105 protein-coding genes, 1 tRNA gene and 3 pseudogenes (1 of these 109 running past the window's edge) are annotated in these 112,283 nt (G+C 61.0%); 54 read left to right on the forward strand and 55 right to left on the reverse strand.

Annotated features, from left to right (window positions below; translation table 11 throughout):
* Positions 1-171 precede the first annotated feature (171 nt).
* Complete coding sequence (locus ACZRN6_RS00005) at positions 172-1,068, reverse strand: LysR family transcriptional regulator (protein ID WP_322144190.1); 897 nt, start codon at positions 1,066-1,068, stop codon at positions 172-174.
* Positions 1,069-1,183: 115 nt separating this feature from the next.
* On the opposite strand from ACZRN6_RS00005, the gene ACZRN6_RS00010 reads away from it, so the two are divergent.
* The 3 genes and pseudogenes from ACZRN6_RS00010 to ACZRN6_RS00020 all read left to right on the forward strand — a co-directional run bounded on the left by ACZRN6_RS00010 (position 1,184) and on the right by ACZRN6_RS00020 (position 3,938).
* A complete protein-coding gene (locus tag ACZRN6_RS00010; protein WP_464006930.1) occupies positions 1,184-1,849 on the forward strand; it encodes an RraA family protein in 666 nt (221 codons plus the stop codon).
* 11 nt (positions 1,850-1,860) lie between these two features.
* Positions 1,861-3,069 carry a pyridoxal phosphate-dependent aminotransferase gene (locus tag ACZRN6_RS00015; RefSeq protein WP_464006931.1) on the forward strand — a complete coding sequence of 403 codons (1,209 nt, stop codon included), beginning with the start codon at positions 1,861-1,863 and terminating at the stop codon, positions 3,067-3,069.
* 91 nt (positions 3,070-3,160) lie between these two features.
* Positions 3,161-3,938, forward strand: a pseudogene (locus tag ACZRN6_RS00020) (cation:dicarboxylate symporter family transporter).
* Between the two features lie 99 nt (positions 3,939-4,037).
* Here the strand turns inward: ACZRN6_RS00020 and yghU are convergent.
* From yghU to ACZRN6_RS00040, 4 genes are all read right to left on the reverse strand, one after another.
* Entirely contained in the window at positions 4,038-4,871 is an 834-nt protein-coding gene (yghU, locus tag ACZRN6_RS00025) for a glutathione-dependent disulfide-bond oxidoreductase (protein WP_464006932.1), read from the reverse strand.
* Between the two features lie 145 nt (positions 4,872-5,016).
* Positions 5,017-6,444 (reverse strand): efflux transporter outer membrane subunit, encoded by a 1,428-nt coding sequence (locus ACZRN6_RS00030; protein WP_464006933.1) that lies wholly within the window; start codon positions 6,442-6,444, stop codon positions 5,017-5,019.
* Positions 6,437-7,618: an efflux RND transporter periplasmic adaptor subunit gene (locus tag ACZRN6_RS00035; protein ID WP_322144184.1), complete on the reverse strand. Its 1,182-nt coding sequence runs from the start codon at positions 7,616-7,618 to the stop codon at positions 6,437-6,439. Before ACZRN6_RS00035 ends, ACZRN6_RS00030 begins: the two co-directional genes overlap by 8 nt.
* Before the next feature lies 1 nt (position 7,619).
* Positions 7,620-10,808 carry an efflux RND transporter permease subunit gene (locus ACZRN6_RS00040; RefSeq protein ID WP_464006934.1) on the reverse strand — a complete coding sequence of 1,063 codons (3,189 nt, stop codon included), beginning with the start codon at positions 10,806-10,808 and terminating at the stop codon, positions 7,620-7,622.
* Positions 10,809-11,116: 308 nt separating this feature from the next.
* On the opposite strand from ACZRN6_RS00040, the gene ACZRN6_RS00045 reads away from it, so the two are divergent.
* A complete protein-coding gene (locus tag ACZRN6_RS00045) occupies positions 11,117-11,512 on the forward strand; it encodes a MarR family winged helix-turn-helix transcriptional regulator (RefSeq protein ID WP_464006935.1) in 396 nt (131 codons plus the stop codon).
* A gap of 367 nt (positions 11,513-11,879) precedes the next feature.
* Here the strand turns inward: ACZRN6_RS00045 and ACZRN6_RS00050 are convergent, their stop codons facing one another.
* From ACZRN6_RS00050 to ACZRN6_RS00060, 3 genes are read right to left on the reverse strand one after another with little or no spacing between them, the layout of a single operon-like run.
* Positions 11,880-13,259 (reverse strand): efflux transporter outer membrane subunit, encoded by a 1,380-nt coding sequence (locus ACZRN6_RS00050; RefSeq protein ID WP_464006936.1) that lies wholly within the window; start codon positions 13,257-13,259, stop codon positions 11,880-11,882.
* 17 nt (positions 13,260-13,276) lie between these two features.
* Positions 13,277-14,731, reverse strand: coding sequence for an MFS transporter (locus tag ACZRN6_RS00055; protein ID WP_464006937.1), 1,455 nt, complete (start codon positions 14,729-14,731; stop codon positions 13,277-13,279).
* A complete protein-coding gene (locus tag ACZRN6_RS00060; protein WP_464006938.1) occupies positions 14,728-15,759 on the reverse strand; it encodes an HlyD family secretion protein in 1,032 nt (343 codons plus the stop codon). The genes ACZRN6_RS00055 and ACZRN6_RS00060 overlap by 4 nt, the downstream gene beginning before the upstream one ends.
* A 104-nt stretch (positions 15,760-15,863) precedes the next feature.
* On the opposite strand from ACZRN6_RS00060, the gene ACZRN6_RS00065 reads away from it, so the two are divergent.
* The 5 genes from ACZRN6_RS00065 (at position 15,864) to ACZRN6_RS00085 (ending at position 21,318) form a co-directional block, all read left to right on the forward strand.
* Complete coding sequence (locus ACZRN6_RS00065) at positions 15,864-16,487, forward strand: TetR/AcrR family transcriptional regulator (protein ID WP_464006939.1); 624 nt, start codon at positions 15,864-15,866, stop codon at positions 16,485-16,487.
* The gene (mug, locus tag ACZRN6_RS00070) at positions 16,484-16,999 is read left to right on the forward strand and encodes a G/U mismatch-specific DNA glycosylase (RefSeq protein WP_464006940.1); all 516 of its coding nucleotides are present in this window, start codon (positions 16,484-16,486) and stop codon (positions 16,997-16,999) included. The genes ACZRN6_RS00065 and mug overlap by 4 nt, the downstream gene beginning before the upstream one ends.
* Positions 17,000-17,320: 321 nt before the next feature.
* A complete protein-coding gene (locus ACZRN6_RS00075) occupies positions 17,321-17,857 on the forward strand; it encodes a sigma-70 family RNA polymerase sigma factor (protein ID WP_322144176.1) in 537 nt (178 codons plus the stop codon).
* On the forward strand, positions 17,854-18,819 hold the full coding sequence (locus tag ACZRN6_RS00080; protein WP_322144175.1) for a FecR domain-containing protein: 966 nt from the start codon (positions 17,854-17,856) through the stop codon (positions 18,817-18,819). Before ACZRN6_RS00075 ends, ACZRN6_RS00080 begins: the two co-directional genes overlap by 4 nt.
* A gap of 90 nt (positions 18,820-18,909) precedes the next feature.
* Positions 18,910-21,318 carry a TonB-dependent siderophore receptor gene (locus ACZRN6_RS00085; RefSeq protein ID WP_464006941.1) on the forward strand — a complete coding sequence of 803 codons (2,409 nt, stop codon included), beginning with the start codon at positions 18,910-18,912 and terminating at the stop codon, positions 21,316-21,318.
* A 108-nt stretch (positions 21,319-21,426) separates the two neighbouring features.
* On the opposite strand, the pseudogene ACZRN6_RS00090 reads toward ACZRN6_RS00085, so the two are convergent.
* A pseudogene (locus ACZRN6_RS00090) lies at positions 21,427-21,513 on the reverse strand (integrase); the annotation flags it as partial.
* A gap of 113 nt (positions 21,514-21,626) precedes the next feature.
* Positions 21,627-21,702: transfer RNA gene (locus ACZRN6_RS00095), tRNA-Asn, on the reverse strand.
* A gap of 175 nt (positions 21,703-21,877) precedes the next feature.
* Between ACZRN6_RS00095 and ACZRN6_RS00100 the strand changes: the two genes are divergently transcribed.
* The gene (locus ACZRN6_RS00100; protein ID WP_464006942.1) at positions 21,878-23,260 is read left to right on the forward strand and encodes a glycerophosphodiester phosphodiesterase family protein; all 1,383 of its coding nucleotides are present in this window, start codon (positions 21,878-21,880) and stop codon (positions 23,258-23,260) included.
* A 35-nt stretch (positions 23,261-23,295) separates the two neighbouring features.
* Here the strand turns inward: ACZRN6_RS00100 and ACZRN6_RS00105 are convergent, their stop codons facing one another.
* The 3 genes from ACZRN6_RS00105 to ACZRN6_RS00115 are packed head-to-tail and all read right to left on the reverse strand — an operon-like array spanning position 23,296 to position 26,872.
* Positions 23,296-24,528, reverse strand: a complete 1,233-nt coding sequence (locus tag ACZRN6_RS00105; RefSeq protein ID WP_322144172.1) for a CaiB/BaiF CoA transferase family protein — start codon at positions 24,526-24,528, stop codon at positions 23,296-23,298.
* A 26-nt stretch (positions 24,529-24,554) separates the two neighbouring features.
* Positions 24,555-26,084 carry a 3-hydroxyacyl-CoA dehydrogenase gene (locus ACZRN6_RS00110; RefSeq protein ID WP_464006943.1) on the reverse strand — a complete coding sequence of 510 codons (1,530 nt, stop codon included), beginning with the start codon at positions 26,082-26,084 and terminating at the stop codon, positions 24,555-24,557.
* 2 nt (positions 26,085-26,086) lie between these two features.
* Entirely contained in the window at positions 26,087-26,872 is a 786-nt protein-coding gene (locus tag ACZRN6_RS00115) for an enoyl-CoA hydratase (protein ID WP_464006944.1), read from the reverse strand.
* Positions 26,873-27,135: 263 nt separating this feature from the next.
* Here ACZRN6_RS00115 and ACZRN6_RS00120 point away from each other — a divergent pair, with 263 nt between their 5' ends.
* The 4 genes from ACZRN6_RS00120 (at position 27,136) to ACZRN6_RS00135 (ending at position 31,770) form a co-directional block, all read left to right on the forward strand.
* A complete protein-coding gene (locus ACZRN6_RS00120; protein WP_464006945.1) occupies positions 27,136-27,993 on the forward strand; it encodes an IclR family transcriptional regulator in 858 nt (285 codons plus the stop codon).
* Positions 27,994-28,062: 69 nt separating this feature from the next.
* Positions 28,063-29,217 carry an acyl-CoA dehydrogenase family protein gene (locus ACZRN6_RS00125; RefSeq protein ID WP_322144168.1) on the forward strand — a complete coding sequence of 385 codons (1,155 nt, stop codon included), beginning with the start codon at positions 28,063-28,065 and terminating at the stop codon, positions 29,215-29,217.
* Between the two features lie 182 nt (positions 29,218-29,399).
* Positions 29,400-30,674 carry an MFS transporter gene (locus ACZRN6_RS00130; protein ID WP_464006946.1) on the forward strand — a complete coding sequence of 425 codons (1,275 nt, stop codon included), beginning with the start codon at positions 29,400-29,402 and terminating at the stop codon, positions 30,672-30,674.
* A 169-nt stretch (positions 30,675-30,843) separates the two neighbouring features.
* Positions 30,844-31,770: a GGDEF domain-containing protein gene (locus ACZRN6_RS00135; protein ID WP_322144166.1), complete on the forward strand. Its 927-nt coding sequence runs from the start codon at positions 30,844-30,846 to the stop codon at positions 31,768-31,770.
* Positions 31,771-31,791: 21 nt separating this feature from the next.
* Here ACZRN6_RS00135 and ACZRN6_RS00140 read toward each other — a convergent pair whose 3' ends face one another.
* From ACZRN6_RS00140 to ACZRN6_RS00170, 7 genes are all read right to left on the reverse strand, one after another.
* A complete protein-coding gene (locus ACZRN6_RS00140; protein WP_416152114.1) occupies positions 31,792-32,556 on the reverse strand; it encodes a TenA family transcriptional regulator in 765 nt (254 codons plus the stop codon).
* A 79-nt stretch (positions 32,557-32,635) separates the two neighbouring features.
* Positions 32,636-35,098, reverse strand: a complete 2,463-nt coding sequence (locus ACZRN6_RS00145; protein ID WP_464006947.1) for an EAL domain-containing protein — start codon at positions 35,096-35,098, stop codon at positions 32,636-32,638.
* Between the two features lie 75 nt (positions 35,099-35,173).
* Entirely contained in the window at positions 35,174-36,994 is a 1,821-nt protein-coding gene (locus ACZRN6_RS00150; protein ID WP_322144163.1) for an ABC transporter ATP-binding protein, read from the reverse strand.
* Positions 36,987-37,622 (reverse strand): DsbA family protein, encoded by a 636-nt coding sequence (locus tag ACZRN6_RS00155; RefSeq protein WP_322144162.1) that lies wholly within the window; start codon positions 37,620-37,622, stop codon positions 36,987-36,989. The genes ACZRN6_RS00150 and ACZRN6_RS00155 overlap by 8 nt, the downstream gene beginning before the upstream one ends.
* Positions 37,623-37,625: 3 nt before the next feature.
* Complete coding sequence (trhO, locus tag ACZRN6_RS00160; protein ID WP_464006948.1) at positions 37,626-38,570, reverse strand: oxygen-dependent tRNA uridine(34) hydroxylase TrhO; 945 nt, start codon at positions 38,568-38,570, stop codon at positions 37,626-37,628.
* 172 nt (positions 38,571-38,742) lie between these two features.
* On the reverse strand, positions 38,743-39,036 hold the full coding sequence (locus ACZRN6_RS00165) for a BolA family protein (RefSeq protein WP_003216739.1): 294 nt from the start codon (positions 39,034-39,036) through the stop codon (positions 38,743-38,745).
* Positions 39,037-39,042: 6 nt separating this feature from the next.
* Positions 39,043-39,561 carry a DUF2059 domain-containing protein gene (locus tag ACZRN6_RS00170; protein ID WP_322144160.1) on the reverse strand — a complete coding sequence of 173 codons (519 nt, stop codon included), beginning with the start codon at positions 39,559-39,561 and terminating at the stop codon, positions 39,043-39,045.
* 192 nt (positions 39,562-39,753) lie between these two features.
* Here ACZRN6_RS00170 and ACZRN6_RS00175 point away from each other — a divergent pair, with 192 nt between their 5' ends.
* On the forward strand, positions 39,754-41,142 hold the full coding sequence (locus tag ACZRN6_RS00175; RefSeq protein WP_464006949.1) for a class II fumarate hydratase: 1,389 nt from the start codon (positions 39,754-39,756) through the stop codon (positions 41,140-41,142).
* Here the strand turns inward: ACZRN6_RS00175 and ACZRN6_RS00180 are convergent.
* The 3 genes from ACZRN6_RS00180 to pap form a co-directional block, all read right to left on the reverse strand.
* Positions 41,139-42,095, reverse strand: a complete 957-nt coding sequence (locus tag ACZRN6_RS00180) for a DMT family transporter (RefSeq protein WP_322144158.1) — start codon at positions 42,093-42,095, stop codon at positions 41,139-41,141. The two genes, ACZRN6_RS00175 and ACZRN6_RS00180, sit on opposite strands and share 4 nt — an antisense overlap.
* Positions 42,096-42,665: 570 nt before the next feature.
* A complete protein-coding gene (locus ACZRN6_RS00185; RefSeq protein ID WP_322144157.1) occupies positions 42,666-43,850 on the reverse strand; it encodes a thiolase family protein in 1,185 nt (394 codons plus the stop codon).
* A gap of 102 nt (positions 43,851-43,952) precedes the next feature.
* Entirely contained in the window at positions 43,953-45,461 is a 1,509-nt protein-coding gene (pap, locus tag ACZRN6_RS00190) for a polyphosphate:AMP phosphotransferase (RefSeq protein WP_322144156.1), read from the reverse strand.
* A gap of 141 nt (positions 45,462-45,602) precedes the next feature.
* On the opposite strand from pap, the gene mnmC reads away from it, so the two are divergent.
* From mnmC to ACZRN6_RS00215, 5 genes are all read left to right on the forward strand, one after another.
* Positions 45,603-47,591 (forward strand): bifunctional tRNA (5-methylaminomethyl-2-thiouridine)(34)-methyltransferase MnmC2/FAD-dependent 5-carboxymethylaminomethyl-2-thiouridine(34) oxidoreductase MnmC1, encoded by a 1,989-nt coding sequence (gene mnmC, locus ACZRN6_RS00195; protein WP_464006950.1) that lies wholly within the window; start codon positions 45,603-45,605, stop codon positions 47,589-47,591.
* A gap of 153 nt (positions 47,592-47,744) precedes the next feature.
* Positions 47,745-49,517, forward strand: a complete 1,773-nt coding sequence (locus tag ACZRN6_RS00200; RefSeq protein WP_322144154.1) for an N-acetylglutaminylglutamine amidotransferase — start codon at positions 47,745-47,747, stop codon at positions 49,515-49,517.
* 3 nt (positions 49,518-49,520) lie between these two features.
* Positions 49,521-51,266, forward strand: a complete 1,746-nt coding sequence (ngg, locus tag ACZRN6_RS00205) for an N-acetylglutaminylglutamine synthetase (RefSeq protein WP_464006951.1) — start codon at positions 49,521-49,523, stop codon at positions 51,264-51,266.
* A 172-nt stretch (positions 51,267-51,438) separates the two neighbouring features.
* A complete protein-coding gene (locus tag ACZRN6_RS00210) occupies positions 51,439-52,623 on the forward strand; it encodes an osmoprotectant NAGGN system M42 family peptidase (protein ID WP_088427003.1) in 1,185 nt (394 codons plus the stop codon).
* Between the two features lie 59 nt (positions 52,624-52,682).
* On the forward strand, positions 52,683-52,910 hold the full coding sequence (locus ACZRN6_RS00215; RefSeq protein ID WP_003192759.1) for a YheU family protein: 228 nt from the start codon (positions 52,683-52,685) through the stop codon (positions 52,908-52,910).
* A gap of 3 nt (positions 52,911-52,913) precedes the next feature.
* Here ACZRN6_RS00215 and csrA read toward each other — a convergent pair whose 3' ends face one another.
* Positions 52,914-53,123 (reverse strand): carbon storage regulator CsrA, encoded by a 210-nt coding sequence (gene csrA / locus ACZRN6_RS00220; protein ID WP_322144152.1) that lies wholly within the window; start codon positions 53,121-53,123, stop codon positions 52,914-52,916.
* Between the two features lie 226 nt (positions 53,124-53,349).
* The gene (locus ACZRN6_RS00225; protein ID WP_322144151.1) at positions 53,350-54,165 is read right to left on the reverse strand and encodes an SDR family oxidoreductase; all 816 of its coding nucleotides are present in this window, start codon (positions 54,163-54,165) and stop codon (positions 53,350-53,352) included.
* A 329-nt stretch (positions 54,166-54,494) separates the two neighbouring features.
* Between ACZRN6_RS00225 and ACZRN6_RS00230 the strand changes: the two genes are divergently transcribed.
* The gene (locus ACZRN6_RS00230) at positions 54,495-54,647 is read left to right on the forward strand and encodes a DUF3309 family protein (RefSeq protein ID WP_003216767.1); all 153 of its coding nucleotides are present in this window, start codon (positions 54,495-54,497) and stop codon (positions 54,645-54,647) included.
* 58 nt (positions 54,648-54,705) lie between these two features.
* Here the strand turns inward: ACZRN6_RS00230 and ACZRN6_RS00235 are convergent, their stop codons facing one another.
* Positions 54,706-56,793 (reverse strand): LTA synthase family protein, encoded by a 2,088-nt coding sequence (locus ACZRN6_RS00235; RefSeq protein ID WP_322144150.1) that lies wholly within the window; start codon positions 56,791-56,793, stop codon positions 54,706-54,708.
* Positions 56,794-57,113: 320 nt separating this feature from the next.
* On the opposite strand from ACZRN6_RS00235, the gene ACZRN6_RS00240 reads away from it, so the two are divergent.
* Complete coding sequence (locus tag ACZRN6_RS00240) at positions 57,114-57,467, forward strand: methylated-DNA--[protein]-cysteine S-methyltransferase (RefSeq protein WP_464006952.1); 354 nt, start codon at positions 57,114-57,116, stop codon at positions 57,465-57,467.
* 105 nt (positions 57,468-57,572) lie between these two features.
* Here the strand turns inward: ACZRN6_RS00240 and ACZRN6_RS00245 are convergent, their stop codons facing one another.
* The 4 genes from ACZRN6_RS00245 to ACZRN6_RS00260 all read right to left on the reverse strand — a co-directional run bounded on the left by ACZRN6_RS00245 (position 57,573) and on the right by ACZRN6_RS00260 (position 60,843).
* Positions 57,573-57,764: a PLDc N-terminal domain-containing protein gene (locus tag ACZRN6_RS00245; protein ID WP_010176042.1), complete on the reverse strand. Its 192-nt coding sequence runs from the start codon at positions 57,762-57,764 to the stop codon at positions 57,573-57,575.
* Positions 57,765-57,832: 68 nt separating this feature from the next.
* Positions 57,833-58,363, reverse strand: coding sequence for a hypothetical protein (locus ACZRN6_RS00250; protein ID WP_464006953.1), 531 nt, complete (start codon positions 58,361-58,363; stop codon positions 57,833-57,835).
* A gap of 41 nt (positions 58,364-58,404) precedes the next feature.
* Complete coding sequence (locus ACZRN6_RS00255; protein ID WP_322144147.1) at positions 58,405-58,920, reverse strand: ankyrin repeat domain-containing protein; 516 nt, start codon at positions 58,918-58,920, stop codon at positions 58,405-58,407.
* Between the two features lie 96 nt (positions 58,921-59,016).
* Complete coding sequence (locus ACZRN6_RS00260; RefSeq protein WP_464006954.1) at positions 59,017-60,843, reverse strand: long-chain-acyl-CoA synthetase; 1,827 nt, start codon at positions 60,841-60,843, stop codon at positions 59,017-59,019.
* Between the two features lie 397 nt (positions 60,844-61,240).
* Between ACZRN6_RS00260 and ACZRN6_RS00265 the strand changes: the two genes are divergently transcribed.
* Positions 61,241-61,519 (forward strand): DUF3509 domain-containing protein, encoded by a 279-nt coding sequence (locus tag ACZRN6_RS00265; protein WP_322144145.1) that lies wholly within the window; start codon positions 61,241-61,243, stop codon positions 61,517-61,519.
* A 53-nt stretch (positions 61,520-61,572) separates the two neighbouring features.
* On the opposite strand, the gene ACZRN6_RS00270 is transcribed toward ACZRN6_RS00265, so the two are convergent.
* The 4 genes from ACZRN6_RS00270 to aroC form a co-directional block, all read right to left on the reverse strand.
* On the reverse strand, positions 61,573-61,857 hold the full coding sequence (locus ACZRN6_RS00270; RefSeq protein WP_322144144.1) for a response regulator transcription factor: 285 nt from the start codon (positions 61,855-61,857) through the stop codon (positions 61,573-61,575).
* A gap of 233 nt (positions 61,858-62,090) precedes the next feature.
* Complete coding sequence (locus ACZRN6_RS00275) at positions 62,091-62,636, reverse strand: 1,2-dihydroxy-3-keto-5-methylthiopentene dioxygenase (protein ID WP_464006955.1); 546 nt, start codon at positions 62,634-62,636, stop codon at positions 62,091-62,093.
* Between the two features lie 28 nt (positions 62,637-62,664).
* A complete protein-coding gene (locus tag ACZRN6_RS00280) occupies positions 62,665-63,816 on the reverse strand; it encodes an MFS transporter (protein ID WP_464007158.1) in 1,152 nt (383 codons plus the stop codon).
* 148 nt (positions 63,817-63,964) lie between these two features.
* Positions 63,965-65,056, reverse strand: coding sequence for a chorismate synthase (gene aroC / locus ACZRN6_RS00285; RefSeq protein WP_322144142.1), 1,092 nt, complete (start codon positions 65,054-65,056; stop codon positions 63,965-63,967).
* 143 nt (positions 65,057-65,199) lie between these two features.
* On the opposite strand from aroC, the gene ACZRN6_RS00290 reads away from it, so the two are divergent.
* Together ACZRN6_RS00290 and ACZRN6_RS00295 are read left to right on the forward strand one after the other, a co-directional pair.
* Positions 65,200-66,162 carry an alpha/beta hydrolase gene (locus tag ACZRN6_RS00290; protein WP_322144141.1) on the forward strand — a complete coding sequence of 321 codons (963 nt, stop codon included), beginning with the start codon at positions 65,200-65,202 and terminating at the stop codon, positions 66,160-66,162.
* A 100-nt stretch (positions 66,163-66,262) separates the two neighbouring features.
* Positions 66,263-67,066: a hypothetical protein gene (locus ACZRN6_RS00295; protein WP_322144140.1), complete on the forward strand. Its 804-nt coding sequence runs from the start codon at positions 66,263-66,265 to the stop codon at positions 67,064-67,066.
* A gap of 137 nt (positions 67,067-67,203) precedes the next feature.
* Here ACZRN6_RS00295 and prmB read toward each other — a convergent pair whose 3' ends face one another.
* On the reverse strand, positions 67,204-68,112 hold the full coding sequence (gene prmB, locus ACZRN6_RS00300) for a 50S ribosomal protein L3 N(5)-glutamine methyltransferase (protein ID WP_322144139.1): 909 nt from the start codon (positions 68,110-68,112) through the stop codon (positions 67,204-67,206).
* A gap of 240 nt (positions 68,113-68,352) precedes the next feature.
* Between prmB and ACZRN6_RS00305 the strand changes: the two genes are divergently transcribed.
* The 5 genes from ACZRN6_RS00305 (at position 68,353) to ACZRN6_RS00325 (ending at position 71,126) form a co-directional block, all read left to right on the forward strand.
* A complete protein-coding gene (locus tag ACZRN6_RS00305; protein WP_322144138.1) occupies positions 68,353-68,943 on the forward strand; it encodes a cysteine hydrolase family protein in 591 nt (196 codons plus the stop codon).
* A gap of 130 nt (positions 68,944-69,073) precedes the next feature.
* Entirely contained in the window at positions 69,074-69,394 is a 321-nt protein-coding gene (locus ACZRN6_RS00310) for a hypothetical protein (protein WP_464006956.1), read from the forward strand.
* Between the two features lie 75 nt (positions 69,395-69,469).
* Positions 69,470-70,027: a Smr/MutS family protein gene (locus tag ACZRN6_RS00315; RefSeq protein WP_010176067.1), complete on the forward strand. Its 558-nt coding sequence runs from the start codon at positions 69,470-69,472 to the stop codon at positions 70,025-70,027.
* A 79-nt stretch (positions 70,028-70,106) separates the two neighbouring features.
* Complete coding sequence (gene folE / locus ACZRN6_RS00320; protein ID WP_011062625.1) at positions 70,107-70,652, forward strand: GTP cyclohydrolase I FolE; 546 nt, start codon at positions 70,107-70,109, stop codon at positions 70,650-70,652.
* A 102-nt stretch (positions 70,653-70,754) separates the two neighbouring features.
* A complete protein-coding gene (locus ACZRN6_RS00325; protein ID WP_322144136.1) occupies positions 70,755-71,126 on the forward strand; it encodes a glutathione S-transferase N-terminal domain-containing protein in 372 nt (123 codons plus the stop codon).
* A gap of 95 nt (positions 71,127-71,221) precedes the next feature.
* Here ACZRN6_RS00325 and ACZRN6_RS00330 read toward each other — a convergent pair whose 3' ends face one another.
* Genes ACZRN6_RS00330 through ACZRN6_RS00340 form a run of 3 tightly spaced genes read right to left on the reverse strand, consistent with a single transcriptional unit; the run spans position 71,222 to position 74,158 of the window.
* Complete coding sequence (locus ACZRN6_RS00330) at positions 71,222-71,536, reverse strand: AtuA-related protein (protein ID WP_464006957.1); 315 nt, start codon at positions 71,534-71,536, stop codon at positions 71,222-71,224.
* A complete protein-coding gene (locus tag ACZRN6_RS00335) occupies positions 71,533-72,864 on the reverse strand; it encodes an acyclic terpene utilization AtuA family protein (RefSeq protein ID WP_464006958.1) in 1,332 nt (443 codons plus the stop codon). The genes ACZRN6_RS00330 and ACZRN6_RS00335 overlap by 4 nt, the downstream gene beginning before the upstream one ends.
* A gap of 1 nt (position 72,865) precedes the next feature.
* On the reverse strand, positions 72,866-74,158 hold the full coding sequence (locus tag ACZRN6_RS00340; RefSeq protein ID WP_322144133.1) for a CitMHS family transporter: 1,293 nt from the start codon (positions 74,156-74,158) through the stop codon (positions 72,866-72,868).
* A 132-nt stretch (positions 74,159-74,290) separates the two neighbouring features.
* Between ACZRN6_RS00340 and ACZRN6_RS00345 the strand changes: the two genes are divergently transcribed.
* Positions 74,291-75,178 (forward strand): LysR family transcriptional regulator, encoded by an 888-nt coding sequence (locus tag ACZRN6_RS00345; protein ID WP_464006959.1) that lies wholly within the window; start codon positions 74,291-74,293, stop codon positions 75,176-75,178.
* 75 nt (positions 75,179-75,253) lie between these two features.
* Here ACZRN6_RS00345 and ACZRN6_RS00350 read toward each other — a convergent pair whose 3' ends face one another.
* Both ACZRN6_RS00350 and ACZRN6_RS00355 read right to left on the reverse strand, forming a co-directional pair.
* The gene (locus tag ACZRN6_RS00350) at positions 75,254-75,856 is read right to left on the reverse strand and encodes a glutathione S-transferase family protein (RefSeq protein ID WP_322144131.1); all 603 of its coding nucleotides are present in this window, start codon (positions 75,854-75,856) and stop codon (positions 75,254-75,256) included.
* Between the two features lie 10 nt (positions 75,857-75,866).
* Positions 75,867-77,033: an aminotransferase-like domain-containing protein gene (locus ACZRN6_RS00355; protein ID WP_464006960.1), complete on the reverse strand. Its 1,167-nt coding sequence runs from the start codon at positions 77,031-77,033 to the stop codon at positions 75,867-75,869.
* 82 nt (positions 77,034-77,115) lie between these two features.
* On the opposite strand from ACZRN6_RS00355, the gene ACZRN6_RS00360 reads away from it, so the two are divergent.
* The 3 genes and pseudogenes from ACZRN6_RS00360 to ACZRN6_RS00370 form a co-directional block, all read left to right on the forward strand.
* Positions 77,116-77,550, forward strand: a complete 435-nt coding sequence (locus ACZRN6_RS00360; protein WP_322144129.1) for a MarR family winged helix-turn-helix transcriptional regulator — start codon at positions 77,116-77,118, stop codon at positions 77,548-77,550.
* Positions 77,551-77,740: 190 nt separating this feature from the next.
* On the forward strand, positions 77,741-79,087 hold the full coding sequence (locus tag ACZRN6_RS00365) for an NCS2 family permease (RefSeq protein ID WP_322144128.1): 1,347 nt from the start codon (positions 77,741-77,743) through the stop codon (positions 79,085-79,087).
* A gap of 63 nt (positions 79,088-79,150) precedes the next feature.
* Positions 79,151-79,339, forward strand: a pseudogene (locus ACZRN6_RS00370) (LysE family translocator); the annotation flags it as partial.
* Here the strand turns inward: ACZRN6_RS00370 and ACZRN6_RS00375 are convergent.
* Positions 79,249-80,346, reverse strand: coding sequence for a patatin-like phospholipase family protein (locus ACZRN6_RS00375; protein ID WP_464006961.1), 1,098 nt, complete (start codon positions 80,344-80,346; stop codon positions 79,249-79,251). The pseudogene ACZRN6_RS00370 and the gene ACZRN6_RS00375 sit on opposite strands and share 91 nt — an antisense overlap.
* Positions 80,347-80,378: 32 nt before the next feature.
* On the reverse strand, positions 80,379-81,314 hold the full coding sequence (locus ACZRN6_RS00380; protein ID WP_464006962.1) for a lipid A biosynthesis lauroyl acyltransferase: 936 nt from the start codon (positions 81,312-81,314) through the stop codon (positions 80,379-80,381).
* A gap of 118 nt (positions 81,315-81,432) precedes the next feature.
* On the opposite strand from ACZRN6_RS00380, the gene minC reads away from it, so the two are divergent.
* From minC to ACZRN6_RS00405, 5 genes are all read left to right on the forward strand, one after another.
* On the forward strand, positions 81,433-82,170 hold the full coding sequence (gene minC / locus ACZRN6_RS00385) for a septum site-determining protein MinC (protein WP_003209099.1): 738 nt from the start codon (positions 81,433-81,435) through the stop codon (positions 82,168-82,170).
* 199 nt (positions 82,171-82,369) lie between these two features.
* A complete protein-coding gene (gene minD, locus ACZRN6_RS00390) occupies positions 82,370-83,182 on the forward strand; it encodes a septum site-determining protein MinD (protein ID WP_010176105.1) in 813 nt (270 codons plus the stop codon).
* A gap of 3 nt (positions 83,183-83,185) precedes the next feature.
* Positions 83,186-83,440 (forward strand): cell division topological specificity factor MinE, encoded by a 255-nt coding sequence (minE, locus tag ACZRN6_RS00395; RefSeq protein ID WP_003175252.1) that lies wholly within the window; start codon positions 83,186-83,188, stop codon positions 83,438-83,440.
* Between the two features lie 96 nt (positions 83,441-83,536).
* Entirely contained in the window at positions 83,537-84,172 is a 636-nt protein-coding gene (locus tag ACZRN6_RS00400) for an RluA family pseudouridine synthase (RefSeq protein WP_464006963.1), read from the forward strand.
* A 195-nt stretch (positions 84,173-84,367) separates the two neighbouring features.
* Entirely contained in the window at positions 84,368-85,657 is a 1,290-nt protein-coding gene (locus ACZRN6_RS00405; protein WP_003209095.1) for a M18 family aminopeptidase, read from the forward strand.
* A gap of 142 nt (positions 85,658-85,799) precedes the next feature.
* Here the strand turns inward: ACZRN6_RS00405 and ACZRN6_RS00410 are convergent, their stop codons facing one another.
* Entirely contained in the window at positions 85,800-87,026 is a 1,227-nt protein-coding gene (locus ACZRN6_RS00410) for a molybdopterin molybdotransferase MoeA (RefSeq protein ID WP_464006964.1), read from the reverse strand.
* Positions 87,010-87,549: a molybdenum cofactor biosynthesis protein B gene (gene moaB, locus ACZRN6_RS00415; protein WP_003209092.1), complete on the reverse strand. Its 540-nt coding sequence runs from the start codon at positions 87,547-87,549 to the stop codon at positions 87,010-87,012. The genes ACZRN6_RS00410 and moaB overlap by 17 nt, the downstream gene beginning before the upstream one ends.
* Before the next feature lie 75 nt (positions 87,550-87,624).
* Here moaB and mobA point away from each other — a divergent pair, with 75 nt between their 5' ends.
* Entirely contained in the window at positions 87,625-88,227 is a 603-nt protein-coding gene (gene mobA / locus ACZRN6_RS00420) for a molybdenum cofactor guanylyltransferase MobA (RefSeq protein WP_464006965.1), read from the forward strand.
* A gap of 80 nt (positions 88,228-88,307) precedes the next feature.
* Positions 88,308-88,529 carry a YgdI/YgdR family lipoprotein gene (locus ACZRN6_RS00425; RefSeq protein WP_003209090.1) on the forward strand — a complete coding sequence of 74 codons (222 nt, stop codon included), beginning with the start codon at positions 88,308-88,310 and terminating at the stop codon, positions 88,527-88,529.
* A gap of 57 nt (positions 88,530-88,586) precedes the next feature.
* Here ACZRN6_RS00425 and ACZRN6_RS00430 read toward each other — a convergent pair whose 3' ends face one another.
* The 3 genes from ACZRN6_RS00430 to ACZRN6_RS00440 all read right to left on the reverse strand — a co-directional run bounded on the left by ACZRN6_RS00430 (position 88,587) and on the right by ACZRN6_RS00440 (position 90,189).
* Positions 88,587-89,477 (reverse strand): pseudouridine synthase, encoded by an 891-nt coding sequence (locus tag ACZRN6_RS00430; RefSeq protein ID WP_322148647.1) that lies wholly within the window; start codon positions 89,475-89,477, stop codon positions 88,587-88,589.
* Positions 89,478-89,542: 65 nt separating this feature from the next.
* Complete coding sequence (locus ACZRN6_RS00435; protein WP_322144113.1) at positions 89,543-89,878, reverse strand: transcriptional regulator; 336 nt, start codon at positions 89,876-89,878, stop codon at positions 89,543-89,545.
* A gap of 74 nt (positions 89,879-89,952) precedes the next feature.
* Positions 89,953-90,189, reverse strand: a complete 237-nt coding sequence (locus tag ACZRN6_RS00440) for a glutaredoxin family protein (RefSeq protein WP_464006966.1) — start codon at positions 90,187-90,189, stop codon at positions 89,953-89,955.
* A 141-nt stretch (positions 90,190-90,330) separates the two neighbouring features.
* Here ACZRN6_RS00440 and ACZRN6_RS00445 point away from each other — a divergent pair, with 141 nt between their 5' ends.
* Complete coding sequence (locus ACZRN6_RS00445) at positions 90,331-92,052, forward strand: cation:proton antiporter (protein WP_464006967.1); 1,722 nt, start codon at positions 90,331-90,333, stop codon at positions 92,050-92,052.
* Here the strand turns inward: ACZRN6_RS00445 and ACZRN6_RS00450 are convergent.
* On the reverse strand, positions 92,039-93,247 hold the full coding sequence (locus ACZRN6_RS00450; protein WP_322144110.1) for an ammonium transporter: 1,209 nt from the start codon (positions 93,245-93,247) through the stop codon (positions 92,039-92,041). The genes ACZRN6_RS00445 and ACZRN6_RS00450 overlap by 14 nt on opposite strands.
* A 348-nt stretch (positions 93,248-93,595) precedes the next feature.
* Here ACZRN6_RS00450 and ACZRN6_RS00455 point away from each other — a divergent pair, with 348 nt between their 5' ends.
* The 8 genes from ACZRN6_RS00455 (at position 93,596) to ACZRN6_RS00490 (ending at position 102,443) form a co-directional block, all read left to right on the forward strand.
* Entirely contained in the window at positions 93,596-93,910 is a 315-nt protein-coding gene (locus tag ACZRN6_RS00455; protein WP_322144109.1) for an ElaB/YgaM/YqjD family protein, read from the forward strand.
* A gap of 2 nt (positions 93,911-93,912) precedes the next feature.
* On the forward strand, positions 93,913-94,299 hold the full coding sequence (locus ACZRN6_RS00460; RefSeq protein WP_003209078.1) for a phage holin family protein: 387 nt from the start codon (positions 93,913-93,915) through the stop codon (positions 94,297-94,299).
* Positions 94,296-94,637: a hypothetical protein gene (locus ACZRN6_RS00465; protein WP_322144108.1), complete on the forward strand. Its 342-nt coding sequence runs from the start codon at positions 94,296-94,298 to the stop codon at positions 94,635-94,637. The genes ACZRN6_RS00460 and ACZRN6_RS00465 overlap by 4 nt, the downstream gene beginning before the upstream one ends.
* A gap of 92 nt (positions 94,638-94,729) precedes the next feature.
* Positions 94,730-95,893, forward strand: coding sequence for an EAL domain-containing protein (locus ACZRN6_RS00470; RefSeq protein ID WP_464006968.1), 1,164 nt, complete (start codon positions 94,730-94,732; stop codon positions 95,891-95,893).
* A gap of 72 nt (positions 95,894-95,965) precedes the next feature.
* Complete coding sequence (locus ACZRN6_RS00475; RefSeq protein WP_464006969.1) at positions 95,966-97,297, forward strand: deoxyguanosinetriphosphate triphosphohydrolase; 1,332 nt, start codon at positions 95,966-95,968, stop codon at positions 97,295-97,297.
* A gap of 223 nt (positions 97,298-97,520) precedes the next feature.
* Positions 97,521-97,916 (forward strand): response regulator, encoded by a 396-nt coding sequence (locus ACZRN6_RS00480; RefSeq protein ID WP_322144105.1) that lies wholly within the window; start codon positions 97,521-97,523, stop codon positions 97,914-97,916.
* 259 nt (positions 97,917-98,175) lie between these two features.
* On the forward strand, positions 98,176-98,802 hold the full coding sequence (locus tag ACZRN6_RS00485) for a response regulator transcription factor (protein WP_322144104.1): 627 nt from the start codon (positions 98,176-98,178) through the stop codon (positions 98,800-98,802).
* Positions 98,803-98,810: 8 nt separating this feature from the next.
* Complete coding sequence (locus ACZRN6_RS00490) at positions 98,811-102,443, forward strand: transporter substrate-binding domain-containing protein (protein ID WP_464006970.1); 3,633 nt, start codon at positions 98,811-98,813, stop codon at positions 102,441-102,443.
* Positions 102,444-102,559: 116 nt separating this feature from the next.
* On the opposite strand, the gene ACZRN6_RS00495 is transcribed toward ACZRN6_RS00490, so the two are convergent.
* Positions 102,560-103,042 (reverse strand): GAF domain-containing protein, encoded by a 483-nt coding sequence (locus ACZRN6_RS00495; protein WP_322144102.1) that lies wholly within the window; start codon positions 103,040-103,042, stop codon positions 102,560-102,562.
* A complete protein-coding gene (locus ACZRN6_RS00500) occupies positions 103,039-103,929 on the reverse strand; it encodes an ATP-binding protein (RefSeq protein ID WP_322144101.1) in 891 nt (296 codons plus the stop codon). Before ACZRN6_RS00500 ends, ACZRN6_RS00495 begins: the two co-directional genes overlap by 4 nt.
* A 166-nt stretch (positions 103,930-104,095) precedes the next feature.
* On the opposite strand from ACZRN6_RS00500, the gene ACZRN6_RS00505 reads away from it, so the two are divergent.
* The gene (locus tag ACZRN6_RS00505; RefSeq protein ID WP_464006971.1) at positions 104,096-106,405 is read left to right on the forward strand and encodes a hybrid sensor histidine kinase/response regulator; all 2,310 of its coding nucleotides are present in this window, start codon (positions 104,096-104,098) and stop codon (positions 106,403-106,405) included.
* Here ACZRN6_RS00505 and ACZRN6_RS00510 read toward each other — a convergent pair.
* The 3 genes from ACZRN6_RS00510 to msrB form a co-directional block, all read right to left on the reverse strand.
* Positions 106,389-106,841, reverse strand: a complete 453-nt coding sequence (locus ACZRN6_RS00510) for a MarR family winged helix-turn-helix transcriptional regulator (RefSeq protein ID WP_464006972.1) — start codon at positions 106,839-106,841, stop codon at positions 106,389-106,391. The two genes, ACZRN6_RS00505 and ACZRN6_RS00510, sit on opposite strands and share 17 nt — an antisense overlap.
* Entirely contained in the window at positions 106,838-107,323 is a 486-nt protein-coding gene (locus tag ACZRN6_RS00515; RefSeq protein WP_177047138.1) for a glutathione peroxidase, read from the reverse strand. The genes ACZRN6_RS00510 and ACZRN6_RS00515 overlap by 4 nt, the downstream gene beginning before the upstream one ends.
* 132 nt (positions 107,324-107,455) lie before the next feature.
* Positions 107,456-107,848 (reverse strand): peptide-methionine (R)-S-oxide reductase MsrB, encoded by a 393-nt coding sequence (gene msrB / locus ACZRN6_RS00520; RefSeq protein WP_464006973.1) that lies wholly within the window; start codon positions 107,846-107,848, stop codon positions 107,456-107,458.
* Positions 107,849-108,050: 202 nt separating this feature from the next.
* Between msrB and ACZRN6_RS00525 the strand changes: the two genes are divergently transcribed.
* Both ACZRN6_RS00525 and htpX read left to right on the forward strand, forming a co-directional pair.
* Complete coding sequence (locus tag ACZRN6_RS00525) at positions 108,051-109,262, forward strand: pyridoxal phosphate-dependent aminotransferase (RefSeq protein ID WP_322144097.1); 1,212 nt, start codon at positions 108,051-108,053, stop codon at positions 109,260-109,262.
* Between the two features lie 314 nt (positions 109,263-109,576).
* Positions 109,577-110,464 (forward strand): protease HtpX, encoded by an 888-nt coding sequence (htpX, locus tag ACZRN6_RS00530; protein WP_322144096.1) that lies wholly within the window; start codon positions 109,577-109,579, stop codon positions 110,462-110,464.
* A 51-nt stretch (positions 110,465-110,515) separates the two neighbouring features.
* Here the strand turns inward: htpX and ACZRN6_RS00535 are convergent, their stop codons facing one another.
* Positions 110,516-111,172 (reverse strand): thiopurine S-methyltransferase, encoded by a 657-nt coding sequence (locus ACZRN6_RS00535; protein WP_464006974.1) that lies wholly within the window; start codon positions 111,170-111,172, stop codon positions 110,516-110,518.
* Between the two features lie 101 nt (positions 111,173-111,273).
* Between ACZRN6_RS00535 and ACZRN6_RS00540 the strand changes: the two genes are divergently transcribed.
* Positions 111,274-112,041, forward strand: coding sequence for a DODA-type extradiol aromatic ring-opening family dioxygenase (locus ACZRN6_RS00540; protein ID WP_464006975.1), 768 nt, complete (start codon positions 111,274-111,276; stop codon positions 112,039-112,041).
* Between the two features lie 69 nt (positions 112,042-112,110).
* Here ACZRN6_RS00540 and ACZRN6_RS00545 read toward each other — a convergent pair whose 3' ends face one another.
* A protein-coding gene (locus tag ACZRN6_RS00545; RefSeq protein WP_003209050.1) for a DEAD/DEAH box helicase crosses the window boundary here: on the reverse strand, positions 112,111-112,283 show its 3' end. It continues 1,501 nt past the right edge of the window; 173 of the gene's 1,674 nt are visible here — the last part of the coding sequence; its start codon lies off the right edge, out of view — the gene reads right to left on this strand; its stop codon occupies positions 112,111-112,113.

Consider the following 112,283-nt stretch of genomic DNA (forward strand, 5'->3'; position numbering starts at 1 on the left):
GACGGGCCGTCGCGGCGGCCCGCGGAGCAATTCCGGAGTGAGGGCACACCGAGCCTAGGCGAGGTGCCGACAGGCGGGGCAGAGCGTTTTGGTTACTTTGCCGCTTTTGCAAAGTGACTCGCTGTAAGAGCGAAACCATAGGTGGCCGTTACCTAAACAACGGATATACCCTCAAAACAACAACCGCGAAAAATCACAACACTCCACCGCCAATTGCGCCACATTCTGGTTCAGCCCAAACTGCCGATCCCCCCGATGCAACGCCACATACCGAACCCTGGGCAACGCCGGCTCCGTCACCAGCGCCCGCAACTCCCCCCGCTCGATCAAATGCGACAAACACCCCTTGGGCAGATAACTCACCCCCACGCCCGACAGCGTCAAACCCACCTGCACCAACAGGTTATGACTGGTCAACTTACGCGGCATCTGCACCGCATGCGCCGCCAACCAGCGCTCATAAATCAGCCCCGTGCCCGAGTGCGAACCCTGCGTCAGCACCGTATACCCCGCCAATACCTCCAACCCCACCGGGTCAGGCTCACTGACCAACCCCGGCGCACACATCCAGGCGTTTTCCACACTCTCCAACGGCGTACTCAAAAACCGCGAATCACTGTAAGCATCGGGCACAATCACAAGGTCCAGCTCATCACTCTCCAGCTTGCGAAACAGCTCGCTGCTCAACTCCACCGACGGCTCGATCTGCACTTTGGGATAAGCCTCGCGCAACGCCTCCACCAGCGCCGGCAACCAGGTGAACGCCGTCAGCTCCGTCACCCCCAGGCGAAACCTGCGCACCAACACTTCATGGGTACTGACCCGCTCCAGCAGGTAGTCACGACGCTCCAGCAGGTCCTTGGCGTAGTCGAGCAACTCGGCGCCCTTCTCCGTCAACCGCGCATTGCGTTTGCTGCGGTCAAAAATCTCCACGTCGAAGGTTTCTTCCAACTCCTGGATGCGTTTGGAGATCGCCGACTGCGACATGTTCAGCTTGTTCGCCGCCGCCTCAAAACTGCCCAACTCGGCAATCCAGTACAACGCGTCGATTTGCTTGAACGTGATCATCAGCCACCTCCCATGAGAAAAAGCGATCCTATCAGATAATAAAATATCGCTAAAACTGCACGTTCATCACTCCTAAGATCTAGCCACAACCCAACAAGATCAATCGGAGATACCCATGTCCTTGCCCGGTTCGCGCATCCTGCCCAACCCTCCCCTGGCATCTGCAGAAGTGCTTGAGGCATTTGCCCAGGTAGTCACGCCGCACATCAGCGACAACCTCGGCCGCCACATCGGCGCCCGTGGGCTGACCCGCTACAACCGCACCGGCAAGCTGGTGGGTACCGCGCTGACGGTGAAAACCCGCCCCGGCGACAACCTGCTGATCTACAAGGCCATGAGCATGCTTGAGCCCGGCCACGTGCTGGTGGTGGACGCCCAGGGTGATACCAACAACGCGGTGATCGGCGAGCTGGTCAAGCTCTACGCCCAGCAACGTGGTTGCGTAGGGTTTGTGATTGACGGGGCGATTCGTGATGTCGCGAGCTTCGAGGACACGCCCTGCTACGCCCGCAGCGTGGTGCATTGCGGCCCTTACAAGACGGGCCCGGGGGAGGTGAATGTGCCGGTGTCGATCGGCGGCATGCTGATCAACCCGGGGGATGTGCTGGTGGGCGATGAAGACGGACTGGTCGCCTTCTGCCAGGCCGACGCCGCCGAAGTGCTGCGCATGGCCGCACAACATGCGGCCCATGAGGAGGCCGTCAAAGCCGAAATCGCCACGGGTGCAGTGCGCCAAAGCTGGATGGACAAGGTCTTGCAACAGGCCGGCCTGGCCGGCTGAAGGGGACCATCATGAGCACTGCATTTTTATCCGACCGGGTGCTGGGCATCGCGCCCTCACCGAGCATCGCCGCCAATGCGCTGGTCGCCGAACTGCGCGCACAGGGCCGGGACATCGTCAACTTCACCGTGGGCGAGCCGGACTTCGATACCCCGGCGCATATCCTCGAAGCCGCCAGCGCTGCGATGTACAGCGGCGACACCCACTACACCGCCACCACCGGCACCCTCGCCCTGCGCCAGGCCATTTGCCTCAAGCTCAAGCGTGATAACCAGCTGGACTATGGGCTGGACGAAGTCATCGCCGGTTGCGGTGGCAAGCACATCATTTATCACGCCCTGGCCGCCACCCTGAATCGCCGCGACGAAGTCATCGTGCACACGCCGTATTGGGTGTCGTACCCGGACATCGCGCGGCTGAATGACGCGACGCCAGTGATCATTCCCGGCGACGAGTCGCTGGGCTTCAAACTGTCGCCTCAGGCCCTGGAACAGGCGATCACCCCGCGCAGCAAATGGGTGATCCTCAACAGCCCGAACAACCCCAGCGGCGCGGTGTACAGCGAGGCCGAACTGCTGGCCCTGGCCGAGGTGCTGCGGCGTCATCCCCAGGTGCTGATCATGGCGGATGAAATCTACGAACACTTTGTCTACGGCAATGCCCGGCACCTGTCGCTGACCCGCCTCGCACCGGATTTGAAGCCGCGCACGCTGATCGTTAACGGTGCCTCCAAGGGCTACGCCATGACCGGCTGGCGCCTGGGTTTCGGTGCAGGCCCGGCGTGGCTGATCGCGGCCATCGCCAAGCTGCTGTCGCAAACCACCACGTGCCCCAGCTCCCTCAGCCAGGCCGCTGCGGTGGCCGCATTCGCTGGCGACCAGGCGCCCATCGCCGGGATGCGCGAGGTGTACCAGCAACGCCGCGAACGAATGCTGGGCCTGTTGAAAGATATTCCCGGCGTGACCTTCACCCCACCCGACGGCGCGTTCTACGTATTCGCCAACGTCGCCGGGTTGATGGGTAAAACTACCCAACATGGCGAGCGCATCGACAGTGACACGCAACTGGCCGAGTACCTGCTTAAGGAACACGGCCTGGCCACCGTCAGCGGTTCGGCGTACGGCATGTCGCCTTATATCCGCCTGTCTTTTGCCAGCTCCCTGCAGATAATCGAAGAAGGCTGCCGTCGCCTGAATGAAGCGTGCCATCGATTGCGCTGACGGACCCACGCCACACCCGGCAGCCACGGAAGGCTGCTCATTGACTGCCTAGAACAACACTCATAATCATTGATATAAATGAGGCATTCCCATGCACAAGCCCCGCATTGCGCTGGTCTGGCAAATCCTGATCGGACTGCTCGCTGGCATCGCCATCGGCGCGCTGCTGCATCGCTTTCCCAAGTCCCGGCCGTGGCTGGTGAACAACCTGCTGCAACCGGCCGGCGATATCTTTATCAAGCTGATGAAGATGATCGTGAGCTCGCTGTTGCCGTTAGCCAAGCTGATCATGGTCAGCTATGTGTCCATCGCGTTCTTCGTGCTGGTGGTGCTCAACCTGGTGGCGCGGCTGTGCGGGATCAACCTGTTTGCGTTGATGCGCCACATCAAGGATGAACTGATCCTGGCGTTCTCCACGGCCAGTTCCGCGGCGGTGATGCCGCAGTTGATGAAAAAGCTCGAAACCTATGGCGTGCCGCCGTCCCTGGTGAGCTTTGTGGTGCCGGTAGGCTATTCGTTCAACCTGGACGGCGCGTCGCTGTTCCTGGGGATTGGCACGCTGTTCGTGGCGCAGTTGTATGGCATCGACCTGAGCCTTGGTGACCAGGCACTGCTGGTGGTGACCATGGTGCTGACGTCCAAGGGCGCGGCCGGGGTGCCGGGGTTCATGTTCGTGATTTTGTCGGCGACCCTGGCGAGTGCGGGGCTTGCCGTTGGAGTGCATTGCCTTTATCGCCGGGGTGTACCGCCTGATGGAAATGCCGACCACCGCGTTGAATGTGTTGGGCAATGCCCTGGCACCGCTGGTGATCGCCAAGTGGGAACGACGAGTCCCCCACACGATCGCCGTAGCAGCTGTCGAGCCCTAGCGAGGCTGCGTGGGCCGCAACTCGGCTCAAAGCGTGCAGCGCGCCTTACGCAGCCTCGCTTGGGCTCGACAGCTGCTACGGGGGCGGGTGTGGGTCGGGTCAGTCGAGGTCCGACGCGTCATGACGCTCGCGCAGTTGCTCTGACGGCTCGCCCGAAACACGATTGACCCGGCGCCCACGCTGCACCGCAGGCCGCGCTTCGATGGCATTGGCCCAACGCAGCACATGCGTGTAATCCTGCACCGAAAGAAACTCTGCGCCCTCATACAAGCGGCCTTTCACCAGGCCGCCGTACCACGGCCAGATCGCCATGTCGGCGATGGTGTACGCGTCCCCGGCGATGTATTCGTGCTCGGCCAGTTGTTTGTCCAGCACATCCAGTTGGCGCTTGGTTTCCATGGCGAAGCGGTCGATGGCGTATTCGATCTTGGTCGGCGCGTAAGCATAGAAATGCCCGAAACCACCGCCCAGGTACGGCGCGCTGCCCATCTGCCAGAACAACCACGACAGGCACTCGGCACGGGCCGCAGGTTCAGTGGGCAGAAACTCACCAAACTTCTCGGCCAGGTACTGCAGAATCGCCCCGGACTCGAATACCCGAATCGGCTTGGGCCCACTGCGGTCCAGCAATGCCGGAATCTTCGAGTTCGGGTTGACGCCAACGAAGCCGCTGCCGAACTGGTCACCGTCGCCGATCTTGATCAGCCACGCATCGTATTCCGCCCCTTTGTGCCCCAGGGCCAGCAGTTCTTCCAGCAAGATCGTGACCTTCTGGCCATTGGGCGTGGCCAACGAATACAACTGCAACGGATGACGGCCGACCGGCAATTCCTTGTCGTGGGTCGCACCGGCGATGGGCCGGTTGATACTGGCGAAGGTTCCGCCGTTTTGGGTTTTCCAGGTCCAGACCTTTGGCGGTACGTAATCAGTCATGCCACTACTCCTTGGATTCAATGTTCACAACAACTAACTAAATAACTAACTGTAGGAGCGAGCTTGCTCGCGAAAAACCCGAGAGCGCCGCGTTTAACCTACAAATACGCATATTCGTTAACGACCTTCGCGAGCAAGCTCGCTCCTACAGGTTCTTTTGGGCCAGTTGGGCCAGGTTCCAGCCGCCACCCAATGCCTTGATCAGCCCTACGTTGGCGCTCAACTGTTGAGTCTGTAGATCCAGCACAGTTCGCTGTGCCTGCAACGAGGCGACCTGCGCGGTCACCACATCCAGGTACGCCGCGCCGCCCTGGCGATACCGCGCCAGGGACAAGTCCTCAGCATACTGCGCGGCTGCCGCCGCATCGCGTTGGTCTACCAGGGCAGTGTCGAGCCCGGCGATGATCGACAGGTTGTTCTCCACCTGCTCGAACGCGCCCAACACTACACCACGATACTTGGCCGCGGCTTCATCAGTAGCCGCCCTGGCACTGTCGACACCCGCCTGGCGCGCGCCGCCGTCAAAGATGGTGCCGACCAGCGAAGGTCCAATCGCCCAGAAAATGTTCGGCGCGCTCAACAAATGCGCGAACTCATCACTCTGGAAACCGCCCTGGGCACTCAAGGTGAGGGCCGGGAACCAGGCGGCTTTCGCCACGCCGATGCGGGCATTGGCCGCGGCGATCCGACGCTCGGCAGCGGCAATGTCCGGCCGACGCTGCAACAGCGTAGACGGTACACCGGTGGGTACGGCGGGCAACGCGATCTGCGCAACGCTTGGGGCTATCGCGTAGGTGGATGCGGACTCACCCAGCATCGCCGCCATCGAATGTTCGAGCACCGCACGCTGCACCAGGTTTTGGCTCAGTTGTGACTTGACCGTCGACAGTTGGGTACGTGCCCGTGCCACATCCAGCCCGGAAACGATACCGCCACCGTGCAGGCCTTCGGTGAGGCTCAAGGCCTTGGCATAGGCGTCGCTGGTCTGCTGCAGCAACTGGTCTTGCCGGTCGATGCCACGCAGGCGGATGTAGCTGTCGGCCAACTGCGCCTGCAAGCTCAAACGCACCGAAGCCAGGTCAGCCTTGGCGGCCTGGGCGTCGCTGGTGCCGGCGGCCACGGTGTCGCGCACGCGGCCCCACAGGTCGACTTCATAGTCCACCTCAACACCCAAGGTGCCGGAATCGTAAACGTTCGGCGGGCTGGCCGAACGCAACGGGCGTGTGTCCGACTGGCGAATGCGCTGGGCATTGCCAGACCCGCTGATCCTGGGAAACAGCCCCGACTGCGCCTGGGCCACAAACGCCTGGGCCTGGGAATAGTGAGCCAGTGCCGCACTGAGGTCCGGGTTGTTTTGCAGCAACGGCTGCTCCATGGCATCCAGTTGCGGGTCCTTGTAAATATGCCACCAGCCGTCGCGGCTCGACTGGTCATTCGGCGTGCCGACGGTCCACGGCCCTTGGGTATGAAACTGCGCGGCCACGGGCACGTCGGGTATGTCCAACGGCGGCGCAAGGTGGCAGGCGCCTAGGCCCAGGGTCGCGACCAATACCAGGCAAGTGCGATTAGCCATGGGGTTTGGCCTCTGGAGTATTGGCGGCCAGTTGTACCGAATCATCATCGGCCAGGCCGTCGGGGGGCGTGTCGATTACCCGGTCGGTGGCGACCAGGCCGCTGCCGATTTCCACGCTGTCACCGAAGTCCCGGGCGATGGTCACGGTCTTGAAGTGCACATGATTGTTTGCGTCAAGGGTGGCCACGCGCATGCCTTTGTCATCGAACACCAGGGCGCTGGCGGGCAGGCGCAGCACGTCGGTCTGCACCGGCAAGGTGAACTGCACGCTGGTGTAGCCGCCTGGCAGCAGGCGACTACCGGGGTTGTCTACCAACAGTTGCACCAGAGTACTGCCGGATGCGGCGTTTACCGCATCGGCGGCGGCGACCACCTTGGCGCTGAAGGTTTCACCGCGATATTCCGGCACGCTCAGACGCGCCACGGTACCGACCTTGATCTGCGGTGCAGACGACTGCGGCACCTGCACATACACCCGTAGCCGGCTCACATCGGAGACCGCGAACAGCTCTTTGCCAGTGGCACCGCCAGCATTGATCAACGCCCCCACGTCGGTTGCACGCGCGGTGACCACGCCGGCGAACGGCGCGGTCAAACGCTGGAAGCCCTTGGTGGCGATCAACTGGTCGACGTTGGCCTTGGCCGCGACCACCTTGGCCTGCTTGGCGGTCAGGTCGCCGGTGCGTTCATCCACGTCCTGGCGAGACACCGAATCCGACGAGAGCATCGCCTGCCAGCGCTTGGCAGTGGTTTGTGCCAGCGACTCGTCGGCCTGGGCCGAGGCGAGTACGGCCTTCGCTTGCAGCAGCTGTTGATCGAGCTCCGGCGTATCGATTTCGGCCAGCAGTTGCCCGGCCTTCACATGGTCGCCGATGTCGACATTCCAGGTCTTGAGGTAGCCGTTGACCCGGGCAAAGATCGACGCTCGGGAGTACGCCTCAAGCCGGCCCGGCAAATTCAAAACCGGCCCTTGCGGCTGCACGCTCGGGGTGATCAGGGTCACGCTGGGCAACGCCTGGGCGTCGGTCCAGGTTTTCAGGTCGCGCGATTCACTGGCGCGCACGCCGATGCCGAACACCACCACGGCGACCAGCACCACCAGCCCCAGCACCAGCCAGAGCAGACCACGGGATTTGCGGCGGGGTGAACCCGGATTGGAAACGGAAGTGGACATGTCAAACCCCTTGAGTGGCGGTGGTCGCAAGCGTGGCGTGCTGACGCCGCCCGTGCACAAGACTGAAAATCAGCGGAACCAGGAACAACGTGGCAATGGTGGCAAAGGCCAGCCCGCCGATGACCGCACGGCCCAGCGGGGCGTTTTGTTCGCCGCCCTCCCCCAGGCTCAGGGCCATTGGTGCCATACCGATGATCATCGAGATGGCGGTCATCAACACCGGGCGCAGGCGGGTAAAGCCGGCTTCCAGCGCCGCCTGCACCGCATCCCCGTGCACCGCGAGGCGTTCACGGCAGAAGCTCACCACGAGGATGGCGTTGGCGGTGGCCACGCCCATGCACATGATTGCCCCGGTCAACGCCGGTACCGACAACGGTGTGTGGGTAACAAACAGCATCCACACAATGCCCGCCAGCGCCGCCGGCAAGGCCGTGATAATCACGAACGGGTCGGCCCAGGACTGGAAGTTGACCACGATCAGCAGGTAGATCAGTACCACCGCGCCGAGCAGGCCAAACAGCAGGCCACTGAAGGCCGCGTTCATGGTTTGCACCTGGCCCTGCAACAGCACTTTGGAGCCGGTGGGCACTTCGCTGGCGTGGGCGGTGAGGATCTTCTGAATGTCGGCGGCGACGGCGCCGAGGTCGCGGCCCTGGATCGCGGTCAATACCTCGACCACCGGTTGGATATCCGACTGGGTCACCACCGAGTTGGCGTGGCTGCGCTCGATAGAGGCCAAGCCGCCCAGGGTCTGGTCTGACGCCGCACCGGGGCTGCCACTCAACGGCAGGTTATGCAGGGCGGCCAGCGTGTCGAGGCCGTATTGCGGGGTTTGCATCACGATGGGGTACGACACACCGTTGGCCGGGTTGAGCCAGAACGTCGGCGCCACCTGGCTGGAACCTGCCAGGTTGACCACCAGGCTGTTGGTCACATCGCGCTCGGTCAGGCCAACCAGTTGCGCTTGGGTGCGGTCCACATCGATCTTGAAGGTTGGTAGTTGCCGCGACTGCTGGATGCGCGCATCCACCACACCCGGCACCCTGCGAATTTCCCGCAACAGCGTGCTGGCATAGGTGAAGTTGGCTGGCAGGTTATTGCCGCTGACTTGCACATCCACCGGCGCGGACGAACCGAAGTTGAGGATCTGCCCGACGATATCCGACGCGGGGAACGAGAACACCGCGTTCGGAAATTCGCGAGGCAGTCGTTCACGCAGTTCGCGTATGTAGTCGGCGGTTGGGCGATGGCCCTCTTTCAGGCTGATCTGGATATCGCTGTCCTGGGAGCCCACGGTGCCGGTGTTGTTGTAGGCCACGTTGATCCCGCTGATGGCCAGGCCGATGTTGTCGACAATGGCTGCCAGCTCCTGCGGGTCGATGACTTTGTGCACGGTGCTCTCGATCTGCGACACCAGCCGTGCATTGCTCTCGACCCGCGTGCCGACCGGTGCCCGCACATGCAGCAGGATCTGCCCGGAGTCAACCTCGGGGAAGAAGTTGCGGCCCAGGAACGGCACCAGCGCAAACGACACGGCGACAAATGCAAGCAGCGCGATCACCACGATGCGGCGGTGGTGCAACGCACTCTCCAGCGCCCCGTGGTAAACCCCGCGAAACGCTTCGAACTGGCGCTCGAACCCGCGCTGGAACCTCACCAGCGGGTTGTTCGATGGCGCGACCACTGGCGTGCCGTCCGCATGATGTTCGTGAGGCTTGAGCAGGTAATTGGCGAGGGTCGGCACCAGGGTTCGCGACAGGATGAACGAGGCGATCATCGCAAAGATCACCGCTTCGGCCATCGGCACAAACAGGAAGCGCGCCACGCCCTCCAGGAAAAACATCGGCACGAACACGATGCAGATACACAAAAGGGACACGAACGCCGGCGTGACTATCTGCGCTGCGCCGTCGAGGATCGCCGTCTCCACCGGCTTGCCCTGCTCCAGGTGCCAGTTGATGTTCTCGATGGTCACCGTGGCGTCGTCCACCAGAATCCCCACGGCCAATGCCAGGCCGCCGAGGGTCATGATGTTAAGGGTTTCGCCGAGCGCCGACAGCGTGGCAATCGACGACAGGATGGCCAGCGGAATCGACGTGGCGATGATCACCGTGGAGCGCCAACTGCCGAGGAACAACAGGATCATCAGGCTGGTCAGCGCCGCTGCAATCACTCCCTCGCGGGCCACGCCGCTGATGGCCGAACGCACGAACAGCGACTGGTCGCCGATCAGGTCGATATTCAGATTGGGCGGCAACGCGCCTTTGTTGTCGGCGAGTTTGTCCTTGATGCCGGCGATCACCCCAAGGGTCGATGCCGAGCCGGTCTTGAGCACCGGCAGCAACACCGAACGGTTGCCGTTGACGTGCACGATGTTGGTTTGCGGCGGGTTGCCGTCACGCACGGTGGCCACGTCACGGATCAATACGGCGGTGCCGTCGGCGGTCTTGATGGGCAGGTTTTCCAGGTCGTGGAAATCTGTCGGTGAGTTGTTCAGTTGCAGGTTGAATTCATAGCTGCCGATCTTTTGCGTGCCCACCGGGGTGATCAGGTTTTGCGTAGCCAGGGCGGTGGCCACGTCTTGCGCCGAGAGGCCACGGGCCTGCATCCGCGCCGAGTCGAGGTCGATCTGCACCTGGCGGGACTTGCCGCCGAACGGGTACGGCAGCGCCGCACCGGGCACTGTGGTGAGCATCAGGCGCACGGTATTGAGGCCCAGGTCGCCCAGATTCTGCTCGGTGAGCCCTTTGCCGGACAATGCCAATTGCACGATCGGCACCGTCGAGGCGCTGTAGTTGAGCACCAGCGGTGGCGTGGTGCCGGGAGGCAGTTGGCGCAGGATGGCCTGGGACACCGAGGTCACTTGTGCGTTGGCCGTACTGATATTGACGCCCGGCTGGAAGTACACCTTGACGATGCCGAAGCCGTTCAACGACTGCGCCTCGATATGGCGGATGTCATTAACCGTGGTGGTCAGTACCCGCTCGAAGGGCGAGGTGATACGGCCGGCCATCTGGTCCGGTGGCAAGCCGGTGTACTGCCAGATCACGGCAATCACGGGGATGCGAATTTCGGGGAAGATGTCGGTCGGGGTACGCCAGGCCGCGAGCGGGCCCACAATCAGAATGAAAATAGCCAATACCAGAAAGGTATAGGGGCGCCGCAATGCGATGCGCACAAGGTTGAGCATAGGTGTGATCCAGACAGGAAGTTGAACACTGAAGGAGGCACTGAACAGCGCGTTCCTCCTGCCCCGCCCGTCTGTAATCCGGGCCTGCTGCACTGACATCCGGTCAAAATAGAGGCATATGCCACGATATAGCGTTTAGAGGCATACGCAACTAATTTGTTTCTACATATGTCAATATTCATCTTGCCGGATTAACGTTCGGTTAACCCTTTGGCTGTAGCGAGTGATCCGCCGTGAAATGTGCACCTCCCGTCCTGAATAGCCCCAGCACCTGCTCTAACGGAGCCGTGCGTCGCGCGTCCCGTCGCATGGCGCAAATCTATGACGAAGCGTTTGTGCCGTTTGGCTTGAAAGCCACGCAGTATTCGCTGCTGAACCACATTGCCAATGGTGATGGGCCGAAGATGCGTGATTTGGCGCAATCGCTGGTAATGGATTTGTCGGCCTTGGGGCATACGCTCAAGCCGCTGGTGCGGGATGGGTTGGTGGTGTTGCAGGTGGACGAGCTGGATCGGCGCAGCCGGCGGGTGCTGTTGACTGAAGCCGGGTTGCGCAAGTATGAGGACGCACGGGTGGTATCCAGGCAGATGGCAGTGCGGTTTGATGAGGTGTTCGGTGCGCAGGCGGCCTGCGAGTTGCGCAAGGCCATGGACTTTATTGCGTCTGACGAGTTTGCCAGGGCGTTGTTGGGTAAGGGTGGTTGATTGGGCACATCGGTTGCTGCGGTGATGGCGGGTATTGGTTCCGCCGTTCCGGCAGGTCACTTTTGAACGTGAGCCAAACAGTGTTGTAGAGCACCAGCACGGCCCACTGTAGGAGCTGGCTTGCCGGCGATGGCATCAGTTGGGTGTACCTGATACACCGAGTTGCCTGCATCGCCGGCAAGCCAGCTCCTACAGCTTTTGCCCTGGTTTTTAACACTCAAGCCGGCCTGTAGGCCGCTGTGTTCTTTGCCCCATTCAGCCCGAGGCCGAACGCAGGGATTGAGGAGCGGCCCGCGGAGCAATGCCTTGCTGTAAGAGCGGAACCCATAGCCGCCGTTACCTAAAAAACGGATATGCCCCCACCCCGCTAGCGCCTGAAATCGCTAACCGAGCGACCACCGAGCGCCACGAACAAGCGCACCGTATCGAGGTGTTGGGCGGTGCTCGCCCGCAATTGCCCAAGCAACGCCTGCTCATATGCACGTTGAGCCTCCAGCACCTGCAGCAAGCCGTTCTCCCCTGCCCCATAGGCCTGCTGGTTCAGCCGCAAACTGTTGTCCGCCGCTTGCAACGCGGCGGTCTGCGCCTGGTATTCCTGCGCGTCGTGATTGATCGCCTGCAAGGTGTCTGCAACCTGGCCGAACGACTTGATAACGGTTTGCTGATAGTTGGCGAGCAAGGCGTTATAGCCCTCCACCGCCGCCTGGCGCTCGGCCTTGAGAGTGCCGCCGTCGAAGAGCGGCCCCGCCAGCCCGGCGGCAAAACCCCACAGCGCCGCCCCGCCGTTGCCCGAAGCGGCCTGGGCCAGGGAAGCGGACAGTTCCACATGCGGATAAAGATTGGCGGTCGCCACGCCGACTGCCGCACTGGCCGCCCGCAGTTCCGCCTCCGCTTGCTGCACGTCCGGGCGGTCGTGCGCCAGTTCAGACGGCAAGCTGACGGGCAGCGTGGTGGCCGAGGCAAATTCAGCCAGGTTGAAATCCGGCGCAGGCCAATCCGCCGGACCTTTGCCAGCCAGAATCGACAACGCATGCCGCGCCGCATCCCGCTGCTGGGCCAGTGGCGGCAACAGCGTGCGGTCCTGCGCCAGCCGCGTTTCGGCCAGGGAAATGTCGAGCTGCGTCGCCGCGCCACTGTGTTGCGCCGCACGCACCAGCTCGAGATTTTTCGCGTCGGTGACGAGCAAGGTCTGCACCGCTTCCATCTGCGCGCTGGCCGAGGCCATCAACAGCGCCTGGCTGGCGACGTCCCCCGTCAGCGTCAGGTAGGCCGCTTCGAAGCGATGCCGCTGGAGATCGGCAAATGCCTGCTGCTGCTCGACCCGGCGCTGGTTGCCGCCAAATACGTCCAGGTCGAAGCGGACCTGCGGCCCGACACCATAGAAGTTCACCACCGCAGGCTGCGTGGCGTTATGCACGCGCTGGCGCCCCGCTTGCGCGGCAAAATCCACCTGCGGGAACAGCGCACCTTCCGCCGCCGCCACCGAGGCGGCTGCCTGGCGTAATGTCGCGTCCGCCGACGTCAGCTCAAGGTTGCCGGCAATCGCCCGGCGCATGACGCTGTCGAGCGTGTGGGAATGAAAGGTCGACCACCAGTCGACGTTCACCTTCTGATTGAACGACACGCGCTGCTCTGCCTGCACGTCGTAGTGCTGCGAGGCGGCAACGGACGGCGCTTTAAAGTCCGGGCCAACCGAACAAGCAGACAGGGTTATAACGGCCGTGATAACAAGCCCATGGAATTTCATTACGCACACTCCGAAAACTAGCGGGTCGTGACAGGTTTACGCAGCAGCAGCACCAGCGGGCTCACCACCAGCATTGCCCACAGCAGAATCTTGAATTGGCCAAGCACGGCGATGAACGCAGCTTGGCCGGTGATGGCTTCGTTCAGCGCACCAAAACCTGCCAGGGACGTGGACGCAGGGACCGAATAAGCGGTCAGGTGACCGGCCAGCGCCACATGCATCGCCTGGGTGTTGTTGAAGAAAAACCACTGCACCACCGCCACGCCGAAGGTGCTGCCGTAGACGCGGGACAAGTTGAACAGCCCGCTGCCTTCGGGGCGCAACGCCGGGTCGAGGGTGCTGAACGCCACCCGGGAAAGCGCCGGCATCAGCAGGCCCAGGCCGGCTCCCTGGAGGGCACCGGCCACTGCCACCGGCCAGCCATCCATCAAGGGCGAGTAGCCGAGCATCGAGTGGTTGGCGTAGACCACCAGGGCGATACCGGCGATCACGAACGGGCGGCCATCCAGATGTGCAGGCACACGGTTCATCAGCCAGAACGCACCCAGCAAACCCACGCCACGGGGGATGGTGAGGAAGCCTGTAGTGTCCGGCGGGAAGCCGAGCAGTTCGTCCAGCATCGGCGAGGTCATCGCCATGGTTGGCAGCAGCACGAAACCGACGGCGAAGAAGATGAGGGTCGACAGCACGAAGTTGCGGTCGCGCAATAAGCCCTTGCTGATGAAGTGCGTGCGCGAGGTGAACCGGTGCACGGCGAACAGGTAGAACCCCAGGGCGCTCACGGCAGCTTCCAGCCAGATCTCGGGCGCATCGAACCACTCCAGGCGTTGGCCTCGGTCGAGGAGCATTTGCAGGCCGATCACGCCGCAGGTAAAGCTGGCAAAGCCTGCAAAATCGAAGGCCGGCACGCCGTTGGTTTTCTTCTCTGGCTGCAATAACGCCACGATCGATGTGGTGTAGGCCAACAGCGGCAGGCTGGCGTAGAACATCCAGCGCCAGCCGAAATGCTCGCTGATCCAGCCGCCAATCGCCGGGCCGCTGACGATGCCCAACAGCCCGATGGCTGTCCACACCGGGCCGAATTTCGGCCGTCGTGCCGGGGCCAGTGTCTCCAGGGCGATGGCCATCGACAGCGGCGCCAACACGCCGCTGGCAGCACCCTGGATAACCCGTGCGCCGACGAATTGCAGCGAGGTGGTTGCCTCGGTCGCGAGCAGCAAGCCCAAGGCGAAGACCGCCAGTGTCGTCTGGTAAACCACCTTCACGCCCAAACGCGCGGCGAGCCATTGGGCGACCGGCAAGGTGATCGCACTGGCGGCCAGGTAAGAGGTGAATATCCACCCCGCCTCGTCGTCCGTCATCGACAAGCTGCCCTGCACAAACCGCAGGGCCGAGTTCGGCAGCGACACGCTGACCGCCTGCAACCAGGTCACCAGTAACGCCGCGAACCTGAGGCTGCGTGCGCCGTTCATGGGCCGGTCCTGATATCAACGGTTACCGTGGCGCTGGTGCCGGAAAACAGCGGCAGCTCAACATTCGCATCATCCAGCTCCAGGCGCACCGGCACCCGCTGCACCACCTTGACCCAGTTGCCAGTGGCGTTTTCCGGCGGCAGCAGGGCAAAGTCAGCGCCGGCGCCCGGGCTCAAGCTGGTGATGTGGGCCTTGAAGGGATGGTCCGGATAGGTGTCGAGCCTGATGGTTGCCTGCTGGCCGGCACGCATATGCGTCAGCTGGGTTTCGCGGAAGTTGGCCTCGACCCAGGTGCGACGGGGCGACAGCAAGGCGAAGGCCGGTGCACCGCTGTTCAGGTAGTCGCCGACCTGTACGTCATCCACCTTGGCCACCACGCCATCGTCAGGCGCATAGACGGTCGCGTACGAGAGGTAGAGTTGCGCTTCGTCGAGTTGCGCCCTGGCCTGGAGAATCGCCGGGTGGCGGTCGATTTCGATGTCGGGATTGCCGCTCAGGGCCACCACTGTATTGGCGACCTGCTGTTCGATGGAGGCGACGCGTTGCCGGGCGACTTTCAAGTCGGTGTCGGCCCGTTCGAACACGGCCTGGGACACGAACTCGGTGGCCACCAAGGCCTTTTTGCGGGCGAATTCTTTCTGGTCAAAACCCGCCGACTCCTTGGCCGCCTGCAGTTCCGCCAGCTGTTGCCGGTAGCTGGCCTTAAGGCCTTCGACCCGCAACCGCGCCACGCTCAGTTGGGCCTGGGCGCGCTCGACTGCCACCTGAAACGGCTCGGGGTTAATCCGCAACAGCACTTGCCCTTTGTGCACCGGCTGGTTGTCCTCCACGGCAATCTCCACCACTTGCCCGGACACCCGCGCATTGATCGACGCCTTCGCCACCCGGGCGTAAGCGTTATCGGTCGACACATACGGCGCGTCCTGCAGGTAATACACGTACCCCGCCGCTGCGAGCAGTATCGGAAAGCCCACCATCAACAGTGAACGCCAGTGTGTGCGGGTCGTGTTTTCCAACGCGTTGCTCATGATCGAATCACCTTTGTTGAGCCGGGGATTTCTGAGGCTTTAATTTTGTGCGATGATGTAAGAATATCGACCCGCTCACCTCTACTCAAGGATTTTTGTACGCCATGGCACAAAAAAAGATCACAGAGGCAAAAGGCCGTGGCCGCCCGCGCGCCTACGACCCTGAAACAGCGCTGCAAAAAGCCCTCGGGGTGTTCTGGAATACCGGCTATTGCGGTGCCTCACTGGACGGCATTGCCAGTGCTGCCGGGATGAACCGGCCAAGCCTGTACGCGGCGTTCGGCGACAAACATGCGATCTACCTCAAAGCGCTCGAGCAATATTGGGGCCTCGCTTCAGCCGCCATCGACGCAGCGCTGGACGACCCGAGCCTGACGCTGGCCGACGCGTTGATGCGCCTTTATGAAGGCCAGTTGTCGATCTACTTTTCGGGCGATGGCGAGCCACGGGGCTGCTTCATCATCGGCACCGCCACCACTGAAGCGGTCGAGGATGCCGAGATTCGCGCGGTGCTGTTGCAGCGCCTCGACGCACTCGATGCCCATCTCGAAACCCGCTTGCGCACGGCCATCGAGGCCGGAGAATTGAAAACCGGTACCGATCCCGCTGCGGTCGCAGTGCTCGCCTCGTCCCTGGTGCACAGCCTTTCGATTCGCGCACGGGCGGGCAAGCCCTACGCCGAGTTGATCGCCCTGGCACGCAATGCCGTGCAGGTCATCTGCGGATGATGGAGGGATTGGAAGATATTCTGGCGGAGAACCTGGCCGTGGTTTTCTGCGGGATAAACCCGGGACTGAAAGCCGCCGCCAGCGGCCATCACTTTATGGGCAGGGGCAATCGGTTCTGGCGCACGCTGCACCTGGCCGGGTTTACGCCCCATGAGGTGCAGCCGGAAAACGACCAGACGATCCTGCAGTATCAGTGCGGGCTGACTACGGTGGTAGAGCGACCCACGGCCCGGGCAGATCAATTGTCAGCGGATGAATTCACGGCGGCGGCGGTGAGTTTTGAACGCAAGATCACACGTTATGCGCCGCGTTTTTTGGCATTTCTGGGAAAGGCGGCGTATGCCGCACTGAGCGGGCAGCGGCAGATTGCGTGGGGGTTGCAGCCGCACCCGCTGGGGAGTGCGGCGGTGTGGGTCCTGCCTAACCCCAGCGGCAGAAACCTTGGGTTTACGCTCGACCAGCTAGTGGACGCGTACCGAGCACTGAGGCTGGCAACGGGCCAGGACAATTAGCCTTCAACGTCTCCCATAAAAAGCTGTAGACCAGCGCACTCATATACGCATCCTGTGCATGGTCCGCCGCGCCGCCGTGCCCACCCTCGCACCGGCCAAATTCAAGGCAAAAAAAGCCTGCATCGCTGCAGGTTTTTCTCAATGTATGGCTCCACGACCTGGACTCAAACGTTAGACGGCACTTTGTCCTCCGGCGGGCTGCGCGAACCAAATTCGTTCGAACGGAGACATAGCTTCGATCCGATGCACATTCCCTCCCCATTGTGGTGTTAACTTTTCCCTATTACTATTGGTAATAATTCCCATTCGTAAGAATTTTCGATGCCTCATCTCCCTGAGTCGGGTGCCCCGCCGTATAGCGTTGGCAGCTTGTACGTCGCCCATCACGGCTGGATACAGCGCTGGCTGGCGCGAAAACTCGGCAATGTCAGTGATGCCGCCGAACTCGCCCACGATGTGTTTGTGCGCTTGTTGGGCCACCCGCGTCAGTTCGACAGCGAGGTGCATGCGCGCGCGTACCTAAGCACGCTTTCGCGCAACGTGTGTGTGGATTTCTTTCGGCGCAAGCACGTGGAGCAAGCGTGGCTTGAGGTATTGGCGAGTCGGCCTGAGGAGTACGCACCGTCTGAAGAACACCGCGCCTTAGTGTTTGAAGCTCTGGTGCATTTGCAGGCAATGCTCGATCGCCTGCCGGTCAAAGTGTCAGAGGCGTTTTGCCTGGCGCATATCCAAGGTTTGAGCTATCGCGAGGTTGCGCTGCGCATTGGCGTGAGCGAGCGCACCGTCACCAAATACATCGGACAGGCCATGTTCCAATGCATAGCACTGGAAGCCGAATTGGACGGAGCGCTGTTATGAGCACCAACCCTGGCGGCCTCGACCATGCCACCTTGCAACAAGCCGCCGACTGGTTTGCCCGCCTGAGCGCAGAACCTAATGCTTTGCAGCTGCATGAGGCCTGGCGCCAATGGCATGCCCATAGTGAACTCAATCGCCTGGCCTGGAGCTATGTCGCACGCGTTGGGCAGCGTTTTGCACCGTTACAGGAGGATATCGCGGGGGCCAACCAGACGCTGGAAACCTTGCGCCATTCCCAGCGCTCACGCCGCCAGGTATTGCGCGGCTTGTCGATCCTGATGGGGGGTGCACTGCTGGGCTGGGGCAGTTGGCAGCAGCGTTGGCTGCCAGGGAACTGGACCACCGACTTTTACACCGGTACCACCCCACTGCGTGACCAGCGCTTGGCCGATGGCACACGCCTTTGGCTTAACAGCGGTACGGCGCTGGATGTGAATTTCAGCGCCGACCAGCGCGAATTGAAACTTTACAGCGGCGAAATCCTGATCAGTACCGGCAACGATCCTCGGCCGTTCGTGGTGGACACGCCGCAAGGTCGTCTACGCCCAATCGGCACGCGCTTCAGCGTGCGAGAACATGATGGCCGCACGTTACTCAACGTGTACGAAGGCAGCGTGCAGGTCAGCTGTGGCGTCACCCAACAAACTCTCGTCGTGCCAGCAGGTCAGGGTGTTAACTTCGACCGCCAAAGCCTGTCCACAACGCAACGTGCCCAGCCCGGGCGCGAAGCGTGGATAAAAGGGGTGTTGATGGCGAACGATATGCGCCTGGGAGACTTTATCGATGAGTTGGCCAGCTATCGCCATGGACATCTGGGGATTGACCCGCAGGTTGCCAACCTGAGGGTCATGGGTACCTTCCCGTTGGAGGACACCGATCAGGTACTGGCCATGCTCGAGCAGGTGCTGCCCGTGCGCATCGAGCGGCGATTTGCCTGGTGGGTCACGGTGGTTGCGCGCTGATATTTTTTCGCTCCCGTGCTTCCGGTTTTGAATTTTCATTCGAATTAGAGAAGGACAACGGCTTAATGCCTCCTTCGACCGGAACTGTTTATGCCCTCATTTCTGCGTAACTCACCACAATCCTTGGCGTTGACCATTACCCTGGCCTTGGCCATACCGGCTAGTCTGAGCGTAGCATCACCCGCGACAGCCGCTGGACAGGCAAGCGCGCAGCGTTTCGATCTGCCCGCTGGCGCCCTTGTCGACCAACTCAACCAGCTTGCCGCCCAATCCGGAATCTACCTGGCGGGCAATGCCGCGCTGATCGCCGGCAAGACAGGCCCGGCGCTGCACGGCAGCTACACCGTGGACCAGGCACTACACACTTTACTGGCAGGTAGTGAGTTGACGGTGGTGCAGACCGGCGAGCGACGCTATCAGTTGCAGCCAGGCGCGGGCGGCGCACTTGAGCTGGGCGCAATATCGATTTCCGGCAAGGCACCTGGCTCCACCACCGAAGCCACAGGCTCTTACACCACAGACTCCTCCAGCAGTTCGACGCGGCTGAACCTGACTCAAAAGGAAACGCCGCAGTCGGTCACAGTGATTACCCGTCAACGTCTCGATGACCAGAAACTCACCAACCTGACCGAAGTTCTGGAGGCAACACCCGGCATCACCGTATTACGTGTCGGTGTAGGCGCCGAGAACGATACTTACTGGTCCCGTGGCTTCCAGATCAACAACTTTGAAATCGACGGTGTGCCCACCTCATCACGCCTGGATAACAATACTCAGAACACCGCCATGTACGACCGCGTTGAAGTGGTGCGTGGCGCCACCGGCCTGATCAGCGGCTCTGGCACACCGTCGGCGACCATCAACCTGATCCGCAAGCGCCCGACTGCTGAGGCCCAGGCCAGCATCACCGGCGAGGCGGGCAGTTGGGATCGCTATGGTACAGGCTTTGACGTGTCAGGCCCCTTGAACGACAGCGGTAACATTCGCGGGCGTCTGGTGGTGGATTACAAGAAGCAGAATTCCTGGGTTGACCGGGTAAAAACCGATTCGCAACTGGTCTACGGTATTTCCGAGTTCGACCTCAGCGACGCTACCATGCTGACCGCGGGCTTCAGCTACATCAACAACCAGGTCAACGATCCTCTGCGGACCGGTTTCCAGATGTTCTACAGCAACGGTAACCGCACTGATTTTAGCCGTTCCGCCAACAGCGCTCCGGACTGGGCATACAACGACCGTAAGCAGACCAACGTTTTTACCTCCATTGAGCACCAGTTCAACAATGGTTGGAGCGGCAAGGTCGAAGTCAGCCACACCCAGAACGAGTTCGATGAGCTGATCAACTACATGAACGGCGATATCGACCAGGCAACGGGTGCCGGCGCCTACCTGTACCCCAACCGCTGGTCCGGGACCCCGCGCCAGAACAACCTGGACGCCTACCTGACTGGCCCGTTCAACCTGTTCGGCCGCGAGCATGAGCTGATCGCCGGCGTAACCATGTCTCAGTATGACGAAAACACCCCAAGTCACGGCGGCTGGTTCGGCCCGTGGACCGGTTACGACGGTACAGTGCCCAACATTTACAACTGGAACGGCAGCGGCGCCAATCGCCCTGACACCACGACTGTCGGCAAAACCCGTATCGAAGAAAACCAGTACGCGGCGTACCTCACCTCACGCTTCCACGTCACCGATGACACTGCCGTGATCCTTGGCGGCCGCGTGACCGACTGGAAACGCTCGAACGAAGTTATCAGCTACACGGATGCCAGCCAGAACTCCGAAAGCAAAGAAACCCGTAATGGGATTTTCCTGCCTTACGCCGGTATCGTCTATGACCTGAGCAGCACCTGGTCGCTGTACGCCAGCTATACCAAAATCTTCAATCCTCAGACCTATGGCATCAAAGACGATAACAACAAACCACTGGATCCGCAGGAAGGCACCGGTTATGAAGTCGGGATCAAGGGCAGCTTCAACGAAGACAGGCTGAACGCCAGCCTGGCCCTGTTCAAGATTGACCAGGACAACTTGCCGGTCTACGTACGAGCTCCAGACATCTATCGCGCAGAACAGGGCACGACGACCAAGGGTGTCGAGCTGGAGCTGAACGGTGAACTGAGTGAAGGCTGGCAGGCGTCAGCTGGCTACGCCTACAGTGTCAGCACCAACGCCGACGATGAGCGCATCGTCACCACCAGCCCACGCCACAGCCTGAAGACGTTCACGACCTATCGCCTCCCTGGCGTACTGGATAAGGTCACGGTGGGCGGCGGCGTGAATTGGCAGAGCAAGACTGGCATGGACTTGCACACGTTTGAACAAGGCAGCTATGCGTTGACCAACCTGATGGCCCGTTACGACATCAGCAAAAACCTCAGCGCCACGCTCAATGTCAACAACGTGTTTGATCGTTCCTACTATGCCTATGCTGACAGTTGGAGCGTATACGGGGCGCCGCGTAACTTCATGACGAGCTTCAAATACACCTTCTAAACCCAGCGAAAAGTTCGCGACGCAATACATCAAGCGCACCTGATATTCAGTTGCGCTGTTTTTCCTTACAAGGCAAAGGAGGGAAAACGCAAATGCAGCGACACACTGTAGATCTCTCAATGCTTGCGGCCCGGCATAGCTCAGTTGCCGACCATAGCCAAAATTGCGTCCGTCACATTTACCGATCAGTGCCATGATCGAACTGGTATCCACCGGAATCCGACAGAACGCCAAAACGAAAAAACCCGCCAGAAGGCGGGTTTTTCGGGGGTTTCAGAGATTTTGAAAGCGTTCTCTGGAACCTTGTATGGCTCCACGACCTGGACTCGAACCAGGGACCCAATGATTAACAGTCATTTGCTCTACCAACTGAGCTATCGCGGAATGCGCCGTATGTTACTGATTGAAAAGGAGAAGTCAAGCTTTCGGTGATATTTGTGCTCGCCGTGGGCGCACCGCGCAGGAAAATCATCGCTCCACTTCCTGTCACGACTCTGTCATACGTCAACGCCAACATCCGCAGATACCCTGCCCCTACCCTCTTCTTTAAGGACGACACATGCACACTCGCTCAGGCCCGCCAGCGGCAAAAACCCTGCTCGCCCGCTTTATCGTTATCGGATGCAGCCTGATGGCGAGCGCGTGTGACAGTGTGACCGGGAGCGCGCCTGCCGCTTCGCCTTCGTTCAAAACCCTGGACGGTGCACCGCCCCTGGTGATCGGGCATCGCGGCCTGCCGGGGCTGTACCCGGAAGAAACCCGGGCCTCGTATGAGCATGCGGCCGACGCGGGTGCCGATTCGCTTGAGCTGGACCTGCACATGACCAAGGACTGCGTGTTGGTGGCCCGGCACAACCCGTGGCTGAGTGACAACACCAACATCAACGACGTCGCGCAGACCAACCCAGAGGTTGCGCGCCGCAAGCGCACGGTTCCGGGCGTATTGGTTAATGTGAGGTATCCCGCCACCGCAGAAAATGGCCCGGCCCAGTACCTGAGCGACTTGACCAATCCCAACGATCCAAAATCGGTGTTGAAATCCCTGATCGTGGATGGCGAAGACCACACCAACGACTGGTCAATCAGCGATTTCACCCTGGCCGAACTCAAGCAGTGGCTCGGCGGCACGACGTACGATGCCCGCGACGAGCGCCCCACCGAACTCAACGGCAAGTTGCCGATCCTGAGCTTCCAGGAAGTGATCGACATTGCCAAAGCCAAAAGCGCCGCCACAGGCCGTGTGATTACCACCTACCCGGAAAGCAAAAACCCGATCTGGAACAACGCCCAGGCCATTGCCAATGGTTGCGGCGCACCGGGTACTCATCCGTTTGAAGCGGCGTTTCTCAAGACTCTGAAAGACAACGACCTCAATCGCAAAAACGCACCGGTGTTTGTGCAAAGCTTCGACCCGAACAGCCTGAAGTACCTGCGCTCTATCGGCCTGCAAACCCGGGCGGTACAGTTGGTGGATGGGAACGGTGTGAACTTCAAGACCGGCGAGACCATTTTTATCACCGACAAACCCAACACCTTCGTCAGCGGCCGGCCTTATAGCTGGACCGTCGCCGGCGACCCACGCGCCTTTGGTGCGATGCTGACGCCAGCCGGGTTGGCCGAGGTGAAGACCTACGCCGATGGCATCGGGCCGTGGAAGCCACAAGCGATGTTGCTGACCGCCGCCTCAGCGCAAAACCCAGGCTTGCCCGAGGTCGATACGTTCAAGCCCACCCGCCTGATCAGCGATGCTCACAAAGCCGGTCTGTTCGTGCATATCTTCACCTTCCGCAACGAAGCGAAGTACCTGGCCGGCGCCTACAAGGGCAACCCGGCGGCCGAGTACATGGCTTTCTTCCGGGCCGGTGTTGATGGTGTGTTTACAGATTTCACACCGACTGCCGTAGCTGCCCGAAACACCTACCTTAAAGAAGTCGCGCGCTAAACCGTGATGATGGCGGCCTTCCCGGCCGCCATTGCTCAGTCCAACTGCTCGATCACCCCACCCGCCTTGAGCTGCCTCAACTGCTCTGCCGACAACCCCAGCCGCTCACCAAGCACCTCATCCGTATGCTGGCCCAACATCGGCGCCGGCCTCACATACTCCACCGGCGTGCCCGACATCTTGATCGGGCTGCCCACCATGGCGAACTCCGGGTTCTTTGGATGCGCGATCTTCACCATCAACCCACGGGCAATCACCTGCGGTTCTTCCAACGATTGCGCGATGCTATTGATCGCGCCCACCGGCACTTTCGAAGCGTGAATGCTCGCCACCCACTCGTCCGCCGTGCGCCCCAGAAAGTGCGCCGACAGCAGTTCGACAATCTCCGCCCGGTGCGCAACCCGATCGGCATTGCGCCCAAAGCGCGGGTCTTGCGGCAGGTGCGGCAAGCCGATGCTGTGGCACAGCGCAACAAACTGGCTGTCGTTGCCGCAGGCGATAATGAAGTCGCGGTCTGCCGCGCGGAATACCTGGTACGGCACGATGTTGGCGTGGGCGTTGCCATAGCGTTCCGGCACCTTGCCCGAGGCCAGGTAGTTCATGCTTTGGTTGGCCAGGGTTGCCACTTGCACGTCCAGCAGTGCCATGTCGATGTGCTGGCCGACGCCGGTACGCTCGCGGCTGAACAGCGCAGCCTGAATCGCGACGGTGGAATACAGGCCGGTCATCAGGTCGGAGAACGCCACGCCGACTTTTTGCGGGCCGCCGCCGGGCAGGTCATCGCGCTCGCCAGTGATGCTCATCAAGCCGCCGATGCCCTGGATGATAAAGTCGTACCCAGGCTCTTCGGCACGCGGGCCGGTCTGGCCGAAGCCGGTGATGGAGCAGTACACCAGCCGTGGATTGATCTCGGCCAGGGTCGCGTAATCCAGGCCGTAGCGCGCCAGGGAACCGGCCTTGTAGTTTTCGATCAGTACGTCGGAACTGGCCGCCAGCGCCCGCACCAGTTCCTGGCCTTCGCTCGTGGCGAGGTCTATGGCCACGGAGAGCTTGCCGCGGTTGGTGGACTGGTAATAAGACGCCTGCCCGGACGACTCGCCAGTGTCGGTCTTCATCCATGGCGGGCCCCAGCCACGGGTGTCGTCACCGCTTTGCGGCCGTTCGATCTTGATCACTTCTGCGCCCAAGTCAGCCAACACCTGGCCACACCAGGGCCCCGCCAATACCCGGCTTAAATCCAGCACCCGCAAACCTGTCAATGCACCCATTATTCTTGTCCTGTGATGAATCGAAATCAGCCGACTGCCGGCTCTTGATGACGCAGTGAAATCCCCAGCACCGCACGCCGCCGCAGCCAGGGGCTGGGGCGATAGCGTGGGTCGTGGGTGAGTTCACTCATGCGTTGCAAAATCGTGAGGATGCGCCGTGGCCCAAGGGCATCGCCCCAGGCCAGCGGGCCTTGTGGGTAACCCAGGCCGAGTTGTACGGCCTGGTCGATATCGTCGACGCTGGCGATGCGTTGCTGGGCGATGTCGCAGGCCAGGTTGACCACCATCGCCAGAGTACGCTGGGCGACGAAGCCGACACTGTCGCTGATCACCGTCACACCCACGCCATCTCGGGCGAGCAGCGCGTGGGCGGCCTCGCGCATGGCGCTGGACGTCAGCGGGTTTTGCATCAGGGTGCGATGGCGCGACAGGTCGGTCAGCAGGTCGATGCACAGGGTGCGTGCCGGGTCGGTGTGGAAGCGCTCGCTGGCCGAGGTGGCGTCGAGGCCGTAAGGCGCCAGCAGGCACAACGCTTCAGGCGAAGGCTGCGCGGCGCTTTCAAGGTGCGCGCCCAGTTCGATCACCAGGGCGCTGAGGCGCTCGTAGTCGTCAGCGTTTTCGGTGGCGATCCACACCGGCGGAAATTGCTTGATGGAGGGCACCGGCTGCGGTTGCGGGCCGTCGAGCACCTGGCCATTTTCATAGCGGTAGAAGCCCTGCCCGCTCTTGCGCCCCAGGCGCCCGCCCGCCAGCATCTGACGGGTCAGGGGCGACGGTTTGTAGCGCGGGTCTTGATAGAACTGGTTGTAGATCGACTCCATCACCGGGTGGGAAACGTCGAGCCCGGTGAGGTCCAGCAGTTCCAGTGGCCCCATGCGAAAGCCTGCGCCGTCACGCAGGATACGGTCGATATCACCGCGCTCGGCAACGCCTTCATCAAGCATCTTCAAGGCTTCGGTGCCGTAGGCACGGCCGGCGTGGTTGACGATAAAACCCGGGGTGTCCTTGGCGCGCACGCCGCGATGGCCGGTGCGGGCGACGAAGGCCAACAGCTCATCGCCGACCTTCGGCGCAGTGGCCAGGCCGTCGATCACTTCAACCACGCGCATCAACGGCACCGGGTTGAAAAAGTGCAGCCCCGCCACGCGCTCAGGGTGTTGGCAGCCGGTGGCAATGGCCGTGACCGACAGCGACGAGGTGTTGGTGGCGAGGATGCACTGCGCGCTGACCACACCTTCGAGTTGCTGCAACAGGCCGCGCTTTGCGTCGAGGTTTTCGACAATAGCTTCCACCACCAAATCGCAATCGCGCAACGCTTCAACCGTGGCGGCGACTTGCAGGTTCGCAAGCGTTGCGTCCATCGCCACCTGGGTGATCTTGCCCTTGGCGGCCAGTTTCGAAAGCGTGGCGCCAAGGCTGTCCCGAGCGGTCTGCGCCGCACTGTCGCGGGCATCGAACAAGCGCACCAACACGCCCGCCTGGGCGGCAATCTGTGCAATCCCGGCGCCCATCACGCCGGTGCCTACCAGGCCCATGATCTTGATTGAATCGGTCATCCTTATTCCCCCAGGTAGTTCGCGGTGCGTTTTTCGAAGAACGCCGCGGCGCCCTCCTTCTGGTCTGCCGAATCGAACAGCAGTTGAAAGGCCTTGCGTTCCAACACCAGCGCGCTTTCCAGCGGCAAGTCGGCGCCGGCGAGCATCACTTCCTTGATCTGTTCCACCGCCAGCGGCGGCAAGGCGGCAATCTGTGCGGCCAGTTCCAGGGCGCGGGGGATGGTTTGATCATCCGCCACCACTTCGCTGAGCATGCCCATGGCCAGGGCCTCCGGCGCCTTGACCATGCAGCCGGTCAACGCGATACGCATGGCCTGGAACTTACCCACGGCGCGCACCAGGCGCTGAGTACCACCGGCGCCCGGCATCAGGCCCAGCTTGACCTCGGGCTGGGCGAACCGCGCCGACTCACCGGCCACGATCAGATCGCAATGCATGGCCAACTCACAACCGCCGCCCAGGGCAAAACCATTCACTGCGGCGATCACCGGCTTGGGGCAGCGGCTGATGGCTTCCCACAAGTACTCGGTGTGCCGGCGGTACATCTCGATCGGGCTGGCGCTGGCGAACTCCTTGATGTCGGCACCGGCCACGAAGAACTGATCGCCGCCAGTGAGCACGACGGCGCGCACATCACGACGCTTGGCCAGGGCACGAAAATGCTCGGCCAGCTCTTCGCGAACCTGGGCGTTCAAGGCGTTTTTCACTTCAGGACGGTGGATGCGTACCACGGCGACGCCATTGTCCTGGACGTCGAGGTGCACCACGGGTTGGTCGAGACTGGCCACAAGTTCTCCTGCTGCAATGTTCTTGTTAGTTCGGAGATAGACAGTTTCGCTATGCGAAACATCATTCCGTATTTAGCGATAATCATAAGGACCGACCTGTCGTGATGTAAACGTAAAAACCTGACCGACCGGCAAATCGGGCTATAACTTGTTGTTTAGCCGAGTTTTATTAAACAAAAAAGCGTTCCACTGGTGAGTTGCTTAGTTTCGCTGTGCGGAATACAATTTTGTTTTGTTGATTTTATAAAAAAAGGGGGACTAACATGCGCCGTCGAAACCTGGACCCGAGCACACCCGAAACACCGGCCGGCAACCACGCGTTCGAGCACTTGCTGATCGACCCGATGAATGCCGACGAGGAGGAAGACAAGGACCGCCAGTTCGTCACTGCCCTGGCCCGCGGCCTGGAATTGTTGCGTTGCTTCACCCCCAGCGAAAGCGTGCTGGGCAACCAGGAGCTGGCGCGCAAGACCGGGCTGCCAAAGCCGACGATCACGCGGATGACCCATACGCTGACCCGCTTGGGCTATCTCAAGCACCTGCCGCAGTCGGGCCGGTATCAGTTGGATGTAGGCGTGATGGCCTTCGGTTACGCGATGCTTTCCAACCTGTCGGTGCGGGCTGTGGCCCATCCGCTGATGGAGACGATGGCCAGCTACGCCCAGACCGCCGTTGCGATGGCCACGCGGGACCGCCTGGATATGGTGTACCTGGATGTGGTCCAGGGTGAAGCCAACATGACCATGCGCCGCCAGGTCGGCACGCGGTTGCCGTTGCACTTGAGTTCCGCAGGCCGCGCCTGCCTGGCAGCGATGCCGGAAAACGAGCGGGAATTTATCCTCGACCATATCCGCCAGCGTCATCTGGAGGACTGGCCGGGCATCAGGAAGGGCCTGGAACGCGCCTTCCGCGATTACACCGATTTTGGCTATTGCATGTCGATCGGTGAGTGGCACCGCGATGTAAACGCCATCGCCGTACCGCTGCTGCATGCACAACATGGGCTGCTGACGTTCAACTGTGGCGGACCGAGTTTTCACCTTTCCCGGGAGAAACTCGAGGACGACATCGGGCCCCGTCTCAAGCACATGGTGAACAACATCGAGGCCGCCGCCCGCTAGACAGATCGGTGCACGGCCTCGGCAGATTGACGATAACAGGCCCGCTGAACGGGCCGCTGAGGAATGCACATGATCCGAGACCCCGAAACGCTTCACCTGTTGCTGGAAACCCTCCAGCAGTTTGTCAACGAAGCGCTGATCCCCCGGGAAAACGAGCTGGCCGAGACCGATGACGTCCCGGCGGATATCGTCAGCCAGTTCCGTGAGCTGGGCCTGTTCGGCCTGACCCTGCCCGAAGCCTACGGCGGCCTCGGGTTGACCATGGAAGAAGAGGTCAACGTGGCCTTTGAGCTGGGCCGCACCTCGCCGGCATTCCGCTCCTACTTCGGCACCAACAACGGCATCGGCTCCATCGGTATCCTGCTGGACGGCACCGAGACGCAGAAGCAGCACTACCTGCCGAAGCTGGCCAGCGGTGAACTGCTCAGTTCGTTCTGCCTGACCGAACCGGACTCGGGCTCCGACGCCGCCTCGCTGAAAACCACGGCGGTGCGCGACGGTGACCACTACGTCATCAACGGTACCAAGCGCTTCATCACCAACGCCCCCCATGCCGGCATCTACACCGTGATGGCCCGCACCAACCCGGACATCAAGGGCTCGGGCGGCATCAGTGCATTCATTGTGGAGCGCAATACGCCGGGGTTGTCCCTGGGCAAGCGCGACCACAAGATGGGCCAGAAAGGCGCCCACACCTGTGACGTGATTTTTGACAACGTGCGCGTACCAGCCGACCAGTTGATCGGCGGCGTCGAAGGGGTGGGGTTCAAGACCGCGATGAAGGTGCTCGACAAGGGCCGCCTGCACATTGCTGCCGTCAGCGTCGGAGCTGCCGAGCGCATGCTCAACGATGCCCTGCACTACGCCCTGGAGCGCAAGCAGTTCGGCCAGCCGATTGCCGAGTTCCAGCTGATCCAGGCGATGCTCGCCGACAGCAAGGCCGAGATCTACGCCGCCCGCTGCATGGTGGTGGACGCGGCGCGCAAACGTGACGAAGGCCTGGATATCGGCACCGAGGCGTCCTGCTCGAAGATGTTCGCCACGGAGATGTGTGGCCGCGTGGCAGACCGCTGCGTGCAGATCCATGGCGGCGCCGGCTATGTGAGCGAGTACGCCATCGAACGGTTTTACCGCGATGTGCGTTTGTTCCGCCTGTACGAAGGCACCACGCAAATCCAGCAATTGGTGATTGCCCGCAACATGATTCGCGAGGCCAAACGCTAACGCTCGGGAACAACACAAAACCAATGTGGGAGCTGGCTTGCCTGCGATGGCATCGCCGCGGTGTTACTGCCAGACCGAGTTGTCTGCATCGCAGGCAAGCCAGCTCCTACAGTGACCGTGTTCCAACCGTATTACCGCAACACCCATAACTTGTGCCCTAACAACTACAACAAGGTATCGCTATGGAAGTCGCCGCTTCGGCGGGTGCATTGTCGCCCGCAAAAAACAACCTGTGGATCATCGTGTTCATCTTCTGCTTCCTCGGCCTGCTGATCGATGGTGCAGACCTGATGCTGCTGTCCTACAGCCTCAGCAGCCTCAAGGCCGAGTTCGGCCTGACCAGCGTCGAAGCCGGCAGCCTGGGCAGTTTTACCCTGGCCGGGATGGCCATCGGCGGGATTTACGGCGGCTGGGCCTGTGACCGTTTTGGCCGGGTGAGAACCGTGGTCTGGAGCATCGTGCTGTTCTCCGTCGGTACCGCGATCCTGGGCATGACCCACAGCTATTGGCAGTTCGCGAGTACGCGCTTTTTCGCCTCCCTCGGGCTGGGCGCGCTGTATGTGGCGTGCAACACGCTGATGGCCGAGTACGTCCCGACCCGTTACCGCACCACCGTGCTCGGCACCCTGCAGGCAGGCTGGTCGGTGGGGTACATCGTCGCCACGCTGCTCGCCGGCTGGATCTTGCCCAGCCACGGCTGGCGCTGGTTGTTCTATGTGGCAATCATCCCGGTGATCCTCGCCGTACTGATGCAACGCCTGGTACCGGAGCCGCAAGCCTGGATCAAGGCACAAGCCGAACGTGCCCGGGAAAAAGCCGAAGGCATCAAGCGCGTGTCGGCGAAGAAACCCGACGGCATGTTCAAGCTGATCTTCAGCGACCCCAAGGCCAGCCGCATGTTCATCCTCTGGGCGTTGACCGCAGGCTTCCTGCAGTTCGGCTACTACGGGGTCAATAACTGGATGCCGTCGTACCTGGAAGGCGAGCTGGGGATGAACTTCAAGTCGATGACCAGTTACATGGTCGGCACCTACGCGGCGATGATTTTCGGCAAGATCCTCGCCGGGCTCGCGGCAGACCGCCTGGGCCGGCGCCTGGTGTTCACAGTGGGCGCGTTGGGCACGGCGATTTTCCTGCCAGTGATCGTACTGTTCCAGAGCCCGGACAACATCCTGTGGATGCTGATTGTGTTCGGCTTCCTGTACGGCATTCCCTACGGCGTGAACGCGACCTACATGACCGAAAGCTTCGAAGCGAAATTTCGCGGTTCGGCAGTGGGCGGAGCCTACAACATTGGCCGGATCGGTGCGGCAGTGGCACCGGCCGCCATTGGCTTTTTGGCGTCCCATGGCTCGATCGGCGTAGGATTTTTGGTGATGGGCGGCGCGTACTTTATCTGTGGCGTGATTCCGGCGCTGTTTATCCGCGACAAGCAGTTTGACCCGCAAAAACAATAAGCCCCACACCGGGGCCAGCGGCAACGCGGCCCCGGCTATAAGACGTGCGGCAGTTATACCCTCAAGCAAACCGGGCTAGACTGTACGTCAGTCCTACGGAACTGAAGGAACAGTACGACGCTCTCACCCAGCCTGTAAGACAGTTTTGTGCTTAGAGGCTCATACGTTTATGAAAACACCGACCCAGACCAACGCAATTGACTTCGACAGCGCCAAATTGCAACGCCTGGGCTTTGGTCAGCCTTCCCTTCTCACACGACGCCCCGCCACGGTTGCGCAACTTCGCCAGCAACTGGGCATGCAGTTGCAAACCAGCCTGGAGCCGGAGCACATTCTTGCGCTGTTCTTCCGCGAGATCCAACGCCTGGTGCCGCTGGACGCCCTGCAATATCGTCACGAAGCCAGCGACCTGCGCCTGGAATATGGCCACCGTGGGCATCACTCAGTGAGCTATGCCCTGAGCCACGAAGGCGAACACCTCGGCGAACTGGTATTTCGGCGCAACCAGCGCTTCATCGAAGACGAGTTGGCCAACCTGGAGTCACTGCTGGCCACCCTGCTTTACCCGATGCGCAACGCCCTGCTCTATCGCGCGGCCACCCGTAGCGCCCTGCGCGACCCGTTGACCGAAACCGGCAACCGCATCGCCATGGACCAGACCCTGCAACGGGAAATCGACATGGCCCGGCGGCACCTGCAACCGTTGTCCTTGCTGATGCTGGACATCGACCATTTCAAGCACATCAACGACAGCCACGGTCATGCCACAGGCGACAAGGTGCTCAAGGCGGTCGCCGCCTCGATCAAAAGCCAACTGCGCAATGTGGACATGGTGTTTCGGTTTGGCGGGGAAGAGTTTCTGATCCTGCTGTCGAATACCGGCCGGGACGCGGCGTCGATGGTCGGCGAGCGCTTGCGCCAGGCGGCACAGGCTCAGGATTATTGGGCGGATGAGGAACGTATCGAATTGACAGTGAGCCTGGGCTGCTCGACCTTGCTGGCCGCAGAGTCGGCCGAAAGTCTGTTGCGCCGGGCAGACAGTGCTTTGTACGTGGCCAAGCGCGAAGGCCGCAATCGCCTGGCAATGGCGGGGTAAGCTACCCCGCCATCACACCGTTTACGCCTCGCTGGCAACCAGTTCCGGTTGTTTGCGGGGGGTGGTGGCCACCGATTTTTCCAACTGCATGCAACGTTCCAGGAACAGGTACATGTAGTCGTAGCTCTTGCACACCGCCTGACGCAGCTCTACCTGCAGTTCCTTGGTCGGGTTCATGCCGGCCAGGGTGCAGATGATTTCCAGCGCTTCCCACGGGTGAGCGTCATCATACTGGGCATGCATCTTCAGCCACTTCATGGCGCGCTTGCGGTCTTCTTCAGGGAAAGCCGCGGCGTAGACACCGCTGGAACACACCACGGCGGACCACTCCCCAGTGGCCCCCTCGATGGCGTAGTTGGTGGCGGCAATCGCGACAATCAGCGAGTCGGCCGAGCTGGTGTGCCAGCACCAATGGCTCAGTGCATGCAGCTCCGGCGGAACCTCCTGTGCCTGCAACTCCTCCAGGCTGACGCCATGGGCGCGGGCCCAATGCACCCAATAATCGGCGTGGTTGAGTTCCACACGAATATTGCGCATCAGCCAGCGGCGCGCCATGTCCTCCCCAGGATGGCGGGCAAATTTGGTCTTGGTGAGGTTCTGTGCCATGTACAACGCAAACTGTTCAACCACTGGCCAGCCACCAATCAGGTAGTGACGCATGGTCTTGGCGCTGAGCTTGTTATCGCGCATGCGCTGGTACAGTTCGTGTTCGACAACGCGGCGCTTGCTCTCGCTACAGGCCTGGATCAGCTGTTGCGCCCAGGCGGGGTAACTCGAGGCTTCCATAAGCGGGCCGGTTCTGTTGAATGTGTCGATCACTGTCGGGCTCCTTTTGATGTGTGATATGTACAGACCAGCAAATGTTTCATCGGAACGTGCCAGGCGCCCTGAATAACAGAGGCTGCGGTCGCACAGGTCGACACTGCAAACTATCAAAGGTAAACAACTGCGGTCGCTCGATCAGGTAGCCCTGAGCATAGTCAACCCCGATCTCAAGCAAGGCTTGTTCGATCTGGGGTGTCTCGACAAATTCGGCAATTGTGCGCTTACCCATGACGTGGCCGATGTGATTGATCACTTCGACCATTGCGCGGTTAATCGGGTCGTCCAGCATATCCTTTACGAAACTTCCATCGATCTTCAAGAAGTCTACAGGTAAATGTTTAAGATATGCGAACGAGGACATCCCGGCGCAGAAGTCATCCAGGGAGAAATAGCAGCCTAACTCTTTGAGCTCGTTAATAAAACGAATCGCACTACCCAAATTCGAAATAGCGCTGGTTTCTGTAATTTCAAAACAAATCATTTCTGGTGGGATGCCGTAGGCTTTGAACTGCTCACGCAAAAACCCGAGAAAGTCCTCATCACCAATGGTAATGCCTGACAGATTGATCGCACACATGGCCATGGGCCGGCCCGGGCGCTCACGCATGCAGCCGGCGATGATCTTGAACACGTTTTCCACCACCCAGCGATCCAGGGATGTCATCAGGCCGTAACGTTCGGCGGCCGGGATAAAACTGTCCGGCAGGATGATCCGCCCTGCTTCGTCATGCAGGCGCAGCAGTATTTCGATATGCCCGGCGCCCCGCTCCGTGTGCCCCAGGGACGCAATTTCCTGGGCGTACAGGCAAAAACGGTTTTCTTCCAGGGCCATGTGCAGGCGCTGTACCCAGGCCATCTCGCCAAAGCGCAGGGACAATTCCGAGTCATCGGCGTGGTACACCTGCACCCGGTTGCGGCCCTTCTCCTTGGCCATGTAGCACGCCATGTCGGCGGCCCGCAGCGAGGTTTCCAGGGTGGTCGGGACTTGAGTGATGTGCACCAGGCCGATACTTACCGTGGTGACAAACGGCCGGCCTTTCCACACAAAGTGCAGGCTTTGTACGGTATGGCGCAGGCTTTCGGCGATTTTTTCCGCCACCGACGCCGGGCAGTTCTCCAGCAGGATTCCGAACTCGTCGCCGCCCAGCCGGGCCAGGGTGTCGCCTTCGCGCAGGTCGGACTGCAACAGGGCGCAGATATGCCGCAACAGTTCATCACCCGCCGCATGCCCGCACGTGTCGTTGACCAGCTTGAACTGGTCCAGGTCGAGGAACATCAACGCGTGGCGCCCGGTTTGCTGGCGCCCGACATTGTGCAACACCTGTTCCAGGCGAAATTCAAATTCGCGGCGGTTGGCCAGGCCGGTCAACGCGTCGTGGGTCGCCTGCCAGGACAGGTTGGCGATGTACTGACGTTCCTGGGTCATGTCATGCAGCACCAGCACCGCACCGACCACTTTGCCGGCACTGCGGATCGGCGCCCCCACCAGGGTGACCGACACCGTGGTGCCGTCCAGGCGCTGGATCAGCTTCGAATGCTCGCTGCCACCGCCGAGCTGCCCACTCAGTATGTGTTCGATAAGGGTAAAGCCGTCGTCCTGGGCGTTTTCATCCAGCAGGTTGAACAGTGCGGCGAGTGGCAGCCCCTGGGCCTGGGCGGCCCTCCAATGGGTCAAGGCCTCGGCTGCCGGGTTCATATAGGCAATGGCGCCGTCGACATCGGTAGTGATCACTCCGTCGCCAATCGACTCCAGGGTGATCTGCGCCCGCTCCTTCTCCAGTTGCAGGGCATCGGCAAATGCGTGTCGCTGGGCCAACAACTTATGGGTGCGCAGCAGCGCCAGCACGATCAAGCCCAGTGCCGTGGCCAGGTTGGTCACCAGCAGCAGGCGCAGAATCATCCGCGAGCCTTCGCCCAACGCATCACTGAAGGCCTTCGCAGCCGGTGTCACACCGTCGTTGATGGCGAAGATCCGCTCCTTCCAGCTGCGCACGTCGGCGCTGCTGACCTGGCTGGCCAGGATCGCCCGGTGCATCTCCTGCGCCAGGTCGTCCAACTGCACCAGGTAGCCGTCGCCCACGGTCCACAGTTCGATGGCTTTTTCCAGGTAACTGAAATGACGAAAGTTGAGGTACAGCCAGATCAGGCTGGAAACGTCGTCACGGTGGTTGCCGCCCTTGAGGATGCCCAGGCGCGCTGCGGTCAGGTCCGGGGTCGGGCGGTCGAGGGCCAGCCGCAGCTCATGCCCGCCCTGGGGCACGGCAATTGCGTTCTGGTATTTGAGGAACGTGGCTTCGTCGCGGTTATCGGCGTACAGCGTGAGGTAAAAGATCGCGTCTTTCTGGCCCTTGGACCACAGGCTTTCGCCCGCCACATACCCGCGCACCGCCGAGAGCACGTAAAGACTGACGCAGCCTAACAATGCCTGGAACAGTACAACGGCGATAAAGGGCCAGACGATGCCCAATAACCGAGGGGTTCCGAGAGTCTGCTTTTGCTTCATGAGGTCCCTTGCACATGCACTACTAAAATACGCACGCGAGTGAAAACCGCTCCTGATAGTTCAGCGTAGGCTAAATCACCGCACTTGTTGCAAGTGACCGTAAAGTTTGGCGTACAGGCCGCCATCAGCAATCAGCTGTTGATGGTCGCCATCTTCGGCAATGTGCCCGCCATCAAACACCAATACCCGATCCGCCTGCTTCACCGCCGACAGCCGGTGGGCGATGATCAAGGTGGTACGGCCACTGAGAAACCGCGCCAGCGCCTGATGCAGGTTGTATTCGGTCGCCGCATCGAGCGCCGAGGTGGCTTCGTCGAGTATCACCACTTTTGGCTCCGCCAGCACCATGCGTGCAATGGCCAGGCGCTGACGCTGCCCGCCGGAGAAGCGCACGCCGGAGCGCCCCACCACACTGTCCAGGCCCAATGGCAGCGCCCTGACGGTTGCGTCCAGCTGGGCAATTTCCAGTGCCTGCCAGCACGCCTGGTCGCTGCGCTCGCGGCCCATGGTCAGGTTGGCGCGAACCGTGTCGTTGAACAGCGCGGGGTGTTGCAGCACCACGGAGACATTTTCGCGAATCGTCTCCAGGCCGATTTCCTGCTGGGTCGCACCCCCAAAGCGGATGGTGCCCGCCTGCGGTGTATACAGCCCCAGCAACAGTTGCACCAGGGTACTTTTACCGCCGCCACTGGCACCGACGATTGCGACTTTTTCACCCGGGGCAATGTTCAGGTTCAACTGGTCGAGCACCAGGTCTTCGCCGTAGCCGAAGTTCAGGCCACGCACCTCGATGCCAACGGTCTCGCGCCCGGTAAACGGATCGGCGCCACCGGCGTATTGCGGTTCATCGGCGCGGGCCAGCAGTTCGTTGATTCGCGTCAGCGCCCCGCCCGCTGCGTAGTAGGCGTATTGCAGGTTCAGCAGTTGTTCCACCGGGCTGATCATGAACCACAGGTAACTGAACACCGCGAGCATCTGGCCGATGGAAAGGTCGGAAAACAGCACCGTCAGCATCGCCGCGGCGCGGAAAATGTCGATACCAAACTGGAACAGCAAACCACTGGCGCGGCTCGACGCGTCGCTTTTCCACTGGGAATTGATCGCAAAATCCCGCACTTCCTGGGCACGCTGGCCCAGGCGCCCGAGGAAAAAGCGCTGGCGGTTGCCGGCGCGCACTTCCTGGATCGCATCGAGGGTTTCGGTCAACGCCTGGGTAAACCGCGAAGTGCTGTCGTTTTCCAGCTTCTTCAGGTGCTTGACCCGCTTGCCCAACTGCACCGTGGCGTAGATCACCAACGGGTTGAACAGCAGGATCAACAGCGCCAGCTTCCAATGCATCCACATCAGGATGCCCGAGGTGCCCACTAATGTGAGCATCGCCACCAGGAAACGACTGAGGGTTTCACCCACAAACTTGTCGACTGTGTCCAGGTCGGTGACCAGGTGTGTGGTCACCGTGCCGCTGCCCAGGCTTTCGTATTCGCTGAGGGAAATGCGCTTGAGGCGCTCGATCAGCCGTACGCGAATGCGATAGACGATGTCCTTGGCCAGCCGCGCAAACAAGCGCGCCTGCAGCACGTTGAACACCAGGGCGCCGCAACGCAACAGCAAGGTCACCAGCAGCATCAGGCCGATATAACCGGCGGCCTTCTGCCAACCCAGGGGCAGCGCGTGGTTCATCACCTTCAGTGCAGCGTCGCCGTGACCCAGCAGCACTTCATCTACCAGCAACGGCAGCAGCAACGGGATCGGCACGCTGCACAGGGTCGCCAGCACGGCAACGCCATTGGCGACCCACAGGGATTTTTTGTGATGCAGGGCCAGTCGGCGGATTTCGGCCCAGGTCAGGCGGTCAACACGCTTGGGTTGCTCTACGGGATCTGGCTGATCATGCACAGGCAGCTCGCTCCAGCCAGCGACTCAGCAAGGGCGACAACTCGGACAGCGGCTGATAGCCGTTGGTCAGCAGCGCCAACTGCCCATTACGCTCTGCCAGCAAAGTCGGGAAACCGGCGATGCCCAAATCCTGGACCCAGGTGAAGTCTGCCGCGGTGGCCGCATGCTGGTCGGCCCGGTCGAAAGCCTCGGCGAACTCGATACGCGGCACGCCGGCGGTCTCGGCCAGCTCCACCAGTACGTCGGCGCGGGTCACGTCGCGACCCTCGACGTAGAACGCCTGCTGGATCAGGCCCAACAGTTTCCAAGCGCAATCCGGCGCCAGGCTGCGGGCGGTGACCACGGCGCGGCAAGCCGGCTCGGTGTCGTACACAAACCCTTCAGGCAGCGCGCCCTCGACCTTGAACGGCTGGCCGGTGGCGTCGGTCACCGCCTGCCAATGCTCAAGAATGTAGCGCCGGGTAGTCGGCTCCAGCGCCGCGCCACTGCCGGTGCGCAAGCCCCCCACCACCAAATGCAGCTCCACGCCTGCGGCCTGGGCCTGCTCAACCAGCGCCTTGGCCACTGGGGCAAAACCCCAGCACCAGGAGCACATCGGATCCATTACATAGAGCAGGCGCGCGGACATGGCTCAGGCCTCGGAGGATGTAGATTGCTTGTAGTTGTAGCCTATCGGGTGCGGCATATTGCGGGCCTTGGCCAGTTCAATCTGCTTTTGCCGGTCGATCGCGCTGCGACGGGTCTTCTCGGAAAGCTTATCCCAGCAATGCGGGCAACTGATGCCAGCCACGTAGTGTTCGGATGCACGGTCTTCTACGCTGACCGGTGTGCGGCAGGCATGACATTGATCGTAGTCGCCTTCGCTCAAGTCGTGGCGCACGGTCACCCGATTGTCGAACACAAAGCAGTCGCCCTGCCATTTGGTTTCTGCCTGCGGCACCTCTTCGAGGTACTTCAGGATGCCGCCCTTGAGGTGATACACCTCGTCAAAACCCTCGCCGAGCATGTAGCTCGAGGCTTTTTCGCAACGAATGCCGCCGGTGCAGAACATGGCGACTTTCTTGTGTTTGGCCGGGTCGAAGTTGGCTTTGATGTAGTCCGGAAACTCGCGAAAACTGGTGGTCTTCGGGTCGATCGCGCCTTCAAAGGTGCCGATGGACACTTCGTAGTCGTTGCGGGTATCGATCAGCAACACTTCGGGGTCGTTGATCAGCGCATTCCAGTCTTGCGGGTTGACGTAGGTGCCGACTTTTTTGTTCGGGTCGACACCTTCGACGCCCAGGGTCACGATCTCTTTCTTGAGCTTGACCTTGGTGCGGTAGAACGGCTGCTCGTCGCAGTACGACTCTTTATGGTCGATGTCGTCCATGCGTGGGTCGTTCTTGAGCCAGGCCATCAAGCCATCAATGCCTTCGCGGCTACCGGAAACAGTGCCGTTGATGCCTTCTTCGGCGATCAGCAAGGTGCCCTTGATGCCGTTGTCGACCATTGCCTGCAACAGTGGCTCGCGCAGGGCGACGTAATCTTCGAGGGTGACGAACTTATACAGTGCCGCCACGACAATCGGTTGAGTCATGGGTGTTATCTCCAGGTGGCTACCCTCGTAAAGGGTGAACCGGATGCAAAAAAAACGCGCCGACTAAGCAGCGCGTTGCGGATTCTAACAAAAATGGCGACGATTATGGACCGCCTCTTACTGTGGCGAGGGAACTTGCTCCCTCACCACATCAAGCTGATGTGCCACAGTGTCAGTGTCCGCCGGCGCAGGTCGGCGAGGCCGGGGCTGCGTCGATTTTCGCCCACTCTTCAGGCGTATAGGTATGCAGCGCCAACGCATGGAATTCGCTCATCAGGTCACCCAGCGTGGCGTAGACCTTCTGGTGGCGCTTGACGCGATTGAGCCCCTCGAACTGCTGGCTGACCAGCACGGCCTTGAAGTGGGTCTGCAACCCACGGCTGTGCATATGGCTTTCATCCAGCACGCTCAAGTGTTCCGGGCTCAGGGCGACAAGTGCCGATTCGATACGCTGTTGCATGGTCATTCCTGTTTACTTCTTCTTGGCCGGGGCTGGGGCTTTTGGCGTCAGCTCGTTGGTCATGTCTTCCAGCAGCTTGTTCACCACAGGTACCGCGCTTTCCAGCTTGGCCTGGGTCATCTGGGCCGATTGCTGGGTCAGCTGCGGCATTTTTTCCAGGACTTTCTTGCCCAGTGGCGACTGATAGAACGCAACCAGGTCCTTGAGCTCGGATTCGCTGAAGTTGTCGGTGTAGAGCTTGACCATGTCCGGCTTGAGCTTGTTCCAGCCGATGGCCTGGTCCAGGGCAGTGTTGGCCTTGGCCTGGTAGGTGTCCAGGACGGTTTGCTTGGAAGCAGGCGCCTTGGTCTGCTCGAAACGCTGGGCGAACATTTGCTGCACTTGCATGTACACCGGGGTACCCAGCTTGTCGGCATGGGCCAGGGTAAGGAAGGCTTCGGCACTGGCGTTGTGGCTGGCGGTATCGGCAAAAACCTGGCCGCTGGCACATACCAGAGCAACCGCGGTACAGATGGCACGAAGACGAGTCATCGAGTTTCCTTTTCTAGCAGGCGAGGTAAGACCCCAAGGGCGCCCATTCTGCGCCTAAAAAACGCCGCGGCTCAACCCCACGCCTTATGGGGCCTGGTTTTGCGGTAGATAATCCGATGAAAAGTCTTTAATGGAACCCTCAAGGTCCATCACGGCCTAAACTGCGCAAACGAACCTGAAGGAGTGTGCCCGATGAGCCGTATCGAAACCGACAGCCTGGGAGAAGTGCAAGTCCCGGATGACGCTTACTGGGGTGCGCAGACCCAACGCTCGCTGGTGAACTTTGCCATCGGCGACCAGCGCATGCCCCTGGCCGTGCTGCACGCCCTGGCCTTGATCAAGAAGGCTGCGGCCCGGGTCAACGACCGCAATGGCGACCTACCCGCCGACATCGCCCGGCTGATCGAACAGGCCGCCGACGAAGTGCTCGCCGGCGAACACGACGACCAGTTCCCCCTGGTGGTGTGGCAGACCGGCAGCGGCACCCAGAGCAACATGAACGCCAACGAAGTAATCGCCGGCCGTGCCAACGAGCTGTCAGGCAAGCCCCGCGGCGGCAAGAGCCCGGTGCACCCCAACGATCACGTGAACCGCTCCCAAAGCTCCAACGACTGCTTCCCCACGGCCATGAGCATCGCCGCCGTGCAGGCCGTCACCGAGAAGCTGTTGCCGGCGATCCGTGAGCTGTCCGGTGGCCTGGCGGAACTGTCGGCGCGGCACATGAAGCTGGTGAAAACCGGCCGCACCCACATGATGGACGCCACACCTATCACGTTTGGCCAGGAAGTCTCGGCTTTTATAGCGCAACTGGATTACGCCGAACGCGCGATCCGCAGCGCCCTGCCCGCCGTGTGTGAACTGGCCCAGGGCGGCACCGCCGTCGGTACCGGGCTCAATTCGCCCCACGGCTTTGGCGAGGCGATTGCCTCGGAATTGGCGGCGCTGTCGGGCCTGCCGTTTGTTACCGCCCCGAACAAATTTGCCGCGCTGTCGGGCCATGAGCCGTTGACCACCTTGCACGGCGCGCTGAAAACCCTCGCCGTGGCCCTGATGAAAATCGCCAACGACCTGCGCCTGCTGGGCTCCGGCCCACGTGCCGGGCTGGCCGAGGTCAAGTTGCCGGCCAATGAGCCGGGCAGCTCGATCATGCCCGGCAAGGTCAACCCGACCCAATGCGAGGCGTTGTCGATGCTGGCCTGCCAGGTGCTGGGCAACGACGTGACCGTCGGCTTTGCCGCAAGCCAGGGCCATTTGCAGTTGAACGTGTTCAAACCGGTGATCATCCACAACCTGCTGGAGTCGATCCGCCTGCTGGCCGATGGTTGCAGCAACTTCCATGAGCACTGCATCGCCGGGCTTGAACCTGACGCCGAGCAAATGGCCGCGCACCTTGAACGTGGCTTGATGCTGGTGACGGCACTGAACCCGCACATCGGCTACGACAAGTCGGCCGAGATTGCCAAGAAGGCCTATGCCGAAGGGCTGACCCTACGGGAAGCGGCGCTGAAGCTTGGCTACCTCACGGATGCAGAGTTCGACCAGTGGGTGCGTCCGGAAAACATGCTGGAAGCCGGTCATTAAGACGCCAACCGTGCACGCCGGGCCTTGAGCCCGGCGAACAACGACGGTGCCAGCGCCACGGTAGCGGAACCCAATACAACCAACACGGCCCCACCGTAGCCGAGGGCATTGATGTCTTCGGCGTGCACATAGTCGGGCCATATCCAGGCCGCCAATGCCACCGCGACGAAAGTTACCAGCGGCGTCATTGCCAGGGTAGCGCTCACGCGCGAGGCTTCCCAGTGGGCCAGGGCTTCGGCGAATGCGCCGTAGGCAATCAGGGTATTGAAACAGCAGGCCAGCAGCAGCCAGCCTTGCAGCGGGTTCAGTTGCAGCGCCTCCATCGGGTGTGCCCAGGGTGTCAGCAATAGCGCGCAGGACAGGTAGATCACCATCATCACCTGCACCGAATTCCATACCGTCAATAACTGCTTCTGGCCCAGGGCGTAGAAGGTCCAGATGGTGGTGGCCAGGAGAATCGTCAGTACGCCGGCGGTGTAGGTGCCCAGGGAGGTCAGCAGTTCGGTCAGGCGCTGATTGAAAAACAGGCCAAAGCCGGTGATCAGTATCATTAGGCCCACGCCTTGGCCGAGGCTGAAGCGTTCCTTGAACACAAAGACACTGGCGATCATCAGGAAGATCGGGCCCACCTGCACCACCAGTTGCGCGGTGCCGGGACTGAGCAAGTTCAGGCCTACCAGATAGAGCACATAGTTGCCCATCAAGCCGCACACAGCGATTGCCAGGAGCCAGCCGCCTTTTGGCCCGAGGGCGCGCCAGTTGGGCAACCGCCGGACTGCGCCAAGGTAGACAAACAGGCAACTGCCGGACACGACCAGGCGAAACCAGGTGACGGTGACCGGGTCCATCACCTGCAACACTTGTTTGAGTTTGATCGGCAGAATGCCCCAGAGCAGCGCGGTCAGCAGGGCCAGGGATAAACCGTAGACCCAGCGGCCCGATGAGATATGCATGAATGCCCCGAATGCCAGAGGTGGAGGAGGTGCATTCTAGAGGGATGCCGGGGGTGGGTGTATATCCGTTTTTGCGGTGATGGTTGATACGTGTTCCGCCCTTACGGTGGGTCACTAAAGCGGCTTCGTTTTTTCTCTGAAAGCACGGCCCACCGTAGGAGCTGGCTTGCCGGCGATGGCGCCACCTTGGCGCATCTGAAAAACCGAGTTGCCTGCATCGCCGGCAAGCCAGCTCCTACAGCTTTTGCCCTGGCTTTTAACACTCAGGTCGGCTTTCAGGCCGCCGTGCTCTTGCTCTTGATCTTGATCTAACTGCCCCATTCAGCCCGAGGCCGAACGCAGGGATTGAGGAGCGGGTAAACCGGCAGGACGCCGGTTTAGCCGCGACGGGCCAGGGACGGGCCGTCGCGGCGGCCCGCGGAGCAATCCCGGAGAGAGGGAACGCCGAGCCTAAGCGAGGCGCCGACAGGCGGGGCAGAGCGTTTTGGTTACTTTTGCGCTTTTCAAAAGTGACCCGCTGTAAGAGCGGAACCCATACCCGCCGTTACCTAAACAACGGATATGCCCCCACTACAGCACCGCCTCAAACAACCCGGTTGCCCCCATCCCACCCCCCACGCACATAGTGACAACCCCGTAACGCAGCTGGCGCCGCTGCAACTCCCTCACCAAATGCCCCACCTGCCGCGACCCGGTCATCCCAAACGGATGCCCAATCGAAATCGACCCGCCGTTGACGTTGTACCTGGCATTATCAATCTCCAGCCGATCACGCGCATACAGACACTGCGAAGCAAACGCCTCATTCAACTCCCACAAATCAATATCCGCCACCACCAACCCCCGAGCCTTGAGCAACTTGGGCACCGAAAACACCGGCCCAATGCCCATCTCATCCGGCTCACACCCCGCCACCGTAAACCCCCGGAAAAACGCCTTGGGCTTAAGCCCCAATTCCAGCGCCTTCTCCAGGCTCATCACCAACGTCATCGAAGCCCCATCAGACAACTGCGACGAATTCCCCGCCGTCACCGAGCCATCCTCGGCAAACACCGGCTTCAACCCCGCCAGGCTGGCCAGGGTCGTATCCGCACGGTTGCAATCATCCCGATCCACCACCCCGTCCAACACCTGCACCGCCCCGGTGTTCTTGTCCTCAACTTTGTACTTCACCGCCATCGGCACGATTTCATCATCAAACAACCCGTCAGCCTGCGCCTGGGCAGTACGCTGCTGGCTCTGCAGCGCATACAGATCCTGCTCTTCACGACTCACGTGATACCGCCGCGCAACAATTTCCGCCGTCTGCCCCATGGGAAAATAGATGCCCGGCACCTGCTCCTTGAGCAACGGGTTGATCAAGTTGTCGGTGTTGACGCTTTTCATGGTCAGGCTGATGGACTCAACCCCGCCGGCAACGATGATCTCACTGCAACCGGAGGCAATCTGGTTGGCCGCAATCGCGATCGCCTGCAAGCCCGAGGAACAGAAACGGTTGAGGGTCATGCCCGCAGTACCGGTGCCCAGTTGCGACAACACCGCCACGTTGCGCCCGATGTTGTAGCCCTGCGCGCCTTCGTTGGAGCCGGCGCCCACGATGCAATCCTCGACGCTGGCCGGGTCGATGCCGTTGCGGGCCAGCAGCGCGTTGACGCAATGGGCGGCCATGTCATCAGGACGGGTCTGGTTGAACTTGCCGCGAAAGGACTTGGCCAGGCCGGTTCGCACGCTGTCGACGATCACTACTTCACGCATGGGCTACCTCAATTGTCAGGGTTGTTGAGCGCTGGATCGAGCATAGAGCCCGCCCTCTTCAACCGCGACAATCATTCACCTGGCGTATACAAAAGCATGGCGTTACTTCTTTTTGTCATGCTTGTCCGACTTGTCGAACGCCTCCTCCAGCGCCCGGTTGATGGTGCGCAACACCTTGACCCGTGCCCAGCGCTTGTCGTTGGCCTCCACCAGCGTCCACGGCGCGATCTCGGTGCTGGTGCGGTCCACCATGTCGCCCACGGCTGCGCGGTAGTCGTCCCACTTGTCGCGGTTGCGCCAGTCGTCTTCGGTGATCTTGAAGCGCTTGAACGGGATTTCCTCGCGGGCCTGGAACCGCTCCAGTTGCGTCTGCTTGTCGATCGCCAGCCAGAACTTGACCACGATCACCCCGGCGTCGCGCAGTTGCTCTTCAAAGTCGTTGATCTCGCCGTAAGCGCGCATCCAGTCGGTAGGCGTGCAGAAGCCCTCGATACGCTCCACCAGCACCCGGCCGTACCAGGAGCGGTCGAATACGGTGAACATGCCGCGCGCCGGGATTTTCTGCCAGAAACGCCACAGGTAAGGCTGGGCGCGCTCATCTTCGCTGGGCGCGGCAATCGGGACGATGTGGTATTGGCGGGGATCGAGGGCCGCAGCCACGCGGCGGATTGCCCCGCCCTTGCCGGCGGCATCGTTACCTTCAAACACAGTCACCAATGCATGTTTGCGCATGCGCTTGTCGCGCATCAGCCCGGAGAACCGTGCCTGCTCAGTGATCAACTGTTCTTCGTAATCGGCCTTCTCCAGGCTCAGGCTCATGTCCAGGCTGTTGAGCAGGCTCATCTGGTCAACCGCCGACGGCAGCGGCGCCGGGTTCATGCCGCTGATTTTACCCTTGGGCACTTTCAAGGCGTTTTGCAGGCCTTCGAGCAGGATCTTGCCCACGGTCAGCCCACGGTAGTGCGCATCGACACCTTCGATCACATACCACGGCGCATAGTCACGGCTGGTGCGGCGCAGGATCCGCTCACCAAAATGCACAAACTTGTCGTAGGTCTTGGATTGCTGCCAATCCAGCGGGCTGATGCGCCAGCTGTGCAGCGGGTCGTCCTGCAAGGCCTTGAGCCGGGACTTCATTTGCTTTTTGGAGAGGTGAAACCAGAACTTGAAGATCAGCGCGCCTTCGTCGCAGAGCATCTTTTCCAGGCGCTCGGCACCGGCGATGGCCTGGTCGAGCCGTGCATCCTTGATCTCGCCATGGACGCGACTCTGCAACATCTGGCTGTACCAGTTGCCAAAGAAGACACCCATGCGGCCTTTCGCCGGAAGCTGGCGCCAATAGCGCCAGGCCGGTGGGCGGGCCAGTTCTTCGTCGGTCTGCTGGTCAAAGGTGCGTACCTCGATCAGGCGCGGGTCCATCCATTCATTGAGCAGCTTGACGGTTTCGCCCTTGCCGGCGCCTTCGATGCCATTGATCAGGACGATCACCGGGAAGCGCTTTTGCTGTTGCAGCTCGTACTGCACCTCCAGCAAGGCTTCACGCAAGGCCGGCACTTCGGCGTCGTAGGTTTCTTTGTCGATGGCGTGACCGATTTCGGCAGATTCGAACATGGGCGGCTCCGTTCCAGAAGTGATCAAGACTAGCGGATTGGGCAGCAACACGCGGCAGGAAATTCCACAGCCGCTTGCCATGGATCAATGACAACCCTGTTGATCGGCTAGAATGGCCGCCTTGCCTTTGCCGAGCCACTCATGAACCCCGTATCCCACGCCCAGCTCGACTGGGATGACCAAGGTCGCCCGCACTCGCGGGTCTTCGATGACGTGTACTTCTCCGACAAGTCGGGCCTTGAAGAAACCCGCTACGTATTCCTCGAACAGAACCGTTTGCAGGAACGCTTTGCTGCACTGCCGGTGGGCGGGCGCTTAGTGATCGGCGAGACCGGCTTCGGCACCGGCTTGAATTTCCTGTGCGCCTGGCAGTTGTTCGAACAACACGCGGTGGCGGGTGCGCGCCTGCATTTTGTGAGTGTGGAAAAGTACCCACTGAGCCACGCCGACCTGCAACGCGCCCTCGCCCTCTGGCCGGAACTGGCAGCGTTTGCCGAGCAACTGCTGGGGCAGTACATCGCGATCCATCAGGGCTTCCAGCGGCTGGTGCTGGATAACGGCCGCGTCACCCTCACGCTGTTGATCGGCGATGCACTGGAGCAATTGCCACAGCTGGACGCGCAAATCGACGCCTGGTTCCTCGACGGTTTCGCCCCGGCAAAAAACCCCGATATGTGGACCGCCGAGCTGTTTGCCGAACTGGCACGGCTGGCAGCACCGGGCTCCACCATCAGCACCTTCACCAGCACCGGCTGGGTGCGCAGGTTGATCAACGCCGCCGGGTTCAAGATGAAGCGCACCCCGGGCATCGGTCACAAGTGGGAAATCCTGCGGGGTGAATTTCTCGGTTGGCCAGCTGAAACGCCTGCGCCTGCTGCGGTAAAACCCTGGTTCGCGCGCCCGCCTGCCGTGGGCGGTGAACGCCACGCGCTGGTAATCGGCGGCGGCCTTGCCGGGTGTGCCACGGCCGCCAGCCTCGCGGCGCGCGGCTGGCGGGTCAGCTTGCTGGAGCGCCACGCAGCACTCGCACAAGAAGCCTCCGGCAACCCGCAAGGGGTGTTGTACCTCAAGCTTTCAGCCCATGGCACGGCACTGTCGCAGTTGATTCTCAGCGGTTTCAGCCACACCCGGCGCCTGTTGGAGCACCTGCAACGGGGCGTGGACTGGGGTGGCTGCGGCGTGTTGCAACTGGCCTTCAATGCCAAGGAGGCCGAGCGCCAGGCGCAGTTGGCCAGTGCTTTTGCTCCGGATCTGCTGCACCTGTTGGATCAACAACAGGCCCAGGCACGAGCCGGGATAACACTGGAACAAGGAGGCTTGTTCTTCCCCGAAGGCGGCTGGGTACACCCGCCCGCGCTGTGCCAATGGCAAGCCAGGCATCCGCTGATCGAGGTGCTCCACCACCACGACGCCCTTGAGCTCAAGCAGGTCGACGGTCAGTGGCGGGCGCTGCATGGCGATACGGTTCTAGCTCAGGCCACGGTGGTAGTGCTGGCCGGTGCGGCCGAGATCAAGCGGTTTTCCTTCAGCGCAGACTTGCCCCTCAAGCGCATCCGCGGGCAAATCACCCGGCTACCGCAAACGGCACACAGCCAGGCGTTGGCCACGGTGGTGTGCGCCGAGGGGTATGTGGCCCCGCCACGCCTGGGCGAGCATACCCTCGGCGCCAGCTTTGATTTCAAGAGCGACGACCTTACGCCCACGGTGGCCGAACACGTGGGTAACCTTGAGATGCTGCGGGAAATCTCCATCGACCTGCTGCACCGCCTGGGCGCCGATAGCCTGGCGCCCGAGCAGCTCGAAGGCCGCGCCGCGTTCCGCTGCACCAGCCCCGACTACTTGCCGATCGTCGGGCCGCTGGCGGAACGCGAGGCGTTTGACCACCTGTACGCGGCCCTCAGCAAAGACGCCCGGCACATCCCTGATGCTCCGTGCCCGTGGCTAAACGGCCTGTATATAAACAGTGGCCATGGCTCACGCGGGCTGGTCACCGCGCCCCTCTGCGCCGAACTGCTGGCCGCCTGGGTGGACGATGAACCGCTGCCGCTGCCGCGCAGTGTCAGCGAAGCCTGCCACCCGAATCGGTTCGCGTTGCGCACCCTGATTCGCGGTAACGCAAGCAAAACCTGAGCGCCCTGACGGGCCCGCAACCCGTCAAGGCTCATTGCCTTATAACGTATCGTTCTAAAACTCCCACAATTTACCCGGGTCAGTTTTTGGGTACCTGCCGTTTTGGCGGGCTGCATTTCTATCCTCCCCAACGGAAAAACCGGTAAGGAATTTATGTGCGGATTAGCTGGCGAGTTACGCTTTGATCACCAACCTGCCGACCTGGCAGCAGTGGAACGAATCACCCATCACCTCGCCCCCCGAGGCCCCGATGCATGGGGCTTCCACGCCCAAGGGCCGATTGCCCTGGGCCATCGCCGCCTGAAAATCATGGACCTGTCGGACGGCTCTGCCCAACCGATGGTCGACGCCCAACTGGGGCTGTCCCTGGCGTTCAATGGCGCGATTTACAACTTCCCTGAATTGCGCACAGAGCTGGAAGCGCTCGGCTACGCGTTCTATTCCGGTGGCGACACCGAAGTGCTGCTCAAGGGCTACCACGCCTGGGGCGAAGCCCTGCTGCCCAAGCTCAATGGCATGTTCGCGTTCGCCATCTGGGAGCGCGATGCCCAGCGCCTGTTTATCGCCCGTGACCGTCTCGGCGTGAAGCCGCTGTACCTGTCGCGCACCGGCCAGCGCCTGCGCTTTGCTTCGGCATTGCCGGCACTGCTCAAGGGCGGCGACATCAACCCGATCCTTGATCCGGTTGCACTCAACCATTACCTGAACTTTCATGCCGTGGTACCGGCGCCGCGCACCCTGCTGGCGGGCATTGAAAAGCTGCCGCCCGCCTCCTGGATGCGCATTGATGCCGACGGCAACACCGAACAGAAAACCTGGTGGACCCTGCCCTACGGCCCGCACGCGGATGAAGCCAACCTGACCCTCGAGGACTGGACCGACCGCGTGCTCGACAGCACCCGCGAGGCCGTGGCGATTCGTCAGCGGGCGGCGGTGGATGTGGGCGTGCTGCTCTCGGGCGGCGTCGACTCGAGCATGCTCGTGGGCCTGTTGCGCGAAGTCGGCGTGCAGGACCTGTCGACCTTCTCCATCGGTTTTGAAGACGCCGGTGGCGAGCGCGGTGACGAATTCCAGTACTCGGATTTGATCGCCAAGCATTACGGCACCCGTCACCACCAACTGCGCATTGCCGAAAGCGAGATCATCGAGCAACTGCCAGCAGCGTTCCGTGCCATGAGCGAGCCGATGGTCAGCCACGACTGCATCGCCTTTTACCTCTTGTCCCGGGAAGTGGCCAAGCATTGCAAGGTGGTGCAAAGCGGCCAGGGCGCCGATGAGCTGTTCGCCGGTTACCACTGGTACCCGCAGGTGGATGGCGCGAGCGATCCGTATGCGGCCTACCGCGATGCGTTTTTCGACCGCAGTTACGACGACTACGCAGCCACCGTCGCGCCCAAATGGCTGACCGCCAATGACGCCGCCGGCGACTTTGTGCGCGAGCATTTCGCCCAGCCCGGTGCCGATGCCGCGGTGGACAAAGCCCTGCGCCTGGACAGCACCGTGATGCTGGTGGATGACCCGGTCAAACGCGTCGACAACATGACCATGGCCTGGGGCCTGGAAGCGCGTACGCCGTTTCTCGACTACCGCCTGGTGGAACTGTCGGCGCGAGTACCGGGCAAATTCAAGCTGCCGGACGGCGGCAAGCAAGTGCTCAAGGAAGCCGCGCGCCGGGTAATCCCGAGCGAGGTCATCGACCGCAAGAAAGGCTATTTCCCGGTGCCCGGCCTCAAGCATTTGCAGGGCGACACCTTGAACTGGGTACGCGACCTGCTGCTGGACCCAAGCCAGGATCGCGGCCTGTTCAACCCGGCGATGCTCGACCGCCTGCTCACCGACCCCCAAGGCCAATTGACCCCGTTGCGCGGCTCCAAGCTGTGGCAACTGGCGGCGCTGAACCTGTGGCTCAGCGAACAAGGAATCTGATTCATGAAACCTCATGCCACGGCTTACAGCCAACGTTTGCTGCGGGGCCAGGCGCCCTCCTACGAGCGCCTGCAAGCCCGCTTTGCCGAAGACGGCAGCGAACTGGGCCCTACGCCGATTGCCGTGCATTGCGGCTGGGGCCGGCTGTTGATCGGCCATACGTTTCCCGACCCGGCGAGCCTGGCCCTGGAGTTGCTCAACGAGCAGCCCGGCGAGCGCGACATCGCACTGTATGTGGCGGCGCCGCAGCAGATCCTGGGGATTGACCCGCAGCAGTTGTTTCTCGACCCCTCCGATACATTGCGCCTATGGTTCACCGACTATCGTCCGGCGACCCGGGTGTTTCGCGGCTTTCGTATTCGCCGCGCGCAAAGCGAAGCGGACTGGCAGGCAGTGAACCAGCTGTATCAGGGCCGCGGCATGTTGCCGGTGGACCCGGCGCTGCTCACCCCGCGTCATCAGGGCGGCCCGGTGTATTGGCTGGCCGAGGACGAAGACAGCGGCGCGGTGATCGGCAGCGTGATGGGCCTGAACCACCAGAAAGCCTTCCACGACCCGGAAAACGGTTGCAGCCTCTGGTGCCTGGCGGTGGACCCGCAATGCTCGCGCCCCGGCGTGGGCGAAGTGCTGGTGCGCCACCTGATCGAACACTTCATGAGCCGTGGCCTGAGCTACCTCGACCTGTCGGTGCTGCACGATAACCGCCAGGCGAAAAGTCTTTACGCCAAGCTCGGTTTTCGCGCCCTGACCACCTTTGCCATCAAGCGCAAGAACGGCATCAACCAGCCATTGTTCCTCGGCCCCGGCCCGCAAGCGGAATTCAATCCGTATGCGCGGATCATCGTTGAGGAAGCCCATCGGCGCGGGATCGATGTGCAGGTCGATGACGCCGATGCCGGGCTGTTCACCTTAAGCCACGGTGGCCGCCGGGTGCGCTGTCGCGAATCCCTGAGCGACCTGACCAGCGCCATCAGCATGACCCTGTGCCAGGACAAGAGCCTGACCCACAAAGTGCTCAAGGCCGCCGGTTTGAACCTGCCGCAACAACAGTTGGCGGGCAGTGCCGATGACAACCTGGAGTTCCTCGACGAGCATCAGCGCATCGTCGTCAAACCGCTGGATGGCGAGCAAGGCCAGGGCGTGGCGGTGGATTTGCAGAGTATTGAAGAGGTGCAAAAAGCGATTGAAGCGGCCCGCCAGTTCGACTCACGGGTGCTGCTGGAAAGCTTCCACGAAGGGCTCGACCTGCGCATTCTGGTGATCGGTTTTGAAGTGGTCGCCGCCGCCATTCGCCGCCCCGCGGAAGTCACCGGCGACGGCCAGCACTCCATCGGCGCGCTGATCGAGGCCCAGAGCCGCCGACGCCAGGCCGCCACCGACGGCGAAAGCAAAATCCCCCTGGACCACGAAACCCAACGCACCCTGCAGGCTGCCGGCTATGACTACAGCAGCATTCTACCCCGTGGCGAACGCCTGGCGGTGCGGCGTACCGCCAACCTGCACACCGGCGGTTGCCTGGAAGACGTCACGGCCATTCTGCACCCGACGCTGGTCGACGCCGCCGTGCGTGCGGCCCGCGCCCTGGACATTCCGATGGTGGGCCTGGACCTGATGGTGCCGGCCGCTGACCAACCGGAATACGTATTCATCGAAGCCAACGAACGGGCCGGGCTGGCCAACCACGAACCGCAGCCGACGGCTGAAAAGTTTGTGGACCTGTTGTTTCCGCACAGCCAACCGACGGCTTGAGAAAGGTGTTGCCTTGACTGGCGCCTTCGCGGGCAAGCCCGCTCCCACACGTGGAATGCACTCCAATGTGGGAGCCGGGCTTGCCCGCGATGGGGTCGGAACAGTCGATGACTCTCTAGCCACTGGCCCACTCATCGAAACCATCGATGCCCTCAACTCATCAGGAGTTTCCATGACCCGAACCATCCCCGAACCGGATCTTGCTTACCTGCAAAAAGTGCTGCTGGAGATGCTCGCCATCCCCAGCCCCACCGGGTTTACCGACACCATCGTGCGCTACGTTGCCGAGCGCCTTGAAGAGCTGGGCATTCCCTTTGAAATGACCCGGCGCGGCACCATTCGCGCCACCCTCAAGGGCCAGAAAAACAGCCCCGACCGCGCCGTGTCCGCGCACCTGGACACCATCGGCGCCGCCGTGCGGGCGATCAAGGAAAACGGCCGCCTGACCCTCGCGCCAGTGGGCTGCTGGTCCAGCCGGTTTGCCGAAGGCAGCCGTGTCAGCCTGTTTACCGATAACGGCGTGATCCGTGGCAGCGTGCTGCCGCTGATGGCCTCGGGGCACGCGTTCAATACCGCCGTGGACGAAATGCCCATCAGTTGGGACCACATTGAACTGCGCCTGGACGCCTACTGTGCCACCCGCGCCGACTGTGATTCGCTGGGCATCAGCGTCGGCGATTTTGTCGCCTTCGACCCGCTGCCCGAGTTCACCGAGAGCGGCCATATCAGCGCTCGCCACCTGGACGATAAAGCCGGGGTTGCGGCACTGCTGGCGGCGCTCAAGGCGATTGTCGACAGCGGCCAGCCACTGCTGATCGACTGCCACCCGCTGTTTACCATCACCGAAGAAACCGGCAGCGGCGCGGCGGCAGCATTGCCGTGGGATGTGAGTGAATTCGTCGGTATCGACATCGCCCCGGTGGCCCACGAGCAGCACTCCAGCGAACACGCGGTGAGTGTGGCGATGCAGGATTCCGGCGGGCCGTATGACTATCACCTGTCACGCCACCTGCTGCGCCTGGCGGCGGAAAATGAACTGCCGGTGCGCCGCGATCTGTTTCGCTATTACTTCAGCGACGCGCATTCGGCGGTGACCGCCGGGCACGACATTCGTACCGCGCTGCTGGCATTTGGTTGCGACGCCACCCATGGCTATGAGCGCACGCACATCGACAGCCTGGCGGCACTAAGCCGCCTGTTGGGCGCTTATATCCTCAGCCCGCCAGTGTTCGCCAGCGATGCGCAGCCGGCCAAAGGCTCGCTCGACCGGTTCAGCCATCAGATCGAACACGACACGCAAATGGAGAGTGATACCCGCGTGCCATCGGTGGACAGCCTGGTGGGCCAAAAAACCTGAGACTGGCAACTGGGATCCCGGCGCAGTAGCATCGCCGGGATTCCTTAGCTGAGGCTTGTATGCTGATTCCCTACGATGCACTTGAAGTCGATACCCTGACCCGCCTCATCGAAGACTTCGTGACCCGCGACGGTACCGACAATGGTGACGACACGCCCCTGGAAACCCGGGTGCTGCGGGTACGCCAGGCACTGACCAAGGGCCAGGCGCTGATTGTCTTCGACCCCGAGAGCGAGCAGTGCCAGTTGATGCTCAAGCACGATGTGCCCAAGCATCTGTTCGACTGACCATCATGGATTGGGCACAGGCACCGGATGGGTCGTGGCCTGTTGCCTCTGGCGCCTGAGGATCTTCTGATAGACCTCCGCCCGGTGCACGTTGACCCCCACCGGCGCTTCCACGCCGAGCTTCACTTGGGTACCGTTCACTTCCAGAATGCGCACAGTGATCTGGTCGCCCACCGAGATTATTTCGCCTACCGCGCGGCTTAATACCAACATGGGGTTCGTCCTTTTTAAGTTACCGAACCCCGACCATGCACTCCCCGCCTACCACCATCAATGACCCCCAGGCTAAACAGGCATGTCTTACACAGACTGGTAAATCACCTTACAGACAGCGGACGATTAGTCGCGAACTGCACCCAAGGCTTAAACGCAATGTATATAGCGTCGCGGCCCCTGTGGTGAGGGACCAAGCCTCTCACCACAGGGAAAGTGGACATGTTCAGGCTTTGAGCGACTGGGCCTTGGCCCGCATCTTGTCTGCCATCACCGTCATTTCGTCATACAGCAACTGCGGGTTCTTCTGCTTCAACGCCCAGGCCATGCGTCCTTGCTCGTGGGGCAGGATCATGAATTGCCCTTGCGCCACCTGCTGGTAGATGTAGTCGGCAATTTCTGCGGCAGTGATCGGCGAGCTTTCCAGCAGCTTGCCCACCTGGGCCTTCATCGCTGGCGTCGGCCCGCGGAACGAATCCAGCAGGTTGGTCTGGAAAAATGACGGGCATACCACGTGCACACCCACTTCCTGTTGCTTGAGTTCCACCAGCAGGCTTTCCGAGAGCGCCACCACGCCGGCCTTGGCCACGTTGTAGTTGCTCATGGCCGGGCCCTGCATCAGGGCGGCCATGGAGGCAATATTGATGATGCGGCCCTTGCTCTTTTCCAGCAGCGGCAGGAACGCCTTGCAGCCCTTGACCACGCCCATCAGGTTGATTGCGATCTGCCAGTCCCAGTCTTCCAGGGACAACTCGCTGAAGAAGCCGCCCGACGCCACGCCGGCGTTGTTGACGATCACGTCGATGCCGCCGAGCTTTTCTTCACAGGCCTGTGCGAAGGCGGTGAGCTGGCTGTAGTCGCGCACGTCGCAACGCTGGGTGAAGCCGTCACCGCCGGCCTGGCGCACCAACTTCAGGGTTTCTTGCAGGCCCGCTTCGCTGACATCCGACAAGGCCAGCTGCCAACCCTCACGGGCCCAGCGCAGAGCGATTTCGCGACCCAGGCCGGAACCGGCGCCGGTGATCATCATGCGATTTTGCATAGGAAAGTAGCCTTGTGGTTCACGGAAGAAGTGAGCCGCAGTGTAGCGAAGGTTTTTCCCGCACCCACGCACCATCAGACTGCTGAATGCCCCAGGCAAACCGAGGCCCGGGTCGGATAGCGGGAAACCCGCCAAGTTCAATTTATTTAAACTAAGGAGGGGTATTTGCAACGCAGTTAAAGGAAATAAGCAGGTTAGCAAAAAGCTTTAAAAAAACACGGAATTTTCTGCCCAACGAACCGGTCGGAGTTATTAAGGCGTCCGTACTAACTGTCGGGCCTACCCGTTAAATAACAGGTCTTTTCAGAAGACAATAAGGAAAACAAAACATGAGCCTCATTCTTATCATTATTCTGATCCTCCTGCTGGTCGGCGGTTTGCCAGTGTTCCCTCACTCACGTAACTGGGGTTACGGGCCATCGGGTATTCTCGGTACTGTGTTGGTAGTGCTGTTGATTCTGTTGTTGCTCGGCAAGATATAACGCATTTAACAGCGCAAAAAAAAGAGGCCTAAAAGGCCTCTTTTTTTATGCGCGGTGTTTAGTCCGGCTTGCCGTCCACGACACCTGCGGTGTTATCCAGCAGGCTCTTGGTAGCGGTCTGCAGGAACGATTCGAGCTTCTGCTTCAGCGCAGCCTCGTCCGGCGACTCTGGAATCACTTTCCCGGTGGGGTTGGCGCCCAGTTCGTATTCCCACAGCTTCGGTGGCATTTCCTTCGGCAATACCAGTACGCGGTCACCAGTAAGCAACGCGACGGTCTGGTCGCTGCCCGACGGTTTGATCACGCCAAAGCCCTTGTCGCCTTCCGGCAGGTTGAGCAGGTCACGGCCCCAGCATTGGTGCAGGGTGTCACCACCGAGGCGGCCCATGATGGTCGGCACGATGTCGATCTGAGTGCCCACGGTGTGGTCACGCTCGCCAAACTTCTCCTGCATGCCCGGTGCAATCATCAGCATTGGCACGTTGAAGCGGCCCAGGTCCATCTCGGTAATCTGCTGCTCGTTGCCGAAGCCGTGGTCGCCCACGATCACGAACAGGGTTTCCTTGAAGTACGGCTCCTTGCGGGCCTTTTCAAAGAATTGGCCCAGGGCCCAGTCGGAGTAGCGCATGGCCGTCAAATGCTCGTTGAGGCTGCCACGGTCGGTGACTTTCTCGACCGGCAATGGCGTCGGCAACGCGTACGGTGTGTGGTTGGACAGGGTTTGCAGCAGCGCATAGAACGGCTTGCCGCCTTCGCGCGCCTTCAACTCTTCCAGGCCACGGGTGAACATGTCCTGGTCGGACACGCCCCAGGTCGGGTCCGAGAACACCGGGTTGACGAAGTCATTGCGCCCGATGAAGTTGGTCATGCCCTGGTTGCTGAAGAAGCCCGACTGGTTGTCCCAGGCGAAGTCGCCGTTGTAGACGTACACGTCGTCAAACTTGCGCGCACTGAGCAGCTGCGGCAGGCCCGACAGCTTGTGGCTGCCTTCCGGGGTCTGCATCAGGTATTCGAAGCCTGGCAGGTTCGGGAAGCAGGCCATGGTGGCGAACATACCCTGGTGGGTATGGGTACCGTTGGAGAAGAAGCGGTCGAACAGCAGGCCTTCCTTGGACAGTTTGTCGAAATACGGCGTGATGTTGCCCGGCCGGCCCAGGGCGCCCACCGAGTGACCGGCGAAGCTTTCCATCAGGATAACCACGACGTTCTTGATCGGCAGGGTCTTCTCGGCCGGCGGCGTGAAGTCACGGCGCACGGCCGCGGTGTCGGCGTCGACCAGTTTCTCGGTCGGCAGTACCAGCATGTCGCGCACGGTCTGGGTGGCCAGTGGTTGTTCCAGGGTGGCTTTCCAGATGTTCGAACGCTCTTCGGAGAAGCGCGATTTCGCCGCCGAGATCAGCGACAAGGTACCGTTGAGGCCCAACTGGTTGGCGAAGTTCGAGTCGGTGGTGTACACGTCACCCCAGCGCAGCGGCGGGCCCTGGCGCAGGGTGCCACGGATGGCGACCACGGCGATCAGTACGCAGACCACGAACACCGCGATGCGTGTGTACCACGGCGCCACCTGGCGGGTGCCGATGCTGCCGCCGCTGAAGGGGCCACGTGGGCGCGTCGCACGGTCGGCACCTTTAAACGCGATGCTCAGGATCAGCGTGCCCACGGCCCAGGCCAGCAGGTAACGCACGACCGGGAACCCGTACCAGAGCATGCTCATCACGGTTTTCGGGTCTTCCTTCACATACTGGAAGACCAGGCCGTTGAGGCGCTGGTGGAACTCGCGGTAGAAGTCCATCTCCATCAGGCCCAGGAACAGGGCGATGCTCGACGCGACAGTCAGCCACAAGCGGAAGAACCCGCGCGCCGCCATGGCCCGTACGCTGAACAAGGCCAGCAGCAGCGGAACCAGCACATACATCACCAGGCGAATATCCAGGCGCAGGCCGTTGGCGAACGCTTCCAGGAAAGTCGAGGCGGGTGTGTCGAGGATCATCTCACGGTTGTAAACCAGCAGCGCCAGGCGCAGCAGGGAGAACATCACCATCATGATCAAGGCACAAAGCAGCGTGTACGCCAGATGGGATTTGACGGTCGGTTGCAGCAAGCGATTAGAAGCTCGCTGCTGATTCAGGGCGTCCGGGTTTGCCATGTCGTTCTAGGACCCATTGGAAGTTTAAGTTGCGAATGAATACGGCGGCGTACTGCCCTCGCCCAGTAAGATGGGGTAGGCCGTTAACGCGATGGCGCAAATGGTGCCCGATCAACGCCAGCAACGCCATTGATTACTCAATCCGGCCAGTGTTTGAGACTCGTCTTAGAGCATCCGGCAGGAAAAATAGCCGGCGAATTGTCTTGGATGGAATGTGAAAATTTTGTGCAGCGAATATCTCGACACACAAAAAACAGCCGAGATTGTAGTGAGCAACTTGGGGCCGTATCTTGGCCATCTGCCTTTTTGGATTGCCCATGATGTTTTATTGCTACCATCCAAGCCCCCTCGGGCCGCTGTTGCTCGCGGCCGATGAACAAGGTCTGCGCCTGTTATATATGGACGTGCATCAATGCCCGGTGCAGGCAGATTGGGCGCTGGCAACTAACGAGTTGGATGCAGCAAGACGGCAACTGGATGAGTATTTTGCACGCAAGCGCGAAGTATTTGATCTAACGCTGGCGCCGGTCGGCACGGCCAATGGCGCCAACCCGATTTCCATCATCATTCCCTGTCACCGTGTGGTGGGCAGCGATGGAACACTGGTGGGGTTTGGCGGCGGGATCGAGAACAAGGTGAAGTTGCTGGAGCTGGAAGGCAGCTGGTTGATCTAGTAACCGTAGCAGCTGTCGAGCCTGAGCGAGGCTGCGTTCGCGGTGTGCCTGACACACCGCAGACGCAGCCTCGCTCAGGCTCGACAGCTGCTACGTCGCAGATCTTCAGATGCGCACGTTGCCGCGCGGCCCGGCGATCGCCCAGATGATCAAGCCCAACACCGGCAGCAGCAGGATCAACAGGATCCACAACACCTTGGCGCCGGTACCCGCGCCGCTTTTGAACACGTTGATGATCGCCCAGATATCCAACGCAAGGATGATCAACCCGATCAAGCCATTAAAAGTGGAACCCATGGTGTCGCTCCTAAGTGAGGGCATGCCTGCTTAGGATAGTCAGCCGTGGCCAGGGGTTCCGTTTTATTTCAGACGTGGACCGCAACCCGCAGGGCTTCCAGGGACGGTTCGCCCTTGATCCCGACTTCAGCGCACAGCTCCAGCACCCGCGGCACGTCGTTGCCGTAGACCAGCACGGCCTGGATCTCGTCGTCCAGCGGTTGGCTAAGGTTGACCAGCACATAGCCACCATTTTCCGGGTTGAGCGCGCTCATCTGGATCTGGATGCGGTTCAGCGCGGTCAGGGCTTCGGTCTTGGCCAACTGCTTGGGCTTGAGGTTGAACGCCACGCCGGGGCCGAATGAGGCAACGATCTGGGCGAACAGGTCCTGGTAGGTATCAGCCTGGAACAGCACCGTTTCGGGCAGGCTGCCGACGACGATCCACTCGCCCAACGGAATCGGGAAAGTGTCGTCGTAGTTGATGTCGGGGTTGGCGGCCAGGAACGCTTGCGGATCGGCGTAGGCCTGGGCCGCTTCGTCAGCCACCTTGGCGATCTCGGGTTCGCTCATGCAGCCGGAGCTGATTTTGCTGATGAGTTCGACGAGTGCGGTTTTCATGGAGTGGTCCTGTGGCAGGGCTGATTTCGAGGGCGCAAAGCCTACACCAGTTTTTGCAACTGCGCCGCCGTATCCACTGCGCCCATGGTGTGCGCCGCCGCCAGCGCGGTCACGCCCTGGGCATCGGTGGCCCTGGGGTTGGCGCCCTGACTGAGCAGGTAGTCCACCATCTCGGTGCGGTTGAACATCGCCGCCATCATCAACGCCGTGCGGCCATCCGATGACGCGCCTTCGACCAACGCCCCACCTTCGATCAACGCCTTGACCACTGCAAGGTTGCCCTTGAACGCCGCGCCGGCAATCGGCAGCTGGTTCTTGTCATTGGCGATCTGTGGGTCGGCCTTGAACTCCAGCAGCACTTTTACTGCGTCCGCGTGGCCGTGGTAGGCGGACAGCATCAACAGCGTATCGCCATTGTGGTTACGCAGGTTTGGCGGCAAACCCTTGGCCAGCAGTGCAGCCAGCATCGCTGCATCACCCTTGCGCGCCACGTCGAACACCTGCTCGGCAAATTCGGCGGCTTCGTCTTCGGTCATTTGTTTGGCTTGGTCTGACATGTGGGGCTCCTTGTCTGGTGCTTCATAAGGCGCCCAGTCTCGCGACGGAGTTCCCCACTGTCATGCCTTTTTTCCCAAAAGCTGCGATAGGCAGAATCAATAACGAAACTTGCCCGCCTGGATTTGCTCCAGCAGTTGCCCGGTGACGGGCACGTAGCTGTCAGATCCCGGCAGCCACGCAAAGATCGGATCACCCCCGGCCTTGATCGGGTCGAACGCTTCCTCCTTGAGTTTCACCTTCTGGTATTTGAAGGTGCCCGTGGTTTCCATCTTCACCTTGATCCGCAGGAACAACGGCACTGCATACGCGGGCAACTGCCCATGGGCAAACCGCAACAACTCACGCATATCCAAAGCGGCCAGGGATTCAGCTGGCGTGATAGCTGCCATACCGGCGCGGCCATTGGTGTTTTCGATCTCGACGCCGTAGGCCACCACTTCGCAGATCTGTGGGTGCTGCAATAGGATGTTTTCGACTTCAGTGGTGGAAACGTTTTCACCTTTCCAGCGGTAGGTATCCCCCAGCCGGTCAACGAATTGGGCATGGCCAAACCCGATGTTGCGCAACAGGTCGCCGGTATTGAAGTAGCGGTCACCCTTCTCGAACACATCGCTGTACACCACCTTGCGGTTCTTCTCGGGGTCGGTGTAGCCGTCGAATGGTGCCTTGGCATCGATCCTTGCCAAGAGCAGCCCTTGGCCACCCTTTGACACTTCGCGCATAAAGCCGTCGGTGCCGCGAATCGGCTCACCGCTGTCGTGGCTGTAGTCCACCAGCGCCCAGTGCATCAGGGAAAAACCGATGGTGTTGTCGAAATTCAACACGTTGGTGAAGCCGATATTGCCGTCACTGGCGGCGTACAGCTCACAGATGTGATCCACACCAAAGCGCTGCTTGAACTCGGCCCAGACACCGGGGCGCAGGCCATTGCCGATCATCTTGGTCACCCGGTTATTCCGGTCCTGCCCGTGCGCCGGCTGGTCGACCAGGTAGCGGCACAGCTCGCCGACATACCCCAGGGTGGTGGCATTGAAGCGGCGCACATCGTCCCAGAATTGGCTGGCACTGAACTTGCGGCGAATGGCAAACCCCGATGCGCCGACAATCGCCGCCCCCCAGCACACGCACAGGCCGGTGGCGTGGTACAGCGGCAAGGTGCAATAGACGACATCCTCGGGGCCCATATCCAGGGCGATGGTGCCGAAGCTGGCGGAGGTTCTCATCCAGCGTCCGTGCTTGAAAACCCCGGCCTTGGGCAAGCCGGTGGTGCCGGAGGTGTAGATATAGAAGCAGGGGTCGTTGAAGTAGATCTGCCGGCTGCTGGCGGGGTTTTCCATCGGGCAATCGGCACTGGCGGCCATCAGGTCCACGTAGCCCGGCGGCACGTCGGCATGCGGCTGGTCGGCAATAAACCAGGTTTTATTCGCGTCGATCGCCACTTGAAGGCGAACGGCCTCGTGGGCGGCCACCAACTCGGCGCCCACCACAATGGCCACCGGCGTTACCAGGTTGAGGCTGTGTATCAGCGCAGCCTGGGTTTGCGAGGTATTGAGCATCGCGCAAATGCCCCCCAGCTTGGCCACGGCCAGCACGCAGAGCAGCAACTCGGGGCGGTTTTCGATAAACAACGCCACCACGTCGCCCTTGCGGATGCCCTGCTGCTGCAGGTAATGGGCCATGCGGTTTGCTTGCTGGTTGGCCTGGCGGTAACTGAACACAGTGTCGCCGTACAGCAGCGCGGCGCCATCCGGGTTGCGCAAGGCGGCTTGTTCGAACGTCCAGGCAAGCCCGCAAGGCTGGGCGGGGTCAGTGACGTTGGCGGCGCGCATCCCGCGCACCAGTCGAGGCAGGGCACGGACAATGGTGGGCACCTTACGCAGCATCATGCTCCAGGTGATCATGTCACTTGACGGGTGATTCATGGCGGGAACGTCCTTTTTCTTATTGTTCGTATGACCCTCAAGCACCCTTTGCGCCGTAAGACCGACGCTGAATGCCTTGCAGGAAAATACGCCAGCCATTCTGCGGCTGTACACGCAGGATTTGAAAAGTTTTGTATCCCGCAGGGAAACGGAATTTCCCGGCCCGTTACGCGGTCAGTATGGAAGACCTGCCTCGCCTGCCAGCGGCGAAACACATGGCAAAACCCCGCAAAATGCAGGATGCACGATGGCCATTCATGCAAATTGCACGAAACTGAAAATCTCGTAAATTTTCAAACTGTTGATTTATAAGGTTTTTTTAACAGCACCAGTACTGGCACAATCACTGCAACCATCACTCCACGCTGCAAAACATGAGCTAACGGAGCTGATAGACATGAGCCTGATCCAAGACAAATTTTCTTCTGTGTTCTCCCATTTCGACGTCACCACTCAGGCCCGTCCTGATGGCGGCATCCTGCTGACCTTGCGCAACAGCGAAGGCAAGCAGATCAAGCGTTCGATCTCTTATCAGCAACTGCACACCGCCGACCAACTTACCTGGGTGATCAGCGCGATTCGCCGCGACCTGGCTGAACAAGCCAGCGACCTGCCGCAAATTTCGATGCTGCAAAGCCAGAACCGCTTTGCCCTGCCGACTTACCATTCGGCTTGAATGTGATGCAGGACCCGAGCAGGTCGTGGTGCCGTTGTGCACCACGGCCTTTTTTATTCGCACAAACCCTGTTTTACCGCCTCGTTCGCGGCCTGGACCCGGTTAGTTACCTGTAACTTCCCATAGATATTACGCAGGTGAAACTTAACCGTGGCCTCTGAGATCGAGCGGATTTTGCTGATCTCCCAGACCGTCTTGCCTTCGACTGCCCAGCGCAGAATCTCCCGTTCCTTTGGGGTCAACGGCTTACCGGCCAACCTCGCACGCGAATTGCTTCGGCCAGCGGGTACGTGATCAGTTTTCGTGGCCGGTTGTTCCAGTAGCTCTGGACCGCTCATGCAGGCCTCTCTCTTCCGTAGGTCTTGTAACGCCTGAAGTCGGATTACTCCTATTGACAGGCGAATAAATATTGAGACCCGGGAGAGTTACACAAAGAGTGGAAACATTAAGTAAGGGCAACGATAAACAGCTATTGCCCACACACTTAAAAGCTTCTTCCTACAACGATTTCCAATACGTCTGAGTTGACCTTTAAAAAAGCCTTATATTCAGAAGGCCAGGTCGGGCGAGCTTAGTCTTCCAGCCGGGGGAAACCCTCGGCAATCGCGTCACCAGTCAAGTTAACCGCCAACCCTTGCGGGCTGTTGAACAAGCGGATCGCCACAAAGTGCGGGTTCTCCCCCATATCAAACCAGTGTGCAATACCGGCGGGCACTGAGATCAGGTCGTTTTTTTCGCAGAACACGCCGTACACATAGTCATCGATGTGCAAGGTAAACAGCCCATGGCCCGCGACGAAGAAACGTACGTGGTCATGACCCATACGGTGTTCGTCGAGCCGCTCGGCGCGCAATTCGGCTTTCTGTGGGTGATCGTTGCCGACGCTGATCACGTCGACGTTGGTGTAACCGCGCTCGGTCATCAGCTTGTCGATGGGCGCCTGATAGGCAGCGATGATCTGCACATCGCTGGCACCCGCTTCAAGCCGGTTAGCGGCTTGCCAACGGTCGAAGCCCACGCCCAGCTCGGCCAGGGTCGAGGCGATATCGTCCTGGTGAGTCAGGACCTTGTTCGGGGTATCGGGAGTGGACACATGGTAAACCGCGAGATAGCTCATCAAACTCTTCCTCTTTCACGGAAGCGGCTCATGGCCGCTCCTCTTGCAATCGAATGCCTATGATTATGGCGGCGGCCAGGGCCGCGAGGCTGGCGATACTGAAGGTCAGGGTCGGCCCCAGCAGGTTCCAGCTATAGCCTGAATAAAGTGCGCCCAGCGCGCCGCCGGTACCGGCCAGTGCGGCATACAGTGCCTGGCCCTGGCCTTGCTGGCGAGCACCGAAGCTGCGTTGCACGAACTGGATCGCCGCCGCGTGAAAACTGCCGAAGGTCGCGGCGTGCATCACCTGCGCCAACAACAGCACCCAGAAGAATTCAGCGAACGAACCCAGCAACAACCAGCGCAGCGCCGCCAGCAGGAAACTCGCCATCAGCACCCGGCGTACCGAAAAACGCGTGAGAATCCGGCTCATGCCCAGGAACATCAAGACTTCCGCCACTACGCCAAGAGCCCATAGCATGCCGATTACACCACGGCTGTAACCCAGGTGTTCAAGGTGCAAGGTGAGGAAGGTGTAGTAAGGGCCGTGGCTCATTTGCATCAGCGCCACACAGGCATAAAACGCCAGCACCCCGGGGCTGCGCAGTTGTCGCAGGAAGCCGTCACCGGCCAGGCGGTTGCCCTGGGTCAGCGGCTGCGCATTCGGCACCCACAGGCTGGCGCCGATGATGCCGGCCATGATCACCACGACTACCACCGGGTAGATGTCCAGGTTCAGCCAGTCGAACAGCCGGCCCATGATCACCACGGTAAGGATAAAACCGATGGAACCCCATAGCCGCACCTGGCTGTAGCGCGAGGTCTGGCCCTGCAGATGCGCGAGGGTGATGACTTCAAACTGCGGCAGCACCGCGTGCCAGAAGAACGCATGCAGGGCCATGACCAGCGCCAGCCAGGCGTAGGTCTTGCTGACGAAAATCAGCGAGAAACTCGCCAGGGTGCACACTGCGCCAAAGCGCACGATGGCCAGGCGCCGGCCGGTGTAATCCCCCAGCCAGCCCCACAGGTTGGGCGCCACGCAGCGCATCAGCATGGGGATGGCCACCAGCTCGCCAATGCGCGCGCTGGAGAACCCCAGGTGGTCGAAGTACAGCGCCAGGAATGGCGCCGTCGCCCCCAGCAGGGCGAAATAGAACAGGTAGAAGCTGGAGAGTCGCCAGTACGGGAGGGCTTCCGTCACCATAAGTGGCTTGTGGCGAGCGAGCTTGCTCGCGCTGGGCTGCGAAGCGGCCCCAATAGCAGCAACGCATTTCTCCAGTTAATGCAGGGTTGCAGGTCTTGGGGCCGCTTCGCAGCCCAGCGCGAGCAAGCTCGCTCACCACATACCGTCATAGCTGGCGCAACACCGGCGTACTGACCTTTACATCGGCGTTTTGCCCGCGATGGCGCAGCAGGTGGTCCATCAACACGATGGCCATCATTGCCTCGGCAATCGGCGTGGCACGGATGCCCACGCACGGGTCGTGACGGCCCTTGGTGATCACGTCCACCGGGTTGCCGTGCACGTCAATCGAACGGCCCGGCGTGGTGATGCTGGACGTCGGCTTGAGCGCCAGGTGCGCAACAATCGGCTGGCCGGAGGAGATACCACCGAGAATGCCGCCAGCGTTGTTGCTGAGGAAACCTTCCGGGGTCATCTCGTCACGGTGCTCGGTGCCGCGCTGGGCAACACAGGCAAAACCGGCGCCGATTTCCACACCCTTGACCGCATTGATGCTCATCAGCGCGTGGGCCAGCTCGGCATCGAGGCGGTCGAAGATCGGCTCGCCAAGGCCCGGCATTACGCCTTCGGCAACCACGGTGATCTTGGCGCCAACGGAGTCCTGGTCGCGGCGCAACTGGTCCATGTAGGCTTCCAGTTCCGGCACCTTGTCCGGGTCGGGGCAGAAGAAGGCGTTGTCTTCGACGCTGTCCCAGGTCTTGAACGGGATTTCGATCGGGCCCAGCTGGCTCATGTAGCCACGGATCACGATGCCCTGGGTCGCCAGGAATTTTTTCGCGATTGCGCCAGCCGCCACACGCATTGCGGTTTCCCGCGCCGAACTGCGGCCGCCGCCGCGGTAGTCGCGCTCGCCGTATTTGTGGTGGTAGGTGTAGTCGGCGTGGGCCGGGCGGAACAGGTCCTTGATCGCCGAGTAGTCCTTGGACTTCTGGTCGGTATTGCGGATCAGCAGGCCGATGGCGCAGCCGGTGGTGCGGCCTTCGAACACGCCGGAGAGGATTTCGACTTCGTCGGCTTCCTGGCGCTGCGTGGTGTGGCGGCTGGTGCCGGGCTTGCGGCGGTCGAGGTCACGCTGCAGGTCTTCCAGGGACAACTCGAGGCCCGGTGGGCAGCCGTCGACAATGGCGACCAACGCCGGGCCATGGCTTTCGCCCGCGGTGGTAACAGTGAACAGCTTGCCGTAGGTATTGCCGGACATGCAGGGCGCTCCGTGAAATCAGTTGAATCAAGTCAACCGTAATAACTTAAGGCGGCCAGTATACGCAGGCTAACCGACTAGATCATCATCGAAACCTTACCGGTAGACGTTGGTCCAACCGGCACCTCCCCGATGATGGCGCGATGATGCTGCGAGTTCTGCTTTTGACCCTTACCCTGTTTTCCAGCCTTGGCTTCGCCGCCTCGCCTGTCGTGCTGCAACGGCCCATCAGCCTGGACACCGGCAGCGGCGAGCTGTTTGGCTCGTTGCTGTTGCCCAAATCCGACAAGCCGGTGCCGGTGGTGCTGATCATTCCCGGCTCCGGGCCCACCGACCGCAACGGCAACAGCGCCGATGGCGCTCGCAACGACAGCCTCAAGCGCCTGGCCTGGGTACTGGCCAGGCACAACATCGCCAGCGTGCGCTACGACAAGCGCGGCGTGGCCGCGAGCCTTGCCGCCACCCCCGATGAACGCAACCTGACCCTGGACGCCTACGTGTCCGACGCCGTGGCCTGGGGCAAATTGCTCAAGGCCGACCCGCGCATGGGCCCGTTGATCGTGCTGGGCCACAGCGAAGGCGCACTGGTGGCCGCCCTCGCCGCCCCGCAGTTGAATCCGGCCGGGGTGATTTCCCTGTCTGGCAGCGCGCGCCCCGTAGACCAGGTGATCCGCCAGCAACTGGCCGACCACATGCCACCCGCCCTGTTACTGCGCAGCAACCAGATTCTCGACCACCTCAAGGCCGGCCAGGTGGACGCCGATGTGCCCGCGCCGCTCGAGGGCATTTTCCGTCCCAGCGTGCAGCCTTACCTGATCAGCCTGTTTCGCGCCGACCCTTCGGCGGCATTTGCCAAGCTGACCATGCCGGCGCTGATCGTCCAGGGCACCAACGACCTGCAAGTCGGCGTGGCCGATGCGCAACAACTGCAGAAGGCCAAACCCGATGCCGAACTGACGGTGATCGAGGGCATGAACCACGTGATGCGGATCGTGCCCAACGACGTGAAGCAACAATTGGAGTCTTACAACGACCCGCAGTTGCCGCTCGCGGCCGAACTGGGCACGCGCCTGGTTCGCTTTATCGACGGACTTCGCGCCAGTTAAGCGAGTATTGCCCCTCCAGTCCTGAGTAAAACGGCCGATAAGCCTTGGGTCGACAGCAAAAAGCCTGTCGGCCCGCAGAGCTTGGACAGGATCGCGCCGAATGACGAACACCGAAGCAACACCCGAATCTACCGCCGAAACCACGACTGACACCGAGGCCGCTGCCTCGGCCGCATTGCCGTGGGCGGAGGTACAGGCCGAACATTTCAAGATGCTGCGCCTGGCGCCTTTGGCCACCGACCGTGCCACGGGCGTGCGGCCGCTGCGCTTTGTGCAATTTGGCTGGGCCGAACGCAACGACAAGAACCACAGCCTGCTGCGCATGGTCATTCAATTGCCAGGCCAGCGGGTGCGCCGGGAACAGAACCACCTGGATATCTGGGTCGACCACGCCACCCACCGGGTGCATTTTGGCCCGGGCAACAGCCTGGAGATCGAACCAGCGAACCGCGGCATCGGCCGTTTCCTGGTGGCCCAAGGCGCTGCCTGGGCGAAAAAGAAGTGGTCGCACTATCGCGTCGACGGGGTTGACCTGGCCAACAAGGACGCGCTCAACGAAGCCACGCGCCTGCGCCGGGACCACTTCCTGCGTATCCAGGGGTTTGATGTGGCCTATGCCGATGTCCAGCATTTGAAGGGCAACGTGCAACCGGGCAAAGTCAGCGATGTACTGGACAGCTGGAACACCGAGAAGCTGCAGTTCGTGGAGATCCTGGAGGCGGCGCAGATGCTGCAACAGGCCGAACAGAATCTTGCAGAGCACGAAGTGAAGCTGCGCAAGGAAGAAGAAAAGGTCACCAAGTTCAAGCGCGAAGATAGCGGGTTGCGCTTCACGATTACCTGCCTGGTGGCATTTACGGTGTTTCAGGCGGGGTTGTTGATCTGGATTGCGACGCACCGGTAATCCTTCTGCAGAAACCGGATACAAATGTGGGAGCTGGCTTGCCTGCGATAGCAGTGTACCAGCCAGCATCCCCGGCAATGACACTGCGCTATCGCAGGCAAGCCAGCTCCCACACTGACCGCATTCCTGCCGTTAGATCAGACCCTGGCGGCAAACACCGCCTGATGCGCCCGGCACTGCTCGGCCGTGAGCATGAACACGCCGTGCCCACCGCGCTGGAAGTCCAGCCAGGCAAAATCCACTTCCGGGTACAACGCCTCGACGTGAACCTGGCTGTTGCCCACCTCGACAATCAACAAGCCCTTGTCGGTCAAGTGATCCGCCGCCTCGGCGAGCATCCGCCGAACCAGGTTCAAACCGTCATCCCCGCAGGCCAGGCCCAGCTCCGGCTCGTGCTGGTATTCATCCGGCATGTCGGCAAAGTCTTCGGCATCGACATACGGCGGGTTGGACACGATCAGGTCAAAACGCTGGCCCGGCAAACCATCAAATCCATCGCCCTGGACGGTGTACACCCGCTCATCGACGCCATGGCGCTCGATGTTCTGGTTGGCCACCTCCAACGCTTCAAACGACAGGTCACCGAGTACCACTTCGGCGTCCTGGAACTCGTAGGCGCACGCAATACCGATGCAACCGGAGCCGGTGCACAGGTCCAGGATGCGCGCCGGCGGTGTACCCAACCACGGTTCGAAGCGGTTTTCGATCAGTTCACCTATCGGTGAGCGTGGGATCAGCACGCGCTCATCGACGATAAACGACATGCCGCAGAACCAGGCTTCCTTCAACAGGTACGCGGTAGGCACGCGCTCATGGATACGGCGGTGCAGCAACCGTTGCACGTGGGAGATTTCCTCTTCTTCGAGGTTGCAATCCAGGTAGCTGTCGGCAATTTCCCATGGCAGGTGCAGGGCGCCGAGCACCAATTGCCGGGCTTCGTCCCAGGCGTTGTCGGTACCGTGGCCGAAAAACAGGTCTTCCCCATGGAAACGGCTGACGGCCCAACGGATATGGTCGCGCAAGGTGCGCAGGCGAGAAGTGATCACGGGGGCAAGCTCCTGGAAAAAACGACCGGCGATTCTAACAGCCTTAAGCTGTACCGACGATGTACGAAAAAACCCTTTGCCGCACGTCGGATTTCATCTTAAACGCGCTTTTTAACCAAACGTAGTGCCCTATTGACATCGCTACACGCCAACAACGGCGTACCTTACGATGGTAGCGATTCACAGAAGCGCCCAGCCAGAGGACAATGTCACAAAAGCCCCACTCACAGGAGCCCCAGAATGTCCGTTCCAAAGACGATGTTTCAACTCAGCGGTCGTGGTTACGCAGCGGCGAACCTGAACCATGCGACCCTCGTGATCATCGACGCCCAGAAGGAATACCTCAGTGGCCCCCTCGCCCTCTCGGGCATGGACACTGCTGTCGAAAACATCAAGCAACTGGCCGCTGCCGCGCGCAACGCCGGGCGCCCGATCGTGCATGTGCGCCACTTGGGCACGGTCGGCGGGTTGTTTGACCCGCAGGGCGAACGCGGTGAATTCATTCCAGGCCTTGAGCCCCACGCCGACGAGACCATCATCGGCAAGCTGCTGCCCAGCGCGTTCCACGGTACGGGCCTTGAGAAGCACCTGCAGGATCTCGGTTCCCTGGACCTGATCGTCTGCGGCTTCATGAGCCACTCCAGCGTCAGCACCACCGTTCGCGCGGCGAAGAACCTCGGTTTTCGTTGCACCCTGGTGGAAGACGCCTGCGCCACCCGCGACCTGCCTTACAAAGGCGGCATCCTCAGCGCCGACCACGTGCAGCAGACCGAAATGGCCATCATGGCTGACAACTTCGCCACCCTCGCCTTGACCAAAGATCTGATCTGATCGACCTTCGATGAGCGGGTAGCCGCCCGCTCATCCGCAAAAACCTGTCATTTGCTGCAATTGCCTCTGTACCCGGAACAACCTGTGTATCTTCCGGTCGAAGGGCCGATACCCTGGAGGAAAGGTCGGAATGAAGATATCCGATGGTTTTGATGCTCGTCGCTTGCGCCCCAAGGGCCCGAGCAACTGGCGTCTGCGCATCGGCGCCGGCTTTGCCGCGCTGTTGGCAATATGTGGCGTACTACTGGCAATTGCTGGCGGCGCTGGTTTGGTTGGGCACTCACCGGCCCTGGGCGAGCTGAATGCCAGCCCTGGCGGTTCTGCAATACTCTTGATCATCGGCCTGCTGGTGCTGTGGTTTGGCGTATGGCTGTGGCGCCGTTGCCGTCGGCGCATGCGCCAACCGCTGTCACTGAACATCGCCTCGCACCTGATGAAAAAGCACGACTGATGGCGTACAGATAGCGTTTGTTGCGCATCAAGCCGCCGCGATTAGGTAAACTGCCCGCCCTTCGCGGAGGCTGACATGCAAGACGACGATTTTTCCCTGTTCAAGAACGAGCTGCGCGGCGTCAAGCCGATCAAGCACGATCGCGCCGAAACCGGCAAACCCAAGACCGACCGCGCCCAGATCGCCAAGCTGCGCCAGGCGGCAACCGTGCGTACGGATGCCACCACGGTGGACGGCCTGTCGGATCAATTCGTTATCGATGTAGGCCCCGAAGACGAATTGATGTGGGCCCGCGACGGCGTGCAGGAAAGCCAGATGCGCAAGCTCAAGGTCGGCCAGATCCCGTTCGAGGGCAGCCTTGACCTGCACGGCATGACCGTCGAAAAAGCCCGCGAAACCCTCTGGGCGTTCCTCGCCGAAGCCACCAAATTTGAAATCCGCTGCGTGCGCGTCACCCATGGCAAGGCCGTGCGCCTGGACGGCAAGCGGCCGATGATCAAAAGCCACGTCAACACCTGGTTGCGCCAGCATTCCCAGGTGCTGGGGTTTACCTCGTGCCAGCCACGCCACGGCGGCGCTGGCGCGGTGTATGTGATGCTCAAGCGCACCATGATGGAAGGCCGCGACGAGTGACAAGTGCCATCGTCAGGCTTGCAGCGCGGTGTCGGCCACCGTACCCTTGCCCTTTGCGAAAATCCCACTAGGTAGTTTCATGTCCCTGGAACAGAATTACACCGCGATTCTCGGCCAACTCGGCGAGGACGTTTCCCGCGAGGGCCTGCTCGACACGCCAAAACGTGCCGCCAAGGCCATGCAGTACCTTTGCCGCGGTTATGCACAGACCCTCGAAGAAGTCACCAACGGTGCCTTGTTCAGCTCTGACAACAGCGAAATGGTGCTGGTCAAGGACATCGAGTTGTACTCGCTGTGCGAACACCACCTGCTGCCGTTTATCGGCAAGGCTCACGTCGCCTATATCCCGAGCGGCAAAGTGCTGGGCCTGTCGAAGGTTGCACGTATCGTCGATATGTATGCCCGTCGCCTGCAGATCCAGGAAAACCTCAGCCGCCAGATCGCCGACGCGGTCCAGCAGGTCACCGGCGCCCTGGGCGTTGCGGTGGTGATCGAGGCCAAGCACATGTGCATGATGATGCGCGGCGTAGAGAAGCAGAATTCGTCGATGATTACGTCGGTGATGCTGGGTGAGTTCCGCGAAAACGCGGCGACCCGCAGCGAGTTTCTCAGCCTGATCAAGTAATGCGCTACATCGGAAAAACCGGCGTTCATCGCCGGTTTTTTTTCGCCTGTGAAAAATCAGGTAAGCTGCGGCCCCTTAAGTCCAGGGCAAGAGGTTTATACCGTGTTCGTTAAAGCGCTTCGAGTAGGCCTCGGCCAGATCATCATCTTCGGCGACTTCATCACCCGCCCGCGCAAGCAACAACGCCCGGCGAGCGCCCAGGCCCAGGTCGATCAATCGGCCAGGGATCTTACCCTGTATCAGTTCCACGCCTGCCCGTTCTGCGTGAAGACCCGCCGCACCCTGCGCCGCCTGAACGTGCCGGTGGCCTTGAAGGATGCGAAGAACAACGAGCAGGACCGCCAGACCCTGCTGGAGCAAGGCGGCAAGATCAAGGTGCCGTGCCTGCGCATTGAAGAGAATGGCCAGACCACCTGGATGTACGACTCCAAGGTGATCATCGATTACCTCGACAAGCGGTTTGCAGCGGTCTGAAACCCGCCCTGCCCTTTGTAGGAGCTGGCTTGCCAGCGATAAGGCCGGCGGGTTCTGCGCCCATCTTCAGGCCGCTATCGCCGGCAAGCCGGCTCCTACAGGTTGATGTGCAAATCCAGTAATGCAGAGCCCAGGCACTTGCCATGGGCGTCCAGTGCCAGCGACCGCGTCACCCCGCCCCGCAAGATCCCCGGCAACACGAAGTTCAGTGCCTGCACATTGGGCAGCTCATAACGCCGCACCCCTGCCGCGCCCGCCTCAAGCAACGGCGCAAAAAACGCCGCCACTACCTCAGCCGTCAGTTGTTCGCAGAGCAGCGGATAATCCTCGGCCCGATACGCAATGATCGAGATGTTCGAGGTGTCGCCCTTGTCTCCCGTTCGGGAGTGGGCCAGGGTATGCAGCTTCATGACTCGATCCTCGGTTTGACCGCGCTACGGGGCAGCAATAACGACGCCACCGCCACCACCTGGCGCAGGCTTTTGCTGGCGCCGCCACCGCCCGACGGGCCGTTGGTGTAAAGGGTTTCTACTTCATTGCCGACGCGTACCGCCTCGCTGCGCTCTTCGCAGCGGGCGGCAATGCGCAGGCGTACTTCCCAGGGCTCAACAGTGCTGCGCTGGCCGTGCAATGAGTCCATGCCGATCAATTCGGCGCGTACGTCCTGCAGGCGTACACCGGTCAACTCCAGGCGCTTGAGCACCACGTCGCGCGCCAGTTGTGCACGGGCGACCGCGCCTGGGCCGCCGTAGGAAATCTGCCCCTCGCCGATCCAACCATCCAGATACCCGACACTGACCTTCAGCTGTTCGGGCCGTGGACGTCCGTTTGCGCCATGGGCTCGCACCCGGTCCACGGCCTCCTCGGTAAACGTTACTTGGGAGAAGTCCGCGCACACGTCCGGCGTGAGGTACGCCGCCGGGTCGTGCACTTCGTAGATCAATTGTTCGGTGCAGGTCGCCCGACTGACCCGCCCACCGGAACCGGCGACCTTGGTGATCAAGGCTTCACCGTTGGCATCAATCTCGGCCAGCGGAAACCCCAGGCGCGCCAGGTCGTCCACGTCCTTGAAGCCAGGATCGGCAAAGTAACCGCCGCTGACCTGTCCCGCACACTCCAGCAAGTGCCCCACCAGCGTACCGCGCCCCAGGCGCTGCCAGTCATCAAAGGCCCAGCCAAATTCAAACATCTGCGGCGCCAGGAACAACGACGGGTCTGCCACCCGGCCGGTGATTACCACGTCGGCGTCAGCGCGCAAGGCATCGATAATGCCCTCGGCGCCCAGGTAGGCATTCGCGGAAATCAGCCGGTCGCCCAATGAGCCGAGGGTGTGGCCGTTGTCGAGCAACAGCTCTGGCTGGGCCCGCAACGTCTCCAGCACGTCATCGCCCACCACCGCCAGCACCTTGAGGTTAAGCCCCAGCTCACTGGCGACCCGCCGCACTTCAACCGCCGCCGCCACCGGATTGGCCGCGCCCATATTGGTGATCACCCGCAAGCGCCGGCGCCCCTCAGGCTGGCCGACAAAGGGCAGCACGCGGCGCATGCGCTCACTCAACAGCGGGTCGTAACCGCCTTGTGGGTCGCTGATGCGTGCCTGTTGCGCCAAGGCGATGGTGCGCTCTGCCAGGCATTCGAAGACCAGGTAATCCAGGTCGCCGTGTTCGGCCAATTCCACCGCAGGTTCAATACGGTCGCCGGAGTAGCCGGCACCGGAACCGATACGCAAGGTTTTCATGTCAAATCACTCCCAGGAGCAAAGCCGTCAGGGTCATCAACACTGACGCGGCGAACAGAAAGGGGATGGTGAAGCGCTGGTGATCGGCCAGTTCGATCTTGCACAGGCCCACCAACAGGAACGTCGCCGGTGTCAGCGGGCTGACCGGGAAGCCGGTGGTGTGCACGCCCAGCAACGAGGCCTGGGCCACTTGCAGCGGGTCGACGCCCAAGGCCTTGCCGACTTCGGCGATCACCGGCATTACGCCGAAATAGTAGGAATCGGGATCAAACAGCATGCTCAACGGCATCGAGAGGAAGCCCACCACCGCCGGGATCAACTTGCCGTGGCCCGCCGGAATCTGCGCCACCGCCACTTCGGCGATGGCCTTGAGCATGCCGGTGCCTTGCATGATGCCGGTGAACACGCCCGCAGCGAGCAGGATGCTGGCCATGGTCAGGGCGGTTTTCGCATGGGCATCGATTCGCGCACGCTGGGCGTCGACGTTCGGGTAGTTGATGCACAGCGCAACCACGGTGCCGAGCATGAACATCACTACCGGGTCGACCCAGCCGGCAATCATCACCACCATCACCAGCACCGTCAAAACCAGGTTGACCCAGAACAACCGCGGGCGGCGCAAGGCAATGTCATCCTCACTGAGCACCCGTTGCGGCACCGCGTCCACGCTGGAACCGGCGCCCAGGCCCAGGCGTTTTTCTTCGCGCCGGCCCAACCACCAGGCACAGGCGAACACGAAGACCAGGCCGACGATCTGCACCGGGATCAGCGGCTGAAACAGGTCGGCCACCGGCACATGCAGCGCCGCCGAGGAGCGCAGCACCGGGCCGGTCCACGGCAGGAAGTTGACCCCGGCCGCCATCGCCGCCACGCAGGCCAGGATGCGTTTGTCGATGCCCAGCCGCGTATACAGCGGCAGCATCGCCGGTATGGTCACCAAAAAAGTCACCGCGCCGGAACCGTCCAAATGCACCAGCAACGCCAAGGTCGCGGTACCGACGACAATCCGCGTAGGACGCGTCCCTACCGTGCGCAGGATGCGATCAATGATTGGATCCAGCATGCCGGCATCGGTCATGATCCCGAAGAACAGGATCGCGAACACGAACATGCCCACCACGGGGGCGACGTTCTTGATGCCGGTGATGATGAAGGCGCTGGTTTGCAGGCCGAACCCACCGAGCAGCGCGGCGATGATCGGCAAGGCGATCAAGGCCACCAGTGGCGACAGGCGTTTGCTCATGACAGCAGTGAGCAGGCACAGGATGGTGATGACACCCAGGGTAGCGAGCATGGGGGTAGCTCCAGAACGGCGTTTTCGGCCGGTTATTGTTTTCCCTGGAGTATTGGAATCGCGTTAGGCTTTGTAAATTGGAATATTCGGCCTCTCATATTCGTAAAAACAAAACGCTCGAGCAGAATAAAAATGAAAAATTCGATCCAGCATATCCAGGCGTTTCTCGCGGTTGCCCGCACCGGCAGTTTCACCAAGGCCGCGAACGAGTTGCACTTGTCGCCCTCGGCGCTGACCGTGCAGGTGCAGCAACTGGAAGAGTGGCTGGGGGTTGCCCTGCTCGACCGCAGCCCGCGCCACGTCAGTATTACCGCCGCCGGGCTGGACGCCCGCGGGCCGATGGAGAAGCTGCTGCTGGACCTGGACAACATCGTCAGCGGCTCCCGCGACCTGGCGGCCTTGCGCCGAGGCGTGGTGACCATCGCCGCCCTGCCCTCCGTGTGTGCGGGCGCCTTGCCGCCCGCCCTGCGCCTGTTTCGCGAACGTTTTGCCGGGATCGAGGTGCGCTTGCATGACCTGGTAGCCCATCGCATTCAAGCGCAGGTGCGTTCCGGCGAAGTGGATTTTGGCATTGGTGTACGGGCACGGTTGAGCCACGGGTTGGCGTTTGTGCCGGTGTTGAATGACCGCTTGTGTGCGTTCGTGCCGCTGGGCCATCAGCTGACCCGCCATGCCACGTTGACCCTGAAGCAACTGGCCGACCAGCCGATCATCCTCACCGGGCGCGACAGCAGCGTGCGCGAACAGGTGGATGCGTTGTTCGATGAAACCCGCCTGACGATGGTCGCGGGGATGGAGGCCAACTATATGTCGACGGTGTTGGCGTTGGTGCGGCAGGGGTTGGGGATCAGTGTGTTGCCGGAATCGGCGGCGGACAGCCTGGAGGGGTTGAAGCGGATCCCGATTGATCATCCGGGTGTGAACCGGGAGATCGGGCTGATCAGTCGCAGTGGGCAGCCGTTGAGCCCGGCGGCGCAGCGCTGTTTTGAGTTGCTCAATGAAGAACTGCGCCCCTTGTAGGAGCCCGGCTTGCCGGCGATGGCGTCCTTGAGGGCGCTATCGCCGGCAAACCTTGCTCCTACAGGGTTTCGGTGATCAGCCGAGCATTGCGACATGCCTTGGATGGCTGGCCACGCGTTTCAGCCAGGCCTGCACGCCCGGATAGGCACCCAGGTCAAAACCACCTTCATCCGCCACATGGGTGTAGGCATACAGCGCCACATCGGCAATCGAGAACTGGTCGCCCACCAAGTACGGCGTCAACTGCAACTGACGTTCCATCACCTTCAGCGCCTTGTAACCACCCTTGTGCAGCTTCTTGTACTCCTCCATGCGGTCTTGCGGCAGCCCCAGGTAAAACTGGATAAACCGTGCCACCGCAATATACGGCTCATGGCTGTACTGCTCGAAAAACTGCCACTGCAGCACCTGGGTGCGCAGGCGCGGTTCGGTCGGCAGGAATTCGCTGCCGTCGGCCAGGAAGTTGAGGATCGCATTGGACTCCCACAAGCAGGTGCCGTCTTCGAGCTCCAGCACCGGGATTTTGCCGTTGGGGTTCTTGGCCAGGAACTCGGCGGTCTGGGTGTCGCCCTTAAGGATATCGACGTCGATCCACTGGTATTCGATGCCCAACAGGTTGAGCATGAGTTTGACCTTGTAGCAGTTGCCCGATTTGTAATCGCCGTAGACCTTGTACATGGGGCTCCCCTTATGCCGCTTGCGCGTGCTGTGCTTGATGGACCACCGCAGCGAGACGCTTGAGACCTTCGTCCAGGCGCGCCGGGTCGATATGGCTGAAATTGAGCCGCAAGTGACCGTGATGGTTGTCCGGCTCGGAAAAGAACGGTTCACCGGGCATGAACGCGATGTCCTGGTCGAGCGCAGGTGCCAACAAGGTGCGGGTGTCGAACGGCTGTTTCAAGGTCAGCCAGAAGAATAATCCGCCCTGGGGTATTTGCCAGTCGGCCAGGTCGCTGAAATGCCGCTCCAGTGCAGCCTGGAATGCGTCGCGTCGGCCTCGGTAGAAACTGCGCAGTTCGACCAGGTGATGCTGATATTTCTCGGTACCGAGCCACTGCATTGCCTGCCACTGGCCAACGCGGTTGGTGTGCAGGTCGGCCGACTGCTTGAGCTTGAGCAGGTACGGGAACAGGTCGGGGCTGGCGATCAGATAACCGACCCGAAGGCCCGGCAACAAGGTTTTGGAGACGGTGCCGGTGTAGATCCAGCTGGCCTTTTTCAGACGGCTGACGATGGGTTGCGCGCTGGCGCCGTCGAAGGTCAGTTCGCGGTAGGGTTCATCTTCGATCAAGGTCACGCCGAACTCGTCCAGCAGCGCGGCCACCGCCTCGCGCTTGGCTTCGCTGTAGCGCACCGCGGAGGGATTCTGGAACGTCGGGATCAGGTAGACGAACGACGGACGATGCTGCTCAAGGCTGTTGCGCAGCGCCTTCAGGTCCGGACCGTCGGCTTCAAGCTGCACAGTCAGGCAATCGGCACCGAACAGCTGGAATATCTGCAATGCCGCCAAGTAGGTCGGGCCTTCCAGCAACACTTTGGTGCCCTTGTCGATGTACAGCTTGGCTGCCAGGTCCAGGGTTTGCTGGGAACCGCTAACCACCATCACCTGACTGGCCTGGCACGGGATGCCCAGCACCCGCGCCTCGGCCGCCAGTAACTCACGTAACTGCGGCTCGCCTTCGCTCATGCCGTACTGGCCAATGTTCAGCGGCATGCCCGTCCAATCCAGCTTGGGCAACATGACTTCGGCCGGAAGGCCACCGGCAAAAGACATCACCTGCGGTTTTTGCGCCGCGGCGAGAATTTCACGGATCAAGGAGCTTTTAAGGCGCGAAACACGTTCTGAGAAGGCCATAAGGGTCACCGGTAGCAAAGCCTGAGGAAAATACGTCAAACTGGTTGACCGAAATTACGACGACTTGGGCAGATACGTCAATATGCTTGACCTTAAAAACCAGACCAGCCAGCAAATCGCCATGGAAGCGTTCTTCTTCGGCTACCAGGCGTTCACCGCCAAGGCCGATGAAATGCTTGAGCGCCGGGGCTTGAGCCGGGTGCATCAACGTATCGTGTTTTTTATCGCGCGCTACCCGGCCTTGAGCGTCAAGGAACTGCTGGAACTGCTCGGCGTGAGCAAGCAGGCGCTGAACATGCCCCTACGCCAATTGCAGGAAATGCACCTGGTGGACAGCGTGGCCTCCGAGACCGACAAGCGTAAGCGTTTGCTGGAATTGACCGAGGAAGGCCAGCGCTTTGAACTATCCCTGCGGCGCGAGCAGGTAAAACTGCTGCAACGGGCATTTGCCGAGGCGGGCGAGACAGCGGTAGAGGGTTGGCTGGCAGTGAACAAGGCACTCGGTGGCCAATCCTGAGTTGCCTTTCATCCTTTTCGCACACAAAATAGAAAACATTATTTGCTTTATTTGTATACAAAAGCATAATTCGCTTCGTGCGAGTTCCTGACCCAATGGTCAACAAAACCCGCTGGTACCTCAAAGCGCTGCTGCCCACTCATGTGTCCGGCGCTGGAAATAACAATAAAACTCTTGAGGAGTACTTGCTGTGGAAAGCCGCAAATCCGAAGCCCCTACGCTCGACCTCTCGCCAACCCACAACGGTTGGCTGGAACGCCTGTTTAAACTGCGCTTGCATGGCACCACAGTGAAGACCGAGCTGATCGCTGGCCTCACGACCTTTATCACCATGGCCTACATCATCTTCGTCAACCCCAACATCATGGCCGACGCCGGGATTGACCACGGTGCCGCGTTTGTCGCCACTTGTATTGCTGCAGCGCTGGGCTGCCTGTTGATGGGCCTCTACGCCAACTGGCCAGTCGGCCTGGCGCCGGGCATGGGCCTGAACGCATTCTTCACCTACACCGTGGTCGGCACCATGGGCTACCACTGGGAGACCGCGCTGGGTGCGGTGTTTATCTCCGGGGTGTTGTTCATGATCCTGACGCTCTCGCGCATCCGTGAGTGGCTGCTCAACAGCATTCCGGTGAGCCTGCGCCACGCCATGGGCGCGGGTGTGGGGTTGTTTCTCGGGGTGATCGGCCTGAAAACCGCCGGCATCATCGTGCAAAGCCCGGCCACCCTGATCAAGCTCGGCTCCCTGCATGAGCCCGCGCCGCTGCTGGCAGCCATCTGCTTTTTGTTGATTGCGATCCTCAGCTACCACCGGGTATTCGGCGCGATCCTGATCAGCATCATCGCCGTGACCCTCGCCGGCTGGGGCCTGGGCCTGGTGGAATACCACGGCATCATGGCCACCCCACCAAGCCTGGCGCCGACCTGGATGGCGATGGACGTGATGGGCGTGTTCAACGTCAGCATGATCAGCGTGGTATTCGCCTTCCTGTTTGTGCACATGTTCGACACCGCCGGCACCTTGATGGGCGTGGCCCAGCGTGCCGGCCTGGTGAATGCCGACGGCAAGATCGAAAACCTCTCCCGTGCCCTGAAAGCCGACAGTGCTTCGAGCGTGTTTGGTGCGATGGTCGGCGTACCGCCAGTGACCAGCTACGTGGAAAGTGCCGCCGGGGTTGCGGCCGGCGGGCGTACCGGGCTGACCGCCGTCACCGTGGGCGTGCTGTTTGTCGCAGCGATGTTTTTTGCCCCGCTGGCTGGCATGATTCCGGCTTACGCCACCGCAGGCGCGTTGATCTACGTGGCCATGCTGATGATGAGCGGCATGGCCCATATCAACTGGGACGACGCCACCGACAGCATTCCGGCGATCGTCACCGCAATCATGATGCCCCTGACTTTTTCGGTCGCCGACGGCATCGCCCTGGGGTTTATCACCTACGTGGCACTGAAGGCCGGCACTGGTAAACACAAGGAAATTTCCATCAGCCTGTGGGTGCTCTGCGCGATTTTCATCGCCAAGTTCGCGTTCCTGTAGGCCAACCCGCTTCACCCCGCCTCACCCCGTCGGGTGGGGCTTTTGTACGAATGGAGGAATGCAATGAGTCTGGAAACCTGGCTGCTGTTCAGCGGCGCTGCGCTGGTGGTGATCCTGATCCCCGGCCCCCTGTCTTTGCTGATGATCAGCAACAGTTTGAACTACGGCCTGCGCCGGTCGTACCCGGCCTTTCTGGGTGGGGTGATCGCTTCGATCTGCCTGTTGAGCGCCTCGGCGCTGGGCTTGGTCGCCCCCGGCCCGCGCAGGAACAGGCGCAGTGCTGCCGGCAATTCCTGACGGTGACGCGCCGCGATTTCGTCGATCGGCTGGCTTGGCGCAATCACCAACACTTCCACCGGCGCCAAACCCTGTATCGCCGCATTGGCCGGCAACACATGGCTGAACTGGTTCAAGCGCTCCAGCAATTCGATATCGCCTTCCAGGCTGTCGATGAACGTGCTGTTGAGCATGTGCCCACCAATTTGCGCCAGCGTCGGCTCCTGGCCGGTAAACGTGCGGGTCGGGTTCGTCGGATCGTTACCGCGCGGGTTGCCACTGACACCCACCACCAGCACCCGGCTGGCGCCCAGGTGCAACGCAGGGCTGATGGGCGCCGACTGGCGCACCGCACCGTCGCCAAAATATTCCTGGCCGAGTTTGACCGGCGCAAACAGCAACGGAATCGCCGAACTGGCCAGCAGGTGTTCGACGGTCAATTGGGTGGGAATGCCGATACGCCGATGCCGCAGCCACGCATCAATGGTGCCGCCGCCCTGGTAGAAGGTCACGGCTTGCCCAGACTCGTAACCAAACGCGGTAACGGCCACCGCATGCAGGTGCTTCTGGCGAATCGCCTCGTTGATGCCCTCCAGGTGCAGTTTGTCGCGCAACAAGTCGCGCAGCGGCGAACTGTTGAGCAGCGCCACCGGCACCTGTGCGCCCAGCCCCAGCAGGCTGTGGATAAGGAATCGACTGGCCTGGCTGATCACCCCGGGCCAATCGCTGCGCAGCACCAGGTGGCTGCGAAAGCCCTGCCAGAAGGCGGTCAGGCGCGCGATGGCGGCGGTAAAATCCATGGCGCCGCTGGCCAGGCTGACCGCATTGATCGCCCCGGCCGAAGTGCCGACAATCACCGGGAACGGGTTGGCTGCGCCCGGCGGCAACAACTCGGCAATCGCCGCCAATACCCCCACCTGATAGGCGGCTCGCGCCCCGCCGCCGGAAAGAATCAAGCCTGTGACCGGTTCAGCTGGGCGCATCGCATCACTCCAGGGTGCTTTGGGACTTCAGATCAACGACGGCGTTTCTCATACAGCTTGGGCTCACCCGGCGGCCGGCTCTTGAAGCGGCGGTGGGTCCACAGGTATTGCTCAGGGCATTCGCGCACGGAGGCTTCGACCCACTGGTTGATGCGCAGGCAATCAACCTCGTCGGTTTCACCTGGGAAGTCGGTCAGCGGCGGGTGGATTACCAGGCGATAGCCACTGCCATCGGCCAGGCGCTGCTGAGTGAACGGCACCACCAGCGCCCTGCCCAGGCGGGCGAACTTGCTGGTAGCCGGCACGGTCGCCGCCTGAATACCGAACAAGGGCACGAAGATACTTTGCTTGGCGCCGTAGTCCTGGTCTGGTGCGTACCAGATGGCACGGCCGGCCCGCAGCAGCTTGAGCATGCCGCGCACGTCTTCACGCTCAACGGCCAGGGAATCGAGGTTGTGTCGCTCGCGGCCACGGCGCTGGATGTAATCGAACAACGGGTTGCCGTGTTCGCGGTACATGCCGTCGATGGTGTGTTTTTGCCCCAGCAAGGCGGCGCCAATTTCCAGCGTGGTGAAATGCAGGGCCATGAGAATCACGCCCTTGCCTTCCAGTTGCGCCTGCTTGAGGTGCTCCAGCCCTTCTACGTGCGCCAGGCGCGCCAGGCGCGGCTTGGACCACCACCAGCTCATGGCCATCTCGAAGAAGGCGATGCCGGTGGAGGCAAAGTTTTCCTTGAGCAAATGTTTACGCTCTTTGGCGGATTTTTCCGGGAAGCACAGTTCCAGGTTTCGCGCGGCAATGCGTCGACGTTCACCGGCCACCCGGTACATTCCCGTACCCAAGGCACGGCCAATCCCCAGTAAAGCCCGGTATGGCAACTGCACAATCAGCCATAGCAAACCGAGTCCCAGCCATAACAGCCAGAAACGCGGATGAAAAAATTCAGCTCGAAAACGCGGGCGATCCATTAAAGATTCCGGTAAAGACAACGGCCGCGCATTCTACAACGGTTCGACCCGGCTTGCGGCTAGCGGATGTTCTCGTTATAAGTCTCGACACTTTTCGTGACAAGCCGCTTTGCCGACCATGAGCCAAACCGAACCGCTAGACCAAGATCCCGTGTTCCAGCTGAAGGGCAGCATGCTCGCCATTACCGTGCTGGAACTGGCCCGCAATGACCTTGATGCCCTGGACCGCCAGCTCGCCGCCAAGGTCGCCCTCGCGCCGAACTTCTTCAACAATGCGCCGCTGGTGCTGGCCCTGGACAAACTCCCGGCCGGCCAGGGCGCGGTCGACCTGCCTGGGTTGATGCGTGTGTGCCGCCAGCATGGCCTGCGCACCCTGGCGATTCGTGCCAGCCGTATCGAAGACATTGCTGCGGCAATCGCCATTGAACTGCCAGTACTGCCGCCGTCCGGTGCACGGGAACGTCCGCTGGACCCGTTGGTCGGCGAAGAGAAGAAAAAGCCGGAGAAACCGCCGGAGCCGACGATCAAGCCTACCAAGATCATCACCTCGCCCGTACGGGGCGGGCAGCAGATTTACGCCCAGGGTGGCGACCTTGTCGTCATCGCCCCGGTCAGCCCGGGGGCGGAACTTCTCGCCGATGGAAACATCCATGTATACGGCCCCATGCGTGGCCGTGCACTGGCCGGCATAAAAGGTGACACCAAGGCCCGTATTTTTTGCCAGCAGTTGACCGCTGAACTAGTGTCCATCGCAGGCCAGTACAAGGTTTCGGAAGATTTGCGCCGCGATCCGCTGTGGGGGGCCGGGGTACAAGTCAGCCTGTCGGGCGATGTGTTGAACATCGTTCGTCTTTAACGGATACTGCCGCATTTTCCAAGCATCTCTGGACTCTGATAGCACAGCGAAAACGGCAAAACTTGTGTAGGAACAATTTGAAGTTGGGGTTTGCCTAGGCGAGCCGTGCTTTTTCCTACAAAAGCTGTCCGCCTGCAGCGAGTTTCAAGAGATGTTTTTCAGGGACTAAAAAGTCCTTTTTCCTTAGGGGTGAAACACCTTGGCCAAGATTCTCGTGGTTACATCCGGCAAGGGTGGTGTGGGTAAGACCACCACCAGCGCCGCTATCGGTACCGGCCTCGCTCTGCGCGGCCACAAGACAGTCATCGTCGACTTCGACGTCGGTTTGCGTAACCTCGACCTGATCATGGGCTGCGAACGCCGCGTGGTGTACGACTTCGTCAACGTCGTCAACGGCGAAGCCAACCTGCAACAGGCCCTGATCAAGGACAAGCGCCTTGAGAACCTGTATGTACTGGCCGCCAGCCAGACCCGCGACAAAGAAGCGCTGACCAAGGAAGGCGTGGGCAAGGTCCTCGCCGAACTGAAGGAAACCTTCGAATACGTGGTGTGCGATTCCCCGGCAGGTATCGAGACCGGTGCTCACCTGGCGATGTACTTCGCCGACGAGGCCATCGTCGTGACCAACCCTGAAGTGTCCTCGGTACGTGACTCGGACCGCATGCTCGGCCTGCTGGCCAGCAAGTCCCAGCGCGCCGAGAAAGGCGAAGAGCCGATCAAGGAACACCTGCTGTTGACCCGCTACAACCCTGAGCGCGTGAGCAAGGGCGAGATGCTCGGCGTTGAAGACGTCAAGGACATCCTGGCCGTGACCCTGCTGGGCGTGATCCCGGAATCCCAGGCCGTGCTCAAGGCGTCCAACCAGGGCGTGCCGGTGATTCTCGACGACCAGAGCGACGCCGGCCAAGCGTACAGCGATGCGGTTGATCGCTTGCTGGGCAAAACCGTGGAACATCGCTTCCTCGATGTAGCGAAGAAGGGATTCTTCGAGCGTATCTTTGGAGGCAACTAAACAATGAAATTTCTCGACTTCTTTCGCGCCAACAAAAAGCCAAGTACCGCGTCGGTAGCGAAAGAGCGTCTACAGATCATCGTGGCGCACGAACGCGGCCAACGCAGCACCCCGGATTACCTGCCAGCCTTGCAGAAAGAACTGGTTGAGGTGATCCGCAAGTACGTCAATATCGGCAACGATGACGTGCATGTCGCCCTGGAAAATGACGGCAGCTGCTCGATTCTGGAACTCAATATCACCCTGCCTGATCGTTGATCGAACAGGCGGTCGCCACGGCGGCTCGGTTATCTGGCACCCCTCATGGGGCCGGGTAAGCGAGCCGCCGTTGGCGTTTGTTACGAGGCTGTTTTAATGCCGTTGTCCAATGTCCATATCCTTCATCAGGACGCTGCTGTCCTGGTGGTGAACAAGCCTACCCTGCTGCTGTCGGTGCCCGGTCGCGCCGACGACAACAAGGACTGCCTGATCACCCGCCTGCAGGAAAACGGCTACCCCGAAGCCCGCATCGTCCACCGGCTGGACTGGGAAACGTCGGGCATCATCCTGCTGGCCCGTGACGCCGATAGCCACCGTGAACTGTCTCGTCAGTTCCACGACCGGGAAACCGAAAAGGCCTACACCGCGCTGTGCTGGGGCCAACCGGAACTGGACAGCGGCAGCATCGACTTGCCACTGCGCTACGACCCGCCCACCAAGCCACGGCACGTGGTGGACCATGAGTTCGGCAAGAACGCGTTGACCTTCTGGAAAGTCCTGGAGCGTTGCGGGGAGTGGTGCCGGGTTGAGTTGACGCCGATTACCGGCCGCTCGCATCAACTGCGTGTGCACATGCTGTCCATTGGTCACCCGTTGCTGGGCGATGGCTTGTACGCCCATGAACAGGCACTGGCAGCCTGGCCACGCCTGTGCCTGCACGCCAGCATGTTGAGCTTCACCCATCCCCAGAGCGGCGAGCGTTTGCGCTTCGAGTGCCCCGCGCCGTTTTAAGCTGCAAAACCGATCAAATGTGGGAGCTGGCTTGCCTGCGATAACGGTGTGTCAGCCCCCTATTGGTTACTGGCAGACCGCTATCGCAGGCAAGCCAGCTCCCACATGGGTTTTGTGCCCGTCTCAAGAAAGCAGCTTCCCTCCAAATTCTGAGCCAATACGGTAAACTCGCGCCATTGCTGTCTGGAGCTACTTATGCGCGAAGAGTTGAACCAAGGCCTGATCGACTTCCTCAAGGCCTCCCCTACCCCGTTTCATGCTACCGCCGCCCTGGCGCAGCGCCTGGAAGCGGCCGGTTTCCAGCGTCTTGACGAGCGCGAGACCTGGACCACCGAGGCCAACGGGCGCTATTACGTGACCCGCAACGACTCCTCGATCATCGCCTTCAAGCTCGGCCGCCACTCGCCGCTGCAAGGCGGTATTCGCTTGGTCGGCGCCCACACCGACAGCCCGTGCCTGCGGGTCAAGCCACAGCCGGAGCTGCAACGCCAGGGTTTCTGGCAACTGGGTGTGGAAGTGTACGGCGGCGCGCTGCTGGCACCGTGGTTCGACCGCGACCTGTCCCTGGCCGGCCGCGTTACCTTCCGCCGCGATGGCAAGGTCGAAAGCCAACTGATCGACTTCAAGCTGCCCATCGCGATCATCCCCAACCTGGCCATTCACCTGAACCGTGAAGCCAACCAGGGCTGGGCGATCAATGCCCAGACCGAACTGCCGCCGATCCTCGCGCAGTTTGCCGGTGACGAGCGCGTGGACTTTCGCGCGGTACTCACCGAGCAGTTGGCCCGTGAACACGGTTTGAACGCCGACGTGGTGCTCGACTATGAGTTGAGCTTCTACGACACCCAGAGCGCCGCAGTGATCGGCCTCAATGGCGACTTTATCGCCGGCGCCCGCCTCGACAACCTGCTGTCGTGCTACGCCGGCCTGCAAGCCTTGCTCACCGCCGAAACCGACGAAACCTGCGTACTGGTGTGCAACGACCACGAAGAAGTCGGCTCGTGCTCCGCCTGCGGTGCCGACGGCCCGATGCTGGAGCAGACCCTGCGCCGCCTGCTGCCTGAAGGCGATGAATTCGTACGCACCATCCAGAAGTCGCTGCTGGTGTCTGCCGACAACGCCCACGGCGTGCATCCCAACTATGCGGAAAAGCACGACGCCAACCACGGCCCGAAACTGAATGCGGGCCCGGTGATCAAGGTCAACAGCAACCAGCGCTACGCCACCAACAGCGAAACCGCCGGGTTCTTCCGCCACCTGTGCATGGCCGAAGAAGTACCGGTGCAGAGCTTTGTGGTACGCAGCGATATGGGTTGCGGCTCGACCATCGGCCCGATCACCGCCAGCCACCTGGGCGTGCGCACCGTGGACATCGGCTTGCCGACGTTTGCCATGCACTCGATTCGCGAGCTGTGCGGCAGCCACGACCTGGCGCACCTGGTGAAGGTGTTGAGTGCGTTTTACGCGAGTCGCGATTTGCCATAACTGGCAGGCTGACACCCATCAACTGTAGGAGCCGGGCTTGCCCGCGATGGCGTCGGCACAGTCAACAGGTATGTTGGCTGGCCCACCGCTATCGCAGGCAAGCCAGCTCCCACAGTTGATCTTCATTGTTTGATAGACCGGCTCAGTTCAACACTTCGCTCAGCGGAATGAAGTTGACCCGGTCACCGATTTCCAGCGTGGTCCCTTCCAGCACTTCCACCAAGCCCTCGGCCCACGCCGCACTGCGCAGCACACCCGAGCTCTGGTTGCGGTAGATGATCGCCTTGCCCTGCTCCAACCGACCGCGCAGGTACTCGCGGCGATTGCCCGGCTTGGCCCACACAAACCCCACCGGCACTTCAATGCGCAACGGCGCCACGTCCTGCACGCCCTGGCGGCGCAACAGGTAAGGCCGCGCCAGCAACGCAAAAGTCACCAGCGTCGACGCGGGGTTACCCGGCAAACCGATCACCGGTACGCCACGGAAATGCCCGAATGTCAGCGGCTTGCCCGGCTTGATTGCCAGCTTCCACAGCGCCAGCTCACCTTCTACGCGCAGGGCAATCCCGAGGAAGTCCGCCTCACCCACCGACACACCGCCAGTGGACAGAATCAGGTCAACTGAACCCAATGCGCCCAGGCGCTCGCGGGTTTGCTCCAGGTCATCCGGCAGGATCCCGGCGTCCACCACTTCGCAGCCCAGGCGCTCCAGCCAACTGCACAGCACCCGGCGATTACTGTTGTAGATCTGCCCTGGGCCCAGCGGCAGGCCCGGCTCGATCAACTCGTCGCCAGTGGACAACACGGCCACGCGGGCGCGCCGCACCACCTCCAGGCGATCACGACCCAGTGAAGCCGCCAGGCCCAGCTCAATCGGGCCCAGGCGTGTACCTACGGGCAACACCAGCTCGCCGACGGTGGTTTCCTGGCCTTGGGGACGGATGTTCTGGTCCACCTGCAACGCCTCTGTAAAGCTCACGCGCTGATCGGCATGGACCACAGCGTTTTCTTGCATCTCCACGCAGTCCGCGCCTTGCGGCACCGGGGCACCGGTGAAGATGCGTGCACAGGTGCCAGCGGCCAAAGGCTGCGGCGCCGTGCCGGCAAAAATGCGCTGGCTGACCACCAGTGGCTCGCCGGTCCAGTCCGCCAGACGCAAGGCGTAGCCGTCCATGGCGCTGTTGGGCCAAGGCGGCAAGTCCAGGGTCGACACCAACGCCTGCGCCAACACCCGGCCATCACACTCAGCCAGCGGCAAGGTTTCCTGCTCGCGAATGGGGGCTGCCTCGGCCATCGCCAGCAGGTGTTCGAGGGCGTCTTCCACCGGCATCAACGCGCCGGTCTTGCCCGGCTTATCCACGGGATTCACAGGGTTCGGCCTGCTTCAGGTGCGGAACGAAGTTGCACGGGCGGTGACGGTTATCCAGTTGCTCGGCGAGAATCCCGTCCCAACCGGTGCGCACCGCGTTGGTGGAGCCCGGCAAGCAGCACACCAGTGTGCCGTTGGCCAGGCCGGCCAGGGCACGGGACTGAACGGTGGAGGTGCCGATATCGGCCACGGAGATTTGCCGGAACAGCTCGCCGAAACCGTCCACCTGCTTGTCCAGCAGGCAGCTCACGGCCTCCGGTGTGCTGTCGCGGCCGGTGAAGCCGGTGCCGCCGGTGATCAACACCACTTGCACCACGTCTTCGGCGATCCAGTGCGCCACTTGCGCACGGATTTTGTACAGGTCATCTTTAAGCAGCACGCGCTCGGCCAACAGATGGCCGGCGGCGGTCAGCCGGTCGACGAAGACCTGGCCCGAGGTGTCGGTTTCCAGGGTACGGGTGTCACTGACCGTCAATACAGCGATATTCAGGGGTACAAAGGGCGCATCAGCCTTGGCTTTCATGGCTCGGTCCGGTTGTCGAAGGAACAGCCCGATGTTATATCACAGCCCCCTATTTCACTGCCCGCAGGAGCCGTCATGCCACGCCATTCTTCCCCACTGCCCTGCTCCGTGCTGTTGCTGGCCGGCGGCCGTGGCCAGCGCATGGGCGGCCTCGACAAGGGCCTGCTCGACTGGCACGGGCAGCCGCTGATCGCACATCTGCATCGCCTGGTGCGGCCGTTGACCGATGACCTGATCATCTCCTGCAACCGCAACCAGGTGCAGTACGCGGCCTACGCCGATCAATTGGTCGGCGATGACAGCCCGGATTTCCCCGGCCCCCTGGCTGGCATCCGTGCAGGACTGGCGGTGGCGCGGCATGGGCATCTGCTGGTATTGCCGTGCGATGTGCCGCAAATCGATGAGCGATTGCTCGCTGACCTGCGCAATACGGCGCAGCAGAACCCATTGCTGCCCGTGATGGTGCGCCACGGCAATTTTTGGGAACCACTGCTCTGCGTCATACCGACGCTGCTGCGTGAGCCCTTCGAACAAGCCTGGGATGCCGGCGAGCGCAGCCCGCGCCAGATCATGCAGGCGCTGGGTGCCAAGGCCGTGGATTGCCCCGCCGACGATCCGCGCCTGGCCAACTTCAATACACCGCAGTTGTTGCACCGCCCGCCCAGCGTGTCAGAATGAACGTCGAACAAGGAACTTTGCCGACGTTGCACACGTCACAAGGTCAGTAATTAAAAAAGCATTCTCTCGGAGACAAACTCATGACTCAACGGACCATCGCCGCTCTCATGCTTGCACTGGGCCTCGCTACCCTTGCCGGTTGCGCCTCGCCTACAGTGATCACCCTGAATGACGGTCGCGAAATCCAGGCCGTCGACACTCCTAAATTCGACAAGTCCACCGGCTTCTACGAATTTGAACAGCTGGATGGCAAGCGCACCCAGATCAACAAGGATCAGGTTCGCACCGTTAAAGACCTGTAAGTCTTAACGCCAGATACGAAAAAGCCCGCGTAATGCGGGCTTTCTCGTTCCTGGGGTTTACCAGTGCAAACTGATCTGGCTGCGAAAGCTGCGCGCAAGGCCGGTGACCGGGTCGATAAACCGCACGCCCTGGGCCAGCAGCTTGAGCGGGTTGGCGTAGTCGTCCTCGGCATCCTTGATGACATCGGGGTAGAACGGGTCGTTGCAGATACTCGCGCCCAACGCCGTCATGTGCACCCGCAGCTGGTGCTTCTTGCCGGTGACCGGAAACAGGCCGTAGCGCCACAAGTCGCCGTTCTTTTCCCGTACCTCCACCGCCGTCTCGGTGTTACTCGCACCCTCGCCTTCCTGCATGCGAAAGAACGGCTCGCCATCTACCAGCCGGCTTTTATGCACCAACGGGAAAGTCAGCCCGGGCAACGCCGGGGCGATAGCTTCGTAGAACTTGTCGATCTTGCGCGTGGGAAACAGCTGTTGATACGCCGAACGCGTCTGCGGATTTGCCGAAAACAGCACCAGCCCCGCCGTGTGCCGGTCGATGCGATGCAGCGGCACCAGGGCCGGATTGTCCAGGCGACGAATCAAGCGGCGCAACAGCGTTTGTTCGACGTATTCACCAGCGGGCGTTACCGGCAGGAAATGCGGCTTGTCTGCCACCACCAAGTGCTCATCGGCGTACAGGATCGTCTCCTGCACCGGGATCACTTTTTCGTTGGGCACTTCGCGAAAGTAGTAGATACACAGGCCTTCGCGGTAGGCCAGGCCTTGATTGATCGGTGCGCCGTTGATGTCCAGCACCCGGCCCCGGGCGATGCGGTCCAGCCATTGCTCACGGCTGATGGCCTGGAAATGCTCGCACAGGCAATCCAGCACGGTGGCCCAGGCGCCCGGCGGCAGGTACAAGGTGCTGGCTTGATGCTGGGCAGCGGAAAAAACGGACATGGGCAGGCTCAAAACGTGGCAATACAGACGCGCATTATCCCGCATGCGGCCGGATCAGGCCCAGCACAGATTCAAGCCTTGGCCAATTCCGCGCGCAGCACCGGTGACACACTGGCCGCCTCGGTGAACTCCTTGAGCCAGCGCAGCACGTCCACCGCTTCCCAGCGGCCTGGGTCGTAAAGCGCGTACAGCAAACCCTGATAACCCACTACGTCCAGCTGCTTGTGATAACCGGCACGCTGGAACAGCGCTTCGATCTCGGCAAAGCAGGTATTGAAATGCACTTTGTTAAACGGCGTCTTGCCTTCCGTGACCAGGCCATCGAGGCGCAGCTCGTTCACCGCATCGCGCACGACGTCGGCGGACATGCGATTGACGCTGCTTTTCAGTTGTTCAACATTCACCACGGGCGTTCCCTCTCATTCAATCGCTGTACAAACATACAGTAACCGAATAATCGGGAAGCCGCCATCGCCGAGTGCTAGCGCAGAAAGCTCACCACCTGCGCTTCATCGAACGGCCACTCCAGCTCGGCGCCCGTGTCCACCCGGCGCAGCACCGGAATCCGCAGGCCGTAGGCTTCGAACAGGGCTTCGGAATCGGCGATATCCACCAACTCCACCAACAGGCCGTGTTCGACCAACGGCATTATTTCGGCTTCGGCAAATTCACACAGATGGCAGCCCAGGGTGCCGAACAACTGACATTCAGGAAGCATGGCAAAGGGTCCGGGAAGAATCAGGTGCCTATTCTAACAGCGTCGGGGCACTGCAAAAGCCTGACCCAGGTCACCATGGCCTATAACTGATTCAGCGATTCTCGCGACTTTTTTCCCGTAATACCTGCAATGGAGCTGCGCGTGTTTGCCAACCTGCTGATTATCCTGGCCTCCTCCCTGGTGGTGATTGCGCTGTTTCGCCGCCTGCAACTGCCACCGGTGCTGGGCTATCTGTGTGTTGGCCTGGCGGTAGGCCCAACCGCCCTCGACTGGGTGAATGACAGCGAAGAGCTGCCAGACCTCGCCGAGTTGGGCGTGGTGTTCCTGCTGTTTTCCCTGGGCCTGGAGTTTTCCCTGAGCAAAATGTTCAGCCTGCGCCGGGTGGTGTTTGGCCTGGGCAGCCTGCAAGTGCTGTGTTGCGGGTTGCTGCTGGGCGGCCTGCTGGCGCTGTGCGGCCTGTCGCCGGCTACCGCGCTGCTGCTCGGCGCCGGCCTGGCGTTGTCGTCCACTGCGATCGTCAGCAAGGAGTTGACCAGCCTCGGGGAAATCTTCAGCAGCCATGGCCAGAATGCGATCGGGGTACTGCTGTTTCAGGATGTGGTGGCGGTATTGCTGCTGACCCTGGTGCCGGTGTTCGCCGGCAACAGCGAGCAAGCCTGGTATTGGGCATTGCCACAAACCCTGGGCAAGACCGTGGTGCTATTCCTCGGCCTGCTGCTGGCGAGCCGCTGGTTGCTGCCGCGATTGTTCCGCGAGGTGGCGGCGTCCCACTCGGCCGAGTTGTTCGTGCTGCTGGCACTGGTGATTGTGCTGCTCACCGCCTGGCTGACGCATTTGCTGGGTTTGTCCCCGGCCCTCGGCGCGTTTCTCGCCGGCATGCTGCTGGGCGAAAGCCATTACCGCCATCAGATCGAAGCCGATATCCGACCGTTTCGCGACATCCTGCTGGGGCTGTTTTTTGTCAGCATCGGCATGCTGATCGACCTGCAACTGTTCATCAGCCATAGCCTGTTGATCCTTGGCCTCACCCTCACCCTGATGGTGATCAAAGGCTGTGTCGTGGCGCTACTCGTGCAGCTACGCGGCAGCGACGGTGAAACCGCCTGGCGCAGTGGCCTGGCATTGGCCCAGGGCGGTGAATTCTGTTTTGCCTTGATGGCGCAAATGCAGCAAAGCCACCTGATGCCCGCCGAAATCAGCGGGTTGCTGCTCGCGGCCACCTTCTGCTCGATGCTACTGACCCCGCTATTGCTCAGGGCCGCCCCCGGCATCGCCCTGCGCCTGCACCGCAAGCCCAACCAGCAAGTGCAGCTTGAAGAGATAACCGCCCTCAACGCCGAGCTGCGCGGCCATGCGGTGATTTGCGGTTATGGCCGGGTTGGCCAGTCCATCGGGCGATTCCTGCAACGAGAGCAGCAGCCGTTCATTGCCCTGGATGACGACCCGGAGCGAGTCCAGGAAGCGGCCACCGCAGACAGCGCGGTGCATTACGGCGACTGCCGCCGTGGCGCCCTTCTCAGCGCCGTCGGCCTGGAACGTGCGCGCCTGGTGGTGATCGCGGTGGACAACAGCGACGTCGCCCTGACCGTGCTCAAGGAAGCGCGGCGGGTCAACCCTCACGTGCCGATCCTGGTGCGTACCCGTGACGACAGTCAGTTGGCCGAGCTGAAAGCCGCCGGCGCCACTGAAGTGGTGCCCGAGTTGCTGGAGTCGAGCCTGATGCTCGCCTCCCACGCGCTGATCCTGCTGGGTTTGTCGCACCAGCAGGTGAAGGCGCGTGTGGATGAAGTGCGCCACGGTCGGTACCAGTTGCTACATGGCTGCAACAAGGACCCGGGTGACTCGCCCCTCAATCCTGGCTGACGGCGCCAATCTTGTGAATCGACAAATCGGCGCCGTAATACTCTTCTTCCTGACTCAAGCGCAGGCCATACACGCGCTTGATCACGCCGTATACGAGGAAGCCGCCGGCCAGCGCCACCACCACGCCCAACGCGGTGCCGATCAACTGGCTGATCAAACTCACGCCGCCCAAGCCGCCCAAGGCAGTCTGGCCGAAGATCCCGCAGGCAATCCCGCCCCATACGCCACACAGCCCGTGCAGCGGCCACACACCCAGCACATCATCGATCTTCCAGCGGTCCTGGGCCGCGATGAAGCACCAGACGAACAGGCCACCTGCCACTACGCCAGTCACCAGCGCGCCCACCGGATGCATCAGGTCGGAACCGGCACAGATCGCCACCAGCCCGGCCAACGGACCGTTGTGCAAGAAGCCTGGGTCGTTACGCCCGATCACCAGTGCCGCCACCGTGCCGCCGACCATCGCCATCAGCGAATTGACCGCCACCAGCCCGCTGACCCCGGACAGGGTTTGCGCGCTCATGACGTTGAAGCCAAACCAGCCCACGATCAAAATCCACGACCCCAACGCCAGGAATGGAATGCTCGACGGCGCGAACGCCACCAGGCGCCCTTCCCGATAACGCCCCTGGCGCGGCCCCAGCAACAGCACCGCCGCCAGCGCCAGCCAGCCGCCCATGGCGTGCACCACGACGCTGCCGGCAAAGTCATGGAAGCTGGCGCCGAAGGTGGCCAGCAACCAGGCTTGCAGGCCGTAGTTGCCGTTCCACACCATGCCTTCGAAAAACGGGTAGATGAACGCCACGATCAACGCGGTGGCGCACAGTTGCGGAGCAAAACGTGCACGCTCGGCAATCCCCCCGGAAATGATCGCCGGGATCGCCGCCGCAAAGGTCAGCAGGAAGAAGAACTTGACCAGCCCATAACCGTGGTCGGCGCTGATCACCGCCGCCGGCTGCATGAAGGTCACGCCGTAGGAGATCCAATAGCCTATAAAGAAATAGGCCAGTGTGGAGATGGCAAAGTCGCTGAGGATTTTCGACAGGGCATTGACCTGGTTCTTCTGACGCACGGTGCCAACTTCCAGGAACGCAAAGCCGGCGTGCATGGCCAGGACCATGACCGCACCAATCAGAATAAACAACGTGTTGGAGCTGTGGACGAGGGTGTCCACCGCGCTTTGCAAATTTTCCATGGAGAATGGCAGGCCTGCACATGCAGGAAAAAGCACCAAAGCAGTTCATGACCTTCATGACGCGCACTAAATTGGCACTGGCGGCCCGACCCTCTGTTGAGGCCGTGAACCGCTTTAGCGCAGCAATCATTGCAAAAGGCAGAATACGACAGGGTTTTTCCGCGAGTTTTAGTTATTTAGGGTAAGGTTTTTAAGGGTTTGAGCCCCGACCGCCCGGATTCAGCGCAAGGCCCAAGGCCTGCGCACCAAGGCAAAGCAAAAGCTGTACCAGACAATTGCAGTGAACCTTCACCGGCGCCGGTGACTCGAAACCAAAAGTAAACAGACCAGCCACTCACGGAGATAACCATGGCCAGCAAAACGGCAAAGACTGCTCAAGAAATATTGATGGCGGATTTTCAAACCCTGGTCAGCGATACCGAGAAGCTGCTGGATGACACCGCGATCCTCGCCGGAGACCAGGCAGACGAATTGCGCAGCAAGATTCACGAAAGCCTGCTCAAGGCCCGTGAAACCCTGCAACTGACCGAAGACTCGCTGCGTGAGCGCGGCCAGGCGGCGGTTAACGCCACTGAAGATTATGTCCAGGCCAACCCTTGGCAGTCCGTTGGCATTGCGGCCGGCGTGGGCTTTCTGATCGGCCTGCTGGCTACAAGGCGCTAATTATGTCTATCGGCGAATCCGGCTCGTCCACGGGCCCAAGTTCTACCTCGCGGCGCCTGGGCGCGGCTGTCCTGGGTTTGCTGCACAGCCACGTCGAGCTGTTTGGCATCGAGTTGCAGGAACAGAAAGCCCGCACCGTCAGCCTGCTGCTGTTCGCAGGCCTGGCACTGGTGTTTGCCTTGCTGTTGCTGGTGGGTTTGTCGGCGCTGGTGATGATCCTGGTGTGGGACACCTACCGCCTGACCGGGATCATCAGCCTCTGCGTGTTCTACATACTGGCCGCAGCGTTCTGCGGGTTGCGCTTGAAGGCGGCGGTGTTCGATGAGTCCACGCCGTTCCACGCCACCCTCGAAGAGCTGGCCAACGACCGGGAGCGCCTGCTGCCATGAGCCTGACTGAATTGCCGCACAACACTTCCCGGCGGGAAATGCGCAAGGCGTTGATCCGCCTGCGCATGGAAATGCACCGCCAGGAAATCCGTCATGAGTCCCAACAACTGATGCTGCCACTGCAAAAGGTGCGCAGCATGGGCCAGAGCTGGCAGGACGGGTTCGGCATCAAGCACGCGCCCCTTTGGGGCGTGGGCGTGGTGACCCTGCTGGGTTTTCTTACCGGCAAAGGCGCCAAGGGTGGCGGAATCGGCACCATGACCCGCCTTGTACGGCTTGGCGCCGGTTTGATCCCGCTGATCAAACTGGCCATGCAAGGTGCTTCGCGTAAAAATTGAGCCGCACTGGCTGCATTCTTGCAAACAGATCAGGCCCGGCCCTCTCCATCGAGGGTCGGGCCTTTTTTATTTCGGTCTTTTAAGGAGGCTCCGTGATCGACGAGCAACCGCTCGCCTGCTTCCAGCCATTCATCGACACCGCCACCGGCCGCATCGCCGGCGTAGAAGCCTTGGGCCGCCTGCGCCAGGCGAATGGCGAACTGCGCTCGGTGGGCCCGTTGTTTGCCGACCCGCGCACACCCTCCGTGGCACTGCGCCGCCTGGACCGGCAGATCCGCGACAATGCCCTGAGCCGCCTGCACGAAGCACCGGAGGAATGGTTTCTCAGCCTGAATATCTCGCCCCGCTGGATCACCCGCCTGCGCCCGGGCCAGGCCCTGCCGAGCCTTAAACAATTACAGGTACATAACGTCGACCCGCGCCGCATCGTGTTCGAGATCACTGAGTTGGGCGGCGATATCCTGCGGTTGGCGCAAGTGGTCGAGCGCTACCGCGAGGCCGGAGCGCGGATCGCCATTGATGACTTCGGCGCCGGGTATTCGCAACTGGACCGGGTGCTGGCACTGCAACCGGACATCCTCAAGTTGGACATGCGCCTGTTCCAAGCCGCCGCCCGTGGCGGCCCCAGTGGTGAAGTGGTGCGGGCGCTGGCTCAAATGGCAGAAAAGACTGGCTGCTGGATCATTGCCGAAGGCGTGGAAACCGAGGTGCAACTGAATTTCGCCCTGGAATGTGGTTCACGTTATGTCCAGGGCTACCTGTTCGCCCAGGCCCAACTGGAGTGGTTCGACACCGACGCGTTCGTGCCGCGCTTCGCCCAGTTGCGCACCGACTATGTCCAGCAGAAGCTCGCCGAGCGTGGGCGGATCATGCTGCTGCGCCGGCAACTGGCAGAACTGATGCAAATCCTGCAAACCTGGGCGCAAGCGCGGGCACCGTTGAGCCAACTGCCGCAATTGCCAGCGTTTCCCTGGCTGCTGCGCTTTTACCAGTGCGACCGGCATGGCACGCAATTGACGCCCAACTTCGAGTGGCACCAGGGTGCCTGGCAAGCCGACAGCCGCTACCTGGGACACAACTGGTCCTGGCGCCCGTATTTTTATCACTTGCTGGCCGAGGGCTGGGAGGAGCGGCGCCTGACACTGTCATCGACCTATCGCGATGCCACCACCAACCAATACTGCCTGACGGCCGGGCAATTCTTTGATAACGGCCAGCGCCTGCTGTTAATCGATATCGACGCCGCCGGCTTGTAGTTTTTCGCTTGCGAAGGCCCGGCCGAACCGGGAAGCTGGGAGGCGTCATTCACCGCACGGAGAGTACCCGCCTTGGATTGGCCCACCCTGCTTACCCGCGAACGCCTCGGAAAACCCCTGCACAGCCCGGAAGAACTTGGGCGCAGCCCGTTTCACAAAGACCATGACCGCATCATCTTTTCCGGTGCGTTTCGCCGCTTGGGCCGCAAGACCCAAGTGCACCCGGTGTCCAGCAACGATCACATCCACACCCGGCTGACCCATTCCCTGGAAGTCAGTTGCGTGGGGCGCTCGCTGGGCATGCGCGTGGGCGAAACGATCCGCAGCGCCCTGCCCGACTGGTGCGACCCCAGCGACCTGGGCATGGTGGTGCAATCGGCCTGCCTGGCCCACGACATCGGCAATCCGCCTTTTGGTCATTCGGGTGAAGACGCGATCCGGCACTGGTTCCAGCAGGCTGCGGGGCGTGGCTGGCTGGATGACATGAGCAGCGCCGAACGCAATGACTTCCTCAATTTCGAAGGCAACGCCCAGGGCTTCCGGGTACTCACCCAACTGGAATACCACCAGTTTGACGGTGGCACCCGCCTGACCTACGCCACCCTGGGCACCTACCTGAAATACCCCTGGACCGCCCGCCACGCCGACTCTTTGGGCTACAAGAAACACAAGTTCGGCTGCTACCAGAGCGAGCTGCCGATTCTGGAGCAGATCGCCCAGAAACTCGGCTTGCCGCAACTGGAAGAACAGCGTTGGGCGCGGCACCCGCTGGTGTACCTGATGGAGGCCGCCGACGACATCTGCTACGCGTTGATCGACCTCGAAGACGGCTTGGAAATGGAGCTGCTGGAATACGCCGAGGTCGAGTCACTGCTGCTGGACCTGGTGGGCGACGACTTGCCGCAAACCTACCGGCAGCTCGGCCCGCTGGACTCCCGGCGCCGCAAGTTGGCGATTCTGCGGGGCAAGGCCATCGAACACCTGACCAACGCCGCGGCCCGGGCGTTCGTCGAACAACAGCAAGCGCTGCTGGCCGGCACCCTGCCGGGCGACTTGGTGGAGCATATGCATGGCCCAGCCAAGCGCTGCGTACTGGACGCCAAGGACATGGCCCGCGAAAAAATCTTCCAGGACAAGCGCAAGACCCTGCATGAGATCGGCGCCTACACCACGCTGGAAATTCTCTTGAACGCTTTTTGTGGCGCTGCCCTGGAACAACATGGCGGGCGCACGCCTTCGTTCAAGAACCGGCGCATTCTCGACCTGCTGGGCAATAGCGCCCCAGACCCCTCGGGGTCATTGCACGCCTCGTTCCTGCGCATGATCGACTTCATCGCCGGCATGACCGACAGCTACGCCAGTGAGATGGCCCGGGAAATGACCGGGCGCTCCAACCCGCAATAACCCTTGGCCCTGCCGTGGCTGGCAGGGCTACTTTAAAGAATCGCCCTACGAACGGAACAGAGCGGCCTGATCGAGGTTCGACCCTCCCGTGATGAATAATCGCGCGCCCTGCTCGCAGCCTTTCGACACACTCCTGCGCCCGATAGCTGGCAGGCCCGTCAGCGCCTGACTGCACGTCGTGGTGGACCGCTTCCCGAGACATGCCATATCCATGGAAAAGCCCATGCTCAAACAACTTTGTATCCTGCTGGTGGAGGATCATCCCTTTCAATTGCTGGCCACCCGATGCCTGCTGCACAACTATGGCTACCACCACCTGGCCCTTGCTGAAAATGCCGAACAGGCACTGAGGCTGATGGCACAAACCGAAACGCCCTTCGATATCCTGCTCTGTGACCAATGTTTACCGGACTTGCCAGGGCTGGAGCTGATTGAAATAGCCAATCGGCGCGGCTTTATAAAAGCTGCCATCTTACTCAGCGGTTTACCCGTCAACGAACTGGAAAACCTGAAGGCCCAGGCCTTGCAACGCAACTTTCCATTACTCGGCTATTTGTCCAAGCCGTTGAACCGCGACGAACTGAATGCGCTTATAGACCCACCACCTTCGCACGCTTAACAAAAAGTAGGACATTAAACCCCAACCCCCTACGAAAACGGCGCATTGCAGAGCCGCTCTGGCGCTATCAACTACCGTGCAATCCCACCCACGCAAAATTCTTACACCCAAACAACAAAGACTCTATCGAGCGTAATCCATTGCTTTATTTTATGTAGGAACATTCTTGTTTTACGTTTGTTCCACGTTCAGTTCATCCTCCTTCACTGCCATGTGAGCTAATGTGCCGACTTTATTTGCGCTTGTATGGAATTTCATCATGAACTCAGTTTTTATTATCGACGACCACCCCGTTATCCGACTTGCCATTCGAATGTTGTTAGAACACGAAGGTTATAAAGTAGTGGGTGAAACCGACAACGGTTGTGACGCAATACAAATGGTCAAGGAGTGCCAGCCGGACCTCATCATTCTTGACATCGGAATTCCGAAACTCGACGGTTTGGAGGTCTTGTGCAGGTTCAACGCAATGAGCACACCGACCAAGACACTGATCCTGACCGCCCAGACCCCCAAACTCTTCGCCACACGGTGCATGCGCTCCGGCGCAGATGGCTACGTCTGCAAGGAGGGCGACTTGAGTGAATTGCTCAGTGCGATCAGGGCCGTGCTTTCGGGTTACAACTACTTTCCAAGCCAAGCCCTCAGCGGAAACTCCAATGAAGGAGACGTCAATGAAGAGCTTGAACTGTTCAAAGTCGTCAATGATCGCGAACTCATGGTATTGCAACTGTTTGCACAAGGCCGGACAAACAAGGAAATAGCCAAAGGCATGTTTCTTAGTAACAAAACTGTCAGCACCTACAAAAAAAGGCTCATGCAAAAATTAAAAGCCAAATCCTTGGTAGAACTTATCGAGATGGCAAAACGTAACGCGCTAGTGTGAGAAATCGGATGCCCAGGCGTATAAAGGACTATCTAATCATATTAAGTATCGGTGTGTGTCTCAGCACTTCCGCACCGGCCGCACCCACTGCGCCGGAGCAATATGCACTGCTGGGGCGTGCCGGTGCTGTCCAACTGGACACTCCCCTGAACAAAACACAACGCCAGTGGCTGCAAAACAAGCGGGAATTGATACTCGGCACCTCGGCGCCAGACTACCCGCCGTTCGATATCACCTCCAGCGGTCGCGACTATGAAGGGCTGACGGCCGATTACGCAGGCCTGGTGGCCCGGACCCTGGCGCTGCCGCTGACGGTACTGCGGTATTCCACGCGAGAGGCGGCGATCCAGGCCCTTGAAAACGGCGAAATCGATTTTCTCGGATCATCCAATGGTTTTGAAGCGGTAAATCCCAAGCTCGTCCTGTCACTGCCCTACGCAGTGGACCAGCCCGTGCTGGTGACCCGTGAAGGGGAAACCCGCAAGCTTGGCGAAGGCCTCGCCGGCCTGCGCCTGAGCCTCGTCTACCACTACCTGCCCCTGGAAGAAGTACAGGCGCTCTATCCGAAAGCGACCATCCATGCCTACCCGTCCTATCAAAACGCGTTGAATGCGGTTGCATTTGACCAGGCGGATGTATTTCTCGGCGATACCATTTCAACTCACTACATGATCAACAAGGGCTATCTGAAGAACATCCGGATGGCCAATTTCGGCAAGCACGAGGCACATGGGTTCAGCTTCGCCCTGCGCAAGGATCAACCCCTGCTCTTGAGCATCGTCGACTCGGTGCTTGATGGCGTGTCGACCTATGAACGCGACAGCATCGCCAAACGCTGGAGCGCAGGCAGCGATATCCTGTTGAGCGACCGCAAGTTGCAGTTGACCCTGCGTGAAGAGCGCTGGCTGATGGACCACCCGGTGGTGAAGGTGGTCGTCAACGAAACCCTTGCGCCACTGACGTTCTTTGATACCGACGCAAACTTCCGCGGCATCACTGCCGACCTGCTGGAATTGATCCGCCTGCGAACGGGCCTGCGCTTCGAGATTCAACACGTGCGTGACGTTGCCAGCATGATCGACCAGATCAATACCGGCGCGGCCGATATCATCGGCGCAATCACCCCCAGCGCCGGCCGCGAGTCCCAACTGAACTTCAGCCGGCCCTACCTGGAAAACTCCTACGTACTGCTGACGCGTAAAGAAGCAGGCGCGCCTGCAAGCCTTCAGCAAATGGAAGGCAAGCGCCTGGCAATCACCCAGGGCAACCCGCAGGAAAAGTTCCTGCAGCAGGAGTTCCCCCAGATCAACCTGGTGCAAACCGGGGACACCTTCAAGGCATCGGAGTTGTTGACACAAGGCCAGGTAGACGGGGCGGTGAGCCCTTTGGTGGTCGCCAACTACTTCCTGTCCTCGCCGGTGTTCCAGGACAAACTGCAAATCAGCGCCAGTATCGGCACGCTGCCTGCTACATTTGCGTTGGCGACGTCCCGTCGGGCCACCGAGCTGAGTTCGATCATCGACAAGGCGCTGCTCAGCATCGCCCCGGATGAACTGGCGGCGATCAACAGCCGTTGGCGCGGCTACAACGCGGCCTCCGATGGCTACTGGCGCAATTACCACCGCCTGATTGCCCAGATCATCATCGGCACCGGGCTGCTGTTATTGATTTCCCTGGCCTGGAACGGGTACCTGCAACGCCAGATCAAGCACCGCAAGTTGGCCGAACGCGCCCTTGGCGACCAGTTCGAGTTCATGCGTGCCCTGGTCAACGAAACACCGCACCCGATCTACGTACGCGACCACAACGGCTTCCTGCAGACCTGCAACGACAGCTACCTGCAAACGTTCGACGTCAAGCGTGAAGACGTGATTGGTAAAAGCATCACCCAAATGAACATGGCCCTGGAAACGGAGGCAGCTCAATACCATGCCGACTATCAGCGGGTTGTGTCCGAAGGCCAACCGCTGATCCTTGACCGCACCCTGCATGTTCACGGGAAAAAACTCACGATTTACCATTGGATTCTTCCGTACCGCGACTCCATGGGCGAGGTCCAGGGCATCATTGGCGGCTGGATCGACATCAGCGAACGGCGCCAGCTGTTCGATGAGCTGCGTGCCGCCAAGGAGCGCGCCGATGAAGCCAACCGGGCGAAAAGCACCTTCCTGGCCACCATGAGCCACGAAATTCGCACACCGATGAACGCCGTGATTGGCATGCTGGAGTTGACACTCAAGCGCGCCGACCAAGGGCACCTGGATCGCCCTGCCATCGAGGTGGCCTACAATTCGGCCAAGGACCTGCTGGAACTGATCGGCGATATCCTGGACATCGCACGCATCGAATCCGGCCGATTGAGCCTGGCTCCGGAGCGGGTCAACCTGCGCGAGGTGATCGAGTCGGTGGTGCGTGTCTTCGATGGCCTCGCGCGCCAGAAAACCCTGAGCCTGGTGCTGGAGTTCACCCCTGAGGCCGACGATACCGACGTACTGATCGACCCGTTGCGGTTCAAGCAGGTGCTTTCGAACCTGGTGAGCAATGCGATCAAGTTCACTGAACGCGGGCAGGTAAAGATCAAGGTGCAACTGAAGGCTACCGGGCAACCGCAACAGATCGAGATGAAACTGGTGGTGGAGGACACCGGTATCGGAATAAATCGCGAAGACCAGGCTCGCCTGTTCGAACCCTTTGCCCAGGCCGATAACTCCGGGCACCTGGCAAGGAGCGGCGCGGGCCTGGGCCTGGTGATTTGCCGCAGCCTGTGCGCAATGATGGGCGGCCAGTTAAGCCTGAGCAGCGTGCCCATGGTGGGTACGCAGGTTCACGTCAGCCTGAAGATGGCCAGCCTGCTGCCAGTCAAGGCTGTTGGCAAGCTGGAGCCTGCCGCGGCCACGCCGGCGCCGGTGCTCAATGTACTGGTAGTGGACGACCATCCGGCCAACCGCTTGCTCATGTGCCAGCAACTGGGTTTCCTGGGGCATCAGTTCACGGCCGCCCATCATGGTGCTGCGGGGTTCCAGGCCTGGCGCCAGGAACACTTCGACCTGGTCATTGCCGACTGCAATATGCCGATCATGAACGGCTATGAGTTGAGTCGCTCGATTCGCGAGTATGAGCTGCGCGAGCAAAAAACACCGTGTGTGATACTGGGTTTCACCGCCAATGCCCAACCCGAGGAGAAGCAGCGCTGCTTCGATGCTGGCATGAACGATTGCCTGTTCAAACCCATCAGCCTCACCTCGCTGGAACAGCAACTGGCGCAAGTCGACCCGCTGCCGTCCCGCACGGTGTTCACCCTTCAGAGCCTGGACGCGATGACCGGCGGCGACCCTCAGTTGAGCCGACGCTTGCTTGAAGAGCTGTTGAGCAGCAGCCGGCATGATCGAGTCGAGCTCATGGACCTGCTGGCCCTCCAAGCCGCCCCCCAGTGCCTGGTAGAGCAGGCCCACAAGATCAAGGGCGCCGCACGGATCATCCAGGCGCAAACCTTGGCCGGGCAATGCGAAACACTGGAACAGGCCTGTGGCCAAGGCGAGCATCGGCACACGATCGAGGCGGGAATCAAGGCGATGGAGAAATCCATGCTTGAACTGGAAAGGATGCTACAGATGCAACTGGACGTCCTGGACCGCCGGTAACCTGGAGCGAGCTTGCTCGCGAAAATCGCCATCGATAACGCGGGCATTCTGGCTGCACGCGGTGTTCTTTGGTTTTTTGCGAGCAAGCCCGCTCCTACAACAAGAGGGTCAGTGCATCAGCAGTCGGTCAGCCGCAGGAAAATCGCCGCCAACTGCTCGATGCCGGCCTGATCCTGCGCGGTAAACCGCGACAGTGATGGGCTGTCCAGGTCCAACACACCAATCAAGCGCCCGTCCTTGACCAACGGAACGACCAACTCGCTGTTCGACGCACTGTCACAGGCGATATGCCCCGGAAATGCATGCACGTCTTCCACCCGCTGGGTTTGCAGCGAGGCCGCTGCCGCGCCGCACACACCGCGACCAAACGGAATGCGCACACAGGCAATCTGGCCCTGAAAAGGCCCGAGCACCAACTCTTCATTGCGGTTTAGGTAGAAACCCGCCCAGTTCAAATCGTCCAGCTGATTGAACAGGAATGCAGAAAACTGCGCCGCATTGGCAATGAAGTCCCGTTCATCCGCCAGCAACGACTCCAACTGCGCATGCAGCATGGCGTAACCATCAAGGCCGGCTGCGGACGGTTGCAAATCAATCATGGTTGACGCTCCAACAACTTGAGGCCCACCCAATAGCGGGCGAACTGATAGGCACAACGGCCGTTGCGATTGCCACGCCCGGTGGCCCAGCGCACTGCGAGGATGTCCAGTTCTTCATCGCGCTGCCACTGCAAACCAGCCTTGCTCGCCAACTCGCCGATCCAGTGCTCGACCACATCCAGGAAGTGTTCCTGATTGAACGGGTAAAACGACAGCCACAAACCGAAACGGTCAGACAAGGCAATCTTGTCCTCCACCGCTTCGTTGGGATGCAGTTCGCCGTCTACGGTCTTCCAGTTTTCGTTATCGCTCTGGTTCTCGGGCACCAGGTGGCGACGGTTGGAGGTGGCATACAACAAGACGTTTTCCGGTGCCTGCTCCAGGGAGCCGTCGAGCACGCTCTTGAGCACACGGTAATCACTCTCGCCGGCTTCAAAGGACAGGTCATCACAGAACAGCACAAAGCGCTGTGGCAATTTGACCAGTTGCTCGACCACTCGCGGCAGATCCGCCAGGTGATCGCGCTCGATCTCGATCAGGCGCAAACCGGCCTTGGCATGCTGGGCGAGCAAGGCGCGCACCATGGACGATTTACCCGTGCCGCGCGAGCCCCAGAGCAACGCATGGTTGGCCGGCAGGCCGTCGAGAAACTGTTGGGTGTTGCGGGCCAGTTGTTCGCGCTGTTTATCCACGCCGATCAAGTCAGACAGGCGCATGTCCAGGCTGACTTCCAGCGGCAGTAAAAAGCCGCTGCGTCCTTCGCGCTGCCAGCGGGCAGCCAGGCAATGGTTCCAGTCAACAGCCTCGCGCGGGGCGGGCAACAAGGGTTCCAGGCGAGCAAGTACCGCGTCGGCTCGCTCAAGAAAGGCATTCAATCGAGAATCCACGACTATTCCTCTGGCAAGTTCTTGTAAAAGATGGCGTATTGGCAACCCTGAGGCAGACCGTGCAGGGCTGCACCGAATAAAATCGATTCATGCCGGGCAAGTTTGACCTGTGGATGTTCAGCTATGCTTGCCGGGCGAAAGGAAACGTAAAGTGGTACAGCACCCGATGGATATCAAGTTCGCCCACCGCTTGTCTTATAAACAAGCCAGACTGACAGTGCTGGTCGGATTCGTCTTGGGAACCTTGCTCAGCCTGATACAGATCGGGATTGATTATGCCAGCGAAGACGCTTCCATCAACCGGGAAATACGTGCACTGATTGAAATCAGTCACAACCCGGCCTCGCGCATCGCCTATAACATCGACGCCGAACTGGCCCAGGAGCTGACCCTCGGCCTGCTGCACTCCCCCGCCATCACCCATGCACAACTGATCGACAACAACGGTTTGGTACTGGCCGATGTCCATCGACCGCGCAAGGAAAGCACCTACCGGCCCATCAGCGACTTCCTGTTTGGCGCCAACCGCCAATTCGAAGACCGGCTGTACCTCGCGCACATGCCCAATGACGCCCTCGGCGTGCTGCGCCTGGACGTCGACACCTACGCGTTCGGCAGCCGGTTCCTGCGCCGTGCCGAAATCACCCTGCTCAACGGTTTTGCCCGCAGCCTGCTCCTCACCGGCATTCTGCTGGCGCTGTTCTACGTAATGCTGACCAAGCCGCTGGTGCGCATTATTCGCGAGCTGAGTTCACGCAAGCACGCGCGACTGGACTGCCCACCGGGACACGAACACGATGAAATCGGCGTGTTGGTCGACGTCGCCAACCAACAGTTTGAAAACATGGAGACCGAAATCCAGCAGCGACGGCACGCCGAGAACCGCCTCACGGAATACCTCGGGCAACTGGAGAACATCGTTTCTGCGCGTACCACCGAGCTCAAGGCGATCAACCATCGGCTCAGTCTTTCAAACGACGAACTGGAAGCGGCGAAGATGACGGCCCTGGCCATGGCCCAGGCACGGGCGGCGTTCCTGGCCAACATGAGCCATGAAATCCGTACCCCGCTCAATGGCCTGCTGGGGATGATCGCTCTCTCCCTCGACAGCCCGCTGAACGCCGAGCAACGCCAGCAGCTGTCGATCGCCCATGACTCGGGCAAAGTACTGGTGGAACTACTTAACGATATCCTCGACCTGTCCAAGTTCGACGCCGGCCAACTGGAACTGGAAAACATCCCGTTCGACCTCGGCGCACTGGTGGAAGACACCGCCAACCTGCTCTCGCAAAATGCCGCGCCCAGTGTGGAGTTGACGTGCCTGATCGACCCGCAGTTTCCAGCCCAGGTGCTGGGCGACCCGACGCGGGTACGCCAAATCGTCAGCAACCTGCTGTCCAACGCCCTGAAGTTCACGCGGTTTGGCCGGGTGGACGTGCGCCTCAGTGCGCAAGCCGACCGGGTCAGGATCGAGGTGTGCGACACCGGTATCGGGATCGCCCAGGACGCCCAGGTGAAGATCTTCCAGCCGTTCACCCAGGCCGGCGCGGGCATCACTCGCCAGTTTGGCGGGACCGGCCTGGGTCTGGCGCTTACCCACAACCTGTGCGAAGCCATGCAGGGACGGTTAAGCATCAGTTCCGAGGCAGGCTTTGGCAGCCAGTTCTGCGCCGACCTGCCCTTAGCCACGCATTTACCGGCGGTGCGCCTGGCGCCGTTGTCCGGGGACGTAATTGCGATCACCAGCACCAGCAGTGGCCTGGCGGAATTGCTCAACGGCCTGCTGCCGAGCTGGGGGCTGACGCCGCGCTGTTACTCCATCGACGACGACTTGAGCGGGCAGAACCCCGACCTGCTGATCACCGACTGCCCCGAATGCCTGTTTCGCCTGCGCCCGACGATCACCGCGCCGATCTTGCTGGTGACCGCCTATGGCAACTTCATGCCCAGCGAAGAAGTCGCGGCCCTGGCGCCCCTGCAGCAGCAAGCCAGGCCCCTGAGCCGCACCGCGCTGTACCAGATTTTGCAACGCAACTTGCGCACCGATCCCGACCTGGTGCTGGACCTGATCCAACTGGAAACCGGCCCGCTCGCTCATCGGGCGCGCATCCTGCTGGTGGAAGACAACCCGGTTAACCAACTGGTGGCCAAGGGCATGCTCGGCAAACTCGGTTGCGAGGTAATCGTCGCCGCCCACGGTGGCGAAGCCCTCAAGTTGCTGGAAGAACAGAGCTTCGACATGGTGTTGATGGACTGCAACATGCCGGTGATGGATGGCTATGAAGCCAGCCGGCAGATTCGCCGCAGCGGGCGCTGGCCGGACCTGCCAATTGTCGCGCTGACCGCCAACGCCATGTCCGAGGAGCGTGAGCGCTGCCGGGCGGCCGGCATGAACGACTACCTGGCCAAGCCGTTTCGCCGGGAAGAACTCAAGGCTTTGCTCGACCTGTGGGTGCCGACTACGACAAGTCTTTGATCTGGCGCAACAGCTGATCCAGGCCATCACGCAGGGCATCGGCCTGGTTCAGGTCAACTCCGCTGTCACACAGCAGCCGGGCTTTGAGGGGTAGCACCCGGTTACGCAGGTGCCGGCCTTCCTCGGTCAGGCTCAGGTGCACTTCACGCTCATCCAGCGCGCTGCGCTGGCGCCTCACCAGGGCTAGCTGCTCCAGACGCTTGAGCAGCGGCGTCAGCGTGCCGGAATCCAGCAACAGGCGCTCGCCCAAGGCCTTGACCGTGGGTTGTGGCATGGCCGCACCGTGCCATTCCCACAGCACCAGCATCACCAGGTATTGCGGGTAGGTCAGGCCCAACTGCTCAAGCATCGGCTTGTAGGCCCGGGTGACCGCGCGCGAGGCCGCGTAGAGCTTGAAGCACAGTTGGTCGTCGAGAGCCAGGGACAGGTCGGTCATTTGAGCAGGGCTTCGATCTCTTGGGTCAGGTCCTGGGGCTTGGTGGTGGGGGCAAAACGCTTGACCACCTGGCCGTCGCGGCCGATCAGAAACTTGGTGAAGTTCCACTTGATGCCCTTGGAACCCAGTAAACCCGGGGCCTGCTTTTTAAGCTGCACGAACAACGGGTGAGCATCGCTGCCGTTGACGTCGATCTTCTTGAACAACGGGAAGCTGACACCGAAGTTCAACTCGCAAAATTCCGAAATGGCGCCTTCGTTGCCCGGCTCCTGCTTGCCGAACTGGTTGCAGGGAAAGCCCAGCACCACCAGGCCCTGGTCCTTGTAGTGCTGCCAGAGTTCCTCAAGCCCCTTGTATTGGGGGGTAAAGCCACATTTGCTGGCGGTATTGACCACCAGAATCGCCTTGCCGGCAAAATCGGCCAAGGTCTTTTGCTCACCCTTGATGGTGGTGCAAGGGATGTTCAGCAGGTTGTCGCTCATGGCAGTGCCTCGAAAGAGATAGGAAGAACCAAAAGATAGTAGGCAATTCAATTGTGTGCAATTTAATTGCCCGGGCTTATACCTGCCTATAACACCCCCTGCGGGCGCCAAGGCCCGCAGAAGGTCGACGGTCTAGCGTGGCACCAGATCCAAGCACACCGAATTGATGCAGTAACGCAAGCCGGTCGGCGGCGGGCCATCCGGGAACACATGACCCAAGTGCGCATCGCACTTGGCGCAGGTGACTTCGGTGCGGACCATGCCATGGCTGACGTCCCGAATCTCGACCATCGCCTGCTCGGCGATCGGCTCGTAGAAGCTGGGCCAGCCGCAGCCGGAGTCAAACTTGGCTTTGGAATCGAACAGCGGCTCATTGCAGCAGATGCAGTGGTAGACGCCATCGGTCTTGGTGGCGTTGTACTTGCCGCTGAACGGTCGCTCGGTGCCTTTGAGGCGGCACACGTTGTACTGCTCCGGGTCGAGCATGGCTTTCCATTCATCAACGGTTTTCTGCAACTTTTCCATCGGTACACCTCGGCAACTGAAAAAGCCTGATCTGTGTCTTTTCCATGGATCAGGCGGCACGTATGATTGCGCCTCGTCAAAGCGCCAGTCTGGCACCCGCGTTACCGGCATTCAAACGTATTTATGGGTCAGGCCAACGCAGGATTCTCAGCACGGTAGTCTTCACACCGTCTGGATCGTTCATTTTCAGGATCACATCGCCATGCAGGTCAGCAAATCGAACAAGCTCGCCAACGTCTGCTACGACATTCGCGGCCCGGTGCTCAAGCACGCCAAGCGCCTGGAAGAGGAAGGCCATCGCATCCTCAAGCTGAACATCGGCAACCCGGCACCCTTTGGCTTCGAAGCGCCGGAGGAAATCCTTCAGGACGTGATCCGCAACCTGCCTACCGCCCAAGGCTACAGCGACTCCAAAGGCCTGTTCAGTGCGCGCAAGGCGGTCATGCAGTACTACCAGCAAAAGCAGGTTGAAGGTGTCGGCATCGAAGACATCTACCTGGGCAACGGCGTGTCCGAGCTGATCGTCATGTCCATGCAGGCCCTGCTTAACAACGGCGACGAAGTACTCGTTCCGGCCCCCGATTATCCGCTGTGGACGGCCGCCGTCACACTGGCCGGCGGCCATCCAGTGCACTACCTGTGTGACGAGGGCGCCGACTGGTTCCCGGACCTGGCCGACATCAAGGCCAAGATCACCCCGAATACCAAGGCGCTGGTTATCATCAACCCGAACAACCCCACCGGCGCGGTGTACTCCAGGGAAGTGCTGCTGGGCATGCTCGAACTGGCACGCCAGCACAACCTGGTGGTGTTTTCCGACGAGATCTACGACAAGATCCTGTACGACGATGCCGTGCACATCTGCACGGCTTCCCTGGCGCCCGACCTGCTGTGCCTGACCTTCAACGGCCTGTCGAAGTCCTACCGGGTGGCGGGTTTCCGTTCCGGCTGGATCGCAATTTCCGGCCCCAAGCACAATGCCCAGAGCTACATCGAGGGTATCGACATGCTGGCCAACATGCGCCTGTGTGCCAACGTGCCGAGCCAGCATGCCATCCAGACCGCCTTGGGTGGCTACCAGAGCATCAACGACCTGGTACTGCCACAGGGCCGCCTGCTGGAGCAGCGCAACCGTACCTGGGAACTGCTGAACGCAATTCCGGGCGTCAGCTGCGTGAAGCCCATGGGCGCGCTGTATGCTTTCCCGCGGATCGACCCGAAAGTGTGCCCGATCTTCAACGACGAGAAGTTCGTGCTTGATTTGCTGCTGTCGGAAAAGCTGCTGGTCGTCCAGGGCACGGCGTTCAACTGGCCGTGGCCGGATCACTTCCGGGTGGTCACGCTGCCGCGGGTGGATGACCTGGAGATGGCCATTGGTCGTATCGGCAACTTCCTGAAGTCCTATCGCCAGTAACCGACATTGCGCTGTACGGCCCACCCCCGGTCGTACAGCGATTATCTGGCAACACTTCTCTACCCTGCGCGGCCCGCGCCACCTTTTACACTCGCCGGCTCTACCGTTGCTTGGGCATCACCCTATAATTACAGGGCCGCGAGCTAATGAGGCGAGGCTCTCGAACTGCATCTGGCGTCGGAAATTCCCTTCAAGGCTCTACATTCAGGCTGTAGGACACAGTTTGAAATAGTCCCTCGGTTGAATACCCCCATGCCGCACCTTATATACCCCGCAGTACGCGACATATTTAGCATGAGGAGAATTCTACAACCATGATGCGCATTCTGCTGTTCTTGGCCACTAACCTGGCGGTCGTGCTGATTGCCAGCATCACGCTGAGCCTTTTCGGCTTCAATGGGATCATGGCGGCCAACGGGGTTGATCTGAACCTCAATCAGCTGCTGATCTTCTGTGCGGTCTTTGGTTTTGCCGGGTCGATTTTCTCGCTGTTCATCTCCAAGTGGATGGCGAAGATGAGCACCAGCACCCAGATCATCACCCAGCCACGTACCCGGCATGAGCAATGGCTGCTGCAAACCGTCGAGCAATTGTCCCGCGAAGCCGGGATCAAGATGCCTGAAGTCGGGATCTTCCCGGCCTATGAAGCCAATGCCTTTGCCACCGGCTGGAACAAGAACGACGCCCTTGTGGCCGTCAGCCAAGGCTTGCTCGAGCGTTTTTCGCCCGACGAGATCAAGGCCGTGCTGGCCCACGAGATCGGCCACGTGGCCAATGGCGACATGGTCACTTTGGCGCTGGTGCAAGGCGTGGTGAACACCTTCGTGATGTTCTTTGCGCGGATCATCGGCAATTTCGTCGACAAGGTGATTTTCAAGAATGAACAGGGCCAGGGCATCGCCTACTACGTGGCGACCATTTTCGCCGAACTGGTACTGGGTTTCCTCGCCAGCTCGATCGTGATGTGGTTTTCACGCAAACGCGAATTCCGCGCAGACGAAGCCGGTGCACGCCTGGCCGGTACCGGCGCAATGATCAGCGCCCTGCAGCACCTGCGCTCCGAACAGGGCTTGCCGGTGCACATGCCGAACACCCTGACAGCCTTTGGCATCAACGGTGGTATCAAGCAAGGCATGGCTCGTCTGTTCATGAGCCATCCACCGCTGGAAGAGCGGATTGACGCACTGCGTCGCCGCGGCTGATAGAAACAAGAAGAAGGGGCGATTTGATCGCCCCTTTTTTGTGGGCGCGATTCAGTCTTTGGCCAGGCGATACACTCGCTCTTCCAGGCGTGTGACGCCCTCCTGAACGAACTTCCAGCTCTGGTCCAGAATGTCCTGCTCCTGCAGTACCTCCAAGCTCCAATGCGCGCCGAGCAGCAGCTTCACTTCCTCGTCGCTCACCGCAAACGGCGGGCCCGCCTTCTGCGACTGTTCATAGTCGAGGGTGATTAACAGGCCACGACTGCCTGCCGCCAGAATCCTGGTCAAGTGCGCGACGTACTTTTCTCGCATCAACGGCGGCAAGGCAATCAACGCCGCCCGGTCGTAAAGCGCCCGGCAATCTGCCACTGCGCCTGCATCCAGGGCGAAGAAATCCCCGCACCAGAGTTCGATGGAGCCCGCCTGGTAGACCTTGAAAGCACCGCGCTGACTGATCTGCGGCGTCAGTTCCTGCTCGCTGAAAAACTCCTCAACGGCCTTTTCCGACAGTTCGACCCCAATCACCCGATGCCCGACACTCGCCAGCCACACCAGGTCCAGGCTCTTGCCGCACAACGACACCAACACTTGCGCTGTGCGCTCCACGCCCAGCCCAGGCCAGTGGCGCAGCAGGTATGGATTCACCTCGGGCAGATGAAACCCCGTCTGATTGCGCGCCCACCGCTCATGCCAAAATCCAGGTTCCATGATTAACCCTAAAACTTGATCAAATAGCGCTAAAACTTATATTAGATTTAGATCAATGATCTGATTGAAGATGGCCCCATCTTAACCCTCAGGACCCGCTCATGCTCCCCAGCCTGTTTATCTCCCACGGTTCGCCCATGCTCGCCCTGCAACCAGGCGCCAGCGGCCCGGCACTCAAGCGCCTGGTGGCGGAGCTGCCACGGCCCAAGGCCATTGTGGTGGTCTCGGCGCACTGGGAAAGCCAAGGCCTGTTGGTGACCGGCAGCGCCGCACCCGAGACCTGGCACGACTTCGGCGGCTTCCCACGTGAACTGTTTGCCGTGCAGTACCCGGCGCCTGGTGACCCGCAATTGGCAGGCCAGATAGTCGAGCTGCTCAAGGCGGACGGCCTGGAGGCGCGGATTGATGACCAGCGCCCCTTCGACCACGGCACCTGGGTGCCCCTGTCACTGATGTACCCGGCCGCCGATATTCCGGTGGTGCAGGTATCGCTGCCAAGCCGCATGGGCCCTGCCCTGCAAACCCGTGTCGGCCACGCACTGGCGAGCCTGCGGGAACAAGGCGTGCTGTTGATCGGTTCCGGCAGCATCACCCATAACCTCGGCGAACTGGACTGGCACGCCGGGCCTGAAAGCATCGAGCCCTGGGCACGGGACTTTCGCGATTGGATGGTCAGCAAACTGGCAGCCAACGATGAAGCCGCCCTGCATGACTATCGCCGCCAGGCACCCCACGCCGTGCGCAGCCATCCCAGCGACGAGCATTTGCTGCCGCTGTATTTCGCCCGGGGCGCAGGCGGTGAATTCAGCGCGGCCCACCAAGGCTTCACCATGGGTGCGCTGGGCATGGACATCTATCGCTTCGCTTGATCGCAGGCAAAAAAAATCCCCGAACCAGTCGGGGATTTTTTATGTTCGATCAATCAGCCCAAAGGCGGATCAATCTTCGCGGTAGCGACGCAGCTTCAACTGCTTACCGGCAACGCGAGTGTCCTTCAGCTTGGTCAGGAGTTTCTCCAGGCCATCTTCCGGCAGCTCCACCAGGGAGAAGCTGTCACGCACCTGGATGCGACCGATCGCTTCACGTGCCAGGCCACCCTCGTTGAGGATAG

The organism is Pseudomonas sp. A125, assembly GCF_055409485.1.

What these genes read in the sequence shown, in the direction of transcription:
- ACZRN6_RS00005 (WP_322144190.1), bottom strand. Translation starts at nt 1,068, where the DNA reads ATGATCACGTTCAAGCAAATCGACGCGTTGTACTGGATTGCCGAGTTG.
- ACZRN6_RS00010 (WP_464006930.1), top strand. Translation starts at nt 1,184, where the DNA reads ATGTCCTTGCCCGGTTCGCGCATCCTGCCCAACCCTCCCCTGGCATCT.
- ACZRN6_RS00015 (WP_464006931.1), top strand. Translation starts at nt 1,861, where the DNA reads ATGAGCACTGCATTTTTATCCGACCGGGTGCTGGGCATCGCGCCCTCA.
- yghU (WP_464006932.1), bottom strand. Translation starts at nt 4,871, where the DNA reads ATGACTGATTACGTACCGCCAAAGGTCTGGACCTGGAAAACCCAAAAC.
- ACZRN6_RS00030 (WP_464006933.1), bottom strand. Translation starts at nt 6,444, where the DNA reads ATGGCTAATCGCACTTGCCTGGTATTGGTCGCGACCCTGGGCCTAGGC.
- ACZRN6_RS00035 (WP_322144184.1), bottom strand. Translation starts at nt 7,618, where the DNA reads ATGTCCACTTCCGTTTCCAATCCGGGTTCACCCCGCCGCAAATCCCGT.
- ACZRN6_RS00040 (WP_464006934.1), bottom strand. Translation starts at nt 10,808, where the DNA reads ATGCTCAACCTTGTGCGCATCGCATTGCGGCGCCCCTATACCTTTCTG.
- ACZRN6_RS00045 (WP_464006935.1), top strand. Translation starts at nt 11,117, where the DNA reads ATGGCGCAAATCTATGACGAAGCGTTTGTGCCGTTTGGCTTGAAAGCC.
- ACZRN6_RS00050 (WP_464006936.1), bottom strand. Translation starts at nt 13,259, where the DNA reads ATGAAATTCCATGGGCTTGTTATCACGGCCGTTATAACCCTGTCTGCT.
- ACZRN6_RS00055 (WP_464006937.1), bottom strand. Translation starts at nt 14,731, where the DNA reads ATGAACGGCGCACGCAGCCTCAGGTTCGCGGCGTTACTGGTGACCTGG.
- ACZRN6_RS00060 (WP_464006938.1), bottom strand. Translation starts at nt 15,759, where the DNA reads ATGAGCAACGCGTTGGAAAACACGACCCGCACACACTGGCGTTCACTG.
- ACZRN6_RS00065 (WP_464006939.1), top strand. Translation starts at nt 15,864, where the DNA reads ATGGCACAAAAAAAGATCACAGAGGCAAAAGGCCGTGGCCGCCCGCGC.
- mug (WP_464006940.1), top strand. Translation starts at nt 16,484, where the DNA reads ATGATGGAGGGATTGGAAGATATTCTGGCGGAGAACCTGGCCGTGGTT.
- ACZRN6_RS00075 (WP_322144176.1), top strand. Translation starts at nt 17,321, where the DNA reads ATGCCTCATCTCCCTGAGTCGGGTGCCCCGCCGTATAGCGTTGGCAGC.
- ACZRN6_RS00080 (WP_322144175.1), top strand. Translation starts at nt 17,854, where the DNA reads ATGAGCACCAACCCTGGCGGCCTCGACCATGCCACCTTGCAACAAGCC.
- ACZRN6_RS00085 (WP_464006941.1), top strand. Translation starts at nt 18,910, where the DNA reads ATGCCCTCATTTCTGCGTAACTCACCACAATCCTTGGCGTTGACCATT.
- ACZRN6_RS00100 (WP_464006942.1), top strand. Translation starts at nt 21,878, where the DNA reads ATGCACACTCGCTCAGGCCCGCCAGCGGCAAAAACCCTGCTCGCCCGC.
- ACZRN6_RS00105 (WP_322144172.1), bottom strand. Translation starts at nt 24,528, where the DNA reads ATGGGTGCATTGACAGGTTTGCGGGTGCTGGATTTAAGCCGGGTATTG.
- ACZRN6_RS00110 (WP_464006943.1), bottom strand. Translation starts at nt 26,084, where the DNA reads ATGACCGATTCAATCAAGATCATGGGCCTGGTAGGCACCGGCGTGATG.
- ACZRN6_RS00120 (WP_464006945.1), top strand. Translation starts at nt 27,136, where the DNA reads ATGCGCCGTCGAAACCTGGACCCGAGCACACCCGAAACACCGGCCGGC.
- ACZRN6_RS00125 (WP_322144168.1), top strand. Translation starts at nt 28,063, where the DNA reads ATGATCCGAGACCCCGAAACGCTTCACCTGTTGCTGGAAACCCTCCAG.
- ACZRN6_RS00130 (WP_464006946.1), top strand. Translation starts at nt 29,400, where the DNA reads ATGGAAGTCGCCGCTTCGGCGGGTGCATTGTCGCCCGCAAAAAACAAC.
- ACZRN6_RS00135 (WP_322144166.1), top strand. Translation starts at nt 30,844, where the DNA reads ATGAAAACACCGACCCAGACCAACGCAATTGACTTCGACAGCGCCAAA.
- ACZRN6_RS00140 (WP_416152114.1), bottom strand. Translation starts at nt 32,556, where the DNA reads ATGGAAGCCTCGAGTTACCCCGCCTGGGCGCAACAGCTGATCCAGGCC.
- ACZRN6_RS00145 (WP_464006947.1), bottom strand. Translation starts at nt 35,098, where the DNA reads ATGAAGCAAAAGCAGACTCTCGGAACCCCTCGGTTATTGGGCATCGTC.
- ACZRN6_RS00155 (WP_322144162.1), bottom strand. Translation starts at nt 37,622, where the DNA reads ATGTCCGCGCGCCTGCTCTATGTAATGGATCCGATGTGCTCCTGGTGC.
- trhO (WP_464006948.1), bottom strand. Translation starts at nt 38,570, where the DNA reads ATGACTCAACCGATTGTCGTGGCGGCACTGTATAAGTTCGTCACCCTC.
- ACZRN6_RS00165 (WP_003216739.1), bottom strand. Translation starts at nt 39,036, where the DNA reads ATGACCATGCAACAGCGTATCGAATCGGCACTTGTCGCCCTGAGCCCG.
- ACZRN6_RS00170 (WP_322144160.1), bottom strand. Translation starts at nt 39,561, where the DNA reads ATGACTCGTCTTCGTGCCATCTGTACCGCGGTTGCTCTGGTATGTGCC.
- ACZRN6_RS00175 (WP_464006949.1), top strand. Translation starts at nt 39,754, where the DNA reads ATGAGCCGTATCGAAACCGACAGCCTGGGAGAAGTGCAAGTCCCGGAT.
- ACZRN6_RS00180 (WP_322144158.1), bottom strand. Translation starts at nt 42,095, where the DNA reads ATGCATATCTCATCGGGCCGCTGGGTCTACGGTTTATCCCTGGCCCTG.
- ACZRN6_RS00185 (WP_322144157.1), bottom strand. Translation starts at nt 43,850, where the DNA reads ATGCGTGAAGTAGTGATCGTCGACAGCGTGCGAACCGGCCTGGCCAAG.
- pap (WP_322144156.1), bottom strand. Translation starts at nt 45,461, where the DNA reads ATGTTCGAATCTGCCGAAATCGGTCACGCCATCGACAAAGAAACCTAC.
- mnmC (WP_464006950.1), top strand. Translation starts at nt 45,603, where the DNA reads ATGAACCCCGTATCCCACGCCCAGCTCGACTGGGATGACCAAGGTCGC.
- ACZRN6_RS00200 (WP_322144154.1), top strand. Translation starts at nt 47,745, where the DNA reads ATGTGCGGATTAGCTGGCGAGTTACGCTTTGATCACCAACCTGCCGAC.
- ngg (WP_464006951.1), top strand. Translation starts at nt 49,521, where the DNA reads ATGAAACCTCATGCCACGGCTTACAGCCAACGTTTGCTGCGGGGCCAG.
- ACZRN6_RS00210 (WP_088427003.1), top strand. Translation starts at nt 51,439, where the DNA reads ATGACCCGAACCATCCCCGAACCGGATCTTGCTTACCTGCAAAAAGTG.
- ACZRN6_RS00215 (WP_003192759.1), top strand. Translation starts at nt 52,683, where the DNA reads ATGCTGATTCCCTACGATGCACTTGAAGTCGATACCCTGACCCGCCTC.
- csrA (WP_322144152.1), bottom strand. Translation starts at nt 53,123, where the DNA reads ATGTTGGTATTAAGCCGCGCGGTAGGCGAAATAATCTCGGTGGGCGAC.
- ACZRN6_RS00225 (WP_322144151.1), bottom strand. Translation starts at nt 54,165, where the DNA reads ATGCAAAATCGCATGATGATCACCGGCGCCGGTTCCGGCCTGGGTCGC.
- ACZRN6_RS00230 (WP_003216767.1), top strand. Translation starts at nt 54,495, where the DNA reads ATGAGCCTCATTCTTATCATTATTCTGATCCTCCTGCTGGTCGGCGGT.
- ACZRN6_RS00235 (WP_322144150.1), bottom strand. Translation starts at nt 56,793, where the DNA reads ATGGCAAACCCGGACGCCCTGAATCAGCAGCGAGCTTCTAATCGCTTG.
- ACZRN6_RS00240 (WP_464006952.1), top strand. Translation starts at nt 57,114, where the DNA reads ATGTTTTATTGCTACCATCCAAGCCCCCTCGGGCCGCTGTTGCTCGCG.
- ACZRN6_RS00245 (WP_010176042.1), bottom strand. Translation starts at nt 57,764, where the DNA reads ATGGGTTCCACTTTTAATGGCTTGATCGGGTTGATCATCCTTGCGTTG.
- ACZRN6_RS00250 (WP_464006953.1), bottom strand. Translation starts at nt 58,363, where the DNA reads ATGAAAACCGCACTCGTCGAACTCATCAGCAAAATCAGCTCCGGCTGC.
- ACZRN6_RS00255 (WP_322144147.1), bottom strand. Translation starts at nt 58,920, where the DNA reads ATGTCAGACCAAGCCAAACAAATGACCGAAGACGAAGCCGCCGAATTT.
- ACZRN6_RS00260 (WP_464006954.1), bottom strand. Translation starts at nt 60,843, where the DNA reads ATGAATCACCCGTCAAGTGACATGATCACCTGGAGCATGATGCTGCGT.
- ACZRN6_RS00265 (WP_322144145.1), top strand. Translation starts at nt 61,241, where the DNA reads ATGAGCCTGATCCAAGACAAATTTTCTTCTGTGTTCTCCCATTTCGAC.
- ACZRN6_RS00270 (WP_322144144.1), bottom strand. Translation starts at nt 61,857, where the DNA reads ATGAGCGGTCCAGAGCTACTGGAACAACCGGCCACGAAAACTGATCAC.
- ACZRN6_RS00275 (WP_464006955.1), bottom strand. Translation starts at nt 62,636, where the DNA reads ATGAGCTATCTCGCGGTTTACCATGTGTCCACTCCCGATACCCCGAAC.
- aroC (WP_322144142.1), bottom strand. Translation starts at nt 65,056, where the DNA reads ATGTCCGGCAATACCTACGGCAAGCTGTTCACTGTTACCACCGCGGGC.
- ACZRN6_RS00290 (WP_322144141.1), top strand. Translation starts at nt 65,200, where the DNA reads ATGATGCTGCGAGTTCTGCTTTTGACCCTTACCCTGTTTTCCAGCCTT.
- ACZRN6_RS00295 (WP_322144140.1), top strand. Translation starts at nt 66,263, where the DNA reads ATGACGAACACCGAAGCAACACCCGAATCTACCGCCGAAACCACGACT.
- ACZRN6_RS00305 (WP_322144138.1), top strand. Translation starts at nt 68,353, where the DNA reads ATGTCCGTTCCAAAGACGATGTTTCAACTCAGCGGTCGTGGTTACGCA.
- ACZRN6_RS00310 (WP_464006956.1), top strand. Translation starts at nt 69,074, where the DNA reads ATGAAGATATCCGATGGTTTTGATGCTCGTCGCTTGCGCCCCAAGGGC.
- ACZRN6_RS00315 (WP_010176067.1), top strand. Translation starts at nt 69,470, where the DNA reads ATGCAAGACGACGATTTTTCCCTGTTCAAGAACGAGCTGCGCGGCGTC.
- folE (WP_011062625.1), top strand. Translation starts at nt 70,107, where the DNA reads ATGTCCCTGGAACAGAATTACACCGCGATTCTCGGCCAACTCGGCGAG.
- ACZRN6_RS00330 (WP_464006957.1), bottom strand. Translation starts at nt 71,536, where the DNA reads ATGAAGCTGCATACCCTGGCCCACTCCCGAACGGGAGACAAGGGCGAC.
- ACZRN6_RS00335 (WP_464006958.1), bottom strand. Translation starts at nt 72,864, where the DNA reads ATGAAAACCTTGCGTATCGGTTCCGGTGCCGGCTACTCCGGCGACCGT.
- ACZRN6_RS00340 (WP_322144133.1), bottom strand. Translation starts at nt 74,158, where the DNA reads ATGCTCGCTACCCTGGGTGTCATCACCATCCTGTGCCTGCTCACTGCT.
- ACZRN6_RS00345 (WP_464006959.1), top strand. Translation starts at nt 74,291, where the DNA reads ATGAAAAATTCGATCCAGCATATCCAGGCGTTTCTCGCGGTTGCCCGC.
- ACZRN6_RS00350 (WP_322144131.1), bottom strand. Translation starts at nt 75,856, where the DNA reads ATGTACAAGGTCTACGGCGATTACAAATCGGGCAACTGCTACAAGGTC.
- ACZRN6_RS00355 (WP_464006960.1), bottom strand. Translation starts at nt 77,033, where the DNA reads ATGGCCTTCTCAGAACGTGTTTCGCGCCTTAAAAGCTCCTTGATCCGT.
- ACZRN6_RS00360 (WP_322144129.1), top strand. Translation starts at nt 77,116, where the DNA reads ATGCTTGACCTTAAAAACCAGACCAGCCAGCAAATCGCCATGGAAGCG.
- ACZRN6_RS00375 (WP_464006961.1), bottom strand. Translation starts at nt 80,346, where the DNA reads ATGCGCCCAGCTGAACCGGTCACAGGCTTGATTCTTTCCGGCGGCGGG.
- ACZRN6_RS00380 (WP_464006962.1), bottom strand. Translation starts at nt 81,314, where the DNA reads ATGGATCGCCCGCGTTTTCGAGCTGAATTTTTTCATCCGCGTTTCTGG.
- minC (WP_003209099.1), top strand. Translation starts at nt 81,433, where the DNA reads ATGAGCCAAACCGAACCGCTAGACCAAGATCCCGTGTTCCAGCTGAAG.
- minE (WP_003175252.1), top strand. Translation starts at nt 83,186, where the DNA reads ATGAAATTTCTCGACTTCTTTCGCGCCAACAAAAAGCCAAGTACCGCG.
- ACZRN6_RS00400 (WP_464006963.1), top strand. Translation starts at nt 83,537, where the DNA reads ATGCCGTTGTCCAATGTCCATATCCTTCATCAGGACGCTGCTGTCCTG.
- ACZRN6_RS00405 (WP_003209095.1), top strand. Translation starts at nt 84,368, where the DNA reads ATGCGCGAAGAGTTGAACCAAGGCCTGATCGACTTCCTCAAGGCCTCC.
- moaB (WP_003209092.1), bottom strand. Translation starts at nt 87,549, where the DNA reads ATGAAAGCCAAGGCTGATGCGCCCTTTGTACCCCTGAATATCGCTGTA.
- mobA (WP_464006965.1), top strand. Translation starts at nt 87,625, where the DNA reads ATGCCACGCCATTCTTCCCCACTGCCCTGCTCCGTGCTGTTGCTGGCC.
- ACZRN6_RS00425 (WP_003209090.1), top strand. Translation starts at nt 88,308, where the DNA reads ATGACTCAACGGACCATCGCCGCTCTCATGCTTGCACTGGGCCTCGCT.
- ACZRN6_RS00440 (WP_464006966.1), bottom strand. Translation starts at nt 90,189, where the DNA reads ATGCTTCCTGAATGTCAGTTGTTCGGCACCCTGGGCTGCCATCTGTGT.
- ACZRN6_RS00450 (WP_322144110.1), bottom strand. Translation starts at nt 93,247, where the DNA reads ATGGAAAATTTGCAAAGCGCGGTGGACACCCTCGTCCACAGCTCCAAC.
- ACZRN6_RS00455 (WP_322144109.1), top strand. Translation starts at nt 93,596, where the DNA reads ATGGCCAGCAAAACGGCAAAGACTGCTCAAGAAATATTGATGGCGGAT.
- ACZRN6_RS00460 (WP_003209078.1), top strand. Translation starts at nt 93,913, where the DNA reads ATGTCTATCGGCGAATCCGGCTCGTCCACGGGCCCAAGTTCTACCTCG.
- ACZRN6_RS00465 (WP_322144108.1), top strand. Translation starts at nt 94,296, where the DNA reads ATGAGCCTGACTGAATTGCCGCACAACACTTCCCGGCGGGAAATGCGC.
- ACZRN6_RS00480 (WP_322144105.1), top strand. Translation starts at nt 97,521, where the DNA reads ATGCTCAAACAACTTTGTATCCTGCTGGTGGAGGATCATCCCTTTCAA.
- ACZRN6_RS00485 (WP_322144104.1), top strand. Translation starts at nt 98,176, where the DNA reads ATGAACTCAGTTTTTATTATCGACGACCACCCCGTTATCCGACTTGCC.
- ACZRN6_RS00490 (WP_464006970.1), top strand. Translation starts at nt 98,811, where the DNA reads ATGCCCAGGCGTATAAAGGACTATCTAATCATATTAAGTATCGGTGTG.
- ACZRN6_RS00495 (WP_322144102.1), bottom strand. Translation starts at nt 103,042, where the DNA reads ATGATTGATTTGCAACCGTCCGCAGCCGGCCTTGATGGTTACGCCATG.
- ACZRN6_RS00505 (WP_464006971.1), top strand. Translation starts at nt 104,096, where the DNA reads ATGGATATCAAGTTCGCCCACCGCTTGTCTTATAAACAAGCCAGACTG.
- ACZRN6_RS00510 (WP_464006972.1), bottom strand. Translation starts at nt 106,841, where the DNA reads ATGACCGACCTGTCCCTGGCTCTCGACGACCAACTGTGCTTCAAGCTC.
- ACZRN6_RS00515 (WP_177047138.1), bottom strand. Translation starts at nt 107,323, where the DNA reads ATGAGCGACAACCTGCTGAACATCCCTTGCACCACCATCAAGGGTGAG.
- msrB (WP_464006973.1), bottom strand. Translation starts at nt 107,848, where the DNA reads ATGGAAAAGTTGCAGAAAACCGTTGATGAATGGAAAGCCATGCTCGAC.
- ACZRN6_RS00525 (WP_322144097.1), top strand. Translation starts at nt 108,051, where the DNA reads ATGCAGGTCAGCAAATCGAACAAGCTCGCCAACGTCTGCTACGACATT.
- htpX (WP_322144096.1), top strand. Translation starts at nt 109,577, where the DNA reads ATGATGCGCATTCTGCTGTTCTTGGCCACTAACCTGGCGGTCGTGCTG.
- ACZRN6_RS00535 (WP_464006974.1), bottom strand. Translation starts at nt 111,172, where the DNA reads ATGGAACCTGGATTTTGGCATGAGCGGTGGGCGCGCAATCAGACGGGG.
- ACZRN6_RS00540 (WP_464006975.1), top strand. Translation starts at nt 111,274, where the DNA reads ATGCTCCCCAGCCTGTTTATCTCCCACGGTTCGCCCATGCTCGCCCTG.